127 protein-coding genes, 1 pseudogene and 1 riboswitch are annotated in these 115,343 nt (G+C 42.3%); of the genes and pseudogenes, 108 read left to right on the top strand and 20 right to left on the bottom strand.

The features are described 5' to 3' along the window. The first annotated feature begins 115 nt into the window (after positions 1-115). From ACFPA1_RS15500 to spo0A, 37 genes are all read left to right on the top strand, one after another. Positions 116-1,909, top strand: coding sequence for a sulfite exporter TauE/SafE family protein (locus ACFPA1_RS15500; protein ID WP_378584034.1), 1,794 nt, complete (start codon positions 116-118; stop codon positions 1,907-1,909). Positions 1,910-1,938: 29 nt separating this feature from the next. After that, on the top strand, positions 1,939-2,430 hold the full coding sequence (locus ACFPA1_RS15495) for a DUF6803 family protein (RefSeq protein ID WP_213144882.1): 492 nt from the start codon (positions 1,939-1,941) through the stop codon (positions 2,428-2,430). Positions 2,431-2,611: 181 nt separating this feature from the next. Further along, entirely contained in the window at positions 2,612-3,064 is a 453-nt protein-coding gene (locus ACFPA1_RS15490) for a PCYCGC motif-containing (lipo)protein (protein WP_338088289.1), read from the top strand. A gap of 10 nt (positions 3,065-3,074) precedes the next feature. Next, positions 3,075-3,728, top strand: a complete 654-nt coding sequence (locus ACFPA1_RS15485; protein ID WP_213144883.1) for a c-type cytochrome — start codon at positions 3,075-3,077, stop codon at positions 3,726-3,728. A 251-nt stretch (positions 3,729-3,979) separates the two neighbouring features. Next, positions 3,980-5,038 carry a hypothetical protein gene (locus ACFPA1_RS15480; protein WP_213144884.1) on the top strand — a complete coding sequence of 353 codons (1,059 nt, stop codon included), beginning with the start codon at positions 3,980-3,982 and terminating at the stop codon, positions 5,036-5,038. A 13-nt stretch (positions 5,039-5,051) separates the two neighbouring features. Continuing rightward, on the top strand, positions 5,052-5,504 hold the full coding sequence (locus tag ACFPA1_RS15475) for a cytochrome c maturation protein CcmE (RefSeq protein WP_213144885.1): 453 nt from the start codon (positions 5,052-5,054) through the stop codon (positions 5,502-5,504). 25 nt (positions 5,505-5,529) lie between these two features. Next, positions 5,530-7,512, top strand: a complete 1,983-nt coding sequence (locus ACFPA1_RS15470; RefSeq protein ID WP_213144886.1) for a heme lyase CcmF/NrfE family subunit — start codon at positions 5,530-5,532, stop codon at positions 7,510-7,512. Position 7,513: 1 nt separating this feature from the next. After that, on the top strand, positions 7,514-8,017 hold the full coding sequence (locus tag ACFPA1_RS15465) for a cytochrome c-type biogenesis protein (RefSeq protein ID WP_213144887.1): 504 nt from the start codon (positions 7,514-7,516) through the stop codon (positions 8,015-8,017). 12 nt (positions 8,018-8,029) lie between these two features. Beyond that, positions 8,030-8,401: a hypothetical protein gene (locus tag ACFPA1_RS15460; protein WP_213144888.1), complete on the top strand. Its 372-nt coding sequence runs from the start codon at positions 8,030-8,032 to the stop codon at positions 8,399-8,401. Next, the gene (locus ACFPA1_RS15455) at positions 8,398-9,393 is read left to right on the top strand and encodes a hypothetical protein (protein ID WP_213144889.1); all 996 of its coding nucleotides are present in this window, start codon (positions 8,398-8,400) and stop codon (positions 9,391-9,393) included. The genes ACFPA1_RS15460 and ACFPA1_RS15455 overlap by 4 nt, the downstream gene beginning before the upstream one ends. 25 nt (positions 9,394-9,418) lie before the next feature. Then, positions 9,419-10,123 carry an ABC transporter ATP-binding protein gene (locus ACFPA1_RS15450; protein ID WP_213144890.1) on the top strand — a complete coding sequence of 235 codons (705 nt, stop codon included), beginning with the start codon at positions 9,419-9,421 and terminating at the stop codon, positions 10,121-10,123. After that, positions 10,120-10,800 (top strand): heme exporter protein CcmB, encoded by a 681-nt coding sequence (locus tag ACFPA1_RS15445; RefSeq protein WP_213144891.1) that lies wholly within the window; start codon positions 10,120-10,122, stop codon positions 10,798-10,800. Before ACFPA1_RS15450 ends, ACFPA1_RS15445 begins: the two co-directional genes overlap by 4 nt. Positions 10,801-10,803: 3 nt before the next feature. Next, positions 10,804-11,565 carry a cytochrome c biogenesis protein gene (locus ACFPA1_RS15440; protein WP_213144892.1) on the top strand — a complete coding sequence of 254 codons (762 nt, stop codon included), beginning with the start codon at positions 10,804-10,806 and terminating at the stop codon, positions 11,563-11,565. A gap of 12 nt (positions 11,566-11,577) precedes the next feature. Further along, positions 11,578-11,709, top strand: a complete 132-nt coding sequence (locus ACFPA1_RS15435; protein ID WP_213144893.1) for a CcmD family protein — start codon at positions 11,578-11,580, stop codon at positions 11,707-11,709. 43 nt (positions 11,710-11,752) lie between these two features. Beyond that, on the top strand, positions 11,753-12,262 hold the full coding sequence (locus tag ACFPA1_RS15430; protein WP_213144894.1) for a TlpA family protein disulfide reductase: 510 nt from the start codon (positions 11,753-11,755) through the stop codon (positions 12,260-12,262). Between the two features lie 177 nt (positions 12,263-12,439). Continuing rightward, positions 12,440-13,357: a stage III sporulation protein AA gene (spoIIIAA, locus tag ACFPA1_RS15425; protein ID WP_213144895.1), complete on the top strand. Its 918-nt coding sequence runs from the start codon at positions 12,440-12,442 to the stop codon at positions 13,355-13,357. After that, positions 13,358-13,873 carry a stage III sporulation protein SpoIIIAB gene (gene spoIIIAB / locus ACFPA1_RS15420; RefSeq protein WP_213144896.1) on the top strand — a complete coding sequence of 172 codons (516 nt, stop codon included), beginning with the start codon at positions 13,358-13,360 and terminating at the stop codon, positions 13,871-13,873. A gap of 11 nt (positions 13,874-13,884) precedes the next feature. Next, positions 13,885-14,088, top strand: coding sequence for a stage III sporulation protein AC (spoIIIAC, locus tag ACFPA1_RS15415; protein ID WP_007084610.1), 204 nt, complete (start codon positions 13,885-13,887; stop codon positions 14,086-14,088). A 25-nt stretch (positions 14,089-14,113) separates the two neighbouring features. Continuing rightward, positions 14,114-14,494 carry a stage III sporulation protein AD gene (gene spoIIIAD, locus ACFPA1_RS15410; protein WP_241113860.1) on the top strand — a complete coding sequence of 127 codons (381 nt, stop codon included), beginning with the start codon at positions 14,114-14,116 and terminating at the stop codon, positions 14,492-14,494. A gap of 29 nt (positions 14,495-14,523) precedes the next feature. Continuing rightward, positions 14,524-15,732 carry a stage III sporulation protein AE gene (spoIIIAE, locus tag ACFPA1_RS15405; protein ID WP_213144897.1) on the top strand — a complete coding sequence of 403 codons (1,209 nt, stop codon included), beginning with the start codon at positions 14,524-14,526 and terminating at the stop codon, positions 15,730-15,732. Between the two features lie 16 nt (positions 15,733-15,748). After that, positions 15,749-16,378, top strand: coding sequence for a stage III sporulation protein AF (spoIIIAF, locus tag ACFPA1_RS15400; RefSeq protein ID WP_213144898.1), 630 nt, complete (start codon positions 15,749-15,751; stop codon positions 16,376-16,378). Next, positions 16,371-17,033 (top strand): stage III sporulation protein AG, encoded by a 663-nt coding sequence (spoIIIAG, locus tag ACFPA1_RS15395; protein WP_378584028.1) that lies wholly within the window; start codon positions 16,371-16,373, stop codon positions 17,031-17,033. The genes spoIIIAF and spoIIIAG overlap by 8 nt, the downstream gene beginning before the upstream one ends. Positions 17,034-17,049: 16 nt before the next feature. Next, a complete protein-coding gene (locus ACFPA1_RS15390; RefSeq protein WP_213144900.1) occupies positions 17,050-17,610 on the top strand; it encodes a SpoIIIAH-like family protein in 561 nt (186 codons plus the stop codon). 215 nt (positions 17,611-17,825) lie between these two features. Then, entirely contained in the window at positions 17,826-18,335 is a 510-nt protein-coding gene (gene accB, locus ACFPA1_RS15385; RefSeq protein WP_213144901.1) for an acetyl-CoA carboxylase biotin carboxyl carrier protein, read from the top strand. Between the two features lie 13 nt (positions 18,336-18,348). Then, on the top strand, positions 18,349-19,704 hold the full coding sequence (accC, locus tag ACFPA1_RS15380) for an acetyl-CoA carboxylase biotin carboxylase subunit (protein ID WP_213144902.1): 1,356 nt from the start codon (positions 18,349-18,351) through the stop codon (positions 19,702-19,704). Positions 19,705-19,722: 18 nt separating this feature from the next. Then, entirely contained in the window at positions 19,723-20,130 is a 408-nt protein-coding gene (locus ACFPA1_RS15375; protein ID WP_213120236.1) for an Asp23/Gls24 family envelope stress response protein, read from the top strand. Between the two features lie 302 nt (positions 20,131-20,432). After that, entirely contained in the window at positions 20,433-20,831 is a 399-nt protein-coding gene (gene nusB / locus ACFPA1_RS15370; protein ID WP_213144903.1) for a transcription antitermination factor NusB, read from the top strand. Positions 20,832-20,866: 35 nt separating this feature from the next. After that, a complete protein-coding gene (gene folD / locus ACFPA1_RS15365) occupies positions 20,867-21,724 on the top strand; it encodes a bifunctional methylenetetrahydrofolate dehydrogenase/methenyltetrahydrofolate cyclohydrolase FolD (protein ID WP_213144904.1) in 858 nt (285 codons plus the stop codon). A gap of 123 nt (positions 21,725-21,847) precedes the next feature. After that, complete coding sequence (gene xseA / locus ACFPA1_RS15360) at positions 21,848-23,203, top strand: exodeoxyribonuclease VII large subunit (RefSeq protein ID WP_213144905.1); 1,356 nt, start codon at positions 21,848-21,850, stop codon at positions 23,201-23,203. Continuing rightward, a complete protein-coding gene (locus tag ACFPA1_RS15355) occupies positions 23,193-23,426 on the top strand; it encodes an exodeoxyribonuclease VII small subunit (protein WP_213144906.1) in 234 nt (77 codons plus the stop codon). Before xseA ends, ACFPA1_RS15355 begins: the two co-directional genes overlap by 11 nt. A gap of 2 nt (positions 23,427-23,428) precedes the next feature. Further along, complete coding sequence (locus ACFPA1_RS15350; RefSeq protein ID WP_213144907.1) at positions 23,429-24,322, top strand: polyprenyl synthetase family protein; 894 nt, start codon at positions 23,429-23,431, stop codon at positions 24,320-24,322. Positions 24,323-24,480: 158 nt separating this feature from the next. Beyond that, positions 24,481-26,376: a 1-deoxy-D-xylulose-5-phosphate synthase gene (gene dxs, locus ACFPA1_RS15345; protein ID WP_378584024.1), complete on the top strand. Its 1,896-nt coding sequence runs from the start codon at positions 24,481-24,483 to the stop codon at positions 26,374-26,376. Between the two features lie 3 nt (positions 26,377-26,379). Beyond that, positions 26,380-27,210 carry a TlyA family RNA methyltransferase gene (locus ACFPA1_RS15340; RefSeq protein ID WP_213144909.1) on the top strand — a complete coding sequence of 277 codons (831 nt, stop codon included), beginning with the start codon at positions 26,380-26,382 and terminating at the stop codon, positions 27,208-27,210. A 142-nt stretch (positions 27,211-27,352) separates the two neighbouring features. After that, positions 27,353-27,802 (top strand): transcriptional regulator AhrC/ArgR, encoded by a 450-nt coding sequence (gene ahrC / locus ACFPA1_RS15335; RefSeq protein ID WP_213120243.1) that lies wholly within the window; start codon positions 27,353-27,355, stop codon positions 27,800-27,802. A 16-nt stretch (positions 27,803-27,818) separates the two neighbouring features. Beyond that, a complete protein-coding gene (gene recN, locus ACFPA1_RS15330; protein ID WP_378584021.1) occupies positions 27,819-29,507 on the top strand; it encodes a DNA repair protein RecN in 1,689 nt (562 codons plus the stop codon). 122 nt (positions 29,508-29,629) lie between these two features. Next, on the top strand, positions 29,630-30,919 hold the full coding sequence (gene spoIVB / locus ACFPA1_RS15325; protein ID WP_213144911.1) for a SpoIVB peptidase: 1,290 nt from the start codon (positions 29,630-29,632) through the stop codon (positions 30,917-30,919). 271 nt (positions 30,920-31,190) lie between these two features. Further along, positions 31,191-31,985: a sporulation transcription factor Spo0A gene (gene spo0A, locus ACFPA1_RS15320; protein ID WP_213144912.1), complete on the top strand. Its 795-nt coding sequence runs from the start codon at positions 31,191-31,193 to the stop codon at positions 31,983-31,985. A 57-nt stretch (positions 31,986-32,042) separates the two neighbouring features. On the opposite strand, the gene ACFPA1_RS15315 is transcribed toward spo0A, so the two are convergent. After that, positions 32,043-32,183, bottom strand: a complete 141-nt coding sequence (locus ACFPA1_RS15315; RefSeq protein WP_213144913.1) for a YycC family protein — start codon at positions 32,181-32,183, stop codon at positions 32,043-32,045. A gap of 35 nt (positions 32,184-32,218) precedes the next feature. Here ACFPA1_RS15315 and ACFPA1_RS15310 point away from each other — a divergent pair, with 35 nt between their 5' ends. After that, entirely contained in the window at positions 32,219-32,947 is a 729-nt protein-coding gene (locus tag ACFPA1_RS15310; protein ID WP_213144914.1) for a glycerophosphodiester phosphodiesterase, read from the top strand. A 12-nt stretch (positions 32,948-32,959) separates the two neighbouring features. Here the strand turns inward: ACFPA1_RS15310 and ACFPA1_RS15305 are convergent, their stop codons facing one another. Next, a complete protein-coding gene (locus tag ACFPA1_RS15305; RefSeq protein ID WP_213144915.1) occupies positions 32,960-33,208 on the bottom strand; it encodes a DUF2627 domain-containing protein in 249 nt (82 codons plus the stop codon). A 169-nt stretch (positions 33,209-33,377) separates the two neighbouring features. Here ACFPA1_RS15305 and ACFPA1_RS15300 point away from each other — a divergent pair, with 169 nt between their 5' ends. From ACFPA1_RS15300 to ACFPA1_RS15225, 16 genes are all read left to right on the top strand, one after another. After that, the gene (locus tag ACFPA1_RS15300; RefSeq protein WP_213144916.1) at positions 33,378-35,453 is read left to right on the top strand and encodes a sigma-54 interaction domain-containing protein; all 2,076 of its coding nucleotides are present in this window, start codon (positions 33,378-33,380) and stop codon (positions 35,451-35,453) included. Positions 35,454-35,584: 131 nt separating this feature from the next. Next, positions 35,585-36,484 (top strand): phosphate butyryltransferase, encoded by a 900-nt coding sequence (yqiS, locus tag ACFPA1_RS15295; RefSeq protein WP_378584020.1) that lies wholly within the window; start codon positions 35,585-35,587, stop codon positions 36,482-36,484. Between the two features lie 35 nt (positions 36,485-36,519). Continuing rightward, entirely contained in the window at positions 36,520-37,623 is a 1,104-nt protein-coding gene (bcd, locus tag ACFPA1_RS15290; protein WP_378584019.1) for a branched-chain amino acid dehydrogenase, read from the top strand. A 104-nt stretch (positions 37,624-37,727) separates the two neighbouring features. After that, positions 37,728-38,831, top strand: a complete 1,104-nt coding sequence (gene buk, locus ACFPA1_RS15285) for a butyrate kinase (protein ID WP_213144919.1) — start codon at positions 37,728-37,730, stop codon at positions 38,829-38,831. A gap of 21 nt (positions 38,832-38,852) precedes the next feature. Further along, complete coding sequence (gene lpdA, locus ACFPA1_RS15280) at positions 38,853-40,274, top strand: dihydrolipoyl dehydrogenase (protein ID WP_213144920.1); 1,422 nt, start codon at positions 38,853-38,855, stop codon at positions 40,272-40,274. A gap of 42 nt (positions 40,275-40,316) precedes the next feature. Further along, on the top strand, positions 40,317-41,321 hold the full coding sequence (locus ACFPA1_RS15275) for a thiamine pyrophosphate-dependent dehydrogenase E1 component subunit alpha (RefSeq protein WP_277398328.1): 1,005 nt from the start codon (positions 40,317-40,319) through the stop codon (positions 41,319-41,321). Between the two features lie 11 nt (positions 41,322-41,332). Continuing rightward, a complete protein-coding gene (locus tag ACFPA1_RS15270) occupies positions 41,333-42,316 on the top strand; it encodes an alpha-ketoacid dehydrogenase subunit beta (protein ID WP_213144921.1) in 984 nt (327 codons plus the stop codon). Positions 42,317-42,334: 18 nt separating this feature from the next. Further along, on the top strand, positions 42,335-43,639 hold the full coding sequence (locus ACFPA1_RS15265; protein WP_213144922.1) for a dihydrolipoamide acetyltransferase family protein: 1,305 nt from the start codon (positions 42,335-42,337) through the stop codon (positions 43,637-43,639). Positions 43,640-43,780: 141 nt separating this feature from the next. Next, positions 43,781-45,637, top strand: a complete 1,857-nt coding sequence (locus tag ACFPA1_RS15260; RefSeq protein WP_378584017.1) for a methylmalonyl-CoA mutase family protein — start codon at positions 43,781-43,783, stop codon at positions 45,635-45,637. Between the two features lie 37 nt (positions 45,638-45,674). Continuing rightward, positions 45,675-47,816 carry a methylmalonyl-CoA mutase gene (gene scpA / locus ACFPA1_RS15255; protein WP_378584399.1) on the top strand — a complete coding sequence of 714 codons (2,142 nt, stop codon included), beginning with the start codon at positions 45,675-45,677 and terminating at the stop codon, positions 47,814-47,816. After that, a complete protein-coding gene (gene meaB / locus ACFPA1_RS15250) occupies positions 47,817-48,941 on the top strand; it encodes a methylmalonyl Co-A mutase-associated GTPase MeaB (protein WP_378584016.1) in 1,125 nt (374 codons plus the stop codon). A gap of 108 nt (positions 48,942-49,049) precedes the next feature. Beyond that, the gene (locus ACFPA1_RS15245; RefSeq protein WP_213144926.1) at positions 49,050-49,487 is read left to right on the top strand and encodes a BrxA/BrxB family bacilliredoxin; all 438 of its coding nucleotides are present in this window, start codon (positions 49,050-49,052) and stop codon (positions 49,485-49,487) included. 255 nt (positions 49,488-49,742) lie between these two features. Further along, positions 49,743-50,519, top strand: coding sequence for a transporter substrate-binding domain-containing protein (locus ACFPA1_RS15240; protein ID WP_378584015.1), 777 nt, complete (start codon positions 49,743-49,745; stop codon positions 50,517-50,519). Positions 50,520-50,562: 43 nt separating this feature from the next. Beyond that, positions 50,563-51,222: an amino acid ABC transporter permease gene (locus ACFPA1_RS15235; RefSeq protein ID WP_213144928.1), complete on the top strand. Its 660-nt coding sequence runs from the start codon at positions 50,563-50,565 to the stop codon at positions 51,220-51,222. Then, positions 51,215-51,937, top strand: coding sequence for an amino acid ABC transporter ATP-binding protein (locus ACFPA1_RS15230; protein WP_213144929.1), 723 nt, complete (start codon positions 51,215-51,217; stop codon positions 51,935-51,937). The genes ACFPA1_RS15235 and ACFPA1_RS15230 overlap by 8 nt, the downstream gene beginning before the upstream one ends. 70 nt (positions 51,938-52,007) lie before the next feature. Continuing rightward, complete coding sequence (locus ACFPA1_RS15225; protein WP_213144930.1) at positions 52,008-52,520, top strand: L,D-transpeptidase; 513 nt, start codon at positions 52,008-52,010, stop codon at positions 52,518-52,520. A gap of 41 nt (positions 52,521-52,561) precedes the next feature. On the opposite strand, the gene prli42 is transcribed toward ACFPA1_RS15225, so the two are convergent. After that, positions 52,562-52,660: a stressosome-associated protein Prli42 gene (prli42, locus tag ACFPA1_RS15220; RefSeq protein ID WP_213144931.1), complete on the bottom strand. Its 99-nt coding sequence runs from the start codon at positions 52,658-52,660 to the stop codon at positions 52,562-52,564. Positions 52,661-52,822: 162 nt separating this feature from the next. On the opposite strand from prli42, the gene mce reads away from it, so the two are divergent. The 4 genes from mce (at position 52,823) to ACFPA1_RS15200 (ending at position 57,899) form a co-directional block, all read left to right on the top strand. Next, a complete protein-coding gene (mce, locus tag ACFPA1_RS15215) occupies positions 52,823-53,236 on the top strand; it encodes a methylmalonyl-CoA epimerase (protein ID WP_213145304.1) in 414 nt (137 codons plus the stop codon). A gap of 4 nt (positions 53,237-53,240) precedes the next feature. Further along, positions 53,241-54,788, top strand: a complete 1,548-nt coding sequence (locus ACFPA1_RS15210; protein WP_213144932.1) for an acyl-CoA carboxylase subunit beta — start codon at positions 53,241-53,243, stop codon at positions 54,786-54,788. A 99-nt stretch (positions 54,789-54,887) separates the two neighbouring features. After that, complete coding sequence (locus tag ACFPA1_RS15205) at positions 54,888-56,009, top strand: tripeptidase T (protein ID WP_378584012.1); 1,122 nt, start codon at positions 54,888-54,890, stop codon at positions 56,007-56,009. Between the two features lie 621 nt (positions 56,010-56,630). Then, on the top strand, positions 56,631-57,899 hold the full coding sequence (locus ACFPA1_RS15200) for a DNA polymerase IV (protein WP_378584010.1): 1,269 nt from the start codon (positions 56,631-56,633) through the stop codon (positions 57,897-57,899). Between the two features lie 35 nt (positions 57,900-57,934). On the opposite strand, the gene zwf is transcribed toward ACFPA1_RS15200, so the two are convergent. Further along, on the bottom strand, positions 57,935-59,428 hold the full coding sequence (gene zwf, locus ACFPA1_RS15195) for a glucose-6-phosphate dehydrogenase (protein ID WP_378584008.1): 1,494 nt from the start codon (positions 59,426-59,428) through the stop codon (positions 57,935-57,937). A 169-nt stretch (positions 59,429-59,597) separates the two neighbouring features. Between zwf and rnz the strand changes: the two genes are divergently transcribed. Next, a complete protein-coding gene (gene rnz, locus ACFPA1_RS15190; protein ID WP_378584006.1) occupies positions 59,598-60,539 on the top strand; it encodes a ribonuclease Z in 942 nt (313 codons plus the stop codon). A 21-nt stretch (positions 60,540-60,560) separates the two neighbouring features. Here the strand turns inward: rnz and namA are convergent, their stop codons facing one another. From namA to proC, 3 genes are all read right to left on the bottom strand, one after another. Further along, the gene (namA, locus tag ACFPA1_RS15185; protein WP_378584005.1) at positions 60,561-61,580 is read right to left on the bottom strand and encodes an NADPH dehydrogenase NamA; all 1,020 of its coding nucleotides are present in this window, start codon (positions 61,578-61,580) and stop codon (positions 60,561-60,563) included. 75 nt (positions 61,581-61,655) lie between these two features. Beyond that, entirely contained in the window at positions 61,656-62,804 is a 1,149-nt protein-coding gene (locus ACFPA1_RS15180; protein WP_378584003.1) for a glycosyltransferase, read from the bottom strand. 62 nt (positions 62,805-62,866) lie between these two features. Then, the gene (gene proC / locus ACFPA1_RS15175; protein WP_213144949.1) at positions 62,867-63,706 is read right to left on the bottom strand and encodes a pyrroline-5-carboxylate reductase; all 840 of its coding nucleotides are present in this window, start codon (positions 63,704-63,706) and stop codon (positions 62,867-62,869) included. Positions 63,707-64,195: 489 nt separating this feature from the next. Between proC and ACFPA1_RS15170 the strand changes: the two genes are divergently transcribed. Together ACFPA1_RS15170 and ACFPA1_RS15165 are read left to right on the top strand one after the other, a co-directional pair. Continuing rightward, the gene (locus ACFPA1_RS15170; RefSeq protein ID WP_378584002.1) at positions 64,196-65,158 is read left to right on the top strand and encodes an MBL fold metallo-hydrolase; all 963 of its coding nucleotides are present in this window, start codon (positions 64,196-64,198) and stop codon (positions 65,156-65,158) included. A 35-nt stretch (positions 65,159-65,193) separates the two neighbouring features. After that, on the top strand, positions 65,194-65,988 hold the full coding sequence (locus tag ACFPA1_RS15165) for an SDR family NAD(P)-dependent oxidoreductase (protein WP_213144951.1): 795 nt from the start codon (positions 65,194-65,196) through the stop codon (positions 65,986-65,988). A gap of 35 nt (positions 65,989-66,023) precedes the next feature. Here the strand turns inward: ACFPA1_RS15165 and ACFPA1_RS15160 are convergent, their stop codons facing one another. Then, positions 66,024-66,215, bottom strand: a complete 192-nt coding sequence (locus ACFPA1_RS15160; RefSeq protein WP_378584001.1) for a YqzH family protein — start codon at positions 66,213-66,215, stop codon at positions 66,024-66,026. 159 nt (positions 66,216-66,374) lie between these two features. On the opposite strand from ACFPA1_RS15160, the gene ACFPA1_RS15155 reads away from it, so the two are divergent. Together ACFPA1_RS15155 and ACFPA1_RS15150 are read left to right on the top strand one after the other, a co-directional pair. Continuing rightward, the gene (locus ACFPA1_RS15155) at positions 66,375-67,634 is read left to right on the top strand and encodes a DNA polymerase thumb domain-containing protein (RefSeq protein WP_378584000.1); all 1,260 of its coding nucleotides are present in this window, start codon (positions 66,375-66,377) and stop codon (positions 67,632-67,634) included. 109 nt (positions 67,635-67,743) lie between these two features. Further along, complete coding sequence (locus tag ACFPA1_RS15150; protein WP_213144954.1) at positions 67,744-68,079, top strand: YolD-like family protein; 336 nt, start codon at positions 67,744-67,746, stop codon at positions 68,077-68,079. A gap of 42 nt (positions 68,080-68,121) precedes the next feature. Here the strand turns inward: ACFPA1_RS15150 and ACFPA1_RS15145 are convergent, their stop codons facing one another. Beyond that, entirely contained in the window at positions 68,122-68,328 is a 207-nt protein-coding gene (locus ACFPA1_RS15145) for a CDGSH iron-sulfur domain-containing protein (protein WP_213120283.1), read from the bottom strand. A 150-nt stretch (positions 68,329-68,478) separates the two neighbouring features. Between ACFPA1_RS15145 and ACFPA1_RS15140 the strand changes: the two are divergent. Continuing rightward, positions 68,479-68,805, top strand: a pseudogene (locus ACFPA1_RS15140) (iron-sulfur cluster biosynthesis family protein). Between the two features lie 21 nt (positions 68,806-68,826). Here the strand turns inward: ACFPA1_RS15140 and ACFPA1_RS15135 are convergent. The 3 genes from ACFPA1_RS15135 to ACFPA1_RS15125 all read right to left on the bottom strand — a co-directional run bounded on the left by ACFPA1_RS15135 (position 68,827) and on the right by ACFPA1_RS15125 (position 70,943). After that, entirely contained in the window at positions 68,827-69,747 is a 921-nt protein-coding gene (locus tag ACFPA1_RS15135; protein ID WP_213144955.1) for an alpha/beta hydrolase, read from the bottom strand. An 88-nt stretch (positions 69,748-69,835) separates the two neighbouring features. Further along, positions 69,836-69,976 (bottom strand): hypothetical protein, encoded by a 141-nt coding sequence (locus tag ACFPA1_RS15130; protein WP_213120285.1) that lies wholly within the window; start codon positions 69,974-69,976, stop codon positions 69,836-69,838. Positions 69,977-70,037: 61 nt separating this feature from the next. Then, positions 70,038-70,943: a hydroxymethylglutaryl-CoA lyase gene (locus ACFPA1_RS15125; RefSeq protein WP_213144956.1), complete on the bottom strand. Its 906-nt coding sequence runs from the start codon at positions 70,941-70,943 to the stop codon at positions 70,038-70,040. 127 nt (positions 70,944-71,070) lie between these two features. Here ACFPA1_RS15125 and ACFPA1_RS15120 point away from each other — a divergent pair, with 127 nt between their 5' ends. Continuing rightward, a complete protein-coding gene (locus tag ACFPA1_RS15120) occupies positions 71,071-72,258 on the top strand; it encodes an acetyl-CoA C-acetyltransferase (RefSeq protein ID WP_378583997.1) in 1,188 nt (395 codons plus the stop codon). Between the two features lie 106 nt (positions 72,259-72,364). Continuing rightward, positions 72,365-72,616: a YqkE family protein gene (locus ACFPA1_RS15115; protein ID WP_213120288.1), complete on the top strand. Its 252-nt coding sequence runs from the start codon at positions 72,365-72,367 to the stop codon at positions 72,614-72,616. 27 nt (positions 72,617-72,643) lie between these two features. Here ACFPA1_RS15115 and ACFPA1_RS15110 read toward each other — a convergent pair whose 3' ends face one another. Together ACFPA1_RS15110 and mciZ are read right to left on the bottom strand one after the other, a co-directional pair. Continuing rightward, positions 72,644-73,555, bottom strand: coding sequence for an aldo/keto reductase (locus ACFPA1_RS15110; RefSeq protein ID WP_213144958.1), 912 nt, complete (start codon positions 73,553-73,555; stop codon positions 72,644-72,646). A gap of 64 nt (positions 73,556-73,619) precedes the next feature. Next, positions 73,620-73,751: a Z-ring formation inhibitor MciZ gene (gene mciZ, locus ACFPA1_RS15105; protein WP_213120290.1), complete on the bottom strand. Its 132-nt coding sequence runs from the start codon at positions 73,749-73,751 to the stop codon at positions 73,620-73,622. Between the two features lie 74 nt (positions 73,752-73,825). Between mciZ and ACFPA1_RS15100 the strand changes: the two genes are divergently transcribed. From ACFPA1_RS15100 to lysA, 18 genes are all read left to right on the top strand, one after another. After that, positions 73,826-74,380, top strand: a complete 555-nt coding sequence (locus ACFPA1_RS15100; protein WP_213144959.1) for an NUDIX domain-containing protein — start codon at positions 73,826-73,828, stop codon at positions 74,378-74,380. After that, the gene (locus ACFPA1_RS15095; RefSeq protein WP_213144960.1) at positions 74,377-75,543 is read left to right on the top strand and encodes an endonuclease Q family protein; all 1,167 of its coding nucleotides are present in this window, start codon (positions 74,377-74,379) and stop codon (positions 75,541-75,543) included. The genes ACFPA1_RS15100 and ACFPA1_RS15095 overlap by 4 nt, the downstream gene beginning before the upstream one ends. 122 nt (positions 75,544-75,665) lie before the next feature. After that, positions 75,666-76,307, top strand: a complete 642-nt coding sequence (gene spoIIM, locus ACFPA1_RS15090) for a stage II sporulation protein M (protein WP_213144961.1) — start codon at positions 75,666-75,668, stop codon at positions 76,305-76,307. A gap of 111 nt (positions 76,308-76,418) precedes the next feature. Beyond that, positions 76,419-76,910: a Fur family transcriptional regulator gene (locus tag ACFPA1_RS15085; protein ID WP_213144962.1), complete on the top strand. Its 492-nt coding sequence runs from the start codon at positions 76,419-76,421 to the stop codon at positions 76,908-76,910. A gap of 113 nt (positions 76,911-77,023) precedes the next feature. Beyond that, positions 77,024-77,251 (top strand): YqzK family protein, encoded by a 228-nt coding sequence (locus ACFPA1_RS15080; protein ID WP_213144963.1) that lies wholly within the window; start codon positions 77,024-77,026, stop codon positions 77,249-77,251. Positions 77,252-77,255: 4 nt separating this feature from the next. Then, positions 77,256-78,149 (top strand): site-specific tyrosine recombinase XerD, encoded by an 894-nt coding sequence (gene xerD / locus ACFPA1_RS15075; RefSeq protein WP_213144964.1) that lies wholly within the window; start codon positions 77,256-77,258, stop codon positions 78,147-78,149. 244 nt (positions 78,150-78,393) lie between these two features. Then, on the top strand, positions 78,394-79,578 hold the full coding sequence (deoB, locus tag ACFPA1_RS15070) for a phosphopentomutase (RefSeq protein WP_213144965.1): 1,185 nt from the start codon (positions 78,394-78,396) through the stop codon (positions 79,576-79,578). A 33-nt stretch (positions 79,579-79,611) separates the two neighbouring features. Beyond that, on the top strand, positions 79,612-80,430 hold the full coding sequence (locus tag ACFPA1_RS15065; protein WP_213144966.1) for a purine-nucleoside phosphorylase: 819 nt from the start codon (positions 79,612-79,614) through the stop codon (positions 80,428-80,430). A gap of 26 nt (positions 80,431-80,456) precedes the next feature. Next, a complete protein-coding gene (locus ACFPA1_RS15060; protein ID WP_213144967.1) occupies positions 80,457-81,761 on the top strand; it encodes a pyrimidine-nucleoside phosphorylase in 1,305 nt (434 codons plus the stop codon). 122 nt (positions 81,762-81,883) lie between these two features. After that, positions 81,884-83,074: a D-alanyl-D-alanine carboxypeptidase family protein gene (locus tag ACFPA1_RS15055; RefSeq protein ID WP_378583994.1), complete on the top strand. Its 1,191-nt coding sequence runs from the start codon at positions 81,884-81,886 to the stop codon at positions 83,072-83,074. Between the two features lie 130 nt (positions 83,075-83,204). Next, on the top strand, positions 83,205-83,555 hold the full coding sequence (gene spoIIAA / locus ACFPA1_RS15050; protein WP_213144969.1) for an anti-sigma F factor antagonist: 351 nt from the start codon (positions 83,205-83,207) through the stop codon (positions 83,553-83,555). A 1-nt stretch (position 83,556) separates the two neighbouring features. After that, positions 83,557-83,997, top strand: a complete 441-nt coding sequence (gene spoIIAB, locus ACFPA1_RS15045) for an anti-sigma F factor (RefSeq protein WP_213144970.1) — start codon at positions 83,557-83,559, stop codon at positions 83,995-83,997. Between the two features lie 12 nt (positions 83,998-84,009). After that, positions 84,010-84,768 (top strand): RNA polymerase sporulation sigma factor SigF, encoded by a 759-nt coding sequence (gene sigF / locus ACFPA1_RS15040; protein ID WP_213144971.1) that lies wholly within the window; start codon positions 84,010-84,012, stop codon positions 84,766-84,768. Between the two features lie 189 nt (positions 84,769-84,957). Further along, positions 84,958-85,578 (top strand): stage V sporulation protein AA, encoded by a 621-nt coding sequence (locus ACFPA1_RS15035; RefSeq protein WP_213144972.1) that lies wholly within the window; start codon positions 84,958-84,960, stop codon positions 85,576-85,578. Next, entirely contained in the window at positions 85,568-85,990 is a 423-nt protein-coding gene (locus tag ACFPA1_RS15030; RefSeq protein ID WP_213144973.1) for a stage V sporulation protein AB, read from the top strand. Before ACFPA1_RS15035 ends, ACFPA1_RS15030 begins: the two co-directional genes overlap by 11 nt. 27 nt (positions 85,991-86,017) lie before the next feature. Next, positions 86,018-86,623: a stage V sporulation protein AE gene (locus ACFPA1_RS15025; protein WP_378583991.1), complete on the top strand. Its 606-nt coding sequence runs from the start codon at positions 86,018-86,020 to the stop codon at positions 86,621-86,623. Next, positions 86,580-88,067 (top strand): spore germination protein, encoded by a 1,488-nt coding sequence (locus tag ACFPA1_RS15020; protein ID WP_213144975.1) that lies wholly within the window; start codon positions 86,580-86,582, stop codon positions 88,065-88,067. The genes ACFPA1_RS15025 and ACFPA1_RS15020 overlap by 44 nt, the downstream gene beginning before the upstream one ends. Positions 88,068-88,241: 174 nt before the next feature. Next, positions 88,242-89,546 (top strand): diaminopimelate decarboxylase, encoded by a 1,305-nt coding sequence (gene lysA, locus ACFPA1_RS15015; RefSeq protein WP_213144976.1) that lies wholly within the window; start codon positions 88,242-88,244, stop codon positions 89,544-89,546. A 43-nt stretch (positions 89,547-89,589) separates the two neighbouring features. Here the strand turns inward: lysA and ACFPA1_RS15010 are convergent, their stop codons facing one another. Beyond that, complete coding sequence (locus ACFPA1_RS15010; protein WP_213145305.1) at positions 89,590-90,456, bottom strand: DUF1002 domain-containing protein; 867 nt, start codon at positions 90,454-90,456, stop codon at positions 89,590-89,592. Between the two features lie 471 nt (positions 90,457-90,927). On the opposite strand from ACFPA1_RS15010, the gene ACFPA1_RS15005 reads away from it, so the two are divergent. Continuing rightward, positions 90,928-91,278: a GNAT family N-acetyltransferase gene (locus ACFPA1_RS15005; RefSeq protein ID WP_213144977.1), complete on the top strand. Its 351-nt coding sequence runs from the start codon at positions 90,928-90,930 to the stop codon at positions 91,276-91,278. Positions 91,279-91,299: 21 nt separating this feature from the next. Here ACFPA1_RS15005 and ACFPA1_RS15000 read toward each other — a convergent pair whose 3' ends face one another. Then, complete coding sequence (locus ACFPA1_RS15000; protein WP_378583988.1) at positions 91,300-91,821, bottom strand: DUF309 domain-containing protein; 522 nt, start codon at positions 91,819-91,821, stop codon at positions 91,300-91,302. A 126-nt stretch (positions 91,822-91,947) separates the two neighbouring features. Further along, a complete protein-coding gene (locus ACFPA1_RS14995) occupies positions 91,948-92,049 on the bottom strand; it encodes a YjcZ family sporulation protein (RefSeq protein WP_213144979.1) in 102 nt (33 codons plus the stop codon). A gap of 196 nt (positions 92,050-92,245) precedes the next feature. On the opposite strand from ACFPA1_RS14995, the gene ACFPA1_RS14990 reads away from it, so the two are divergent. From ACFPA1_RS14990 to ACFPA1_RS14955, 8 genes are all read left to right on the top strand, one after another. Beyond that, complete coding sequence (locus ACFPA1_RS14990; protein WP_213144980.1) at positions 92,246-93,019, top strand: segregation/condensation protein A; 774 nt, start codon at positions 92,246-92,248, stop codon at positions 93,017-93,019. Next, positions 93,006-93,593, top strand: a complete 588-nt coding sequence (scpB, locus tag ACFPA1_RS14985; RefSeq protein ID WP_338088317.1) for an SMC-Scp complex subunit ScpB — start codon at positions 93,006-93,008, stop codon at positions 93,591-93,593. Before ACFPA1_RS14990 ends, scpB begins: the two co-directional genes overlap by 14 nt. Positions 93,594-93,685: 92 nt before the next feature. Continuing rightward, on the top strand, positions 93,686-94,105 hold the full coding sequence (locus ACFPA1_RS14980; protein ID WP_213144982.1) for a hypothetical protein: 420 nt from the start codon (positions 93,686-93,688) through the stop codon (positions 94,103-94,105). A gap of 17 nt (positions 94,106-94,122) precedes the next feature. Continuing rightward, on the top strand, positions 94,123-94,611 hold the full coding sequence (locus ACFPA1_RS14975) for a YpuI family protein (RefSeq protein WP_213144983.1): 489 nt from the start codon (positions 94,123-94,125) through the stop codon (positions 94,609-94,611). A gap of 110 nt (positions 94,612-94,721) precedes the next feature. Then, positions 94,722-95,618: a superoxide dismutase gene (locus tag ACFPA1_RS14970; protein WP_213144984.1), complete on the top strand. Its 897-nt coding sequence runs from the start codon at positions 94,722-94,724 to the stop codon at positions 95,616-95,618. A 92-nt stretch (positions 95,619-95,710) separates the two neighbouring features. Continuing rightward, positions 95,711-96,856 carry a D-alanyl-D-alanine carboxypeptidase family protein gene (locus ACFPA1_RS14965; RefSeq protein WP_378583984.1) on the top strand — a complete coding sequence of 382 codons (1,146 nt, stop codon included), beginning with the start codon at positions 95,711-95,713 and terminating at the stop codon, positions 96,854-96,856. Next, a complete protein-coding gene (locus ACFPA1_RS14960; RefSeq protein WP_213144986.1) occupies positions 96,849-97,436 on the top strand; it encodes a nucleoside recognition domain-containing protein in 588 nt (195 codons plus the stop codon). The genes ACFPA1_RS14965 and ACFPA1_RS14960 overlap by 8 nt, the downstream gene beginning before the upstream one ends. 6 nt (positions 97,437-97,442) lie before the next feature. Beyond that, a complete protein-coding gene (locus ACFPA1_RS14955; protein ID WP_378583982.1) occupies positions 97,443-97,979 on the top strand; it encodes a spore maturation protein in 537 nt (178 codons plus the stop codon). A gap of 129 nt (positions 97,980-98,108) precedes the next feature. On the opposite strand, the gene ACFPA1_RS14950 is transcribed toward ACFPA1_RS14955, so the two are convergent. Next, the gene (locus tag ACFPA1_RS14950) at positions 98,109-98,276 is read right to left on the bottom strand and encodes a hypothetical protein (protein ID WP_378583981.1); all 168 of its coding nucleotides are present in this window, start codon (positions 98,274-98,276) and stop codon (positions 98,109-98,111) included. A 611-nt stretch (positions 98,277-98,887) separates the two neighbouring features. Between ACFPA1_RS14950 and rluB the strand changes: the two genes are divergently transcribed. The 10 genes from rluB to ACFPA1_RS14900 all read left to right on the top strand — a co-directional run bounded on the left by rluB (position 98,888) and on the right by ACFPA1_RS14900 (position 109,562). Continuing rightward, positions 98,888-99,631: a 23S rRNA pseudouridine(2605) synthase RluB gene (rluB, locus tag ACFPA1_RS14945; RefSeq protein ID WP_213144988.1), complete on the top strand. Its 744-nt coding sequence runs from the start codon at positions 98,888-98,890 to the stop codon at positions 99,629-99,631. 98 nt (positions 99,632-99,729) lie between these two features. Beyond that, on the top strand, positions 99,730-100,254 hold the full coding sequence (gene resA, locus ACFPA1_RS14940) for a thiol-disulfide oxidoreductase ResA (RefSeq protein ID WP_378583979.1): 525 nt from the start codon (positions 99,730-99,732) through the stop codon (positions 100,252-100,254). Positions 100,255-100,276: 22 nt separating this feature from the next. Continuing rightward, entirely contained in the window at positions 100,277-101,896 is a 1,620-nt protein-coding gene (gene resB / locus ACFPA1_RS14935; protein WP_378583978.1) for a cytochrome c biogenesis protein ResB, read from the top strand. After that, on the top strand, positions 101,897-103,081 hold the full coding sequence (gene ccsB / locus ACFPA1_RS14930; protein WP_213144991.1) for a c-type cytochrome biogenesis protein CcsB: 1,185 nt from the start codon (positions 101,897-101,899) through the stop codon (positions 103,079-103,081). Between the two features lie 180 nt (positions 103,082-103,261). After that, positions 103,262-103,978: a response regulator transcription factor gene (locus ACFPA1_RS14925; RefSeq protein WP_213144992.1), complete on the top strand. Its 717-nt coding sequence runs from the start codon at positions 103,262-103,264 to the stop codon at positions 103,976-103,978. Then, positions 103,975-105,756 (top strand): ATP-binding protein, encoded by a 1,782-nt coding sequence (locus tag ACFPA1_RS14920; RefSeq protein ID WP_213144993.1) that lies wholly within the window; start codon positions 103,975-103,977, stop codon positions 105,754-105,756. Before ACFPA1_RS14925 ends, ACFPA1_RS14920 begins: the two co-directional genes overlap by 4 nt. A 170-nt stretch (positions 105,757-105,926) precedes the next feature. After that, a complete protein-coding gene (gene sigX, locus ACFPA1_RS14915; protein WP_213144994.1) occupies positions 105,927-106,499 on the top strand; it encodes an RNA polymerase sigma factor SigX in 573 nt (190 codons plus the stop codon). Then, positions 106,474-107,652, top strand: a complete 1,179-nt coding sequence (locus ACFPA1_RS14910) for a negative regulator of sigma-X activity (RefSeq protein ID WP_378583977.1) — start codon at positions 106,474-106,476, stop codon at positions 107,650-107,652. The genes sigX and ACFPA1_RS14910 overlap by 26 nt, the downstream gene beginning before the upstream one ends. A 167-nt stretch (positions 107,653-107,819) precedes the next feature. Continuing rightward, on the top strand, positions 107,820-108,569 hold the full coding sequence (locus tag ACFPA1_RS14905; RefSeq protein ID WP_378583975.1) for a peptidoglycan DD-metalloendopeptidase family protein: 750 nt from the start codon (positions 107,820-107,822) through the stop codon (positions 108,567-108,569). A gap of 129 nt (positions 108,570-108,698) precedes the next feature. Next, positions 108,699-108,831, top strand: a riboswitch (FMN riboswitch). 167 nt (positions 108,832-108,998) lie between these two features. Further along, positions 108,999-109,562, top strand: a complete 564-nt coding sequence (locus ACFPA1_RS14900) for an ECF transporter S component (RefSeq protein WP_213145306.1) — start codon at positions 108,999-109,001, stop codon at positions 109,560-109,562. Positions 109,563-109,670: 108 nt separating this feature from the next. Here the strand turns inward: ACFPA1_RS14900 and ACFPA1_RS14895 are convergent, their stop codons facing one another. Continuing rightward, positions 109,671-109,919 (bottom strand): ferredoxin, encoded by a 249-nt coding sequence (locus tag ACFPA1_RS14895; RefSeq protein WP_042355233.1) that lies wholly within the window; start codon positions 109,917-109,919, stop codon positions 109,671-109,673. 247 nt (positions 109,920-110,166) lie between these two features. Here ACFPA1_RS14895 and ACFPA1_RS14890 point away from each other — a divergent pair, with 247 nt between their 5' ends. The 5 genes from ACFPA1_RS14890 to ACFPA1_RS14870 all read left to right on the top strand — a co-directional run bounded on the left by ACFPA1_RS14890 (position 110,167) and on the right by ACFPA1_RS14870 (position 114,575). After that, positions 110,167-111,213 (top strand): helix-turn-helix domain-containing protein, encoded by a 1,047-nt coding sequence (locus ACFPA1_RS14890; protein ID WP_378583972.1) that lies wholly within the window; start codon positions 110,167-110,169, stop codon positions 111,211-111,213. Continuing rightward, positions 111,204-112,712 (top strand): RecQ family ATP-dependent DNA helicase, encoded by a 1,509-nt coding sequence (locus tag ACFPA1_RS14885; RefSeq protein ID WP_378583969.1) that lies wholly within the window; start codon positions 111,204-111,206, stop codon positions 112,710-112,712. Before ACFPA1_RS14890 ends, ACFPA1_RS14885 begins: the two co-directional genes overlap by 10 nt. Next, positions 112,709-113,320 carry a CPBP family intramembrane glutamic endopeptidase gene (locus tag ACFPA1_RS14880; protein WP_378583967.1) on the top strand — a complete coding sequence of 204 codons (612 nt, stop codon included), beginning with the start codon at positions 112,709-112,711 and terminating at the stop codon, positions 113,318-113,320. The genes ACFPA1_RS14885 and ACFPA1_RS14880 overlap by 4 nt, the downstream gene beginning before the upstream one ends. After that, on the top strand, positions 113,313-114,029 hold the full coding sequence (locus ACFPA1_RS14875) for a LysM peptidoglycan-binding domain-containing protein (RefSeq protein ID WP_378583964.1): 717 nt from the start codon (positions 113,313-113,315) through the stop codon (positions 114,027-114,029). Before ACFPA1_RS14880 ends, ACFPA1_RS14875 begins: the two co-directional genes overlap by 8 nt. 90 nt (positions 114,030-114,119) lie before the next feature. After that, the gene (locus ACFPA1_RS14870; RefSeq protein ID WP_213145001.1) at positions 114,120-114,575 is read left to right on the top strand and encodes a DUF2663 family protein; all 456 of its coding nucleotides are present in this window, start codon (positions 114,120-114,122) and stop codon (positions 114,573-114,575) included. A 27-nt stretch (positions 114,576-114,602) separates the two neighbouring features. On the opposite strand, the gene ACFPA1_RS14865 is transcribed toward ACFPA1_RS14870, so the two are convergent. Continuing rightward, positions 114,603-115,172 (bottom strand): manganese catalase family protein, encoded by a 570-nt coding sequence (locus ACFPA1_RS14865; RefSeq protein WP_213145002.1) that lies wholly within the window; start codon positions 115,170-115,172, stop codon positions 114,603-114,605. Positions 115,173-115,343: the final 171 nt, after the last annotated feature.

Raw genomic sequence — 115,343 nt, 5'->3', positions numbered from 1 at the left:
ATGTCCACAAATTGGTCACCAAGCCCTTATTTTTCTTCATACCACCAACATATCAGTTTTTTATACTTTAGCTATCAAGAAGGTAAAGGAATTCGTTTAAAGGCTGGTGGCCGCTATGAGTGTCAAACGGATCAGATTAAAAGTTTACGATATGACTTGTTCGTCCTGCGAAAAACGGGTAGAAAGAACCGTGAAAAAGCTAGAGGGGGTAAAAAATGTTCAAGCAAGTTTCAGTGGTCAATTTGCTGATATTGAATTTGACGAAGACCAATGTACTTTAAGCTTGCTGAAAGACGCAATCCGACAGGCCGGATACAGTACAGAGGGTTCAAAGGGTTATAAATTTATCGGCATATTTATCATTGTTGCTGCTATTGTCCTCCTTGGCATCAATACCGGCAGTTTTAATATGGAGGAAAAACTTAACTCAGCCTCGTATGCCGTTTTGTTTGTCGTTGGGTTAATCACCTCGCTCCACTGTGTAGGGATGTGCGGTGGCATCATGCTGTCCCAGACAATTGGTAAAGAAAAAAATAATAGATGGGATGCCGTAAAGCCATCGCTTCTTTATAACCTAGGGAGGGTGACTGCTTACACCATCATTGGCGGAGTTATTGGAGCAATCGGGTCGGTGTTTGCCCTTTCGTTGGCAGCCAAAGCCGGACTTCAGATATTTGCAGGGGCATTTATGATGATTATGGGCTTTAATATGGCCGGATTCCGCGTCTTTAGAAAGCTGCATTTTAAATTGCCTGCTATCACTTGTAAGAAGGTGAAAATGCCAAGAACGCCCTTTCTGGTTGGATTTCTTAATGGCTTAATGCCCTGCGGACCATTGCAGACGATGCAAATCTATGCGCTTGGTACGGGTAGTGCTTTAACTGGGGCATTGTCCATGTTTATGTTTTCCATTGGTACGGTCCCGCTAATGCTAAGCTTTGGAGCTCTTTCGGGACTGTTAAGCAACGGGTATACAAAGAAAATCCTTAAATTCAGTGGAATTCTCATTATTGTGCTCGGGCTGATTATGAGCAACAGGGGGCTGGCACTTGCCGGTGTGCAAACTGGTCCGCTGGACATCATGGCAAGCGTTGGCGGAACCAGCTCAAATTCGTCGGCGGATTCCACTGATGCGATTAAAGCAACCATCAAGGATGGCGTGCAGGTTCTAAATATGACGGCGGACGTATACGGCTACACCCCAAGAGTTTTATATGTAAAAAAAGGGATGCCCGTCAAGTGGGTCGTTGATGTCAAACAGCTGACCGGATGCAATAATACGATCGTGGTTCCTGATATGAATGTGCAGCAAAAGCTGCAAAACGGTAAAAACGTTATTGAATTTACACCGGGAACTGAAGATATCCCATTTAGCTGCTGGATGGGAATGAAGCGGGGCATGATCAAGGTGGTTGATAATCTTGGGGAAATTTCTGCTTCAAGCAGCAATGCGGACGGAATCGATGCCTCGACTAAGGCAACAGCCGAAAGCTCTTCCGAGACAAAGGCAAGCATATATGGAAATGATATTAGCAAGGTCCCAACTGAGCGTCTGGTAAGAAAGGCTGAGGTTACTAATAATCAACAATCCTTAGCTGTCAAAGGAATTGGCTACGAGTTTGAACCTTTAGTTATGGTGGTTAATAGAGGAATTAAGACGAAGCTGACAATCGATTTATCGCAATTTGATCAAGCTGCCGGGAGCTTTTTAATCCTGAATACGAAAACAAAGCAAATTGCGGCTGAATTTACCGGTAAGGAGGCGATTGCCGAAGTTGATTTCACACTGGACCGCACTGGAACTTATGGAATTTATCTTAATGAGGAGGAATTACTAGGGATTATTGAAGCTGTTGATGATGTAACGGCTGTTGACTTAGAGGTAGTGAGAAAGCAGTTTCTTAAATAATATAGAGTATTTGATAGGAGAGAGAAATTATGAACATGACACATTATATGGGATTGCTTGCTGATAATCAGCCCTGGAATTTAATTATCTTTATGGCCATTCCAGTCATATGTGCGGAAACAATCGCTGTTACTGAACTGGGAATCTTATTTTCCCGTAAGCTCGATGGTTCCTTAAAGAAAGTAAATAAGGCAGTCAGCATTTTTGCCGGGATTTATTTCACCGGAATATTTATATATCTCTTAATGAATGCGTATATCCCGCTGACGGCTAACGGCGAATGGAAGGGATGGATTGACGTAACCGCCGTTACCTTCTACCTGCTGGGGGTTGTGCCGTTATTAGGCATGGCGCTTCTTGACCTGGGTATCGTCTTTAAAAATAAAAACGCTGTTGAAAAACTAAAAACACATGCCTTTTTTGTAGGAATGTTCTTAGTAGTTGCGCATGTGGCAATGATATTTGGAATGGTTGACCCATCCATTGGTACAAGCACAGGCGGTCACATGATGAACATGTAGATACCCATCGTCGGACATTCCTTTCGGAGTCTCCGGCGATTTATATTTATTTCATTGAATCTATTATTTGTACTTTATCAAGCTTAAAAACTTCACTAAATAGTAAGAATTAGCGTCTGATGGCTGTCATTCTTTTTGTTAAAATAAATTTGTGATATCAAGCTGGAAGGGGTGACAACTTTTGAAAAGAATACCTTCGCTTTTTGTTCTTTGTTTTGCTATTGTCCTTATAGCAGCTGGGTGCGGATCCAATGTCAGTGATAAAAAATGGGCCCTTGATAAAAAGCACGAACCGCTGCCTGATTATGTGTTAAATTCATCTGATCAAATTAAAGAAACCTATATTATGGCAGCTACATACCCAAAGGTACTGGCGCAGGTCCCATGCTATTGCGGCTGTTTTGCGCAGGATGGCCATGAGAGTAACCTCGATTGCTTCGTTGACCAATTCGGGTCTGGTAATGCCGTAAAAGAATGGGATTCGATGGGAATATCGTGAGACGTCTGTATAGATATCGCCCGGGAGGCGGTAGAGATGCATCTTGACGGTAAAAGCCCTAAGAAGATTTATGACCTAATTACGACGAAGTACGAAGATTTTGGGGAACCGACTCCTACACCTGAACCAAAATAAGGAGCAGCCCATGAAGAAAATTTTAATCGGAACCTATATTTTAATTACAATTGGCATTGTTTTTTGCATTGCCAATAGCGGCATTTTCAGCAGTGAAAATTCCAAGGCCATTGCGGCAGGAGAAAAAGTGTATGCAAAAAACTGTCTTGCCTGTCATGGCGAAACAGGAAAAGGTGAAGGAGCAAAGGACGGGACAGCGATCAATAATCAACATTTTTTAAGTTCCGTTTCTGATCAAGACCTTTACAATTATGTGAAATATGGGCGTGAAGGGACAAGCATGCCCTCCTATGAAACTCGTTTGTCCGACAAGGATTTGAAGAATCTAGTTGCGTTTATGAGAGAATGGCAGACTGAAGAACTCGACTTAAAAGCATCTGCAACTGTATTAGGAGACCCTGAACGAGGCAAGGAACAATATAAGCTTTATTGTCTCTCCTGCCACGGGGAAAATGGAGCAGGAAAAATCAAAATGGGAACAGCCCTTTCCAGTCCCCAATACTTGAAATATACAAGTGACAAACAAATTTGGATTGGGACAGCTTATGGGAGAGAAGAAACCCGGATGGGACCATCATTGAAAGGCCTAGAAGGTGCCCGACAACTCACCGAACAGGATATTTCTGACATAACCGCCTATATCCGTTCACTAGAACCGAAATGACATAAAAAACAGCCTTGAATCTTTTAAAGGATTTATGGCTGTTTTTTTATTATGTAAAAAATATCCCTTTTTTACAAATGTGAACAATTTATGGTTATTTTTTGACGAAAAGGTAACGATTTTTGCCGGTTAACAAAATGTTCAATAGTCCATCAACAACAGGCAACCGAGAAAGATTATATTTATTTCAAAGAGGACTATAGTGAAAAAGTCACGGTTTTAACGAGCTTTTTGATTCAAGGAGGATAACTATGCGGAAAAAGAAATGGATGGCATTATTCGTTATTTTAGCATTTATGACAAGCCTGATCGTACCAAAGGCAAGCGCAGAGACAATATTTCAGCCGGAAAAGTTTCCATATAAGAGTATGCAGGTTCAAGTCATGCCGGAGTTTGACTATCCGGAGGATTGGCCGTCGAGGGAGATTCCTTCCTTGCTGGTCGGAATGTACGGAACAATTACCAATAAAAGCGGGCAAGATTATGATGGGAAAATAGAAATTCCTGTTCCTGCAAAGGATAAAGGGTTTGAGGCCTTCCTAGTAGCCGAATTTCCAGAAAAAGATAAGCCGGAGGTTCAGCGGCCTTATGATGTTGACAAAGACAAGGGAGTGGTTGCCTGGAAACCAGGTAAGACCATTAAAAATAACGAAACCTATCAATTCGTAATTGAATACTATACGCAGTCTATTGCTGTGAAGGACCAAAAAAGTTTTACATACGAATTTACAAACAGAGCTGAAACAGAACAGCTTGATGTTGTGTTTTACGCGCCGATGAATGCCAAGGATATTCAAGCTGAGCCAAAGGCGCAGGAGAATTCAAAAAATGAATATGGAGAAGAACTCTATTTTTATCAATATAAAAATGTAAAAGCCGGTGAAAATTTAAAATATTCCTTTTCTTACAAGAAACCGGGAACAGAATCAACGATGGAAGCGATGAGCAAGGTTCAACCACCAAATGATGAAAACCATTCCGGCGTGAAAGGCAGCGCGACAGATCAAGTTTTAGATGGCAATGGTACTAAGGACACTGCAAAACAGCCTATTATCGGCATCGGCGGAGCGTCTATTATCGGCATCGCCCTGATTATTGCCGGAGCATTCGTCTACCTAGGAATGAAGGCAAATGTTCAAAGTGCGGCCAAAAAACAGAAACAAACAAAACCTCAAGTTATGAAACAAGCTTCGAGTAAAAAGGAAAATAAGACAATTAATGTTGAAGCTAAAAAGGAACTTAGGAAAAAGCTGTTAACAGGCAAGATTGATCAAGAAACGTACGATGAGGAAATGAAAAAATTAATTTAATGAGGTGAGAAGAATGAAGAAAAATACGTTAGTTCTCCTCGGGGGATTTATTATTGCCGGTGCAATTGTTTTTCTCTTAATGGCTGCCACTCCAGGTTCGAGCGGAATTGAATTAACCTTAAAAGATCTCTTGGCCACCCAAGATGAGCACGAAGATGATTTTGTAACCGTTGAAGGACTTTTAATCGAAGACTCTATTAAATGGAATCCTGACAAAATAGAGTTGAAATTTGATGTGAAAGACAACGAAGGACATATCATGCATGTTATTCATAATGGGCCAAAGCCTGACAATTTCTCTGAAGGGGTAATCACTATTCTCCAAGGCTCGCCGACCAAAAAAGATACTTTCGCTGCTGAAACAGTGAAAACGAGATGCCCATCCAAATATGAAGGAAAAGACATGAAGAACTACGATCCGGAAACCCATAAGGACAAGCTGAATCAGCCACCGAAAGAAAAATAACAGGCAAACATAAGAAGGTGACGAAATGTATCTATTTGCTAATGCGGCCATTTATATTGGATTTGCGGTTGCAATCTATTCACTCTTAGTTATAACACTGGGAATCAGCACGAAAAATCAAAAGCTCATAAATAGTGGAAAAGGCGGAAATATTGCATTGCTAGTTTGTACGTCAATGGCTATGCTGTCGATGTTCTACCTATTAGCTACTTCCCAATTCCAATTTGAATACGTAAAAGACTATACAAGCAGCGAACTACCGATTATTTATAAACTGACTGCCCTGTGGGCAGGTAATGCCGGCTCCTTGTTACTTTGGACATTCTTCTTAACTTTATACACCGTCATGATTGTTTTTTCAAGGAAGATGAAAGGGAACCCAATGGTTCCATACATTTCAGCGATCCTAATGGCCAATGCGGTTTTCTTCTTCTTTATCTTGGGATTTGTTGCAAAGCCATTTGTGTTGCTTGATGAGATCCCGCTTGAAGGAAAAGGATTAAACCCAATGCTGCAAAATCCAGGGATGATTATCCACCCTGTCACACTTTACCTTGGTTATGTAGGTCTTGCCATCCCATTTGCTTTTGCAATGGCGGCCTTAATCATGAAAAACGTCGATGATTTCTGGATTAAAATGACAAGACGCTGGACCATTATCGCGTGGTTATTCTTGAGTCTCGGAAATATCTTTGGCGGCCAATGGGCCTATGTAGAGTTAGGCTGGGGCGGCTACTGGGCATGGGATCCGGTTGAGAATGCTTCGTTTATGCCGTGGTTGACAGCTACTGCCTTCCTGCATTCTGTGATGATTCAAGAGCGGAAGAATATGCTGAAGATCTGGAATATCTGCCTAATTATCGTTTCCTATGCCCTGACACTATTCGGCACATTCCTGGTTCGAAGCGGAGTATTGACATCAGTGCATGCCTTTGCGAATTCCAATTTGGGATTATACTTCTTAATCTTTATGGCTATTGCCGTAATTGGTGCATTGTATGTGCTAATGAGCCGCTATAGTCTGTTAAAACGCAGTGCGGGAGAGTTTCAATCCTTTGTCTCAAAGGAAAGCAGCTTTTTAGTTAATAACTTACTTCTTGTTGGTGCAGCCTTTGCTGTTTTTTGGGGAACGATTTTCCCGCTCGTTTCAGAAGCAGTTCGCGGCACAAAGGTAACGGTCGGCTTGCCATTCTTCAACAAAGTAGAAGCGCCGATTCTATTGTCCATGATGTTTGTGATGGCAGTTTGTCCGCTCTTGGCTTGGCAGCGTTCAAGCGTGAAAAATCTTCGGAAGAACTTTTTGATTCCTGCCATTCTTGCTGTTATCGCTATGGTTTTAATGGTGGTGCTGGGTATTCAGAAAGCGTGGGCCGTCATTGGCTACGGAGTTATTACTCTATTATTTATCACTCACTTCTTAGAGTTTTATAGAGGGGTTCAGGCAAGAAGAAAAATGACGAAGGAAAAACCGTTAACTGCCCTTTACCGCCTGATGATTCGAAACCGTCGCCGTTACGGGGGATATATTGTCCACCTTGGAATTGCCTTCATCACCATGGGGATTATTGGTTCACAAAACTATGATGTTGAAACAATGAAAACTGTACCATTAGGCGGTTCGCTTGAGATTAATAATTACCGGCTAAATTACGAGCGGCTTGATCAAAAACGGGAAGGAATAAACGATATTGTTTACGCTGATGTAACTGTATTTAAAAATGGAAAAAGATTAGGCACTTTCCAGCCCGAAAAAGTTTTCTATGGGAACTGGGAGCAGCCTTCTTCTGAAGTGGCGATTATCTCCTCAATGAAGGAAGACTTATATATTGTTTTAAGTGCCTGGGAGGATGATGGGAAGGCTACATTTGTGGTAAAGGTTAATCCGATGATGAACTGGTTATGGATGGGATCATTTATGATTGTCATTGGTGCACTTTTCGCCGTTTGGAACGGAAAATATGGAAATGTTACTCCGAGATACACCGGGGTACGCAAAGAGGTGGCATAGCATGAGAAATAAAATTTATCTGGGGCTCCTCCTTATTGCGTTTATCTTCCAAGGTTCAATCTTTCATGCCGAAGCAAAAGAATTTGACTATAAATCACCAGAATTTAAAGCCGTTGCGCAGCAGTTTGCTTGTACATGCGGGTGCGGACAGGACCATTATGAATGTGATCCTAATACTTGCCAATTAACAAAGGATTTTAAATCTGACCTGGTCGATATGATGAATAAGGGCTGGGATAAGGACAAGATTCGAGACTATTACGTGAATATTTATGGCGAAGAAATTTTAACCGCTCCTGAGAAAAACGGATTTAGCTTGACTGCCTGGGTACTGCCGTTTGTGGCATTAGGTACCGCTGGTGGTGGATTGTTCTTTGTTATTCGTAAATGGGTCAAACGAAAAGGGACGGAAGAACCAGTGATGGAAAATCAGACGGCTGAGGAAGAAGTGGAAGGCGAAATTCTCTCTTCTATAATTGATGAAGAACGTAAAAAGTATCTATAGGATGTGAACAAAATGCACGATATCTCCATCATTTCAATGATTTTTTCCGCTGCCTTGGCGTTAACTTGCTTGTTTCTAATTTTGTCACCGTTATTTAAGTGGGATACGTACTTACATCTCGGTTCGAAAAATCAAGACTTAGCCTCAACAAAGGAAGCCCTATTGACTACGTTAAACGAAATAGAGTTTGAGTACAAAATGGATAAGATTTCCCCTGCTGATTATAAAAATTTAAAAAGACAATATGAAATAGAAATAGCGAGCATTATGAAGGAAGAAGAAATAATCAGCGGCACCACAGATAAAGATTTAATGGCAGAAGTGGAAAAAGAAATTGAAGAACAAATGAAAAGTTACAAAAGCAAAAGGAGGGATGAAAAGTGATTCGTAAAATCACCGTTATCCTCCTGGGCCTGATGCTGTTTATTCCTGTAAAGGGTTTGGCAGCATCCGACTCCAATATTTTGATTGATATGCATTACCTCGTTGTCAGTCCGGCCGAAGACGGTTCAACAAATCTGATGAATATGGTCGATTACACCAATAAATCGGCAGAAGAGTATAAAGGCGATGACCAGAATGAAGCGGTACTAACTGTAACGCTGCCAGAAGGGGCCAAGGATTTAAATTTTCTAGATAACAAAATTGCGTTTAAACAGGTGGATAAAGGATTTATTACAACTACGTCGATTCCAGGCAACCAAACCATGGTGCTGCCATATAGCTATCGGATGCCAAAGGATAAAGAAATCAATCTTACGGTTGACTACCCGGTTCAGATGCTCCAAATTCTCGTACCAGAGGGCAGGGGAAGCATTGAGATAAAAGGGGCACAATCAACCAATCAGGGTCTGTTTAAATTTGATGATCAAAATTATTGGGGATACAGTATTGAAAATTTAAAAGCAGGTCAGTCCTTTAAGCTGGAGTATAACAAGGATATCCAGCCCAAAGCTGATAGTACCACGCAAACACAGGCAGCTGGGGGAACCGCTAAAAACACGTCCGTTACCCACACTGCACCGGCTTTCCATAATCCGGGCCACCTCAGGATGTGGGCGCAATCACCATTGCATCGTTTTAATCCGCATATTTTTCTGATTATTTTAGGAGCAATCGTTATCGCAGGATTATCCTATTATGCCTACTTTAGAAGAAAAGCGAGATTTGAAAGTGAGCGACTTGGTGCTGATAAGGAGGAAAAAGCCTTTAAGCTGTTAATGTCAAAGCAGAAAGCGATCATGGATAAGATTATCGAATTGGAAGAAACCTTCGGTGATGGAAAGCTGACTGAAGAGGAATATCATGCCAAGCTTGATGCTTACAAACAGCACTTGGTTCACGTGAAATTAAATTTACGCAATTTTGTAGAATAGCAGCTGGAGTGGGAGGGATGCGCAAATGATAGAAATTAAAAAACTGACGAAGCAGGCTGAAAACAAGCTGATCTTACGTGGTGTTGACCTCTCTATCCATAAAGGGGAAACTGTCGGGATTCTTGGTCCAAACGGGGCAGGAAAGAGCACGCTTCTAAAGGTGCTGGCCTCATTGATTAAACCGACATCAGGAATGATCAAGATCAATGGTTTGGACTTGAAGAAAGATTCGCTTGAAATAAAAAAAATATTAGGCTATCTGCCTCATTCCAGCTTGCTTTACGACCATTACTCCCCATTAGAAAACCTCGTCTTCTTCGGGAATATATATGGGGTTAAAAATGTAGAACAAAAAGCGGCCGAGCTTGTTAAAGAAGTGGGTTTATCCTTCTTTTTAAATGAACCGGTCAAAAATTTCTCGCGCGGCATGATCCAACGAATTGCCATTGCCAGAGCGATTATTCATGAACCTGAAGTATTGCTGCTGGATGAGCCGCATACTGGGCTGGACCAGGGCGCTATTGCCATTTTAAACAATGTGATTCTCTCCATGAAAGAGAAAGGAACGACAACCTTAATGGTCACCCATGATTTCAAGCAGGCAGCAGAAATCTGCGACCGCATTGTTATTGTCAAAAACGGCAAAATTGTCGATGACTTCAGAATTGAAAATTCAAGCTTGGGATATGTTTCACAAAAATATGAGCTGCAGGTGGAGGGTGTATCATGAATCTATTTCGCACAGCCTTCTTGCTTGCCCAAAAAGATTTATATTCAGAGTTAAAAACAAAACAAATTTTGGTCACGCAAATTATCTTTGCCGGACTCGTCATCGTTGTATTCAGTTTTGCCTTTGATCCGGCCAATAACACGACAAAGGCTGTAATCCCCGGGATTATTTGGGTCATTATTGTGTTTTCCGGTATTTTGGGTCTTAACCGGTCGTTCATTTCGGAGCAGCGGAACGATACGATGCAGGGGCTGCTTGTTGCACCGATGGAGGCCGCCAGTATTTACTTAGGCAAGTTCTTGGCAAACTTTGCGATGATATTAGTTGTTGAAATTGTTTCTGTTCCGTTTTTATTCTTATTATTTGATTTTAAATTTCTTGGCAGTTTTCCGTATTTTTTATTGGTGATTTTTTTAGGAAGCTTTGGCTTTATTGCCATCGGGACTTTTTTGGCAGCTCTTGCGGCGAATTCCAAAAGCAGTGAAATGCTGCTGCCGCTGTTGTTATTTCCAATTACCACCCCTATTTTAATCGGTGTGGTTCAGGCAACTAAAATCATTTTAACGAACCTGGATCAGTTTTCGAGCGCTTTGGCGTGGATTCAGCTGGTTACAGCGTATGATGTGATTTTCTTTGTTGTTTGTTTCTTATTAATTGATTATGTGCTGGAGGTTTAAGTGATGAGTATGAATCTCGAACGGGAAAAAGCGGTCCTGCCCCCTTCGCAATTGACAGACACGAAAAGTGTTAACCTAGGAAAAGTATTGTTTGGCGCAACCATCATATCGATGTTTACGGCACTATATTTTATCTTTATTTTTGCAGATGAAGAAAAAACCATGAGGGCTGCGCAAAAAATTTTCTATTACCACGTAAGCTCAGCGTGGCTTGCCTTCTTGGCGTTTTTTGTAACATTCGTTTTCAGCATTTTATTTTTAATAAAGCGGAAAAGGATTTATGACACGTATGCCTATGTTTCCGCAGAAATTGGTGTTGTTTTCACGATTATCGTTCTGACAACAGGTCCAATCTGGGCAAGATCCGCTTGGAATACCTGGTGGGTATGGGAACCGCGCCTTATTACAACGCTCATTCTATTCTTTATTTACATTGCCTATATCATGATTCGGCAAATGGATGGGGTTTGGGATAAGAAAGCAAGACTCGCCGCAGTCTTCGGAATTATTGGCTTTGCCGACGTACCGATTGTCTTCTTTGCAATCCGCTGGTGGCAGACAAAGTTCCACCCAATTGTTTTTGGTGATGGACCTTCTCAAAAAGGCGGCGGAATTGAGGATACAATGCTTGTCGCCTTGCTGGTCACGATTACAGCTTTTACTATTCTTTATTCCTATCTACTTCATAAGGGTGTTTCTTTTGAAAAAATGAAAATAACAGTAGAACAATATAAGGAAAGATTAAGAGAGTCATTAGATAAATAGGAGGAACCAATCATGAATTATGAATATATGTTAGGTGCTTATTCTGTTGCTTGGGTTGTGATTTTTGCGTATATGCTCATTATTGGAAAACGGCATGACAAGCTGAAAAAGGAAATTGAGTTTTTAAAGCAGTTAGATAAATAGGAAGGAATAAGGCTGGGAGACAGCCCGTCAGGAGGAAGTGCGAATGAACCAGCGGGTTATTAAACCACTTGTGTTGATTCTTATTATCGCGATGTTCGGATTTTTTGGTTATAGCCTTGTCACAAAAGGCAAACATACCGATGTTGGCGATAAAGCCTTTAATTTTGAACTGCCTAATTATGATGGCGGAACGACAAAGCTTTCAGATTATAAGGGTAAAGTCGTGATTTTAAACTACTTTGCAAGCTGGTGCAAGCCTTGTAAGGATGAGTTCCCGGAATTAGCAGCCTTTCAAAAGGATTATGGCGGCAAATATCCATTGCTTATGATAAACCGTGGCGAAACCATTGACCGAATTAAAAAGGTAACAAATGACAATAAAGAAGGAATGGTTTATTTATTCGACTATAATGCCAAAGTTTCCAAGCAATATAACGTAACTGGCCAGCCTGAGACTTTTGTCATTGATAAGCAAGGAATTATAAGAGAACACTACAATGGTCCGGTTACCGAAATGCAAATGTATAACTGGATTAAGAAATACGATAAATGATGCACGGGGACGGTTCTTCTGCTTTTGAGCAGAAGAACTGTCCCCGTTTTTCGTTTCTATTAAATAGATGTAAAAAAATAGAGTGAAAGCAATTTTTAGAAGATTTGTCAGTCATAATGTGTCCAAGCAGGCATACATTTTAATTAATGAGAAGGGTAAATCAAGGAGGAAGCTTTCGTGGAAACCTTACTTAATTTTTTACCAAGAAAAATCGCCGACCTGATCAATCAAATCCCTCCTGTCCAAAAAAAGGAAATCGAAGAAATTCGGATTCGTATTAATCGGCCCATCGAATTAACGATGAGGGGAGCGCCAACCTTTCTATCGTATATTATTCAGCCTGAAGATGCCGTTCAGTTAATGAATAAAATTAGCCATTTTTCCATTTATACCTTGGAAGAGGAGCTTAAGCGCGGATATATCACTGTTTCAGGCGGCCATCGAATCGGTCTAGCCGGAAAAGTCATTCTGGAGAATGAAAGAGTAAAGGCGATAAGGGATATATCTTCGTTTAACATTCGAATTGCGAAAGAAAAGCTCGGCAGTGCCGAACCTATTATTCCCTACATCTGCAATGGAAACTGGATGAACACGATGATTATCGGGCCGCCGCAAACAGGAAAAACAACACTGCTGCGGGATGTTGCAAGGATTATCTCAACAGGTTACCGGAACATTGCTGCCTCCAAAGTAGGCATTGTCGATGAGCGGAGTGAAATAGCGGGATGTGTAAATGGAATCCCGCAATTAACCTTCGGGTACCGTGTGGATGTTCTTGATGCCTGCCCTAAAGCGGAGGGAATGATGATGATGATCCGCTCGATGAGCCCGGAAGTTCTGGTCGTAGATGAAATTGGCCGTAAAGAAGATGCCGAAGCAATCCAGGAAGCCGTTCATGCCGGCATCAAGCTGTTCATGACGACCCATGGGACGAGCCTGGAAGAAATCAGCAAAAGGCCTTCGTTAAAGGAAATACTCAGCCAAGGAATCTTTGATCGGTTAATAATCCTTAGCCGTAAGGCTGGTCCGGGGACGATCACGGAAATTTTGGATGGAAGCGGACAAAAATTAAACCAAAAAGCGAGCGTGACATAGATGGTTAAGCTGATTGGTGCCATTTTTATTGTTGTTGCCACTACCTTCACAGGCTTTGAGGCCGCAAGAAACCTTAGCGAGCGGCCGAAGCAGCTGCGAGCTTTGAAATTTGCCCTGCAATCCCTTGAGGCTGAGATCATGTATGGGCATACGCCTCTTCATGAAGCCGCAAGACGGCTGGCAGCCCAGATGGCTAAGCCCCTATCCACTTTTTTTGAGAGCTTTGCAGGGAAGTTGACCAATTCAGAGACAACTGTAAAAGAGGCTTGGGAATCGAGCCTAAAGGAAATATGGAAATCGACTGCATTAAAACAGGGCGAATATGAAATTATGAGGCAATTTGGCGAAACCCTTGGCCGACATGACCGCTTTTCCCAGCAGAAACACATCATGCTGACCCTTTCCCATCTGGAAAGAGAAGAAGCAGAGGCTGTCCAAGCACAAGCGAAGTACGAAAAAATGGTCAAGAGTCTTGGATTCTTATCAGGATTATTGTTGATAATTTTATTATTTTAGGGGGAAAAGCAATGGGTTTAGAAGTGGATATTATTTTCAAAATAGCAGGTGTCGGCATTGTGGTCGCCTTTTTGCATACAGTTCTTGATCAAGTTGGGAAAAAGGAATATGCGCAATGGGTAACCTTGTTTGGCTTTATTTATATTTTATTTCAAGTGGCATCCATCGTAGATGATCTGTTCCAAAAAATAAAATCGGTCTTTTTGTTCCAATAGAAAGGGGGGCTTTGCCATTGAAATTATTAAAATAGTTGGAATTGCCCTCGTCGCTACCTTTCTTGCCTTAATTATTAAGGAACAAAAACCGAACATCGCCTTCCTATTAATAGTCTTTGTTGGCTGCTCGATATTTCTTTTTCTGGTGGACAAGATCTACGAAATCATTCATATGCTCGAAAGACTGGCCATAAATGCAAAGGTGAATCTCGTTTATGTTGAGACGATTCTTAAAATAATCGGGATTGCCTATATCGCCGAATTTGCCGTTCAGATTACAAAGGATGCGGGCCAGGGGGCCGTCGCCTCAAAAATTGAATTAGCAGGAAAAGTCATTATACTCGCCATGGCTATACCAATTCTTACTGTATTAATCGAAACCATAATCAAACTAATTCCGAATTAATCGTTTTCGGGAAGAGGTGTTAGTAAAAGATGAAGCAGTGGCTGCAGATTATTCCAATTATCATTCTCTTAGTCTTTTTTTGCTATAGTCCAAGTGTCCAAGCTGCACAGGGGTCAGAGCCCACTCAAGCCAATACCAGCCCTCTTTCGCCGCAGGAGCTGGTGGATTCACAGCTAGAAAGCTTGGATTTAACAGAGCTTAAACAGTTTTGGGAAGATATTAGCAATAAATACGGCGGTTTTCTTCCGGAGAGCCAGAAGGGAAGCCTGTATGACTTTATCAAAGGCGAGAAAGAGTTTTCGTTCAAGCAGTGGGGTATGGGATTTCTAAAATTCCTTTTCCATGAGTTCCTGGCCAACGGCAAATTGCTCGGTTCATTAATCATGCTATCGATATTCAGTATGTTTCTGCAAACGATGCAAAATGCCTTTGAAAAAAGCAATATTAGCAAAGTGGCCTATGCGATTGTGTATATGGTGCTCGTGATTATCGCTTTAAATAGTTTTCATATCGCCATTTCCTATACAAACGAAGCGATTGGAACAATGATCTCCTTCGTTCTCGCCTTGATTCCTTTGCTGCTTGCTTTGATGGCTGCATCGGGCGGACTGGTGTCGGCAGCGTTTTTTCACCCCGTTATCTTGTTCTTGATGAATATGAGTGGATTATTAATGCAATACGTAATTCTGCCGCTTTTGTTCCTGGCAGCTTTACTAAGCATTGTCAGCACGATGTCTGATCAATATAAGGTCACTCAATTGGCCGCGCTGTTAAGAAACTGGAGCATCGGTTTAATGGGACTGTTTTTAACCGTATTTCTAGGGGTAATTTCCGTCCAGGGAGCATCTACAGCGGTAACAGACGGAATTACGATACGGACTGCTAAATTTATTACCGGAAATTTCATCCCGGTTATTGGCAGGATGTTTACCGATGCGACGGATACGGTTGTCAGTGCCTCAGTGCTTTTAAAAAATTCAGTTGGGATTGCCGGAGTGGCCATTTTGCTGATTATAGTTGCCTTCCCTGCATTTAAAATTTTGATGATTTCATTTATCTATAAATTTGCTGCCGCCATCCTTCAGCCGTTAGGCGGAGGGCCCATTATCACTTGCCTTGATATTATCAGCAAAAGTGTCATCTATGTTTTCGCCGCATTAGGGATTGTCTCATTGATGTTTTTTCTAAGTATAACAGTCATAATCGCAGCCGGAAATTTGACGATGATGATGCGATAGGGAGTGGGTGAGCAAAATGGAATTTTTAAAAGAGTGGGTTACAAATATCATTCTATTTATCCTGTTGGCCACGGTGATTGATATGCTGCTGCCAAATTCAAGCATGCAGAAATATACGAAGATGGTGACGGGCCTTTTGTTAATTGCCATTATTCTAACTCCTCTCTTCAAGATTATTTCAAAGGATTTTGAGGGAGCTATCGCAGCTATTCCTTCTTATCAGGCTCCTGAAGAAAAAAATATGAAAAATTTAATAGATTCGAAGAAAAAAGAAATACAAGCCTCTCAGCATGCATATATTTTAAAAGAAATGGCTGTCCAGCTAAAAAAGGGTGTAGAGGGGGAGTTAATGGAGCAGTATGGATTGGAAATCGCACAAATTGATGTAGAAACAAATGCAGAAAGTGACCGAGCATTCCCTGAAAACCTCCAAAAGGTAATGGTTCTTCTGAAACAGCCAGAAACAGGAGAAAAGACAGTCGAAGCAGTTAAACCAGTAGTAATCAACACAGAAGCACCTCTTCCATCTAAAAAACGGGCAGAAGAAACAGAAAAAATTGCCGCATTTCTCTCTAAAAAATGGAACGTAACAGAAGAAACAGTTGATGTTTCGATTGAAGGGGGGATCCAGAAGAAAAATGGGTAATAATAAAGGGCCAATTTCATGGCTGAAAAAACTGCTTAGAATGGATGAGCAGGATGAAAAATCAGGTAAAAAGCCGGGGAAATTCCAGTATATGCTTCTTGTTCTGTGTATTGGAGCAAGCCTAATGCTTGTTGGAAATATCGTGTTAAAAAATGACACTGGCTCCACGGCCATTCCGGCAGCCACAACCGCAAAGACGGGTGGCGATGAGGATGTCGCCGCTTTTGGATTGAATAAAAGCTCTGGCAATAAAACCATTGCTGAATATGAAGAAAAATATGAGGACCAATTAAAGAAAGCACTCCAGGAAATGCTGGGTGTCGATGATGTTACCGTGATTGTTAACATTGATTCTTCAGACAAGAAAATTTTCGAAAAGAATCGGTCAAACAAATCGCAAACAACCGAGGAATCGGATACTCAGGGCGGCCAGCGCAAGGTTCAGGATAATACCGTTGATGAGCAGCTGGTGATTATCCGAAATGGCGAAAAAGAAGTGCCGGTTGTCGTGGAAACCAAGAAGCCGGATATTCGCGGTGTCTTAGTCGTAGCGAAAGGTGCAGAAAATATTCAAGTGAAAAAATGGATAGTCGAAGCTGTTACACGGGTTTTAGGAGTTTCGAGCCATCGTGTATCAGTTGTTCCTAAAAAATAAAAGGGGGATTTTTAGAATGCTATTGAAAAAGCAAACAGTTTGGTTATTAACGATGTTGAGTCTGGTCGTGGTATTGTCGGTTTATTACATCACATCTCCAGAGCAAAAGAGCACAGACCTTGCCTCTGTGGAGAAAAATGTGAAGAACGAGGTGGCAAATAAGGATACTAAAACGAAAACCGAAGCAAAGGATGGAAAAACAGTCGTTTCTACAGTTGCCGGTGATGCGGAATTTGAAGAGCTTCGCTTAAAGCTTGATGAACTGCGTGGCGAACAGAAGGAAGAATTAACAGCTACTATGGCTTCCACTGATCTTCCAGCAGAAGAGCGGATGAAAGCGAAGGATCAAATGCAAAAGCTGAATGACATTGCTCAAAAGGAAGAATTATTAGAAACGATGATTAAAACAATGGGCTATGAGGATGCATTGGTAAGAGCTGATGGTGAAAAGGTAAGAGTAACCGTTAAATCCAAGAAAAAGCCATCTGCTTCAGCTGCAAATAAAATAATCTTAGAAGTGAAAAAGGAGATCGGTGAAAGTAATTTTGTAGCCGTTACTTTCCAGCCATCCAAATAAAAAGAGAGGTTAGGAAAGCGCTTTTGCGCTTTCCTGTTTTTGTGTTTTAGCTAATAGGGAAGTATAAATTCAACTACACCTCATGAACCGTCCTAGCGGACTCGCCAATCGGTGAGTTTTCATTTATAATTAAGATGATTGAACTCACATGAAGTCTTAAGGTATAGTATTAGTAGCAAGTAATAATTTTAATTTGAACAAGAGGGTGTTATTCAATGTTAAAGGTTCAAGAAATTCGCGAATTAATTAAACTTGTTGATCAATCCAGTATTGAAGAATTTGTATATGAAAACGAAGGCTCTAAAATTCAAATGAAAAAGAATAATGGTGTAACTGTTGTTCAGCCTGCTGTACAACCGGCAGCTGCCCTAGCTCCTGTGGCCGTTCAAGCAGCCCCAGTGCCGGCCCCGGCCCCGCAGGCACCTGTTCAAGCTGTTAAACAGGAAGCACCAAAGGCTGCAGCTGTTGAAACAGAGGATACGAATTTACATAAAATTACTTCACCAATGGTAGGAACATTCTATGCTTCCCCAAGTCCAGAAGCAGAGGCTTATGTAAAAGCAGGTTCAAAAGTAACGAAGGATTCCATCGTTTGTATTGTAGAAGCGATGAAGCTATTTAATGAAATTGAGGCAGAAGTAACCGGAGAAATTGTCGAAGTGCTAGTTAAAGATGGCCAATTAGTCGAGTACGGACAGCCGTTATTTTTAGTAAAGCCAGAATAAGGAGCGTAACGGAATGATAAAAAAACTGTTAATTGCAAACAGAGGAGAAATTGCAGTTCGGATTATCCGCGCCTGCCGCGAAATGGGAATTGAATCGGTTGCGGTATTTTCTGAAGCGGACCGTGAAGCATTGCATGTTCAGCTGGCTGATGAAGCTTACTGTATTGGACCAACGTCATCAAAAGACAGTTACTTAAATGTTACCAATATTATAAGTGTCGCAAAATTAACAGGCTGTGATGCAATTCATCCTGGTTATGGATTTTTGGCAGAAAATGCCGATTTTGCCGAGCTTTGCCGCGAATGTAATATTACCTTTGTGGGCCCAAGTCCTGAAGCGATTACAAAGATGGGAACCAAGGACATCGCAAGGGAAACCATGCGGGAAGCGGGGGTTCCAATTGTTCCTGGATCGAAAGGGATCATTAATGATATTGACGAAGCCCTTGAGCTTGTCAAAAAGATCCAGTATCCGGTGATTATTAAAGCAACTGCCGGCGGTGGCGGTAAAGGAATCCGCGTAGCCAGAAACGAGCAGGAATTAATCAAAGGCATCAATATCACACAGCAGGAAGCGGCGACAGCCTTCGGAAATCCGGGCGTTTATATCGAAAAGTTCATTGAAGATTTCCGCCATGTCGAAATTCAGGTCCTTGGTGATAATTATGGGAATACCATTCATTTAGGTGAAAGGGATTGCTCGATTCAGCGCAGACTTCAAAAGCTTCTTGAGGAGACTCCTTCTCCTGCCCTTGATGGAGAGATTCGTGCGGAAATGGGAAATGCTGCTGTAAAAGCTGCAAAAGCGGTTGATTATTCAGGTGCTGGAACGGTAGAATTTATATATGATTACCGCAATCGGAAATTTTATTTCATGGAGATGAACACAAGGATTCAGGTAGAGCATCCTGTAACTGAAATGGTCACTGGAATTGACCTTATTAAAGAAATGATTCGCGTGGCAAATGGTGAAAAACTATCGTTAACCCAAGCGGATGTGACCTTCAATGGCTGGGCGATTGAGTGCCGGATCAATGCCGAAAATCCGGAGAAGAATTTTCTTCCTTCAGCTGGAAAGATTAATATGTACTTACCGCCTGGAGGGCTGGGAGTTCGGATTGATTCTGCTGCCTATCCAGGATACACCATTCCACCTTACTACGATTCCATGATTGCAAAGGTAATTGCATACGGCAGCACCAGGGAGGAAGCAATCGCAAGAATGAAACGTGCCTTAAGCGAATTTGTTGTGGAAGGTATTCACACAACGATTCCATTTCATTTAAAGCTTCTTGAGCACGAAAAATTCGTCGAAGGCCAGTTTAATACGAAATTCCTGGAGTTGTATGATGTGATGAAGTCAGTATAAATCTGGAGGGATCGCACGATGAGCGAATTTAGCATTTTGGAAATGGAACATGAGAACAATGGCCTGGGGAAAATCGAAATTGCTCCTGAAGTGATTGAAGTGATTGCCGGTATTGCCGCATCCGAGGTTGAAGGTGTAGCCGGAATGCGCGGAAACTTTGCAACAGGTGTGGTGGAGCGTCTAGGCAAGAAAAATCACGGAAAAGGCGTAAAGGTAGAACTGACAGAGACAGGAATCAAAATTGATGTTTACTGTTTAATGAAATTTGGAATTTCCATTCCATCAGTGGCAGGGAAAATTCAAGAAAATATCCGCCAAGCACTACTTAACATGACCGCACTCGAAGCAGAAGAGGTAAACATCCACGTAGTCGGCGTCCAATTCGAAACACAAAAAGTAGAACCAATTGTGGATGAAGAAGTATAAAAGCAAAAACCAAAGGATTCGCTCCTTTGGTTTTTTGTTTGCTAATAAAAAAGTATAAACTTTCTGTCGAAAGCTTTATACTTTCTTAACGCATAAATTCAACTACGCCTCTGTCTTCGTCCTATCGGACTCGCCAATCGGCGAGTTTACATTTATCCAGAGAAATCGATTTCAAAGTGCGAATCAATTTTAATTATGCTATTATCAATTTATGTCTAAGGTTTCGACATTATTTTAATACTATAATATGGATGAAAAATAGTCATAAATTACTTAAAATCCCTAAAGGAGTTAACGGTATAATGAAAAGAAGAACTGCAAGAGAAAAGGCTTTACAAGCACTCTTTCAAATTGATGTCTCACAGAGCGAGCCATCCTCTGCTATCGAACACGTATTAGAGGGGGAAGCAGGCGACGATTATCTATCCCGGCTTGTTCTCGGAGTAGTCGAGCATAAAGAAGAAATTGACAAGCTAATCATTGAGAACTTAGAAAAATGGTCCATTGATCGTTTGGCAGCAGTTGACAGAAATATTTTAAGAATAGCTGCCTATGAATTAAAATTTATGCAGCCTGATGTCCCTGAAAATGTGATTTTAGATGAAGCAATTGAGATTGCCAAAATATATGGAGATGACCAATCAAGCAAGTTTATTAATGCTATTCTTTCAAAAGTAAAACAAAAGCTTGTTATGGAATAACTAATGGATGGATAAAGGGAAGGGAGAAAAGGAAAATGACAGCTGTTATTATCAATGGAAAAGAAGTCGCAGACAAAAAAAAGCATGAAATTGCCCAAGAGGTCTCAAGTCTGAAAGGTCAGGGGATAACTCCGGGCTTAGTGGTTATCCTTGTCGGCAATAATCATGCATCCCGTACTTACGTCACCAATAAAGAGAAAACATGTAAAGAGCTTGGCATGAACTCATTATTAATTGAAATGCCAGAAGAAACATCAGAGGCGGAACTTCTTGCAAAGATTGAAGAGCTGAATAATGATGCTGCGATCCACGGCATTTTGGTCCAGCTTCCACTGCCAAAGCATATTGATGAGACAAAAGTCATCGAAACAATTTCTCCTTTAAAAGATGTCGACGGCTTTCATCCCATTAATATAGGCCGAATGATGACTGGACAGAAAACGTTTTTGCCATGTACACCATATGGAATTATGGTATTGCTCGAAGAATATGGAATTTCTGTTGCCGGTAAACATGCAGTTGTCGTCGGCAGAAGCAACATCGTCGGGAAGCCGGTTGGCCAATTACTGCTTAATCAGCACGCTACTGTCACCTATTGCCATTCAAGAACGAAGGATTTAGCCGAGCAAACAAGACAGGCAGATATTCTGGTTGCAGCCGTGGGAATTCCAAACTTTATTACTGCTGAACATGTTAAAGAGGGGGCAGTGGTTATTGATGTTGGAATTAACCGAAATGAGGCAGGAAAGCTTTGCGGTGATGTGGCATTTGCTGAAGTTAGTGAAAAAGCTGGATACATAACTCCTGTTCCAAAGGGTGTGGGTCCGATGACGATCACAATGCTTATGTATAATACCTTACAGTCTGCGAAGGAAAGTATGAACCGCAAATAAGTCTAAGAAATTGTCCTTATCTATGATGATTAGCCCTTATGTTCTTTTTGCGGACAAACCGGGGGGCTGATTATATAATGGATAGGGACAGTTTTTATCTTGTGGACTTAAAAAGGAGAACTTATGCAGGAACAAAGATATTTATCTGTGAATGCTTTAACCAAATACATAAAAAGAAAATTTGATGCCGACCCGCATTTAAGGGATCTTCATGTGCGCGGGGAAATTTCGAATTTTAAGCAGCATTCAAGCGGGCATATGTACTTTACGCTAAAGGACGATAAGGCGCGAATTCTAGCTGTTATGTTCTCAAGCCACTCCAGGGCAATGAAATTTCAGCCGGAAAATGGGATGAAAGTGATTGTCAAAGGCGACATCACCGTTTATGAACCGAGTGGACAGTATCAAATTTATATTAAAGACATGCAGCCTGATGGAATTGGCGAATTATTTCTCGCTTATGAACAATTAAAACAAAGGCTTGAAGCAGAAGGCTTGTTTGCACCGGAGAGAAAAAAGGAACTGCCTATGTTTCCAAAAACAGTGGGCGTCATAACCTCACCAACTGGTGCAGCCATCCGTGATATTATCACAACGATTAAAAGGCGATTTCCGATTGTCAATATTCTGGTGTTTCCTGCCCTTGTGCAGGGGGATAACGCAGCTCCTTCTATTGCAAAGGCCATTGAAAAAGCCAATAATAAAGACATTGATGTTTTAATAGTCGGCCGCGGCGGCGGTTCGATTGAGGAGCTTTGGGCATTTAACGAGGAACTTGTGGCTCGGGCCATCTACCAATCAGCCATTCCGATCATCTCTGCTGTTGGACATGAAACGGATTTTACCATTGCTGATTTCGTTGCTGATTTAAGGGCACCTACTCCGACCGGTGCCGCAGAACTTGCTGTTCCTCATATAGAGGAATTGCTGGATCGAACCCTGCAGCGGCAAACACGACTTATTCGCGCTATGCAGGAAAAATTCCGCTATGAGAAAGAACGATTAAATCGCGTCCAAAAATCTTATGCTTTTCGTTATCCGCAGCGCCTTTATGAACAAAAGCTTGAACAGGTTGATAAGGAGACAGAAAGACTTGTGCGCGGCATATCGCGATTATTTTCATTAAAAAATGAGCAGTTAACTAATTTGGATAAATCACTCGAGCGAAACCACCCAAGTGAGGCATTGCAGGAAGCAGGAAAACATTTCGAACGTACCCATAAAGAATTGAACCGGGCATTAAAGCAAATCCTGACAAAAAAACAAACTGATTTTGACCATATGCTTTCGACCTTGCAGGCGCTTAGCCCTCTAAAAATTATGGAGCGGGGCTATAGCTTGTCTTATACAGAAGATAACCGACTTGTTAAAAGCGTCAATCAAGTGAGTGTGTCTGATCAGGTCCAAATCCAGCTGACTGATGGCAGTCTATTCTGTAAAGTGGAAGAGATAAAGGAGAGGGATAAAAGTGACAAATGAACAAAAGTTAACCTTTGAAGAGGCAATGAACAAGCTCGAACAGCTTGTCGGGAAGCTTGAGGAAGGAGATGTCCCTTTAGAGGAAGCGATTATTTATTATAAAGAGGGCATGGAGTTATCTAAGCTTTGCCACGATAAATTGAAAAGTGTTGAAGAACAATTAACGCAAATTATTACGGAGGATGGACGTACGGAGAATTTCTCCGTAGTTGAGGAGGAATAGATTTGGAAACCGGACAGTTAGAGGCATTTGCAAAACAATATAAGCAGCTGCTTGAAAGCAATCTTCGTTCTCTGGTTGGAAAGCTGGATGCACCGGCGATAATAAAAGAATCTATGATCTATTCCCTTGAAGCAGGCGGTAAGAGGATTCGACCTCTCTTAGTTTTTGCTACAATAGATGCATTTGGAATGGATCCGAAAAAGGGGCTTTCTGCAGCAGCAGCGATTGAAATGATCCACACTTATTCTTTAATTCATGATGATTTGCCAAGCATGGATAATGATGATCTTAGAAGAGGAAAGCCGACAAACCATAAAGTTTTCGGTGATGCTGTTGCAACTCTGGCCGGGGATGCTCTGTTAACCTACAGCTTTGAGGTGCTTGGAAATATTCCAAATGACTCTATTACTGCTGAAACAAGACTAAAACTAATCGTGGAAATGGCTAAAGCAGCCGGCACGGAAGGAATGGTTGGCGGCCAGGTAGCGGATATGGAGGGAGAAGGAAAATCCCTTACCCTTCAGGAACTTGAATATATTCACATCCATAAAACTGGAAAGCTGTTAGGATTTAGTGTTTTAGCTGGTGCATTGATTGCCGGAGCGAATCAAAGTCAAATAGAGAGTTTGTCTGCATTCGCCCATCACTTGGGACTTGCCTTTCAAATTCAGGATGATATTTTGGATGTAGTTGGAAATGAGCAAGAAATCGGAAAACCGGTAGGAAGTGACACAACCAATTCAAAAAGCACCTATCCAAAATTGCTATCTCTTGATGGCGCGAAGGCGTCCCTCCGAGAGCAGACTCATAGAGCCAAAGAAAATCTGGCGAAAACCGGTTTAAATACGACATTATTAATGGAAATTACCGATTTGGTCGCTTCCCGAAACCATTGAAAAACAGTGATTTGAGGCAATAGATTAAGTATGTTATAATTGTTTCCATGTGGAAAACGTTGTCAATCTGCCGTTATCACGATTGTGTTAGCGGCTATTTTATCATTATCTGTAAAGACACCTTAGAACGAAAAAGTATGAAAGTGAGTGGTCCATAAATGGATCTATTATCAATAAAAGACCCATCCTTTTTAAAAGGGATGTCCAATAAAGAATTGGAGGCTTTAAGTCAAGAAATTCGCCAATTCTTGATTGAAAAGCTGTCTGCCACTGGTGGGCATATCGGCCCGAATCTTGGGGTTGTTGAATTAACCATTGCTTTACATAAATGCTTTGACAGCCCAAAGGACAAAATTCTTTGGGATGTCGGTCACCAATCCTATGTCCACAAAATTCTAACCGGAAGAGCCTGTGAATTTGATACGTTGAGACAATTTAAGGGCTTATGCGGCTTTCCGAAACGGATTGAAAGCGAGCATGACGTGTGGGAGACAGGACATAGCTCTACATCTCTTTCGGCGGCTATGGGAATGGCAATTGCAAGGGACTTAAAAAAGGAAAAGAGCTTTGTCTTACCGGTGATTGGCGATGGGGCCTTAACAGGAGGTATGGCACTCGAGGCATTGAATCACATCGGCCATGAAAAAAAGGATATGATCGTTATTTTAAATGATAATGAGATGTCCATTGCCCCGAATGTCGGCGCGCTTCATAACATCCTTAGCCAATTGCGGACAGCGGGCAAATATCAATGGGTCAAGGATGAGCTTGAAGTCCTTTTGAAGAAGGTGCCTGCAGTCGGCGGAGTATTGGCTGCTACTGCGGAACGCATTAAAGACAGCCTAAAATATTTACTGGTTTCCGGTATGTTTTTTGAAGAGCTGGGATTTACGTATCTTGGTCCGATTGACGGCCATAATTTCGAAGATTTATTTGAAAATTTCAGCTACGCCAAAAAGACCGAAGGACCTGTACTTCTTCACGTAATCACAAAGAAGGGGAAAGGCTTTAAACCGGCAGAGACCGATAAAACAGGGACATGGCATGGAACCGGCCCATATAAAATGGATACCGGCGATTTTGTTAAACCAAATAAAAAGCAGCCACCAGCCTGGAGCAGTCTTGTCAGTGAAACTGTGCGCAGGATGGCAGGAAGCGATGAAAGGATTGTCGCGATTACTCCAGCCATGCCTGTTGGTTCAAAGCTTGAAGGTTTTGCAAAGGAATTCCCAGACCGAATGTATGATGTTGGAATTGCCGAACAGCATGCGGCTACTGTTGCGGCAGGCTTGGCAACCCAGAATATGAAGCCGTTCTTGGCGATTTACTCGACCTTCCTGCAGCGGGCATATGACCAAGTGGTCCATGATATTGCTCGGCAGAATTTAAATGTTTTTATCGGTATTGACCGGGCGGGACTAGTCGGTGCAGATGGCGAAACCCATCAAGGTGTGTTTGATATTGCCTTCCTAAGACATGTTCCAAATATAGTGCTAATGATGCCAAAGGACGAAAACGAAGGCCAGCACATGGTTTATACGGCATTGACCTATGATGATGGCCCGATTGCCATGAGGTTCCCACGCGGCAATGGTTTAGGAGTTCCGATGGACGAGGAATTGCAGAGTCTTCCGATTGGGTCCTGGGAGGTTTTAAAAGAGGGCGATGATGCTGCTATTTTGACTTTTGGCACGACAGTTCCAATGGCCATGGAAGCGGCTGAAATTCTTGGAAAGCAAGGAATTTCAGTAAAGGTAGTAAATGCTCGTTTCATTAAACCAATGGATGAAAAAATGCTAAGCGGCATCTTGGACGAAAATATCCCTATACTCACCATTGAAGAGGCCGTTTTACAGGGCGGGTTTGGCAGCTCGGTCCTTGAATATGCACACGATAAGGGATATTATTATTCGCAAATTGACAGAATGGGCATCCCTGACCAGTTTATTGAACATGGGGATGTCGGCTCCCTTCTTGAAGAAATCGGGTTAACAACTGAAGAAGTTGTGAAACGGGTTTCCATTTTGGCCAGGAAAAAACAACAAAGGGCATAATCAATGAAAAATAAAGAGCGTTTAGATGTATTATTGGTGGAAAAAGGTTTATTTGAAACCCGTGAAAAAGCCAAACGGGCTATTATGGCAGGGCTCGTTTATGGAAATGAAGAGAGGCTTGATAAGCCTGGTGAAAAAGTAAAAATTGATATTTCACTAAGCGTAAAGGGAAATGTGCTCCCATATGTTAGCCGAGGCGGGCTAAAGCTTGAAAAAGCCCTCAAGGTTTTTGATGTAAGTGTCACGGATAAGGTTCTGATCGATATTGGTGCATCAACTGGGGGATTTACTGATTGTGCCCTGCAAAATGGCGCCAAGAAGTCATATGCCTTGGATGTCGGTTATAATCAGCTGGCGTGGAAGCTGCGTCAAGATGAGCGGGTGGTAGTGATGGAAAGGACGAATTTCCGTTATGTCACACCTGCTGATTTAAGCGGGGAAATGCCCAATTTTGCTGTAATCGACGTATCTTTTATATCTCTAACCTTAATTTTGCCTGTACTAAAAACACTTTTAGTCCCGGACAGCGACATAATTGCGTTAATTAAACCTCAGTTTGAGGCGGGACGTGAACAGGTAGGCAAAAAAGGAATCGTACGTGATGAAAAAGTCCATTTGCAGGTTATTGACAAAATTATTGATTTTTCGATTACCCAGGGATATACGGCAGCCAATTTATCCTTCTCTCCGATTACTGGCGGGGATGGAAACATTGAATTTCTTCTTCACCTTAAATGGGTAGGGGAACGGGAGGCAGGCGTTAACTCCCTGCCTGCAGAACCGGAGACAATAGTCAAAGAAGCACATAAAGAATTTCATACAAAACAACAATAAAAGGATGGGCGAATGCCTATCCTTTTATTGTTTGGCTTTTGTATATTACTGTATTTTTATGAAGAAAAAATGTACAAGTTCTCAAAAATGGGCTAACATATGAGTAGAAGTGCTCATTTTGTATTTAAACAGGAGTGGAAGAATGAATAAAGGTCAACGTCACATTAAAATAAGAGAAATTATTGCGGGAAATGATATTGAAACGCAGGATGAGTTAGTCGAGGAACTAAGAAGTGCTGGTTATAACGTAACCCAGGCGACAGTATCTCGTGACATAAAAGAATTGCATTTGGTTAAAGTTCCGTTAAGCGACGGGCGTTATAAATACAGCCTGCCTGCGGACCAAAGGTTTAATCCGCAGCAAAAATTGAAACGGGCTTTAATGGATGCCTTTGTCCGTATTGATTCGGCAGGCCATATGCTCGTGATGAAGTGTCTTCCCGGCAACGCAATGGCAATTGGCGCGCTGATTGATCACCTTGATTGGGATGAAATTCTTGGAACCATCTGCGGTGACGATACGATGCTGATTATTTGCCGGACACCGGAGGATACAGAGGTTATTACAAAGCGTTTTTTAGATATGCTTTAATTTGGGGGAGAGTCTCTTGTTGTCAGAACTATCGATTAAAAATTTCGCGATTATCGAAGCCTTAACAATTTCTTTTGAAAAAGGTTTAACTGTTTTAACGGGGGAAACGGGCGCGGGAAAATCGATTATAATTGATGCCATTCATTTGCTAGCAGGAGGTAGAGGGTCGGCTGAATTTGTCCGACATGGCGAAGATAAGGCAGAAATCGAAGGTTTGTTTCAAATTGACGAACCTCAGCATCCGGTCTACTTAAAGGCGCTTGAATTTGGCATTGAAATAGAGGAAGGTATGGTCATATTACGGCGGGATATTTCCCGCTCTGGCAAAAGCGTCTGCCGTATAAACGGTAAGCTCGTAACCATTTCAACACTAAGGGAAATCGGTTCCGCTCTTGTTGATATCCATGGTCAGCATGAACATCAGGAACTGATGGATGAAACGAGGCATCTGCCGCTTCTCGACCAATTTGGCGCAGAAGAAATCGCCGCTTCTTTAGAAGAGTATCAGGAGATTTTTGCACGCTTTGAGAAGACGCGCCAGAAACTTAAAGCGTTAAGTGAAAACGACCAGCAGATGGCCCATCGTCTAGATTTGATTCTTTTTCAGTTAAATGAAATTCAAAAAGCCGATTTAAAGCTCCATGAAGATGAAGAATTAACTGAGGAAAAAAGGAAATTGGCGAATTTTGAGAAGGTCTATGAAGCTTTTCAATTAAGTTATTCCGCATTAAACGGCGAGCAAAAAGGACTTGACTGGATTGGCATGGCCATGGGCCATCTCGAGGATGCCGGTTCCCTTGATAGCAGCTATAAAGCATTATATGAACTAGTATCCAATTGCTATTATCAGCTGGAAGATGCGGCCCGTTCCTTAAGAAATGAAATGGATGACATGGAATTTGATCCGCAAAGATTACACGAAATCGAAGACCGCCTGAATGAAATCAACCAATTAAAACGAAAATACGGCAGAAGCATTAAGGAAATATTAGAATATGCCGCAAAAATAGAAGAAGAAATTGAAACATTGCAGAATAAAGAAACGCATATCAGTGAATTGGAAAAAGAATTGGCTTCCATCAATAAGGATTTAATTCTTGAGGCAAAAGAATTATCCACCCTTAGGCAAAAGTGGGCTAAGAACCTCACTGGTCTTATACATACAGAGCTGAAGGAATTGTATATGGAAAAAACTGTTTTTGAAATACGAATAGAAACAGAGCCCCAGCATTTTTCAAAAACAGGAATAGACCATGTTCAGTTCTATATTTCCACCAACCCTGGCGAACCGCTAAAGCCATTGTCAAAAGTTGCCTCCGGCGGGGAACTATCACGCATCATGCTGGCGTTAAAAAGTATTTTTTCCAAACATCAGGGAGTTACTTCGATTATCTTTGATGAAGTTGATACGGGTGTAAGCGGAAGGGTTGCCCAAGCGATTGCTGAAAAGATTTATAAAGTATCAGTAAATTCACAGGTTTTATGTATTTCCCACCTGCCGCAGGTTGCAGCGATGGCGGATACTCACCTATATATATCGAAACTGATTAAGGGTGGAAGAACGACGACTTCGGTTAAGCCGCTAAATGAACAAGAAAAAATAAAAGAGGTTGGCCGCATGATTTCGGGGACTGAAATTACGGAGTTAACGAAGCAACATGCGAAAGAATTATTGCAAATGGCAGAAGAAAATAAAAAAATTTGAAAAGCTATCCATCTTGGGTAGCTTTTTTATATAGAACAAAGTTATAAATGGTTGTCAAGGAGGCAAAATTATAGATGTAGCCATTTCAATTGCAGAAAAAGAAGCGAGGAGAGTGAAAAGATTTGAAATTAGAAATCGTTAGAAAAATAATTGGTGGAATTCTCCTTGTTTCATTATTCAGCCTTATTTTTTTTCAGCCTATGCGTGAGTATGTAAGTGTTCCGAAGAATATTACCCTTTTTGAGGGGCAGGATTTTAGCTTTAAAAAGGCTGCATTTGTTTCAGCTTCGGTCCAATCACCCAATTCTAATATCACACTTGATCAGGAAAACCATTCAGTCGCTTTAAAAGCATCGGAAAACGGTAAGAACGAAATGCTATTAGAATTTGCAGGTATCCCCATTAAAAAGGTCGATGTAAACGTCTTAAAGGATTTTCGAGTGATTCCTGGCGGACAGTCGATTGGTGTAAAATTAAATACAGTTGGCGTATTAGTGGTTGGTCACCACCTAGTCAATACTGAAAACGGAAAGAAATCTCCAGGCGAAATTGCAGGAATAAAAATTGGCGATATCATTACAGAAATTAATGGAAATAAGATTGAAAAAATGGCTGATGTCGCGCCATTCGTTCAAAGTGCAGGGCAGGATGGAAAGCCGCTTGAAATGGCAATCAGCCGTGAAAGCGGTAAATTTACAACGAAATTGACTCCTTTGAAGGATAAAGGAGAAAACAGCTATAAACTTGGTTTGTATATAAGGGATTCGGCTGCGGGCATCGGAACGATGACATTTATTCACCCGCAATCGAAGAAATATGGTGCGCTTGGTCATGTTATCTCGGATATGGATACAAAGCAGCCAATTGTCGTAGAAGATGGACAAATTGTCCGCTCTACGGTGACTTCCATTGAAAAGGGGAGCAACGGTGACCCCGGTGAAAAACTGGCCCGTTTCTCATCAGATCGTGAAATTGTAGGAAATATTAAAAAGAATAGTCCTTTTGGAATTTTTGGCGAATTGAACAAAGAATTAAAAAATGGAGTATTAGATAAACCACTGCCAATTGCCTTATCTCATCAAGTAAAAGAAGGGCCAGCTAAGATTTTGACAGTGGTCAATGATGACAAAGTAGAAGAATTTAACGTAGAAATTGTCAGTACAATTCCGCAAAAGTTTCCGGCGACAAAAGGCATGGTCATCAAAGTGACCGATCCAAAACTGCTTGAAAAAACAGGTGGAATCGTCCAAGGAATGAGCGGCAGCCCAATAATTCAGGATGGAAAATTAATCGGCGCTGTCACCCATGTGTTTGTGAATGATCCGACCTCCGGTTACGGGGTTCACATTGAATGGATGTTAAATGAAGCCGGAATTAACATATACGAAATGCCGAAAAATAAAGCAAGTTAAATCAAAAGCAAAATAGGATAATTTTCCTATTTTGCTTTTTCTTTGGTATAGATTTTTCGACAAAAATTAGTTATAATTTGGAAAAATGGCGTTTTTAGTCGAATTAACGAGAAAAATTAAGAAAAGATAAGATTTTATCACTATTTTAAGAAATATTAAAAAAATGAGAGGATTTTTTGTTGCATTGTCGAATTTCTAATTTAGAATAGAATTAGAGGATTTTTGACATTTACAAAATAGAGTATTGTGATAAGTTGAGGAGGAACCGGAGTTGAAGAAGATAAAAGTATGTGTCGTGGATGACAATAGAGAACTTGTAGGATTATTGGAGGATTACATTTCTTCTCAAGATGACATGGAAGTGGCAGGTGTAGCCCATAATGGCCAGGAATGCCTGGATATGTTAAATACGATTGACCCAGATGTACTTGTTCTTGATATTATCATGCCTCATCTTGACGGGCTGGCAGTACTGGAGCGCCTTCGCGAGTTGAAAAAAGGAGTATTGCCAAATGTCATTATGTTAACAGCTTTTGGCCAGGAAGATGTTACGAAAAAAGCCGTGGAGCTTGGTGCCTCGTATTTTATCCTAAAGCCTTTTGATATGGAGAATTTAGGCAGCCACATTCGTCAGGTCAGCGGCAGCAGAAGCTCATTCTCCGCACGGAAGGTTTCCGCCTCCACCTATCGAACACAGCCGGATGCAAAACCAAAGAATCTCGATGCCAGCATTACAAGCATTATCCATGAAATTGGTGTACCTGCACACATTAAAGGGTACTTATATTTGCGCGAAGCCATTTCGATGGTATTTAATGATATTGAACTGCTCGGCTCGATTACAAAAGTGTTATATCCTGATATTGCAAAAAAATATAATACAACCGCAAGCCGCGTGGAACGGGCCATCCGCCATGCCATTGAAGTAGCGTGGAGCCGCGGAAATATTGATTCCATTTCATCCCTATTTGGCTATACGGTCAGCATGTCCAAGGCAAAGCCGACCAATTCTGAATTCATTGCGATGGTGGCTGATAAACTGCGTCTGGAGCATAAGGCTTCTTGAAAGGAATAATAATAAAAAAGCCTCATTAGTTTTGAGGCTTTTTATTGTGCAATTTTTCTAGTTCTTTTTATCTTTTTCCAATTCTATTAATTTTTGAATGAGAATATGTTGTGGCATATGCATAATCTGTTCTAGTGGGACTTTTAGTTTTTCGGCCAGTTTGACTGCAGTTTCAGGTGATATTTGTAAAGGTTTCATACAAGACCCTCCAATCTGTTTAAGGAAGTGAAAAAATGACACAAATATTTGCTCACCGCGGTTTTTCCGCAACGCATGCTGAAAATACAATGAGTTCCTTTCTGGCGGCTGAAAAAGCGGGTGCTGACGGGTTAGAGCTTGATGTCCAATTAACAAGTGATGGCGAAATCGTTGTTATTCATGATGAAAAAATTGATCGGACTACAAATGGGAATGGTTTTGTGAAAGACTTTTCATACAAAGAAATCAGGAAATTTAACGCCAATAACAAAGGATTTAAAAAAGAACCAATTCCAGCTTTGGAAGAAGTTCTGGAATGGATGAAAACAAACAAGCTCTTATGCAATATTGAGTTTAAAAATGGTCTTATTCCATATGAAGGAATGGAACAAAAGGTGATAGAAATGGTAAGAAAATATAATCTGTCGGATCGGATTATCATTTCTTCCTTCAACCATTATAGCATTGTTAACAGTTATCGGTTAGCGCCAGAAATTGAAACAGCTCCGCTTTTTATCGAAAGCATATACATGCCGTGGATTTATTCGCAATCAATAAGGGCCAGTGGAATTCATCCAAAGCATTCTACAATACCGGATCAAATTGTCAAAATGACAATGGAAAATGGTATCGCTGTACGACCGTATACGGTTAATCGCGAGGCGGATATGCATCGTTTGTTTAATGTGAATTGTACAGCAATTATCACAGATAACCCGGTTAAGGCTAGAAGGGTTCGAAAACAATATGAAAAGAGGCCGTGACCACGGCCTCTTTTATTTTTTGGTCCTCGTATCCTTAAATCGAGCTTGTACCTTATTTCTTTTACGGTCGCGATAAAGGATAAATCCTGCTACAAAACCTAAACCGCCTAAAAGTAAGAGTAATCCGACGATAAATTGAAGCCATAATTTCGGAAAGGGTGCTTGCAGAACCCCAAAGGTCATGTCACGCATTAATTTAATTCCAACCGCTGCCAAAAATCCAGGGATGACTAAAATGATGAGGGCAATAATCCGCTTCATAAAAATATCCTTCCGCTTTTTATTTAAGCATATCACATAAAAATAATAGTACATGGTTTTAATTTGTCAAGATGCGGATTACGGTTTACAATTAATCTGAAAAAAATTGCATAATAATCAATCTAGAATAGAAAAATTTTGCGTACTTTGATACATAGGGGCGGATTTCATGCAAAATATCATGATAGTCGGGGCCGGAAAAGGCGGAAGTGCCATTTTAAAAATTTTAAAAGAATCGGAAGTGCTTAATGTCTCTGTCGTAATTGACCGGAACTTAGACGCCCCCGGTATCCTTTTAGCCCAAAAGGAAGGAATCAAAACCGGAACGGATTGGCAGCCATTTTTAGCCGAAAACCTTGACATCATCATTGAAGTAACAGGCGATGAAAACGTTTTTCAAAAATTACGAAACGAAAAGAGTCAAAAAACGATTTTAATCCCAGGCAGTGTCGCCTTTCTTGTCTCTAAATTAATGGAAGAAAAAGAAGAGCTAATTGAAAAGCATCAATATGAATCCTATCTTCAGGAGCTTATTTTTAATTCGACCAATGATGGAATGGTGGTTATTGACCATCAAGGATATATCATTCTTTTTAATAGAAGAGCCGAAGAAATGATGGGGGTAGACAAAGAGGAGACAATCGGTCAATATGTCACAGAAATCATCCCCCATAGCCGGCTGCCGATTATTTTGCAAACTAGAAGAATCGAAACAAATCAGGAGATGGTCTTGGGGAATGGCCGCAAGATTATCACAACTAGGATTCCGATTGTTGAGGAGAATGGAACTTTAATCGGTGCTCTCGCCGTTTTTAAGGATATAACCGAAGTGGTAAAGCTTGCTGAGGAAATCACTGATTTAAAAGAGATTCAGACGATGCTCCAAGCGATTATTCATTCTAGTGACGATGCCATTTCCGTAGTGGATGAAGAGGGCCGGGGAATCCTTATTAATCCCGCCTACACAAGATTAACAGGCCTCACGCAGGAGGAAGTAATCGGAAAACCTGCAACAGCTGATATTTCTGAAGGTGAAAGCATGCACATGAAGGTATTGCAAACGAGAAGGGCTGTAAGAGGTGTGCCAATGCGGGTAGGACCGCACAAACGGGAAGTCATCGTCAATGTGGCGCCAATCATCGTAACCGGGAAATTGAAAGGCAGCGTCGGGGTCATCCATGATATGTCAGAAATGAAATCGCTAAGCAGGGAATTGAACAGGGCCAGGCAGTTGATTCGTAAACTTGAAGCAAAATATACATTTGAGGACATTATCGGAAAATCGGATGAAATGATGCTTGCCATTGAGCAGGCCAAATTGGGAGCAAAAACCCCTGCGACAGTTCTGCTGCGCGGTGAATCAGGGACAGGTAAAGAATTGTTTGCCCATGCGATCCATAATGCGAGCGACCGAAAATATAACAAGTTTATCCGAGTGAATTGTGCAGCTATATCCGAATCTCTGCTTGAAAGTGAACTGTTTGGCTATGAAGAGGGGGCGTTTTCAGGAGCGATAAGGGGAGGAAAGCGAGGGCTGTTTGAGGAAGCTAATAACGGAAGTATTTTTCTTGATGAAATAGGCGAGCTGTCCGCCAATACCCAGGCGAAGCTCCTCCGAGTTCTGCAGGAAAATGAAATTATCCGTGTAGGTGGAACTAAACCAATGACTATCAACGTGCGAATCATTGCAGCCACTAATGTCAATTTAGAAAAGGGTATTGCGAAGGGAAGCTTTAGGGAAGACTTATACTACCGTTTGAATCGTATGCCTATCCACATTCCCCCATTGAGAAAACGGAAAGAGGAGATCCCCTCGTTATCAGAACGGCTGATTCAAAAAATTAACCGTGATTACGGCCGGAACGTAGAAGGGATTACGCAGGCTGCTTTACATTTTTTGATGGAATATGACTGGCCGGGGAATGTCAGAGAACTGGAGAATATACTTGGCAGAGCGATTATTTTTATGAACTATTCCGAAACGCTTATTGATGTGCCTCATTTGCCACAACTAACAAGTAATATGGTACATAATGATCATTCCGATGATCGGATACAGGGTTCCATCTCTTTGGAGGGCACATTATCAGAAATGATAGAAAAGCATGAGGCAAAGATTATCCAGCAAACATTGGCCCGCCTCAACGGAAATAAAACACAAACGGCCAAAGCTCTTGGGCTTTCAGTGAGAAACTTATATTATAAGCTAGAAAAATACAATCTTGAAAATAATAGCATGCAATAAATTTCAAGGTGTGAAATTTTTTGCGTGTTTACATTCTGTTAAATAAAGCGTTTTCATAAAAAGATCTTTGGCATGATTATTGCATGTTAAATATATGGAGTTGCAGGAAAGGTGAAAGGGTTGATGATAGCTTGCTGCTTGAAACATTGATTGACAAAGCAACCCAAAATGATGCTAAAACAGTTGCAGTTGCGGCTGCAGAAGACGAGGAAGTGATTGAAGCAGTCCTTGATGCGCTAAATCGTAACCTGGCACATTTTTTACTATTTGGTGATCAAGAAAAGATCATGTCCATCCTTCAATTGAAAGGAATAGATGCAAATAGCGAGAATCGTCTTACGATTATCCATACTGCCTCATTAGCCGAAGCGGCTGATTCCGCTGTTAAAGCAGTCTCAAGCAAAGAGGCTCATGTGTTAATGAAGGGGAATCTTCCTACTAATATTATTTTAAAGTCAGTTTTAAATAAGGAATTTGGCTTACGGACAGGGAGTGTGCTATCTCACACGGCTGTATTCGAAGTGCCCGGATTTGAACGGTTTATTATCGTAACGGATGCAGCTATGAACATTGCTCCGGATTTACAGCTGAAAGTACAAATTGTCAAAAACGCTGTTGCCCTGGCTAAGGCTATTGGGATTGAAACCCCAAAGATCGCGCCGATTGCGGCTGTCGAAGAAGTAAACCCTGCCATGCAGGCAACCTTGGATGCTGCTGCGTTAACCATGATGAACAGAAGGGGACAAATAAAAGGCTGCCTTATTGATGGCCCGCTTGCATTGGATAACGCCATCTCGGCGCTTGCTGCCGAGCACAAAGGGATTCAAAGCGAGGTTGCGGGGGAAGCTGACATTCTATTGGTACCTGCGATTGAAGTGGGCAACGCCTTATATAAATCATTAATTTATTTTGCAAATGCCAAAGTGGGTGCTGTCATCTCTGGAGCAAAAGCACCAATCGTCCTGACTTCAAGAGCCGATTCGGCTGAGAGCAAGCTATATTCGCTGGCATTGGCATTGTGTTCTGTATAGTACTAGTACGCTTATTTTTCAGAGGAGGAATTAACATGGAAATTTTTAAGTACCTAGAGCAATATGATTATGAGCAGGTAGTGTTCTGCCAGGATAAACAATCCGGATTAAAAGCGATTATTGCCATTCATGATACAACCTTGGGACCAGCACTTGGCGGTACACGGATGTGGACATATGAATCAGAAGAAGCGGCAATCGAAGATGCGCTAAGACTTGCTAAAGGGATGACATACAAAAATGCGGCAGCAGGATTAAATCTTGGCGGCGGTAAAACGGTTATCATCGGCGACCCGCGCAAGGATAAAAACGAAGAAATGTTCCGTGCTTTCGGGCGTTATGTTCAAGGCTTGAATGGACGCTATATTACAGCGGAAGACGTTGGAACAACTGTTGCGGACATGGACTTGATTCATGAAGAAACTGACTATGTTACTGGTATTTCTCCCGCATTTGGTTCATCGGGAAATCCTTCACCGGTAACGGCATATGGTGTATACCGTGGAATGAAAGCAGCAGCGAAGGCGGCATTTGGTTCTGATTCCCTTGAAGGAAAGGTAGTCGCAATCCAAGGGGTTGGAAATGTAGCTTATAGTCTTTGCCGTCATTTACATGAAGAAGGTGCCCAGTTAATCGTTACTGATATAAATAGGGAAGCCGTTAACCGTGCAGTAGAAGAATTTGGCGCCCGTGCAGTGGACCCAAATGAAATCTATGGAGTAGAGTGTGATATTTATGCTCCATGTGCGCTTGGTGCAACGGTTAATGACGATACGATCCCACAATTGAAAGCAAGAGTAATTGCTGGTTCTGCTAATAACCAATTAAAGGAAACCCGTCATGGCGACCTCATTCATGAAATGGGAATCGTATATGCACCTGATTACGTCATAAATGCGGGCGGAGTCATTAACGTTGCGGATGAATTATATGGCTATAACTATGAGCGCGCTATGAAAAAAGTAGAAACCATCTACAACAGCATTGAAAAAGTGATTGAAATTTCTAAGCGGGATGGCATTCCAACCTACGTGGCGGCAGACCGCATGGCAGAGGAACGGATTGAAAGAATACGCAATTCAAGAAGCCAATTCCTGCAAAATGGCCACAATATTTTAAGCAGAAGAAGAACCAGATGAAACAACTGAAATACTTTAGCAAAGCGCTGAATGGGGAAATTCAGCGTCTTTGCCTTTAATATTCGAAAGTCAAGTGTTTCAGAAGTAAATTGGAGGTTTATCCGTTGCCAAATAAAGAATATCGAATTCTCGTCATTAACCCCGGTTCCACCTCCACAAAAATTGGAGTATTCGATAATGAAATTTCCATTTTTGAAAAAAACCTTCGACATGACATGGAGATTCTTAATACTTTTGCTAATATTATTGACCAGTATGAATTCAGAAAGAATGTGATTTTGGAGACACTGGATCATGAAGGAATCAATCTTTCGAAATTAAATGCTGTCTGTGGGCGGGGCGGCTTGCTTCGTCCAATCGAGGGCGGAACATATGCAGTTAACAGCCAAATGCTAGAAGACCTTAAGAAAGGTTATTCCGGTCAGCATGCATCTAATCTCGGCGGTATCATTGCCTTTGAAATTGCTTCGGGACTTAATATTCCTTCATATATCGTCGACCCGGTTGTTGTCGATGAGCTTGACCCCATCGCCAGAATCTCAGGCTTTTCATTAATCGAAAGAAAAAGCATTTTTCATGCGTTAAACCAAAAAGCTGTCGCCAGACGGGCTGCCAAAGAGCTTGGAAAAAAATACAACGAATTAAATTTGATTGTTACCCATATGGGGGGCGGAATTACCGTCGGAGTACATAAACAGGGCAGGGTCGTCGATGTCAATAATGGCCTCCATGGCGATGGCCCCTTCAGTCCGGAGCGTGCCGGAACAGTTCCGGCTGGTGATTTAGTTGCTTTATGCTATTCAGGTGAATATTTCAGGGAAGAAATGATGAAAAAGCTGGTCGGCCAAGGCGGGCTTGTTGGGTACCTTGGTACAAATGATGCACTGCAGGTTGAGCAACGAATCGCGGTTGGAGATCAGGAGGCAAAGCTGATCTATGAGGCAATGGCATACCAGGTGGCAAAAGAAATTGGCTCTGCCAGCGCTGTTCTATCCGGAAAAGTAGATGCTATTTGTTTATCAGGCGGCTTGGCATATGGTAAAGAATTTGTTAAATCAATTATTGATCGGATTAAATGGATTGCAGACGTAATTGTCCACCCGGGTGAAAATGAGCTGCAGGCGTTAGCGGAAGGGGCACTTCGTGTCTTACTCGGCGAAGAAGAGGTTAAGGATTACCCAGGGAAATTTAAAACAGTGAAAATTTAGGGGAATTTGGGAGGGAACCAAATGGCACAAGAATATGATTTGGTCATACTTGGCGGAGGGACCGGCGGCTATGTAGCGGCGATCCGCGCCTCACAGCTTGGTTTGAAAACGGCAATTGTTGAAAAAGGCCAACTTGGAGGTACCTGTCTTCATAAGGGCTGTATTCCAAGTAAAGCACTGCTCAGGAGTGCTGAAGTGTTTGCAACGGCAAAGCGCAGCGATGAATTCGGTGTGATCACTGGAGAAGTTTCAGTTAATTTTGGCAAGGTTCAAGAACGAAAGAACAAAATTATTGACCAGTTGCATAAAGGTGTCCAGCATCTAATGAAGCAGGGGAAAATCGATGTATTTGAAGGAATTGGCCGGATATTGGGACCTTCGATTTTTTCGCCGATGCCAGGGACCATTTCCGTTGAAATGAACAATGGTTCTGAAAATGAAATGCTCATCCCGAAGAATGTCATTATCGCGACCGGGTCAAGACCGCGGACATTGCCAGGTCTTGACATTGACGGCGAATACGTCATGTCCTCTGATGAAGCCCTTCAGCTTGAAGCCCTTCCCAGCTCGATCATTATTGTGGGGGGTGGAGTAATTGGAATTGAGTGGGCCTCGATGCTTTCCGATTTTGGCGTAGAGGTGACTGTTCTTGAGTACGCAGACCGAATTATACCGACGGAGGATCACGAGATTTCGAAAGAAATGCAGCGTTTGATGAAGAAGCGGAAGATTAATATTATCACAAGCGCAAAAGTTCTTCCTGAAACATTGGTGAAAGATAATGGAGTGGCCATCTCGGCAGAAGTAAAGGGTTCGGTGAAAGAGTTCAAAGCGGAAAAGCTGCTTGTATCAGTAGGACGGCAGGCCAATACAGAGGGCATTGGACTTGATAATACAGAGATTCAAATTGAAAAAGGTTTTATTGTAACGAATGAGGTTTATCAAACAAAAGAATCCCATATATATGCCATTGGTGATGTGATAGGCGGGTTGCAGCTTGCCCATGTTGCCTCACATGAAGGGATTATTGCTGTGGAGCATATTGCGGGTGAAAAAACGTCACCGCTTAATTATGACCTAGTTTCCAGATGCATTTACAGCAGTCCCGAGGTTTCCAGTGTCGGTATTACAGAGAATCAAGCAAAGGAAAATGGGCATAAAGTAAAAGTGGGGAAATTTTCTTTCCGTGCTATTGGGAAAGCCCTTGTATTCGGTGAAGCAGATGGATTTGTTAAAATTATTGCTGATGAGGAGACCGATGATATTTTAGGGGTGCATATGATTGGTCCTCATGTTACTGATATGATTTCGGAAGCCGGCCTTGCGATGGTGCTTGATGCTGTACCATGGGAAATTGCCCACACCATCCATCCTCATCCAACCCTTTCGGAAGCAATTGGCGAGGCGGCATTGGCAGTTGATGGGAAGGCCATCCATGGATAGGTTTTTGGGAGAGAAATGATTTAAAGCGAACAAACGGGAGGAATGAAGTTAATGGTGGAAAAGCGTCATGAAGCTTTAGGCTTAAGCGATGAAAAAGTGCTGGAAATGTTTGAAACGATGCTTTTGGCCCGCCGTATCGATGAGCGGATGTGGCTGTTGAACCGTGCAGGTAAAATACCATTTGTAATATCCTGCCAAGGGCAGGAGGCTGCACAGGTAGGTGCTGCCTTTGCCCTAGACCGGGAAAAAGATTATGTATTGCCCTATTACCGTGATATGGGTGTCGTATTAACGTTTGGGATGACTCCAAAAGAGTTGATGCTGTCAGGTTTCGCCAAAGCAGAAGACCCTAACTCCGGAGGGCGGCAGATGCCGGGACATTTTGGGCAAAAGAAGAATCGGATCGTCACCGGTTCATCGCCTGTAACTACGCAAGTTCCTCATGCGGTGGGGATTTCACTTGCCGGTAAAATGGAGAAGAAGGACTTTGTTTCCTTTGTTACGTTCGGGGAAGGATCCTCGAACCAGGGGGATTTCCATGAGGGTGCCAACTTTGCTGGTGTTCATAAACTCCCGGTCATTTTTATGTGTGAAAATAATAAATATGCGATATCTGTGCCAATTGAAAAACAATTGGGTTGTGAGAAGGTTTCTGACCGTGCCATTGGTTACGGCATGCCCGGCTATACAGTAGACGGCAATGACCCGTTAGAGGTTTATAAAGTTGTTAAGGAAGCGGCCGAGCGCGGGCGCCGCGGCGAAGGTCCGACTTTAGTTGAAACTGTTTCTTATCGTTTAACTCCGCATTCTTCTGACGATGATGACCGCTCATACCGGGCGCCTGATGAGGTTGCAAAGGCAAAATCGCAGGACCCAATCATCACCTTTGGTGCATATCTGAAGGAAACCGGCGTGTTGAATGATGTATTGGAGCAGGAAATCAATGACCGCGTCATGCAGATCGTCAATGAAGCCACTGACTATGCAGAAAATGCACCTTATGCAGCGCCAGAGGATGCATTGAAATATGTATACGGGGATCGTTAGGGGGAAGAAATATGGCAGTTATTTCATATATTGATGCAGTTACTATGGCCATTCGCGAGGAAATGGAGAGAGACTCACGAGTTTTTGTTCTTGGTGAAGATGTGGGGCGAAAAGGCGGCGTTTTTAAGGCTACACAAGGACTGTATGAACAATTTGGTGAAGAGCGCGTAATTGATACGCCGCTGGCGGAATCAGCGATAGCCGGTGTTGGAATCGGGGCCGCCATGTACGGGATGCGGCCAATTGCGGAAATGCAGTTCGCTGATTTTATTATGCCCGCAGTAAACCAAATTATTTCCGAGGCGGCAAGGATCCGCTATCGTTCTAATAACGATTGGAACTGTCCGATTGTCATCCGCGCCCCATATGGCGGCGGCGTTCATGGAGCTTTGTATCATTCACAATCAGTTGAGGCCGTATTTGCAAATCAGCCAGGCTTAAAAATTGTGATGCCATCCACCCCATATGATGTAAAGGGACTTTTAAAAGCGGCCATTCGCGATAATGACCCAGTGTTATTTTTCGAACATAAACGGGCCTACCGCTTAATTAAAGGTGAAGTGCCTACTGAAGATTATACCCTGCCAATTGGTAAAGCAGATGTAAAGCGTGAAGGAGAGGACATCACTGTTATCACTTACGGGCTTTGCGTGCATTTTGCCCTGCAAGCGGCAGAGAAATTAGCCAAAGACGGCATATCTGCGCATATTTTGGATTTGCGTACCGTTTATCCGCTAGATAAAGAAGCGATTATCGAAGCAGCATCGAAAACAGGTAAGGTACTGCTCGTCACGGAGGACAATAAAGAAGGCAGCATTATGAGTGAGGTTGCCGCCATTATTGCCGAGAACTGCTTATTTGAACTGGATGCCCCGATTAAAAGGTTAGCCGGCCCAGATGTTCCAGCAATGCCATATGCGCCAACAATGGAAAAATTCTTTATGGTCAATCCGGATAAGGTCGAAAAAGCAATGCGCGAGCTTGCGGAGTTTTAGGTTTAGGAGGATGAAATAGTGGCAACTGAACAAATTAAAATGCCGCAGTTAGGCGAAAGTGTAACGGAAGGTACAATCAGCAAATGGCTAGTCTCTGTTGGGGATAAGGTAAATAAATACGACCCTCTGGCAGAGGTCATGACAGATAAGGTTAACGCGGAAGTTCCTTCTTCTTTTTCAGGTGTAATTGAGGAACTCATTGCTGCCGAAGGTGATACAATGGCTGTTGGGGAAATTATCTGTACCATCGAAACGGAAGGCGGCGCTTCTGCTCCGGAGGCAGCTGTTTCCGCACCTGAACTAAAAGCGGCTGTAGGGAACGGTATTGCCACTCCTGTTGATCAGGGGAATCGGGCCAGGTATTCGCCGGCTGTTCTTAAGTTGTCGCAGGAGCATGGCATTGATTTAACGCAGGTTTTAGGTACTGGTGCTGGGGGCAGGATAACTCGTAAGGATTTATTGCAAATCATTGAGTCTGGTAATATTCCAGCAGCAGGACAAAAAGCGGAGGCACCAGTGCATGCAGCTAGTAAACTGCCTGTTCAGGAGGCTGCAGCTCCAAGTCAGCCTGCTCCAGCAGCTATTGCACCGGCACCTGCCGTATCGGTTCCGGTGGCAGCGGGGGATATCGAAATTCCAGTTACCGGCGTTCGCAAAGCGATTGCCACGAACATGCTGCGCAGCAAGCATGAAATACCGCATGCCTGGACAATGGTGGAAGTCGATGCCACCAACCTTGTTGACTACCGCAATTCCATAAAAGATGAATTCAAGAAAAAAGAAGGCTTCAATTTAACGTTCTTTGCTTTCTTTGTAAAAGCCGTTTCTCAGGCCCTAAAAGAATTCCCACAAATTAATTCGATGTGGGCCGGCGACAAGATTATTCAAAAGAAGGATATCAATATTTCGATTGCAGTCGCCACAGATGACGCTTTATTCGTGCCTGTCATCAAAAATGCCGATGAGAAAACGATTAAAGGTATTGCCCGTGAAATCTCTGACCTTGCCGTGAAGGTGCGGTCCGGAAAGCTTCGTCCGGAGGATATGCAGGGTGGTACGATAACAGTCAATAACACCGGCTCTTTTGGTTCTGTCCAGTCAATGGGCATCATTAATTACCCGCAGGCCGCAATCCTTCAGGTCGAATCGATTGTGAAACGTCCTGTTGTCATGAATAACGGGATGATTGCAGTTCGTGATATGGTTAATCTTTGTATGTCTTTAGATCACCGTGTTCTTGACGGGCTTGTTTGCGGCCGGTTCCTGGCTAGGGTGAAAGAAATCATCGAAAACATGTCTAAAACAACAACCTCTATTTACTAAAAAATTTGCCGGCAACAGCCGCCATTCAAGTTTTGATTGGCGGCTGTTTATTTTTTAAGTTTTGAAAATGTTTGCCTGAATCGAGGTTGTACCCTAAAATAGAATTAATTGAATATTAGTTCAATAATATGCGGAAGGGGGATGAGGAGTTTGGAAAATATACGTAATCAATCTTTCCCTGTAAAAACAATAGATGATTGGAAGGAACAGGCCGAGAAATCATTAAAAGGGAAAAAAATTGAATTATTACAAAGTACCACCTATGAAAACATTGTTTTGAAACCGCTTTATACCGAGCAGGATGAACAACAGGTGCCCGACTATCCTGGAGGATCTGATTTTAGAAGGGGAATTGCCCCATTAGGATATGTAACAGACGAATGGAAAGTTGCCCAGAAAATATCTTATCGAACACCCGAAGAACTTAAACAAAAGCTTCAAGAGGCCCTTGAAAAGGGACAAACAGCAATTTCTTTTGAAGTTTCGAAAACCAATAGTTTTCCAGATTTATTGGCGGGTTTAGAGAAAAAATACCCATTTGCTATCAACGCCAGATGGGAACTGAATGACATGTTAAAAAATCTTGCCGGCCAGTATAGTGATGGAACAAACCTTACAGGCTACATAGGCAATGACCCCGTTTCCCTATTTGCAGAAGTTGGAGCAATCCAAGAGGAATTACTTAAAGAACGGACAAGTCAAATCCTGCAGGCAGATGGAAAGTTTCCTGATTTACGTACTGTTCTTGTCGACACCACTCCGTACCATAATGGCGGAGCTAACGCTGTTCAAGAGCTCGGGATCGCCGCCGCCACAGGAGTCTATTACTTACAGGAGCTTCTTGATAATGGCATGAACATTGAAAAAGCTCTATCAAAAATGATTTTCCAATTTTCCATCGGCAGCAACTTTTTTATGGAACTGTCCAAGCTTAGAGCAGCCCGCGTACTCTGGAAGCGGATTGCGGAACTTTACGGTGCCGAAGCGGAAGCAAGGGGTATGCAGATTGCCGCCACAACCTCATCTTTTACAAAAACTAACTTTGACTCTCATGTCAATATCCTTCGTTCCGCCAACGAGGCATTTGCCGCTGTTTTAGGGGGAGCCCAATATTTGCATGTGGAGCCGTTTAATGAATTGACTGGGCCTACTTCTTTCTCCGAACGGATTGCTCGCAACATCCAGCTAATTTTAAAAGAAGAAGCACACTTGCAGAAGGTGGTTGACCCTGCAGGCGGCTCTTGGTATGTGGAGGCGCTGACCAATCAGCTAGCGGAAAATGCATGGGGATTTTTTAAGGAAATTGAGGCTGCGGGAGGCATTTTGGAGGCATTAAAGTCAAACTGGCTTCAACAGCAAATTGCTGCTGTTTATGAAAAAAAGAACCTCGATATTCAAATAAGAAAGCAAAGTATCGTCGGGACAAATGTTTATGCAAAATTGGATGAAGCGGTACCTAGCCAAAAGCAGCTAATGAAAATAGCCGCAGCCACAAAAGACTTCGAGGCCATCCCTCAGCACAGATTAGCAGAACCATATGAGGAGCTTCGCTTCAAGGCAAACCAATTACAAGAAACAACAGGTGCTGCACCTTCAGTCGGCATGTTATGTCTAGGCGAACTAAAGCAGCATAAACCAAGACTTGATTTCATGAAGGGCTTTCTTGCAGCCGGCGGAATCCATCCAGCTGAAAGCAAGCCGGTCCACACGATAGAGGATGCCAGACAATTTATCATAGACTTAAAAACTAACTTTGTCTGCATTTGCGGAACAAATGAACAGTATGAGCAAATCGGACATGAAATGCTGACAGCGTTAAAATCTGAATTTCCAAACCTAATCTTCCTTCTGGCTGGGCTTCCTGAAAAAGAACTGCAGGCCCAGTGGTACGAAGAGGGGCTTAAGCGGTTTATTCATGTAAAAAGCAATTGCTGTGAAACCATCGATGAAATCCTATCTGACATGGAGGTGAACTCTCTTGAACAAACAAAAGCCTGATTTTCAAAACGCAAAACTGTTTGAGAACCAGAATTTTATCACGGAAGAAGCATGGCGGGAAAAAGTTGATAAAGAGATTGCCTCCTCCCTTGATGATTTACTGTTCGAGACCAATGAACAAATCATCCTAAAACCGATTTATACAAAGGAAGACCGAGACGGGACAGAACAGCTCGGCAGCCTGCCGGGGCTTCCTCCATACACAAGGGGACCATATCCGACCATGTATGTGAACCGTCCTTGGACAGTCAGGCAGTATGCCGGATTCTCCACTGCCGAAGAGAGTAACGCCTTTTACCGCCGCAATCTGGCGATGGGGCAAAAAGGCTTATCGGTGGCATTTGACCTGGCTACTCACCGCGGCTATGACTCTGACCATCCAAGGGTAGTCGGTGACGTTGGGAAAGCTGGGGTGGCAATTGATTCAGTGCTCGATATGAAAACCCTCTTTGACGGAATTCCGCTCGATCAAATGTCCGTTTCCATGACGATGAATGGCGCCGTTCTCCCGGTACTGGCTTTTTACATCGTAACGGCCGAAGAACAGGGAGTCAGCCAGGAAAAACTGTCCGGAACGATTCAAAATGATATTCTAAAAGAGTACATGGTCAGGAATACGTATATTTATCCGCCAGAAATGTCGATGAAGATCATTGCCGATATCTTCGAATATACGTCCAAATACATGCCTAAGTTTAATAGCATTAGTATTTCTGGCTATCATATGCAGGAGGCCGGGGCACCTGCCGATATCGAACTCGCTTATACGTTAGCAGACGGCTTGGAATATGTAAGAACCGGACTTAAAGCCGGAATCGACATTGATTCATTTGCCCCGAGGTTGTCCTTTTTCTGGGCCATCGGTATGAACTACTTCATGGAAGTGGCCAAAATGCGGGCAGCAAGATATATCTGGGCAAAAATGATGAAATCTTTCCATCCGAAAAACGAAAAATCAATGGCACTCCGCACCCATTCGCAAACATCAGGCTGGAGTTTGACCGAGCAGGATCCGTTTAATAATGTAACCCGGACGCTGATTGAAGCGCATGCGGCGGCAATGGGCCACACCCAATCCCTGCACACAAATGCGTTGGACGAAGCGATTGCCCTGCCGACAGACTTTTCAGCGCGGATTGCCCGTAATACCCAGTTGTTTTTACAAGAAGAAACTGGCATAACCAAGGTTATCGATCCATGGGCAGGCTCCTACTATGTGGAAAAACTGACGGATGAATTAATCAAGCGGGCTTGGACACATATCGAGGAGATTGAAAATCTCGGCGGAATGGCAAAGGCCATTGAAACCGGGCTGCCGAAAATGAAAATTGAAGAGGCGGCGGCAAGACGGCAGGCACAAATCGACTCTGCAAAAGAAACGATTATTGGCGTTAATCGCTACCGGCTTGAAAAAGAAGAGCCAATTGATATTTTGGACATTGATAATACAGCTGTCCGTTTAAAGCAAATTGAAAAATTAAATTCCTTAAAAGTAAATCGGGACTTACAGAAAGTGGAAGAGGCTTTAATAGCTTTAGCCAATGCGGCTGCTTCCGGCGAAGGGAATTTATTAGAGCTTGCTGTCAAGGCGGCACGCGAAAGAGCGACGCTAGGCGAAATTTCCGATGCGATAGAAAAAGCAGCGGGTCGTCATAAAGCTATTATCCGTTCCATTAGCGGCGTCTACAGCACTTCTTTTACAAACGAAGAAGAAATTGCCGAAGTCCAAAGAATGACAGAAGAATTCCTTGAAAATGAAGGCAGACGGCCGCGGATTCTGATTGCGAAAATGGGGCAGGACGGTCATGATCGCGGGGCGAAGGTCATTTCTACGGCATTTGCCGATCTTGGCTTTGATGTCGATATCGGCCCGCTCTTCCAAACACCGGAGGAAACAGCCCTGCAAGCGGTGGAAAATGACGTTCACGTGATCGGAATGAGTTCACTTGCTGCTGGTCATAAGACGCTCCTTCCGCAGCTTATTGAGGAATTGAAAAGATTATGCCGCGAGGATATTTTAGTTGTTGTCGGCGGCGTTATCCCAGCTCAGGATTATCAATTCTTATATGACAATGGTGCGGCGGCCATCTTCGGTCCTGGTACGATTATTCCAGTAGCTGCGCAAAAGGTAATCAAGGAGATATATAGACAGCTTGGGTACGAGGAAGTGGCAAATTAAATGACGGGTGAACAAAGACCGGAATGGGCAAACCCCGAAGAGCCGGATAAATTTTCAACTGTCATCAGGAAAGGCAAGGAGCAGGAAACAGGAGAAGTGACTTTTCAAAAAAATGTCCGTTTTCAAAAACGCGGATCGACTGAGCCCTCGCTAGACGAATTGTATGAAGGGGTCCTTAAAGGTGATCGAAGTCTGCTTGCCCGAGCGATTACCCTTGTGGAAAGCAACGCTGAACAGCATTTTCAAAAAGCACAGGCGCTCCTGCAAAAGCTGCTGGTTCACTCTAGTAAGTCAATTCGCATCGGTATTACCGGGGTGCCTGGGGCTGGAAAAAGCACATTTATTGAGGTGTTCGGAACCTATCTATGTGAACTTGGACTAAGAGTTGCCGTTTTGGCGATTGACCCAAGCTCAAAGATTAGCGGCGGGAGCATCCTCGGTGACAAAACCCGAATGGAAACATTGGCCCGGAATCCAAAAGCGTTTATCCGTCCATCGCCAACGGCTGGGAAGCTTGGCGGGGTTCACCGGAAAACAAGGGAAGCAATGCTGATTTGTGAAGCTGCCGGCTTTGATGTCATACTAATTGAAACGGTCGGTGTAGGCCAAAGTGAAGTTATCATTCGTGATATGGTCGACTTTTTCATGCTGCTTGTCCTAACCGGTGCTGGTGACGAATTGCAGGGAATGAAAAAAGGCATTATGGAACTGGCCGATTGCCTTATCGTCCACAAAGCGGACGGGACGAATAAGCAAAATGCCGAGAAAACGAGGAAAGAATATAACCGTATCCTGCATTTTCTCCAGCCGGCCACAAAGGGATGGGGAACGAAAGCCTATACCTGTTCGTCTTTGACACACGAGGGAATCGCAGATATTTGGAAGGTCATCCAAACCTTCGAGACGACTGTGAAATCCTCAGGCGTTTTCGACGAAAGAAGAAAATTTCAATCCAGAGAATGGCTGTATTCGATGATTACCGATACTCTTCACTATCATTTCTTTCATCACCCTGGTGTGAAGAATTTGCTTCCTAAGTATGAAAACGAAGTCATCACCGGGGACGTAACGGTGGCCACAGCCGTGGAAAAGCTTTATGAGACATTTATAAACTCTAATCAATAGCTGTCGATTCATCGGCAGCTTTTCTTTTTCACTTCAGGAATAATCATTTGAAAAAAACATATTTTAACTGTTATGATGTAGGTATGTAAGACATAAGGAGTGAATTCAATGAGCATGGATTTTAATATTTTTATGAATGATGTTGTCCGCCAGGCGCGTCAGGAAATCTCCACTGCCGGATACCAAGAGCTAAAGACAGCCGATGAGGTTGAAGAGGCTTTAAACCAAAAGGGTACAACTCTAGTCATGATTAATTCTGTTTGCGGCTGCGCCGGCGGTATTGCCCGTCCAGCGGCAGCATACTCCGTTCATTATGATAAGCGCCCAGATCACCTAGTAACGGTTTTTGCCGGTCAGGATAAAGAAGCGACAGAAAAGGCAAGAAGCTATTTTACAGGCTATCCGCCATCCTCTCCTTCTTTCGCCTTATTAAAGGACGGAAAGATTTGTTCCATGATTGAAAGACATCAGATTGAAGGCTATGACCCAGCAACAGTGGTTGCCAAGCTTCAGCAGGAATTCGATAAATATTGCGAAGAAATATAATAATTTAACCCAAGAAAGGTTAATTATACCTATTAAACACCTCTTCATAAAAGAGGTGTTTTTTTATGGAAAATACACATAAAAAAATGGTTTGTGCCCATTTTAACTAGTATAAAAGGTATGCTCAATTTTTTGAATATTTTTATATTAAAAAAATATCTTTTCAAAAATTCATTGCTGTGTTAATATCCATTTTGTTGAATAAAAATTCAAGTCATTATATAATTTCAAATTTTAATACTCAGGAGGGACATCATGAAAAAGACATTTTTATTTCTAACTATTATTTTTTCATTAGTCGTTATGGCTGCTTGCGGCCAAAGTAATAAGGACGGAGCTAACGGTGAAAAATCGTCGGACAAAAAAGTACTAACAATGGCAACATCGGCTGATTTTGCTCCATTTGAATCTAGAAATCCATCAGGTGACATTGAAGGCTTCGATATTGACCTGGCAAATGCGATTGCTGACGAATTAGGATATAAGCTTGAAATTAAAGACATGAAGTTTGATGGCTTAATCGGAGCATTGCAGGCAAAACGTGTTGATATGGTCCTTGCTGGAATGTCAGCAACTGAGAAGCGTAAAAAGAATGTAGATTTTTCCACCGAATATAATCGTTCAGGTGAAATGTTTATTACTTTAAAGGATTCTAACATTAAAACAGTAGATGATTTAAAAGGAAAAACACTTGGTGTTCAATTAGGAACCATCCAAGAAGAGGGTGCTAAGGAACTTCAAAAGAAGATTAACTTTACAGCAAAGCCATTAGACAATGCTACAACTTTAATTCAAGAACTATTAACTAATCGAATCGATGCAGCTTATTTAGATAAGTCAGTGGCTACAGGTTATATTAAAGAGCAAAATTTAGCGGGATTTGATGATCCTACAAGCAGTTCACCAGGAATGGCCATCGCTTTTCCTAAAGGCAGTGCGCTTGTAAAGGATGTTAATAAGGCTCTTGATAAATTGGAGCAAAATGGAAAGCTGCAAGAATTGAAAGATAAATGGTTAAAAGACCAACAATAATAGCATTTTTTTAAAAGAAAATATTTGAGGTGAGGTGTAAGGCATGAATTTGGATTTTAGCCAAATTGTGCCTTATATTCCTTTTATACTAAAAGGAATATGGGTAACATTAAAATTTGTCGTTGTCGCCATTATATTTGGATTTGTTCTCGGTACCATTCTGGCATTATTGAAAATTTCCAGAGTCAAGGCTTTAAATTGGCTTGCAGATATATATACATCCATTTTCCGCGGAACGCCATTGATTTTACAACTAATGTTAATTTATTTTGCGGTTCCGCAATTAACAGGTTACGATATTGATCCATTCCTTTCGTCCATTCTGGCATTTGGGCTGAATTCATCTGCGTATGTGTCAGAGATTATCAGAGCGGGCATTCAAGCCGTGGATAAAGGTCAGACCGAAGCAGCCCTGGCGCTCGGTGTTCCTTATCGCCTGATGATGAAGGACATTATTTTGCCGCAGGCGCTTAAAAATATTTTACCGGCCCTTATGAATGAATTTGTTACCTTAACAAAGGAATCGGCGCTTGTATCAACAATCGGCTACTTGGATTTAATGCGCCGTGCCCAGGTTGTGGGAGCAGATACGTATCATAATTTTGAACCATTAATTTTTGTCGGACTAATCTATTGGGTCCTCGTTTTCGTTTTAACAACTGCTGGCAAACTGGTTGAAAGGAGGCTGAAATATAGTGATTAAAGTAGAGAACCTCTATAAACAGTTTGGCGATAATGAAGTCTTAAAAAATATTTCAACCAGTATCGAAAGCGGTGAGGTAGTCTCCATTATCGGACCATCAGGGTCAGGAAAATCAACCTTTCTTCGCTGTTTGAATTTGTTGGAGGAACCGACAAAAGGGAAAGTGTGGATTAATAATCAAGACATTACCGACCGAAAAACGGATATTTCGAAAGTCAGACAGGAAATCGGCATGGTCTTTCAACATTTCTATTTATTCCCGCATATGACTGTTTTGCAGAACTTAACGTATGCACCGATGAGAGTTAAAGGTGAATCCAGGGAAACTGCTGAGAAAAAAGGCCGCGAACTATTAGCCAAAGTGGGACTGTCTGAAAAAGAATCAGCCTATCCTAATAATCTTTCAGGGGGGCAGAAGCAGAGGGTGGCCATCGCCCGTGCCCTTGCCATGGAGCCAAAGTTAATGCTATTTGATGAACCGACATCTGCACTTGACCCAGAAATGGTCAAGGAAGTTCTTAATGTTATTAAGGACTTGGCCCATACAGGTATTACGATGGCAATTGTTACCCATGAAATGGGATTTGCGCGGGAAGTTTCCGACCGGATTATGTTTCTTGATGAAGGGAAATTGTTAGAAGAAGGCTCGCCGGAAGAGTTTTTCAAAAATCCAAAGACCACTCGTGCAAAGGACTTTTTAGAAAAAGTTTTATAAATTAATTGCGGAAAATGAATGAAGAATGATAGATTGATGCAAACTAGGGGAAAACGGCAGGAGGATGATTATGATCAAAATCTTTTCGTCAATCCTGATGGCATTTTCCCTCTCCCCCATCTGGCCCTTGGGTCCGAACCCATTGCCTGGGGATCCATTTGTGATCGTGAATAAAAGTAATAATGAACTTGCCCTTATTAGTGAGAATAGAGTCCAAACAGTTGTCAGTGTTGGCACTGGCAAGACGGAGGAAATGACCCCTGAGGGACTGTTTACTGTCACAGTAAAGGCAAAGAATCCATATTACCGCCGCAGTGACATACCCGGCGGCGATCCCAAGAATCCGCTAGGTTCGCGGTGGATTGGCTTTGACGCAAGGGAGACTGATGGCAGAATCTACGGTATTCATGGCACCAATCAGCCGGCTTCCGTTGGAAAATATGTTTCACAAGGCTGTATCCGCACCCAGAATGAGGTTATTACCTCATTATTCCCGTTGATACCGCTTGGGACAAAAATTTTAGTAACATCATCCAATAAATCATTTGAAGCACTGGCAAAGGAAAGCGGTGCTATCAAATAAGAAAAAGGGACTGTCCGTCAATGCGGACAGTCCCTTAATTGTTATGATAGAAACTGGGCAATTCCAATTAGAAGAGTGGAAGCCAGCATAGCAAAGAGCATTAAATAAACAATAATTTTTCTAGATTTTTTGTTATTCAAAATGAATGCCTCCTTTTGGTTAAAAGGTTTTATCTACATTGTACTTGGAAAAGCCCAAAAGGACAACGGAACAACTCAGCAATTTAGGAAGGATTTATGAACTTTTTCACGAATAATGTTATTGTCGAATTTATGTTAAAATTGAAAAAAGGGGATTTTAGAATGATTAAAAAAATCGATCATATTGGAATTGCTGTAAAGTCTCTTGAGGCGACCCTTCCTTTTTATACGGAAGTGTTAAAGCTCCCTCTTTTAAAAATTGAAGAAGTGGTCAGTCAAAAGGTAAAGGTAGCATTTTTGCAGGCTGGCGAGACCAAGCTTGAGCTTCTCGAACCTACTTCAGAGGAGAGCACGATTGCCAACTTTATTGAAAGACGCGGCGAGGGCATACACCATGTAGCTCTTGGGGTGGAATCAATTGAAGCAAGAATTGCGGAAATAAAGGAGCATGGTATCAGAATGATTGATGAGGTGCCAAGGCCAGGGGCAGGCGGGGCAGATATTGCCTTCATGCATCCAAAATCGGCATCGGGCGTTTTATTTGAGCTTTGCGAAAAGAAACAGACAAAGGGGTAACAAAATGGATATCTATGAAGTGTTAAATGAGCTGTATGACAAACGCCGGGAGGTAGAACTCGGGGGCGGTGATGAACGGATTGAAAAGCAGCACGAAAAAGGGAAGCTGACAGCCCGTGAGCGGATTGACCTGTTAGTCGATAAGGGGACGTTTGTTGAATTAAATCCATTTATTGAGCACCGCACAAACGATTTTGGGATGGAAGACCAAAAGGGTCCTGGCGATGGCGTTGTAACTGGATATGGAAAAGTGAATGGACGCCCGATCTATTTGTTTTCACAGGATTTTACCGTTTTTGGCGGCGCTTTGGGGGAAATGCATGCCAAAAAGATTGCTAATGTAATGGATTTGGCAGCCAAAAATGGCACCCCGTTTGTCGGCCTGAATGATTCCGGCGGTGCCCGCATCCAAGAAGGGGTTGTATCCTTAGACGGCTACGGACAAATCTTTTACCGCAATTCTATTTATTCGGGAGTCATTCCGCAGATTTCCGTCATCATGGGCCCATGTGCCGGCGGTGCCGTTTACTCACCCGCAATTACCGATTTTGTATTCATGGTGGAAAAAACGAGCCAAATGTTCATTACTGGGCCGAAGGTAATTGAAACCGTTACCGGGGAGAAAATTTCGGCAGAAGACTTGGGCGGTGCCGGTGTACATAATACCATCAGCGGGAATGCTCATTTCCGCGGTGCAACCGAGGAAGAAGTTTTGGCAAATGTACGAAAGCTGCTGAGCTACTTGCCGCAGAATAATGAAGAAAAACCGCCAAGAGTGGAAGTGGCAGAAGAGGAAGATTACCGTCCTGATTTGACGGATGTGATTCCCTTCGATGCTGTCCGCCCATATGACGTAAGAAATGTTATTGAACAGATTGTTGATGCGGATACTTTCATGGAAATTCATAAGGATTTTGCCAGAAATATTGTTGTTGGGTTTGCAAGAATTAAAGGGGAAACAGTCGGACTTGTTTGTAACCAGCCAAAAGTAATGGCCGGCGGTCTTGATATCGATTCTTCCGACAAAGCAGCACGATTCATTCGCACCTGCGATTCTTTTAATATCCCGATTATCACCTTTGAAGATGTAACTGGCTTCTTCCCGGGCGTTAAGCAGGAGCATGGCGGCATCATCCGCCACGGGGCAAAAATTTTATTTGCTTATTCAGAAGCGACCGTTCCGAAGTTGACGGTTATTCTGCGCAAAGCCTACGGCGGCGCGTATGTGGCGCTTAACAGTAAGTCAATCGGCGCCGACCTTGTCTTTGCCTGGCCGAATGCGGAGATTGCCGTCATGGGTCCGCAGGGAGCAGCTAATATTATTTTCGCAAAGGAAATCCAAAACAGCGATAACCCTGAAGAGACTAGGCAGCAAAAAATAGAGGAGTACCGTGAGAAATTTGCGAACCCTTATGTCGCGGCATCCAGGGGAATGGTGGATGACGTCATCGACCCGCGCGAAACTAGAATCAAGTTGATTCAATCCTTAGAGATGCTAAGGTCGAAGAAAGAATCGAGACCATATAAAAAGCACGGAAATATTCCGTTGTAAATTTTTTGGGACCATTTTTAATGGTCCTTTCATTTGTAGACTCGTTTGAAAAAAAGGTATACTGAAAAAGTAAAGTACATATATTGGAGGCTTCGGCAAATGATTAACCAAGAACGTCTTTTAAATGAATTTTTAGAGCTGGTCCAAATTGATTCGGAAACTAAACATGAGGCCGAAATTGCTAAAGTGTTAAAGAAAAAGTTCAGCGACTTAGGGCTTGACGTATATGAGGATGATACAACTTCTATAACTGGTCATGGCGCTGGCAACTTGATCTGCACCCTTGCTGCAACGAAAGAAGGGGTAGACCCAATTTATTTTACCTCTCATATGGATACAGTTGTGCCTGCCAGGGGAGTTAAGCCTTCGATTAAAGACGGTTATGTAGTGACCGATGGAACGACCATCCTTGGAGCGGATGACAAAACCGGATTGTCCGTTATGTTAGAAGTGATTCGAGTCTTGAAGGAACAAAACACAGAACATGGCCAAATCCAATTTGTGATTACCGCTGGGGAAGAATCCGGCCTTGTCGGGGCAAAAGCTCTTGATCCTTCTCTAATGAAGGCCAAATATGGCTACGCGCTTGACAGCGACGGGTTAGTCGGAAACGTGGTTGTGGCCGCACCGACCCAGGCGAAAATTAAAACGATTATCTATGGAAAAACAGCCCATGCCGGGGTTGCGCCTGAAAAAGGTGTTTCTGCCATTACGATTGCGGCAAAGTCTATTGCGAGAATGCCGTTGGGTCGAATTGACCACGAGACAACTGCCAATATTGGACGCTTTGAAGGCGGCCAAGCGACAAACATTGTTTGCGACCGGGTTGATATTTTAGCTGAAGCCCGTTCATTGATTCCTGAAAAAATGGAAGCGCAGGCTGCGAAAATGAAGGAAGCCTTTGAAACGGTTGCTTCAGAAATGGGCGGCCGCGCTGAGGTGAATGTGGAAGTGATGTATCCGGGCTTCAAATTTGGCGAAGGCGACCAGGTGGTGGAGATTGCCCGCAAAGCAGCTGCTAAAATCGGCCGCAGCTGCGAGCTGCAGCACAGCGGCGGCGGCAGCGACGCGAACGTCATCGCAGGCTTCGGAATTCCGACAGTGAACCTCGCTGTCGGTTACGAAGAAATCCACACTACCAATGAGCGCATGCCGATTGAGGAGCTATACAAGCTTGGGGAAATGGTCTTGGCGATCATTGATGAAGTGACAAACCAATAAAGTTTTTTGAAGGGGGAACCTGATTTTTATGGGTTCTCCTTTTCTTTACAAAGGATACAGTCAAAATGGAATCAAATTTACCCGAAGGACGTTGCAAGCGGAGCGGTTGGAAAAATAGCGGCCCTATATTGCCCGAAGAGAAGTTGGAAGAGGGCCAGCGGTAAAAATAGCGGCCCTATATTGCCCGAAGAGGAGTAGGAAATGTGCCAGCGGTAAAAATAGCGTTCTTATATTGCCTGAAGAGGAGTGGGAAGAGGGCCAGCGGTAAAAATAGCGGCCCTATATTGCCCGAAGAGGAGTGGGAAGAGGGCCAGCGGTAAAAATAGTGGCCCTATATTACCCGAAGAGGGGTTGGAAATGGGTCAGCAGTAAAAATAGCGGTCCTATATTGCCCGAAGAGAAATGGGAGGAGACCAGCGGTAAAAATAGGGTCCTTATATTGACCGAAGAGGAGTTGCAAGCGGGGCCGGCGGTAAAAATAGTGCAACCTTATTGCCCAAAAGGGCCTGCCAGAAAAGATTACGGTAAAATTTGATAAAAGTCTTCCATTCCCAAGCAGTCAGCTCAGTGGTGTATAATAAAGGGATACGAGAACTATTACTCAAAAGGGATGTGCCTTTCATGAAGGAAATGTACCCAAAAAACGGGCGGGTCATTTTACATGTGGATATGAATAGCTTTTATGCCTCGGTAGAGATGGCGTACGACCTTTCCCTCAAAGGAAAGCCGCTTGCCATCGCCGGAAACGTTGAGGAGCGCAGAGGGATTATTGTCACCTGCAGCTATGATGCAAGAAAATTTGGCGTGAAAACAACGATGCCCCTTTGGGAAGCGAGAAAGCTTTGCCCGCAGCTGATTGTCAAATCACCCAATTTTGACCGTTACCGGGCGGCCTCGATGGGCATGTTTGCTATCCTCAGACAGTACACAGACCTAGTTGAACCCGTATCCATTGACGAGGGCTATATGGATATTACCGAAAGCTTTGAGTTCGGCAGTCCTATCGAAATCGCCCAAACCATTCAAAAAAGAATCCTTGAGCAGCTGGATTTACCCTGCAGCATCGGGATTGCCCCTAATAAGTTTTTAGCCAAAACGGCTTCAGATATGAAAAAACCGATGGGTATCACGATACTTCGCAAACGTGATATCCCCGCCAAACTTTGGCCTTTAAATACAAACGAAATGCACGGTGTGGGTAAAAAGACGGCCGAAAAACTAAAAACCATCGGTATTCATACCATTGGCGAACTGGCAAAGGCCAATGATATTCAGCTAAAAACACTGCTTGGCATCAACGGTATTCGTTTAAAAGAGCGGGCAAATGGAAATGATCACCGGCCTGTCGACCCCGAATCGATAGACGAATTTAAAAGCATCGGCAATTCCACCACCTTGCCACGAGACGTAAGCAACCAGCAGGAGCTTTTTCATGTCTTGGAATCGCTTGCCGAAACCGTATCCGTTAGGCTGAAACGAAAAAGTGTCCTGGCAACTACCATCGGTATCACGATTCGTTACAAGGATAGAAAGACCATCACACGGAGTAAAAAGCTTGCTAATCCAATCGGCCAAAAAGAGGAACTTGCTTCATTAGCCAAGCAGCTTCTATTAAAACATTGGAGCGGGGACCCGGTTAGATTGTTAGGAATCACTGGAACTGACTTAGTGGAACATGACAACGCCTATAAACAGCTGGATTTATTTTCCTATGAAAAGGACGCCAAAAAAGAGCCGCTTCTTAAAACCCTTTCCAGCCTTCGTGACAAATATGGAAAAAATATTATCGAAACGGCGGGCACTCACCAGACCGATTCTGACGAAAACCGAGGTACTGCGACTAGCTTTAATAAAGATTTTTTACAAAAAAACAAAGAAAGCTCCCCTTAGCCTAATTAAGAAGCCAAGCGGAGCTTTTGTTTTTATTACTTACAAATATCAACATACATATCGGACACTGGCCACCAGAAAAATCCATCCTGTTCCAACAGCTCGTCTGCCGCTTTAGGTCCCATTGATCCTGATTCATAATTTGGATATTCTGCTTTCTCATTTTCCCAAACTTGAGAGATTTTATCGACAAACGCCCAAGAGTAGGCCACTTCATCCCAATGAGTGAAGTTTGTGGCATCACCGCGCATGCAATCGTAGAGCAGTTTTTCGTAGCCTTCAGGTGTGTTCATGGCATGGATACCGGTATTGGCAAAGCTTAGTTTTACTTCTTGGGCTTCCAAGTGGCCGCCTGCTTTTTTGGCATTCAGATGCAGGGTAATTCCTTCTTCCGGCTGAACGTGAATGACCAATAGATTTGGATTCAGCATTTTTTCCGTCTGATAGTATAAATTCATCGGGATGTCTTTAAATTGAACAACAATTTTAGTTGTTTTGGAAGTCATTCTTTTTCCGGTTCGAATGTAAAAAGGAACACCGGCCCAGCGGAAATTGTCAATCATGATTTTCCCGGCTACGAAGGTTTCGGTATTGGATTCCTGATCCACATTCGGTTCATCACGGTACCTTGGAACCGGCTTATCGGAAATTGTTCCCTCGCCATACTGCCCGCGGACAAAATATTCTTTTACCTGTTCACCTTCTACAGAACGTAATGCCCGGAAAACACGAACTTTTTCAGACCGAATCTCATCCGTTGTCAGTTTGATTGGCGGCTCCATCGCCAACAAGGCGACCATTTGCATCATATGGTTTTGCACCATATCCCTTAGTGCGCCGCTTGATTCATAATATCGGCCGCGTTCTTCGACACCGAGCGTTTCACTGGAGGTCACTTGAATATTGGATATATAACGGTTATTCCAAAGCGGTTCAAAGATAGCATTAGCAAAACGAATTACCTCAATATTGCGGACCATTTCTTTGCCTAAATAGTGGTCAATCCGGTAAATTTCATTTTCAGAGAAAGCAGTCCTGATTTGCTTGTTTAATTCCTTTGCCGATTCGAGGTCATGTCCAAACGGTTTTTCAATGACAAGCCGCTTGTATCCTTTTACATCGGTAAGGCCGTCTGATTTTAAATGAAGGGCAATCGGTCCGAAGAACTCAGGCGCCATAGCCAGATAGAAAATGCGGTTGCCTTCAAGGCCGTAGTGACCGTCTATTTCATCCGCCAGTTTTTTTAAAGCGGCATAGGAATTGGAATCCGCTACATCGTGACTTTGATAGTAGAAGTGGGACACAAACTCATCAAGGTTTGGCTTTTCTCCTAATGCAGCAGTGACAGAATCCTTAACGGACTGCTTGAATTTTTCATGCGATTGCTGGGTTCTGGCGATCCCAATCACGGCAAATTTGTCTAAACGGCCGCGTTCATATAATCGATAAAGGGATGGAAACAGCTTTCGTTTGGATAAATCCCCGGTTGCTCCAAAAATCATGATTAATGATGACAGATTTTGATCCATTATGTATAAACCTCTTTCCTAGCGATAATAGCTTTTATATAATCTTAGATTTCGCTAATATCTAAAATAGCATGTATCATTTTTAGAGGAAACAAATAAGCATTGATTTACACTTTATGATATAGTAACGATAATGAAAAGTGGTACGGAGAAGAGAGGAGTTTTTACTGTGGATGTCTTTTTCTTAGGAACAGGGGCAGGCATGCCGGCCAAGCTTCGCAATGTGACATCAATTGCCCTCAAGCTCTTGGAGGAGCGCGGTTCTGTCTGGTTGTTCGATGCAGGCGAAGCAACCCAGCACCAAATCTTACATACATCCATCAAACCGCGGCGAATTGAAAAAATATTCGTTACCCATTTGCACGGTGATCATATTTACGGATTGCCCGGACTGTTATCGAGCCGGTCTTTTCAGGGTGGAGAAACGGAGGTTACAGTTTACGGACCGAAAGGGATTCGAGACTTCCTTCAAATAAGTCTTTCTATCAGCCAAACCTATTTAAAGTATCCGTTGAAGGTGGTCGAAATTGAAGAAGGAATTGTTTTTGAAGATGAGCAATTTTCCGTGGAAGCCCGCCTGCTTGACCATGGAATTATGTCTTACGGATATCGAGTGGCTGAAAAAGACAGACCGGGAACATTATTGGCAGATAAATTGAAGGAAGCAGGCGTACAGCCAGGACCAATTTTTAAAAAAATTAAAGATGGGGAAACCGTTACGCTTGAAGACGGGCGGGTGATTGAACCTAACGAGTTTCTCGGACCTGCCCAGAAGGGCCGGGTTGTGACGATTCTTGGTGACACAAGATTCTGCGAAAATGCGATTTTCTTGGCTAAAGGGGCAGACCTGTTAGTTCATGAAGCAACGTTTGCCAAGGGGGAAGACCAGCTGGCATCTGACTACTTCCATTCGACGACCCATCAGGCAGCCGAAGTGGCGAAACAAGCGGAAGCAAAGCAGCTTTGCCTGACGCATATCAGTTCGCGTTATGACCGGCATGCGTGGCGGGAATTAGTCAAAGAGGCAGCAGAAATCTTTCCAAATACGGATATTGCCGAGGACTTTAAGGAAATTAACATTCCATTAAAAGGAGAAAAGCACTTACCATAATCGGTGAGTGCTTTTTCTGATTTATATCCAGCCACGCTCATATTGTTTTGGTCCTTCAATGGATACTCCGAGCCCTTTGGCTGCTGTGCGCGGCCAATACGGGTCACGCAGCAATTCGCGGGCTAAAAAGATCAGGTCGGCCCGTTCGTTTTGCAAAATTTCTTCGGCGTGGAGAGGTGATGTGATCAATCCAACTGCTCCTGTTGGAATGTCCGCTCCATATTTAATCGTTTCGGAATATTTCACTTGGTAGCCTGGATAGACATCAATCCGCGCCGGAACAACCGCACCTGAACTGACGTCAATTAAATCCACACCTTGCTCTTTCATCCAATTGGCAAAGGTTATATAATCTTCGGGAGTTAACCCATCCTCATGATAATCATGGGCAGAAACGCGGACAAACAGCGGTCCGTCCCAAACTGTTTTAACAGCATCAATTACCTCACGCAGGAAACGGTAGCGATTTTCGGCAGATCCGCCATATTCGTCCGTCCGTTTATTGGAAAGCGGGGATAAGAATTCATTAATCAAATAGCCATGGGCTCCGTGAATTTCAATCACATCAAACCCGGCTTTTTTAACCCGTTCTGCTCCTTTTTTAAAGGCTTCAATAGTTGCTGCGATATCGTCCTTCGTCATTTCCTTCGGCGTTTTTGATTTTTCGTTAAAAGCGATAGCAGAAGGGGCTAATATTTCGCCTTCTAAAACAGCTTTTCTGCCGGCATGGGCAAGCTGGATGCCAATTTTGGCGCCATGTTCTTTAACAAGCCCGGCAAGCTCCTGGAAGCCTGCGATATGCTCATCGTTCCAGATCCCCAAATCCTGCGGCGAAATCCGTCCCTCCGGACTGACTGCCGTTGCCTCGACAATGATGAGGCCGACCTGCCCGACGGCTCTTGATGTATAGTGGGTGCGATGCCAGTTTTGCAGATGGCCATCTTCATTATGGCTGGAGTACATGCACATCGGCGCCATGACAATCCGATTTTTAAAGGTAACCCCCTTAACAGTGTAAGGAGAAAATAATTTTGCTGCCATTTGCGAACCTCCTAATTTTCAAAAATAAGCCACTATTAGTATAGCAAATACTGGTTATTTCATGAAAAATACTGCTTACTCATGATCCCTCAGCTTGCTTAACGGATAAGTTGTTCCCCTCCAAACAATCCCGCCTCGTTTGAAGGTCAGCCAGCTTGCCCGGATGATGGAATAAATAAACAATAAGGCGGTAAGGGGCAAAACGAGAAACAAGGCAGGGGAGAATACCGTCATTCTTCTGATAATCATGAAGTAATGAATGCCGCTTAGGAGAATATTTCCTAAACTAAGCAGGGCAATGGTTTTATTTCCGGAAAAAATCGTAATAAAAGGGAGAACATTAGTGGTGAATACTCCGAAAATAGCAAAAAACACCATACTGATTCGATAGTTTAATCCGGCGAAGGTGTTTTTTTCGAGACCAACGAAAGCTTCGTGAAGGCTGCCGTACCACTCCACTTCGATTAGTTGGAGTGCCGTTATAATTCTCTGCCGATACCCTTCCTTTTTTAAAAGCATTCCCAGCTGTAGGTCATCGTCGGGCCGCATCTTGATCCGTTCATGCGTGCCAAATGTTTCGTAAGCTTCTTTGCAAATTAGGTTAAAGGCGCCAATGCCTGTTCCGGTTTTCGATTTTGGATTATTCGCCAGCCAAGGGCGTTTAAAATAGGAAAATCCAAACAAGAAAAAGGCGACGAAGGTTTTCAGCCAGAAGCTTTTTGCGGATAAATTCGGTGCGGCGGTTAAATGGTCAAGCTGGTGCTTTTCTGCATAATGGAGCGCCTTGGCGAATGCTTCTTTTTCGTATTTGATATCAGCATCGGTGAACAACAGCCATTTACCTTGTGCAATTTGCGCACCAGTGAATAAGGCGTGGTTCTTGCCAAGCCAGCCATCGGGAAGGTCGTGAACATGGATGACCTTTATTCTTGAATCCTGGTGTGCCAATTGCTCCATTGATTTTCCGGTTTCATCAGTGGAGCGATCATTCACCAGGATCCACTCGACATTTTTATAGGTCTGTTCAAGCTGACTTAAAATACTTGCTTTAATATGTTCCTCTTCATTCCGAGCCGCGACAACGACCGATAATAATGGGCCGCAATTAAGAGGCTCCTCATCTTCTAACGAATCTAATTTTCTTAAGCCGATTATGGCATCTAAGAGAAAAACAAGCCAAACGAAGAGGCCTAATGAAAACAATAGAATAAGTATGTTTTCCATTTCCACAATCCTTTGTTTTGCGTCTTACTCTTAGTTTACCAAAATTTTAAAAAAGTCTCTTCCTAACGTTTCCCAACCTGCAGCTGGCTGCACAAGGCATCTCCCATTCTTTTAGATTGGGCTGCCGCCGCTTTAATACAGGAAATGAACGCTTGCTGCACGCCGTTTTCCTCAAGGACACGAATGCCTGCCTCAGTGGTTCCGCCAGGGCTTGTCACTTCCCGGCGTAATTGCTCCGGTGATTTGGAAGAGTTTTTGACCATTTCTGCGGCGCCGATTAACGTCTGCACAATCAGCTGCTTCGCCATTTCTTTTTCCAGGCCGATTTCAACCGCGCTTTTTTCCATCGTTTCAATCAAATAATAAATATAGGCTGGGCCACTTCCGGACAGGCCTGTTACCGCATCAAGCTGGACTTCCTCTACAAACTCCGCCAATCCGACGGTTCCGAAAAGCTGTCGGGCTGTTTCAAGCTGTTCCTCTGAAACACGAGCATTAACGGCAATCGCCGTTGCGGATTTCCCGACTGCTGCCGATGTATTTGGCATTGCCCTTGCAATGGATAGTGGCTTTCCGGCGAGCGCTTCAATTGATTCCGTCGAAACACCTGCAAGAACGGATACAATCAGCATTTCACTACGCAGATGGTCACGAATATAATCGATCGCACTCGCTGCATCCTTCGGTTTCATCGCCAGCATGACAATGTCCGCCCCTGAAAAAAGAGCATTTAAATCGTACGTTCCAACAACACCATAACGATTCTCCAAGTCATTTAATCTTTCTTGGTTTGAGTTGTTGGTCACCCAAACATTTCTCCGGTCCATTAAACCATTTTCCAGAATTCCTGAAATAAGAGCTTCCGCCATCGAACCCGCACCGATAATCGCCATCTTTTTCATGAAAAAATTCCCCCTTTTCACCGTGAATAACATAAAAAAGACCCTTCATCCGTAAAGGACGAAAGGTCTTAGCTTCCGTGGTACCACCTTCATTTGCCCGGCTGCTAGTTTTCGCAGTTGGGCTTACTCAACACCGTTAACGCCGGGATACGTTAGGTTTGCCTAAATGCTCATAAGGTAGGTTCGATGTTCAAGAGGGCGGTGAAGTCTTTCAGCCTCCGGACTTCACTCTCTTTCGCCGTTTTCCATCTACTGGCCTTACTCATTGCATGTCAACGAATCAAATTTTAATAGTGATTATGCAGGAAAAATGGCTTGTCTGTCAAGAGATAAATTTGCCAATTTTTTGTTTTTTCGAAAAAGTTATGTAAAAATAATGACAATGGTAAAAAAAATCGGTACACTTTATTTTATTATAAGACAATACATAACTATCACACTTCATGCATAATTATTCTTTATTCAAAAATAACGTTAGGAGTTTTTTAGATGACAGAATGGAAAGACGGCGTTGCCAAAATGTCACTGCCGACCCCATTTCAAGTCGGGGATGTCAATGTATATTTAATAAAAGGGGAACGGCTGACCCTAGTAGATGTAGGACCGAAAACCGAAAAAGCATGGAACTCCCTTACTCAGCAGCTGGCTGAATTAGGATTGCAGCCGGAAAATATTGAACAGGTAATCCTTACCCATCACCATCCGGACCATTGCGGTCTGCTTGATTTTTTTCCAGACGAACTTGATGTGTACGGTCATCCGTTGAATGAGCGCTGGATTCAACCAGCGGAAACATTTTTACAGGAACAAGAGGCATTTTTCAAAGAACTGTTTGAAGAGTTTGGGCTGCCAAATGAGTATTTTCCGTTGACATCTTTTTTCAGGGAAGGCCATAAATTCTTATGCAATCGTCCGTTGACTGGGCAGCTTGTGGAAGGGATGAGACCGCTGGGCCTGTCGGAATGGCAGGTCATTGAAACACCAGGGCACGCCCAGAGCCAGATTGCCCTTTATCGGGAAAAGGATGGCGTTCTGATTGGCGGCGATTTGATCATCGCTCATATATCCCCAAATCCATTGCTCGAACCGCCGGCACCAGGGGAAAAGGAGCGGCCAAAGCCTCAGCTGCAGCATAATCATTCGATGCAAAAATTGCTGTCGTATCCGATTCAGGTGGTAAAATCCGGGCACGGCGAAGATGTCTACGAATTAGCAGAGCTTGTTGAGAAACGGCTTATCCGCCAGCATGAACGGGCGATGACGGTCAACAGCTGGCTGAAGGAAGAACAGCTGACCGTTTTTGACATCTGCAAACGGCTATTCCCGAGTGTTTATAAACGTGAATTGATGCTGACGATATCGGAAACCGTCGCCCAGCTTGACTATTTGGCATCCATCGGAGAAATTAGTAGTAAAGATACTCATCCCGTTCTTTATTACGCCAAGCTTTAAGGCGGGTGGGATGACCCTGATGAGGTGTTTTATTGATGAACGGAAGATTGAAAGATAAAAATATTGTCATAACTGGTGCTTCCGGTGGAATTGGAGCGGAAATTGCCAAACTTTGTGCCGCGAGCGGCGCCAATCTCGTTTTATTGGCTAGGAGCATCGATAAGCTCCAGCAGCTTAAGATAGAGCTTGAAAAAAGGTATTCTGCCAAGGTTGAAGTGTTTCAGCTGGATGTAGCGGATACGGATCGAGTGAAGAAGGTTTTTGAGCAAATTTTTGAGGGATTCGGCCGTGTCGACATTCTTGTCAATAATGCCGGGTTTGGTGTTTTTCGTGAAGCCCATGAGGCATCGATTGATGAAGTGAAGGGCATGTTTGAGGTGAATGTTGTCGGGCTGATGGCGTGCACGAGCATGGTCTTGCCTAGGATGCGTGAGAGACGATTTGGTCATATTATCAACATCGCTTCTCAGGCTGGAAAAATTGCCACCCCGAAATCGAGTGTTTATTCGGCTACTAAGCATGCGGTGCTTGGCTATACGAATGCATTAAGGATGGAGCTTGATGACTACAACATTCAGGTAACCTCGGTGAATCCAGGCCCGATTGCCACGAACTTTTTTAACATCGCCGATGAACAGGGTACCTATGTAAAAAACGTCCAAAAGTTCATGCTCCAGCCGGAGTATGTGGCCCAGAAAGTCGTTGACAGCATGCTGACGAAAACACGGGAAATCAACCTGCCGCGCTGGATGAACATGGGCAGCGTGGTTTATGTACTGTTTCCGCGGTTGTTTGAGCGGATTGGGAAGAAGATGCTGAATAAGAAGTAGTTTTAGCCTCTATTTTATTAGGGGCTTTTTCTATTTTAGCCAGTTAAATAATCATACACCATATCATTTACAACCTCATATAAATCGGCAGTGGGGTCCTCGTCTTTCGTTTGCAGAATCCGAGTAACCAACTCCTCCAACTCTTTATCGCCAATCGGTGAAGAATCCGCCTCATAATACTGTTTAAAACAATTCTTGATCATTTTCACAGTCAGCTTTTTATCCATTCACATGCACCTCACCTTCATTATATCGCTTTTTTGCACTTTAGCCATATTTGGTAAGCCTTAAAAAATTTCCATTGAATACGAACGCATATTCGCTTAAGATAATAGATATAATATTAAAGAACAAATGTTCGAATTTTGAAACTGTGAGGGATAATCATGGTTGATTACAACACGTTACCGCACAATAAAATTTTATGTGTCGACATGAAGAGCTTTTATGCCAGCTGCTCCGCCGTCATGCTGGGGCTCGATCCGCTGGATTGTTATATCGCGATTGTGGGCGACAAAGAACGGCAGGGGAGCGTCGTGCTTGCCGCTTCCCCAAGATTGAAAAAAGAATTTGGCATCAAGACGGGCTCACGGCTGTTTGAAATTCCAAACGATCCGCGGATTCGGCTGGTCGAACCGAAAATGGCCACCTATTTACGTATTTCAACAGAAATCTCCCGTGTGTTTAACCGCTATGTTCCAAAGGAAGCCATCCACACCTACAGCGTCGATGAAAGCTTTATTAAAGTGGACGGCGCTCTGCATTTGTGGGGCGATGCCCAGACGATTGCGAAAAAAATAAAGGACGATATTGAGCGGGAATTCCAGCTCCCATGCGCGGTCGGAATCGGCCCCAATATGCTGCTGGCAAAGCTCTGTCTTGATTTAGAGGCTAAGAAACACGGGGTTGCCGAGTGGACCTATGATGATGTGCAGACAAAACTTTGGAAGGTGTCGCCGCTTCGGGAAATGTGGGGAATCGGCAGGCGGGTTGAAAAAACGCTCAACGGCATGGGCATTTTCACAGTCGGTCAGCTCGCCCGCTATGACTTAGAACAGCTGGAGAAGAAATTCGGTATCATGGGCAATCAGCTTTATCATCATGCCTGGGGAGTCGACCTTTCCGATTTGGGCGCACCGATTATCGAGGGGCAGATCAGCTTTGGAAAAAGCCAAATCCTGCTGCGCGATTATAAAGACGAAGAAGAAATTAAGCATGTCATTTTGGAAATGTGCGAGGAGGTTGCCAAGCGAGCGAGAACAAGGCGGAAGGCGGGGCGGACGGTCAGCCTTGGCGTCAGCTACAGCCAGGATGAATTCGGCGGCGGCTTTAACCGCTCGAGAACCGTCCAGCAGCCGACCAATGTGACGATGGACCTTTACCGTGTCTGCCTCGAACTATTTCACGAGCACTATAACGGCAAAACCGTCCGGCAGATTTCCATTGCGCTTAGCAATATTGAGGACGACTGCGAGCTTCAGATTGATCTATTTGACCAAGGTGCTTATAAACGACGTGAGCTGGGCTATGTTGTTGATTCCGTTCGCAGACGCTTCGGCCCGGGCTCTCTCCTGCGTGCTGTTTCCTATACCGCTGGAGGAACTGCCAAACATCGGGCCACGCTTGTGGGCGGGCATAAGATGTAAAATAACTGGTTTGCGCAAGTAAAACGGAATATCCGCAAGTAAGAAGGGCTTATCCGCAAGTAAGGGGAGGCTATCCGCGAATAAAGACTAGAGAAAGAAGGCGAGGCAAATGATTCGCGACCGTGGCAGAATTAAATGGACGTCGATGATGCTGCCTGAGCATGTGAAAATGCTCAGGGATTGGGTGAAGGAAGATCAGTATGAACAGCAGAAAGAAATGGATGAGCAGCAGCTTGAGCTCATGAACGAAATCTTGGCAGAAGCCATCGAATTTGACCAGTACGTGACAATTACCCATTATCGGAACCGAAATTATGAAATTGTCATTGGAAAAATCCATTATTGGAACGAAATCGCGCACAGGCTGCATGTGATTGACCGCTTTCAAGAAGTACATCGAATTCCCATCGATACTATTGCCGACGTTCGAATGACGGACATATAAAAGAGCGACTCCAACTAGAAAGCCGCTCTTTTTTCAACTTATTTATTCTTCCTTAGGCACCCGAACCTGAGACTCGAAATTTCCTTTATGCGAACCATCGCAGAAAGGTTTGTTTTTACTCATTCCGCACCGGCAAAGAGAAAAGGAAGGTTTTGTTGTATACACATTCCCCTCGCCATCCAACAATTCCACATCGCCTGTAATTCTAAGTGACCCATTATCGTTAACTTTAATTGTAACCTTTGACATCCGAAGCACTCCTTTAAAAAATATTCTATTATCCTTGAGAATAACTGGTTTAATAGGGAAATGCAACCAAATGGCGGCGAGCAAAATAAAAACAGCCCAAACCAACATATGCTACAATCATCATATGCCTAAATGAGGAGAGTGTTAAACGTGGAAATCATCATAACCGAAGAGGCTGCCAAAAAAATAAATGAGCGGACAGCGGGACGTGAAGGCTATTTACAGCTTAAATACGATACGGATGGCTGCGGCTGAGCAGTCAGTGGTGTTGCCGCTCTGTGGTTCACAGGCGAATTAGACGATACTGAAGTTGAAATTGAAACGAATGACAGGCCAGTGTATATCGAAAAACACAAAATGGTGTTCTTCGACGAGCAAATGAAAATTGATTTTTCGACAGCCAGCAATTGCTTTCAGTTAAAAAGTCCGCAGCAAATCCTGAACGGACGGATGAGCCTCGTCATAAAAACAGACTGATCCATTATGGACAGTCTGTTTTTAGCATGGGTAGGCATAGAGGACGTATTTTTCCAAAAATTCATCCACAACCCGCTTATAGTCATCCGGGTTTTCGTTAAAGGATTGGGCGTGAACGCCTTCCTCTGCAATATAGAGCATTTTCGGGCCTTGTTTGTGTTCGAATAAATCATGGGTCATCGATGGGAGAATATAATCATCCTTCTGGCTATGGATAAATAAAACCGGATGCTTGATGTTTTCGATAGCCGAAATCGGCGAAACATGGCGGATGGAATACTTATCGCGCAGGCGAAGGAAAGCATCCCCAATCGGAAGCAGCAGCCCTGGAAAAATTTTAAAATCCCTTTTAATGAGATGGGCAACCTGCTCTTTAAAGTCAGAAAATGGACAGTCTGCAATGTAAAAATCGGCCCCGTCTTCAAGAAGTCCAGCATACAAGAGCATCGTTGCTGCCCCCATCGATTCCCCGTGAATCCCAAGGAGCAAGTTCGGTCCCTTTTCTTGTTTAAGCCAGTCGACCACTGCTTTTAAATCAAATTTCTCGTAATGGCCATAGCTCGTGGTTTTGCCGCCGGATTCCCCGTGACGGCGATGGTCGTAAATCAAGGTATTAAAACCGCGCTCGAGGAACAGGTTCATGTATTTCACTGAATTCATTTTGTTTTCCGTTACGCCGTGCGATATGATTACATAGCGATTGGTCTGATGGGGTTCCACTAGCAAGGCTTTAATCACATAGCCGAACGGAGAGGGGATATCCACATCTCGTTTAGGCAGGGACTCAAATTCATCGGGATTGAACCTGCCCGCCTCCTTTTCCCGCTTTAAAATGAAATCCTCATCCTTCTTCTTCATATACATGATTCGGTTGGTAAAAAACAAACCGATCGCGAGCCAAAAAAATAACAAAATAAACAGGGTTCGAAAGGCCTTCTTCAAACTTGGCACCTCCAGAAGGTTGGTAATCCATATTTTAACATAAGAAAAGCCGCGGCATCTAATGGGCGGCTTTGAATGAAAGGCATGATTATGATTCTGCGTTTTGGCGCTTTGTCGGATGAAGGGCTTTTTCCATTTCTTCTGCAGCAATCATCCGCTTGCCGCCCCCGCTTGAGTCTGCGTAGTTTTTCCCTTGCATACTGTTTCCTTTATCGCGCTTTTGGCTCATGAACAAACCTCCCTTCAATGGTCTTATCATCTATAAGATGCTTAAACACAGGGGCATTTATTCACGAGACGGTTTGGCTATGAAGACTGAAATAGCCGCTTGTGATTTCCCTGGAGATATGGGGACGGACGATTTCAATGGCATCGACAAGCTTTTGGAGATCAACTCCTGTATCTATTCCCATCCGCTCGAGCATGTAGACGACATCCTCTGTTGCTGTATTTCCGCTTGCACCTGGGGCAAATGGGCATCCGCCCAGCCCGCCGGCAGATGTATCAAAGCGGTCAACGCCTGCTTGGAGAGAAGCAAAGATATTAGCCAGCCCGAGTTTTCTGGTGTCATGGAAGTGGGCAGTAATAAGGGTTTCTTTAAACTCCGCTTTAATTTTTGAAAATAACGAGTAGGCTTCGTGTGGCGCGGCCATTCCAATCGTATCGGCAACGCTTAGTTCATCGGCACCGGCCTCGACAAATTCACGGCATAGCTTCAATGTTTCTTCCTCTTCAATTTTACCCTCATATGGGCAATAAAAAGCAGTTGAAATGCAGGCACGGACAAAATACTTTTTTTCCTTAAGCTCTTTAATAATCGGTTTTAATTCAGTCATGCTGTCAACAGTTGATTTGTTGATATTTTTTTGATTAAACGTATTGCTAATGCCGACAAAAACAGCGACGGCTTGACAATCGGTGGAGTAGACCCGGTCGATTCCCCGGCGGTTTGGGGCGAGGACAATGTTTCTAGTTGTATCAGCAAGGCTGTCGGCCACAATTTCCGCTGCATCGCCCATTTGCGGCACCCACTTCGGCGATACAAAGGAGGTCAGTTCCATTTCTTTAAGTCCCGCGTTTCTCAAAGCAGCAATAAATTGTTTCTTAATTTCTGTCGGCACAAACAATTTTTCATTTTGCAGGCCGTCGCGCGGCCCAACCTCAATAATGGTTGCTTTTTTCGGTAAAGTCAGCATTTCGTTCCCCCTCGTCCTGTCATAATTTCATTGTAACGGGGTCGATTTTTTAAAAGCAAGAATTTTAACAAAAATGGTAATTTTCTGTGTTAAAATAAGGTGAGCAATTCCATAAGGAGGAGAGTACATGAGTCAAACCGAAGTTGTAATTGTTAGCGCTGTCAGAACCGCGCTTGGCAGTTTTAATGGTGGATTAAAAAGTGTAAGTGCACCTGAGTTAGGCGGAGTTGTCATCAAGGAGGCACTTCAGAAGGCAGGCGTGAAACCGGAGCAGGTCGATGAAGTGATTATGGGGAATGTCCTTCAGGCTGGCCTTGGGCAAAACCCGGCTAGGCAGGCGGCGTTTAAAGCAGGAATCCCAGAAACTGTTTCCTCGATGACTATTAACAAAGTGTGCGGATCAGGTTTAAAAGCTGTGCACTTAGCGGCACAAGCTATTTTGGCAGGAGATGCGGAAATTGTGGTCGCCGGCGGAATGGAAAATATGAGTCAGGCACCGTCCATATTAAAAAATGCCCGCGAAGGCTTTAAAATGGGTGACCAAAAGCTGGTTGACACGATGACATCAGACGGACTTACTTGTGTATTCAATGACTATCATATGGGGATCACAGCGGAAAACCTAGCGGAAAAATATTCGATTACAAGAGAAGAGCAGGATGAATTTTCCGCATGGAGTCAGGAAAAAGCAGTGAAGGCGATAGAAGAAGGGAGGTTTAAAGAGGAAATCGTTCCGGTTGTGATTCCGCAGCGAAAAGGTGAGCCAGTTGTATTTGCCGTGGATGAATATCCGAAAAAGGGTACCACTGTGGAAAAATTAGCTGGGCTGCGTCCTGCGTTTAAAAAGGACGGTACAGTAACAGCGGGTAATGCATCTGGCATTAATGACGGCGCGGCAGCTTTAGTGGTAATGAGCAGAAAAAAGGCGGATGAACTAGGCTTGAAGCCGCTTGTAACGATTAAGGCAAATGCCAGCGCTGGAGTAGATCCGAGCATCATGGGTATCGGACCAGTTCCTGCGGTTAAGAAGGCATTGGAAAAGGCGGCCGTTTCTTTGGAGCAATTGGAGTTGATTGAAGCGAACGAAGCCTTTGCGGCACAGTCGCTGGCTGTAGACCGTGAGCTTCACTTTAACAAGGAAATCTTGAATGTAAACGGCGGTGCGATTGCACTTGGGCATCCGATTGGTGCAAGTGGGGCGAGAATTTTGGTTACACTTATCCATGAGATGAAGCGGAGAGATGCCAAGTTAGGACTTGCAACACTGTGTATTGGCGGCGGCCAAGGAGTGGCAACAGTCGTGGAAATGGCGTAATAGAGTAAAGCAGGCTGACCTAAGAGGGAGCCTGCTTTTTATATGATTTTCGAAATAGTAGGTTGTATAATGGAATAAAAGTAGTTTTTGAAGGAGCATCAAACCTATGAAGAAAAAACAACAACAACCTAAACGTCAGCCGAAAAAAGACGATGCTGCAGTAACGCTTAAAGACATGATGAATCCCGATTTAATAAAAAAGTTAAAAGAACAGCAGGAGCAGCTAAAAGCGGAAGAAGATAGAAAACGCGAGGAAGAAGAGCAGAGAAAACGGGAAGAAAGAAGATTGAAAGAAAAGAACAAATCCTTTGAAGAGCTGTTAAATGAGAGCGGCATGAATTGGAAGGAATTTAAATAAAAGGAGAGCGGATGCTCTCCTTATTTATTACCGATGCTCCAAATAAACACTACCCTTAGTCAACTCTTTAATCACCGCAACCTCCTCATCGGTCAACGGCTGACTTCTAACCGCAGCAGCATTGCTTCGAATCTGTTCCACGCGGCTCGCTCCCGCCACAACCGAGGCGACCGCAGGATTAGCTAGATTATACTGCAACGCAACCTCTGTAAATGAACGGCCTGCCCCCACTTTTTCCATCAAACGAGGCAAAATCTTACTCAATTCATCTAAACTATAATCGAGATATCCTTTCCCTGAAGCCTTGTTTAGCAGCTTGTTACTCAACAGCCCTTTGGCCAGCGGTCCGCGTGTGACAACGCCCACGCCATGTTCAGCCAATAGCGGCAATGCCTCTTCCTCCGGACGGCGGTCAAGGATACTGTACTGCATCATCACCGAAACAATATGTGATGACTCCACATATTCACGGATGACATTCGGACGGATTGAGGATATTCCGTAATAGCGGATCACTCCTTCGGAAACTAGTTCCTCAAACGCTTCTATTGTTTCGTCAATCGGGTCATTAATCGTGCCGCCATGTAATTGATAGAGATCAATATAATCTGTTCCGAGCCGTTTCAAACTATTTTTCACCGCTTCTTTGATATAGACCTTCGAGGGGTCCCACGTCCAGCTAGAATGATCCGGCTTCCAGCGGTTCCCGACCTTCGTAGCGATAATGACCTTTTCGCGGACACTTTTCAACGTCTTCCCGACAATTTCTTCGTTAACCCCAAAATCATATAAATCCGCGGTATCGAAATAATTGATCCCTTCCTCAAGAGCCGCTTCAATAATTTTTTGAGCCGCTTTTTCATCAGTTCCAATTGACATACAGCCAAGTCCAAGTTCCGTCACATACAAGTCAGATCTACCCAACCTTCGCTTCTTCAAAAAAATCCCCCCTCATCTTTCTATAATTTTAATCAAGAACGGGGGAGACTACAAACAACAGGATCTATTTTTGCTTGACGTTTTGCACCCAGTCGGAAACATTCTCAAATTCTTTCCGATATTCCTTTAGCTTTTGCAGTACTTCCCAGCCTTTGCCGACAAGGATAATCCCCTTTTCATGCACATACACCTTCATCCCATACGCCTCCCAATCAAGTATGGTAAAATGTATGACGTGAATGAACCGGACTAGAACAGGAGTTGACGATAATGAGCAAGCTTGAGGAAAAAACACTTAAAAGCGAAGAAATCTTTTCAGGGAAAATTATCAGCCTTCACTTACAGGAAGTGGAACTGCCGAACGGAAAAACATCCAAGCGGGAAATTATCAAGCATCCAGGGGCGGTAGCCATTTTAGCCCTCACCCCTGAAAATAAAATCATCATGGTCGAGCAATATCGTAAAGCACTAGAACGAACCATCGTGGAAATTCCTGCTGGCAAGCTTGAAAAAGATGAAGAACCGGCCAGCTGCGCCCGCCGGGAATTGGAGGAAGAGACCGGCTACGTGTGCGAAAGCCTTGAGTTGCTTACATCTTTTTTTACCTCGCCGGGCTTTGCCGATGAAATTGTCCATGTTTACCTCGCAAAAGGCTTAACGAAAAAAGAAGATTCCGCAGCCCTTGATGAGGATGAGTTTGTCAATTTGGAAGAATTGACGCTGGAAGAAGCCCTTCAATATGTGAAAGAACAAAAGATTTATGACGCAAAAACGATTTACGCAGTCCAATACTTACAACTACAAGAGGCGTTGAATAAAGAATGAACCGCTATTATGTGGATTTACATATTCATATTGGCCGGACATGGACGGGCAAGCCTGTTAAAATAACCGGCGCCAAATCTCTTACATTTACAAATATTATTGAACATGCACGACATGTAAAAGGGCTAAACATGGTCGGAATCATTGACAGCCATTCTCCGGAAGTCATTTTGGAAATGGAGAGCTTAATTGAAAGTGGAGAGGTTTACGAGCATGAGGATGGGGGCTTGATATTTGGCGATTTGACCGTCATTCCGGGCTCGGAATTGGAAATTTATGATGAAAACTGCCACGGTCCGATTCATCTTCTGTGCTACTTCCCAACACTCGCTGTCATGCGGGATTTTTCTAATTGGCTGTCGGGCCATTTGAAAAATATCCAGCTCAGCTCGCAAAGGATTTATATCACCGGCATGGAGCTGCAGAAAAAGGTCAAAGAAATGGGCGGCATTTTTATTCCGGCTCATGTTTTTACACCTTTTAAAAGCCTATATGGAAAAGGGGTTAAAAAGTCTCTCGCAGAGGTTCTCGACCCCAACAAGATTGACGGTATTGAGCTGGGCTTAAGCTCTGACACACAAATGGCTGACCAGTTAGGCGAACTGCACAATTATACGTTTGTTACTAACTCGGATGCCCATTCTCTGGCAAAAATTGCCCGTGAGTATCAGGTGGTGGCGATGGAGGAACCAACCTTTAAGGAACTATATAAGGCCTTAAAGGGTGAGGATGGGCGTAAAGTAATTGCTAACTTCGGCCTGGATCCCCTGCTCGGCAAATACCATAAAACCGTTTGCGCCGAGTGTCTGAATCCGCTTCAGGAAGATGACCAAATTTGTGATTTGTGTGGTCATAGTAAAATCATTAAAGGAGTGGCCGACCGAATCCTTGAACTAAAAACGGCTGAAACGAGCCCGCCCGGACGCCCGCCTTATGTTCATCAGGTGCCGCTCGAATTTATCCCCGGCCTGGGACCGCGCATGCTGGAAAAACTCGTCAACCACTTCGGAAGCGAAATGGCCATTTTACACGAGGTTCCTTTTAAAGCATTAAAAGAAGTCGTTCCTGAGAAAATTGCGGACCTCATCATGAAAGCGAGAGAAGGAAAAATAAATCTCGCTGCTGGCGGCGGCGGGAAATACGGGAAAATTGCGGATCAATAAAGAATCAACTCGACATCCAAAAGCTGTCGAGTTTTTTTATGGAATCTATCAATTTTAATCATAGAAAAACTAGACTGGCATAGAATGTATTAATCATTAGCAAATGCCAGGAGGAACCGCAAATGAAAAAACGTTTGTACCCATCCAATGCAGTAAGTTTCCGTGAGCATTCCTCAATTTTCTTATTTATTGTTGTGCTGTTTTTTATGGGGGTTATTTTTGGCGCAATCGTCGTCAATAGTATGAGCTTTACGCAAAAGGAAGATTTATTCTATTATTTATCGCAGTTCTTTGGACAAGTCTCCACAGAAAACGCAGGCGAGAACAGCGATTTGTTCTTGCAAAGCTTCCTTCATAATAGTAAATTTATAGGATTAATTTGGATTCTGGGAATTTCCATTATCGGGCTTCCTGTTATTCTTATTCTTCTGTTTGTCAAAGGAATGGTGGTAGGCTTTACAGTTGGGTTCCTTGTCAGCCAAATGGGCTGGAAAGGGTTTTTGCTGGCAGTCTCCTCGATTCTGCCGCAAAACTTGATTATCATCCCAGTCTTTATTATTATGGCGGCCTTGTCAGTCATTTTTTCATTGAGAATGATTAAGAAGCAATTTATGAAGCAGTATGCAAAGCCTTTAGCGCCTTTACTGAAGGGATATGTTTTCGCCCTCATCGCGGCGGTCGTGTTTATTTCAGCAGCGTCAATTGTTGAAGCATATTTATCGCCATGGCTGATGAAAACAATGATTACCTCAATTAGTATATAATTATTATTAAATAATAATATATATAAACTCCACTTTATAATAATTTTATTTTGAATCTCCTTTCTCATCTGTTATAATGTGAATTAACAGTGGCGTGGGAGGGGCTTCAGGATGGAAACTAGAATTGAGAGAATAAAGAAGCAGTTGCATTCAGCAAGTTATAAGCTAACACCTCAGCGTGAAGCAACCGTCAGAGTTTTATTGGAAAATGAAGAGGATCATTTAAGCGCGGAAGATGTGTACCTCCTCGTAAAAGAAAAATCGCCTGAAATAGGCTTGGCAACTGTTTACCGGACTTTAGAACTATTAACGGAGTTAAAAATTGTCGATAAAATAAATTTTGGTGACGGAGTTTCCCGTTACGACCTCCGCCAGGAAGGTGCAGCCCATTTTCACCACCACCTTGTTTGTATCGAATGTGGTGCTGTTAGTGAAATTCAGGAGGACTTACTGGAAGATGTCGAAGCAGTGGTAGAAAAGAGATGGAATTTTAAAATAAAAGACCATCGACTTACCTTTCATGGTATCTGCCATCGCTGCCAGGATAAAGATAAAGACGAAGAACCGAACAAACAGAATAAAATCAAACAGTCCTTTGAATGAAAAGGGCTTTTTCTTTTTTTTAGAAAGCATGCGAAATCCCGATGCAGCAAGGTATAAAACCTGTCCATTTTGGCATACCTTGTTAATAGAAAACTATTTTGGGGGAACGTAACATGCTCTCTTTTATGAAAATCATTCTGCAAACGGTAAAGGTATTTATCATATTCACAGGGTGCACGGTTCTTTTTTATTATGGTATCATGTGGGTATCTGAAGAATATCAAAACTATCACCGCTACGACGAACCCGAAGGAACGGCGCTTAAGGTCTCAAATACAATGAGCGAAAGCGATTCTTCTCTAGTTGACCGGCTGATATTTTTTTATTTAAATGGGGAGTAAGGCAATGGAACAGCATTTACAGGAATTCAAGCAATATATGGGCGTTGAAAAAAGACTGGCCCTAAATACATTGCTGTCATATGAGCGCGATTTAAAAAGCTACCTGGACTATTTAAACAAGGTAGAACTGCTTCCTTCATTAAATGATGTCCAGCGGGTACATATCATTCATTTTTTGGAGTTTTTAAAGGAGCAGGGGAAGTCTGCTAAGACATTGGCAAGACATATTGCTTCGATTCGCGCATTTCATCAGTTTTTATTAAGAAGTAAAGTGGTTGAGGATGACCCTACCGTGCAGATTGAAACACCGCGGATGGAACGGTCGCTTCCGAAGGTGTTAACCCTTAAGGAAGTGGAGCAGCTGTTAGATACTCCTAAAACCAATGACCATTATGGTTTAAGAGACAAGGCTATGCTTGAGCTTCTTTATGCGACAGGAATTCGCGTCAGCGAGCTGATTGACTTGGATATCGTGCATGTCCAATTGACGATGGGCTTTATCCGCTGCAGGGGCAAAGCGGATAAAGAGAGGATCATCCCTATTGGCAAAACGGCTGCCGACGCCGTCAAACACTATCTTGAACAGGGTAGACCCCATTTTGTCTCCCTAAAACATGCTGATAATGCCTTATTTTTAAATCATCAAGGAAAACGCCTCTCTCGTCAGGGCTTTTGGAAGATTTTAAAGAAATTGGCGTTTGAAGCAGGTATTGATAAAGAGCTAACACCGCACACATTGCGTCATTCCTTTGCAGCACACTTGGTTGAAAATGGGGCTGATTTGCGTGCCGTCCAGGAAATGCTCGGCCATGCCGATATCTCGACAACACAAATTTATACTCAGGTTACGAAGCCTCGTCTGACTGATGTTTATCGGAAATTTCATCCTAGAGCTTAATAGATTGATAGATTCATACAATTGTCATAAGCTGCCGAAAAAATGGGCAGCTTTTTCCTTGTAATTTTCCCTGCATTTAGTAAAATAAAGGAGGTCAGACTTCTGACGAATGCTCGGCTACTTTTTTAGAGTAATAGAGCCCAAATAGGACAACATATAGTTGTGAATTGTTTCTTTTTTAGAAGATGTGAAAACGTTATCAATTTGGCCATATCCGGTGAACATTAAGGAGGAAAAGAGTAAAATGGCAGCTAATACATATAAACGTATTTTTATTGTCGTGATGGACTCCGTAGGTATTGGTGAAGCCCCTGATGCCGAAAAATTCGGCGACAAGGGGGCCGATACGCTTGGACATATCGCGGAAAAAATGAATGGGCTCAACATGCCCAATATGGGGAAGCTAGGTCTGAGTAATATTCGTGAACTAAAAGGAATTCAAAAGGCGGAAAAACCTCTTGCCTTTTATACAAAAATGAAGGAAGCCTCCAATGGAAAAGATACCATGACGGGGCATTGGGAAATCATGGGTTTAAATATCAAGACACCATTCCGCGTCTTCCCGGATGGTTTTCCAGAGGAGCTTGTTTCGGATCTAGAACAGCGGACAGGAAGAAAGGTCATCGGCAATAAACCGGCAAGCGGAACGGCAATCATCGATGAACTCGGCGAGGAGCATATGAAAACAGGTGCATTAATCGTCTATACATCGGCCGATTCCGTCCTGCAAATTGCGGCCCATGAAGAAATTATTCCGATTGAGGAGCAATATCGTATTTGTAAAATAGCCCGTGAATTAACCCTGGATGAGAAATATATGGTTGGAAGAGTCATTGCCCGACCGTTTGTTGGAGAACCGGATAGTTTTAAACGGACGCCGAACCGCCATGACTATGCCTTAAAGCCTTTTGACAGAACCGTCATGAGTGAATTAAAGGATGCCGGCTTTGATGTGATAGCAATTGGAAAAATATCCGATATTTTTGATGGTGAAGGTGTAACCAAATCATTAAGAACAGTTTCGAATATGGATGGGATGGATAAATTGGTTGAAACCTTTGATATGGACTTCACAGGCATCAGCTTTTTAAATCTAGTTGACTTTGATGCCCTGTATGGCCACCGTCGTGATCCGGAAGGGTATGGGCGTGCCCTAGAGGAATATGATGCCCGGCTTCCTGAGGTATTCGCCAAAATGAAGGAAGATGACCTGTTAATTATTACGGCGGACCATGGAAATGACCCTGTCGCCCCCGGAACAGACCATACCCGTGAATATGTGCCACTTCTTGTCTACACGAAAGGTAATCAAGCGGGCCGTGAACTTCCTTTACGTGATACCTTTGCCGATGTAGGCGCAACTGTTGCTGAGAACTTTAACGTGAAAATGCCGAACTATGGGAAAAGCTTCTTAAACGAATTGAAATAATGAAATGAATGCTTCTAAAAAGGGAGAATGAGGATGGATTACGAAAATATTCAAAAGGCAGTCAGCTTTTTAAAAGAAAAATATGAGAAGGTTCCGAAAATAGGTCTTATTTTAGGATCAGGTCTCGGTGTACTGGCAGAGGAAATCGAGCAGCCGGTCAAAATACCATATAACGAAATTCCCGATTTTCCAGTTTCAACTGTTGAAGGCCATGCCGGCCAGCTTGTTTTTGGTTTGCTTAACGGAGTAGAAGTTGTTGCGATGCAGGGCCGGTTTCATTTTTACGAAGGCTATAGCATGGATAAGGTAACCTTTCCTGTAAGAGTGATGAAGGAACTGGGGGTCGAGATTTTAATTGTCACGAATGCCGCCGGTGGGGTAAATGAAAGCTTTACGCCGGGCGACTTAATGATTATTACCGACCATATAAATAATATGGGCACAAACCCGCTGATTGGCCCAAATGACAGCCATTTCGGTGTCCGCTTCCCAGATATGTCGGAGGCCTATACAAAGGAATTGCGGACAATGGCTAAGGAGATTGCTTCCCGCTTAAATATTGATGTGAGGGATGGTGTTTATTTTGGAAATCCCGGACCCGTTTATGAAACACCTGCTGAAATCCGAATGGTTCGCACCCTTGGCGGGGATGCGGTTGGAATGTCAACTGTGCCGGAGGTTATTGTTGCCCGTCACAGCGGCATGAAGGTGCTCGGCATTTCCTGCATTTCCAATATGGCAGCGGGGATCCTCGACCAGCCACTAACACATGACGAGGTTATCGAAACAACAGAAAAAGTAAAAGCAAATTTCCTTTTGTATATTAAAGAAATTGTAAAGAGTCTTGCTTAATTTTGATGGTAAAGTGGTGAATAAAAATGAGAATGGTTGATTTGATTGAGAAGAAACGTGACGGACATGAACTGTCTACTGAAGAGATTAATTTTATCATTCAAGGCTATACCGAGGGATCCATCCCTGATTATCAAGTAAGTGCTTTTACCATGGCGGTTGTTTTTCGAGGTATGACGGAAAAGGAACGGGCTGATTTAACGATGGCGATGGTGAAATCAGGTGATCAGATTGACTTATCGCAAATCGAGGGAATCAAAGTCGATAAGCATTCAACTGGAGGAGTGGGCGATACGACAACACTAGTTCTTGGCCCACTTGTGGCATCAGTCGGTGTACCGGTTGCGAAAATGTCCGGACGCGGGTTGGGGCATACTGGGGGAACCATTGATAAACTAGAATCAGTGGCTGGCTTCCATGTGGAAATTGACAGTTCGGAATTTACCGAGCTAGTGAATAAAAATAAAATTGCTGTCATTGGTCAAAGCGGGAATTTGACGCCTGCTGATAAGAAACTGTACGCGCTGAGAGATGTAACAGGAACTGTTGAAAGCATTCCGTTGATTGCCAGCTCGATTATGAGCAAAAAAATTGCCGCTGGTGCGGACGCGATTGTTCTTGATGTGAAAACAGGAGCAGGAGCATTTATGAAGACACTTGAGGATTCAAGGGAATTAGCTCGTGCGATGGTCGGGATCGGCAACAAGGTCGGCCGGCGAACCATGGCGGTGATTTCCGATATGAGCCAGCCGCTCGGGTTTGCCATCGGAAACGCTTTAGAAGTAAAAGAAGCAATTGACACCTTAAAGGGTGAAGGTCCTGAGGATTTAACAGAGCTGTGTTTGACCTTAGGCAGCCATATGGTGTTCTTAGGAGGAAAGGCGCCGTCACTAAAAGAAGCGCGCTCCTTATTGGAGGAGGCAATCCAAAACGGGTCGGCTCTGGAAAAATTAAAGATATTCTTAAGCTCCCAAGGCGGAGATGCAACTGTAGTCGATAATCCGGAAAAACTGCCACAGGCAAAATATACGTTTGAACTGGAAGCCAAAGAGGACGGCTATGTTTCCGAAATTGTTGCTGATGAAGTGGGGACCGCAGCCATGCTTCTCGGGGCAGGCCGGGCAACAAAGGAATCTGTGATTGACCTCGCAGTTGGCCTCGTCCTCAGAAAGAAAATCGGCGACCAGGTAAACAAAGGTGAATCCCTAGTCACCATTTATAGCAATTTCGAAGATATCAAAGAAGTATCAGAAAAGCTTTATGAAAATATTAAAATCTCTTCATCCAAAGTAGAAGCACCGACCCTCATATACGAAGAAATAACGGAATAAATAAAGTCTTAGGCGGGTGTCAGGCACCATGTGAAATTTTCACGTGGTGCCTGACACCTTTTTATGTATAAAGTTGGTAATTTTGGAAAAAATGTTGGCTATAAAGATTGGAGGGTTTTGCAATGAAGCGTCGTTTAGTCTATTTAATAGTTATGCTATTTATGTTTACAAGTTTAGGGGGGCCTCATGCCTTTGCGGCGGAGGAGAAAAAAGCGGAGGAAAAGCAAGGGACTGAGATTGTCACGGGTGTCCGTTCCGCTATTTTAATGGAAAGGGATACCGGAAAGATTCTTTATGATCAAAATGGCAACGAGAAGTTACCTCCTGCTAGCATGACAAAAATCATGACCATGTTATTAATCATGGAGGCGATTGACAAAGGAAAACTGAAGTGGGATGAGAAAATCCGCACAAGTGAGTATGCCGCTTCAATGGGAGGCTCGCAAATTTTTCTTGAACCGGGCGAAGAAATGACCACCAAGCAAATGCTGCTAGGGATTGCCATCGGTTCAGGTAACGATGCTTCTGTTGCGATGGCCGAAAGAATTGGCGGTTCCGAAGAAGCATTCGTTGACATGATGAATGCAAAGGTAAAGGAATTAGGCTTAAAGCAAACTTTCTTTAAAAATACGACTGGCCTGCCAGAAAGCGGTCATTATAGCTCTGCACATGACATGGCCGTATTGGCAAAAGAATTATTGAAATATGAAGACATTACGAAATTCACGGGAATGTATGAAGCCTATCTCCGTGAAAATACGGATAAAAAATTCTGGCTGGTTAATACAAATAAATTAGTTCGTTTCTATCCAGGAGTGGATGGTTTAAAAACTGGATTTACGGCTGAAGCAAAATACTGCTTAACAGCAACTGCACAAAAGGATGGAATGCGAGTCATTGCTGTAGTATTTGGGGCTCCGACATCCAAGGACCGCAATGCCCAAGTCACAAAAATGCTTGACTATGCATTCAGCCAATATCAAACACATCCAGTCTACAAAAGAAATCAAACCATTGGTGAAGCAAAAGTAAGTAAAGGCCAGGACAAAACAGTCAAGGCTGTAACAAGCGAGCCGCTTTCTCTTCTAACGAAAAAGGGAGAAAAGACCAAGGACGTGAAGCAAAAGATAACTCTTGAAAAGAAACTAAAGGCTCCCGTTCAAAAAGGTGACCGAGTAGGAACCATTAAGCTAATTAAAGATGGCAAGGTGGTTTTGGAAAGTCCTCTGGTTGCCAAAAGTACTGTCCAGGAGGCAGGTTGGTGGACCCTTTATAAACGTTCCTTCGGCATGTTTACAAAGGCTGGAAAATAAGGGGAATGTCGAATCGTAAAACGAAATCACTACTTTTAGCGAAAATCGACTAGTTTTGTATGTTGAGAAGGAAATGAATGGACAAAAGGCGAATTGACTCACTATACCTGAATAAGGAGGACGAAGGATAGTGAGTCTTAACATTGAACTTGAAACTAAACACGATGTTTTGCTGATTCGTTTAAGCGGTGAATTGGACCACCATACAGCTGATGAGCTTCGCGAAAAAGCCTCAAGTGTAATTGAAAACAATGGAATCCGCCACATTGTCTTGAATCTGGCACAACTAACCTTTATGGATAGCTCTGGGCTTGGTGTTATATTAGGCAGATATAAGCAAATTAAACAGGTGCACGGTGAAATGGTCGTTTGCGCAATTTCCCCTGCAATCCAAAGATTATTCGATATGTCGGGCATGTTTAAAATTATCAAAATGGAACCGACTGAAGAATTTGCATTGCAGAGATTGGGGGTGGCCTAACGTGAAGAACGAAATGACTCTTCAGTTTAGTGCATTAAGCCAGAATGAATCCTTTGCCCGTGTAACCGTTGCTGCCTTTATCGCCCAGCTTGACCCGACTATGGATGAGCTGACAGAGCTAAAAACGGTTGTTTCAGAGGCAGTTACAAATGCAATTATTCATGGGTATGAAAATGACCCGAATGGAATTGTTTATATTCATGTTTCAATAGAGGATAGTTTCATTGAATTGTCCATTAAGGATAATGGATTAGGTATAGCAGATGTGGAAGAAGCTCGTCAGCCATTATTTACAACAAAGCCGGAACTCGAAAGATCCGGCATGGGCTTTACCATCATGGAAAATTTTATGGATGAGTTAGAGGTCTTCACACAGCCTGGCAGCGGGACCGAGGTTAGACTACGAAAGCATTTAAAATCTAGCAAAATGCTTTGCAATTAAGGAGACTTGCCGATGGATGTGGAGGTCAAAAACGAAAAAAATCAAACGTATTTAAAGGATCATGAAGTCAAGGAGCTCATTCAAAGAAGCCAGGGCGGGGATCAGGAAGCGCGCGATTTAATCGTTGAAAAAAATATGCGGCTTGTTTGGTCTGTTGTTCAGAGGTTCCTGAATAGAGGCTATGACCCGGATGACCTATTTCAAATCGGCTGTATCGGTCTATTAAAATCAGTTGATAAGTTTGACCTATCTTATGATGTCAAGTTTTCTACGTATGCTGTCCCGATGATCATTGGAGAAATCCAGCGGTTTATCCGTGATGATGGTACGGTCAAGGTCAGCCGATCGCTGAAGGAGATGGGGAACAAAATCCGCAAGGCCAAGGATGAGCTGTCGAAAACACTTGGCAGAATTCCAACCGTTAATGAAATATCAGAATACCTTGAGATATCACCTGAGGACGTCATACTTGCCCAGGAAGCAGGCCGGACACCTTCATCTATTCATGAAACAGTTTATGAAAATGATGGGGATCCGATTACTCTGCTTGATCAAATTGATGATGGGAACGACGGCAAATGGTTTGATAAAATTGCATTAAAAGAAGCCATCCGCGAGCTTGATGAGAGGGAGCGGCTAATTGTCTATTTGCGCTATTATAAGGACCAAACCCAATCAGAAGTAGCGGTAAGACTGGGAATTTCCCAGGTTCAAGTTTCAAGACTAGAAAAAAAGATACTTTTGCAAATGAAGGACCGAATGGATCTCTAATCCATTTGGTCTTTTTATTTTTGACTAATAGGAAAGTATAAATTCAACTACGCCTCTGTCTTCGTCCTATCGGACTCGCCAATCGGCGAGTTTTCATTTAAAAAAAATCATTCCATTTTTTGTTTTCATAAAAAGGCAGTTTTTACCCATACTACATATACGAGAAATCTTTGTGTGGGAAGTGATGTTTTGGAAAAAACAATCTACATTCGCATGCGGAATCGTGTCCAAGTCCCTCCGGAGGGAAAGGTTTTATTAAAAGATGCTGCTCAGATGATTGCCACTGAAGAGGTCCTTCGTGATTTACAATCGATGGAGATTTACCAATTAAAAAAAGAGGACGGAAATATTGTTGTGATCGATATCATGAAAGTCATTCGGTTAATAACGGCCAGGTTTGAGGATGTTGAGGTCCAAACAATCGGACCGGCGCAGACGATTATTGAAGTAGTAGCCATGAAAAAAGGAGTTTCGATTCCTTTTTTTCTTTTAATATGGTTTCTTTTATTTTTCGGTTCGGCCATGACACTGATGAATTTTCATGATGATGTCAGTATGAAAAGTGTGCAGGAGAAAATCTACACAATCATTACAGGTAAGAAGGAAGCAAAACCGCTGCTTTTTCAAATTCCCTATTCAATTGGCTTAGGACTTGGCATGATTCTCTTTTTCAATCATGTCTTCAAGAAGAGAATTAATGATGAACCAAGTCCGCTCGAAGTTGAGATGTTTAATTATCAGATGGATTTGGATAATTATGTGATTCTCCATGAAAATAAAGAAAGTATGAAACGGGTTCATGACGATTAAAATTATTGCTGTTATGTTTCTGGGAATTGCCAGTGGGTTGGCGGTTGGCTCGGGATTTGTTGCATTTCTTACCGTTCTGGGGGTTATCCCCAGATTAACGCAGCTTACCAAAACGATGAAAATGATCTATCAGTATGAATGGGGAGTCGTTTTCGGGGCCTTAACGGGAGTTTTTGCCAGCTTAAGGGACCCCGTATTGGATATATCCGCTTATTTTTTAATCCCCTTGGGGCTTTTTGGCGGTGTCTTTGTTGGGATGCTGGCTGCAGGTCTTACAGAGGCTTTAAACGTTTTCCCAATCCTTGCTAAGCGAATTCATTTAGATGGTAAGATTGTCATTTTAATAATGGCAATTGTGTTAGGAAAAATATTTGGTTCCATCTTTCAATGGCTTTACTTTGTCCATCATTAAAATCTTTAAAAGGAAGGACATCAAAGTATGAGCACCAAAAGGAATGTTATTTTAGTAACAGATGGCGATGAACACACCAGGAGGTCTATAGAGCAGGTTGCCAAGACGGTAGGCGGGCGCTGTATTACACAGTCAAAGGGAAATCCCTCCAAATTATCGGGGCCGGAGCTTGTCAAGCTTATTAAGAAAGCACCCCATGACCCGGTTCTTGTTATGTTTGATGACAGCGGCATTGTTGGGGAAGGAGCCGGAGAGAAGGCCTTAAAATATGTGGCGGAACATGAGGACATCAATGTTCTCGGCGTCGTTGCTGTTGCGGCCAAATCTAGGCATGAGGAATGGACAAGGGTAGATGTAAGTATTGATCGGGACGGGGAGTTAACACCATATGGAGTAGATAAATATGGTATACCTGAACTGGAAATTGGGAGACTAAATGGAGATACTGTTTATTGCCTTGATCAATTAAATGTACCGCTTATTGTAGGCATAGGGGATATCGGCAAAATGGCGAGACACGATTCCTACAAGCTGGGTGCTCCGATAACAGAAAAAGCTGTTGAACTTATCCTTGAAAGGAGTGGTTTTTATGACGACGACACAATCCAAAGTGGAACATTGGCCGATTCCTGAATCAGTGAATGAAGTGGAAAACTACATGAAGCAGAGTGTCGGCTTAGGGATAAGCTTTGATTTGGGCGTGAGGAAATTAACAATCTTAAAGAAAGAAATCCAAATCTACTATGTAAATGGTTTATGCGATACGATGTACATTATTCAATTGATCAAAGAGTTGGTCGGCATCAATAATCGAGAAAAGCTTTCTACGGACCTTTTTAAGGTAATTGAAAATAGATTAGTAAACCAATCTGTAGAGCAAATTACCCAGCTTGATCTATTGGTGGATAAGGTTTTATCCGGTTTAATCGCGGTTGTCATTGACGGTGAAAGTACAGGGTTTGCGATTGATGTCAGGAGTTATCCAGGACGGTCACCTCAAGAGCCTGATACGGAAAAGGTAGTGAGAGGCGCCCGCGATGGATTTGTTGAAAATATTATTTTAAATACAGCTTTAACAAGACGGAGAATCCGTGACGAACGGCTCCGCTTTGAAATGATTAAGGTAGGCAGGCGCTCAAAAGCAGACATTGCTCTAGGCTATCTGGAGGATGTGGCGGATCCTGATTTACTAAATATTCTAAGAAAAGAATTAAATGCGATTGATATTGACGGAATTCCCATGGCAGATAAAACTCTAGAGGAATTTATCGTAAAACAAGGATTTAATCCATATCCGATTGTCAGATATACGGAGCGGGCAGATGTTGCTGCTGCCCATATATTAGAGGGGCATGTAATCATTTATTGTGACACCTCCCCGAGTGTTATTATTACACCTACTACTTATTTTCATCATGTCCAGCATGCCGAGGAATTTCGAGAATCACCTGCAATGGGAACCTTCGTCCGTTGGATGCGGTTTTTAGGAGTTTCATCATCCATTTTTTTACTACCGTTTTGGCTGTTAATGGTCCTAGAACCATCCTTGTTGCCGGAGAAAATTGCCTTTATTGGCCCAAATGAGCAGACTAATATTCCGTTAATTGTGCAACTGTTCTTGGCTGATTTTGGGCTAGAATTTTTGAAGCTTGCTGCCATTCATACACCAACACCGCTGTCAACAGCAATGGGTTTAATCGCAGCAGTATTAATCGGACAAATTGCCATTGATGTCGGTCTCTTTGTGCCTGAGGTCATCCTTTATGTAGCGGTCGCCGGCATCGGGACCTTCACGACCCCAAGCTATGAATTAAGTGTTGCCAATAAAATCGCCAGAATGATCTTGATGTTAGCTGTAGCATTTTTTCATACACCAGGTTTCATTATAGGATCAACAATCTTTATGATCTATCTTGTTCATATGCGGGCCCTCAACACCCCTTATTTATGGCCGTTTCTTCCGTTTGAACCAAAAGGATTTTTACAAATTGTCTTCCGGAGGGCCATCCCGGGTGCTGTGCTTAGGCCAAGTATTGTCCATCCGAGAAACCGTTACCGTCAGCCTCCAAATGGGTAAGTTTTTTCAAAACAAATTGCAGAATGTGCATAATTATGCTAAAGTGTTTAATTAAATAAAGGATTAAAGAAATAAAAATAGGCAGTTTCTAATGCGGATTCTGTCTATTTGTTTATTATTTTTACACGTTGTCTACATAGACTGTAGTGAGTCGTTACGGAGAGAGGGAAGGGAATGTATTTTTACGGTACAACAGGTGTAAATAAGGATGGGCATCTGGAAATTGGCGGTGTCGACGCTGTCGAGCTCGCGAAAAACTTTGGAACTCCCTTGTATGTTTATGATGTTGCTTTAATCAGGGAACGAGCAAGGGGATTTAAACAAACCTTTGAACAACAAAATGTAAGGGCTCAGGTTGCATATGCCAGTAAGGCATTTTCGACTGTGGCAATGGTGCAGCTCGCGGAGGAAGAAGGCCTATCATTGGACGTTGTTTCCGGCGGTGAATTATATACAGCTATAACAGCTGGTTTCCCTCCAGAAAAGATTCACTTTCATGGAAATAATAAGAGCAGGGAAGAATTAGAAATGGCAGTGGACCAAAAAATCGGCTGCATTGTCGTTGATAATTTTTATGAAATGGAACTGTTAAAAGCAATCTGTTTGGAGAAACAGGTGAAGACAAATATTTTGCTGAGGGTCACTCCTGGCATCGAGGCACATACCCACGATTATATTTTAACTGGTCAGGAAGATTCAAAATTTGGGTTTGACTTGCAAAACGGCCAAGCGGAAAATGCATTAACAGCCGCTATTCCGTTTGACCATTTTAATGTGCTTGGGATCCATTGTCACATTGGTTCGCAAATCTTTGAAACAACCGGATTCATATTAGCAGCACAAAAAATAGTTGAAAAGCTGGCAGAATGGAAGGAACGTATTGGCTTTGAGTCAGAAGTTTTAAATCTTGGCGGCGGTTTTGGAATCCGCTATACAAAAGAGGACGAGCCAATTCAGCCGTCGCAATATGTCAGTGAAATCATTAAAGAGGTTAAAAAGCTGGCTGGCGAATATTCACTTAAAATGCCAGAAATTTGGATTGAACCAGGCCGCTCTCTTGTAGGAGATGCCGGGATTACTCTTTATCAGGTCGGAGCTTCCAAAGATGTTCCGGGTGTCAGGAAATATTTGGCGGTTGATGGCGGGATGAGTGATAATATCCGTCCGGCACTCTACCAGGCAAAATACGAGGCGGTCTTTGCCAACAGGCCGCTGGCACAAGCATCAGAAACTGTCTCGATTGCCGGCAAATGCTGTGAATCAGGAGATATGCTGATTTGGGATTTGCCATTGCCGGAGCAAAAGGATGAGGATATTTTAGCAGTATTCTGTACTGGTGCTTACGGCTATTCCATGGCCAACAACTATAACCGGATTCCACGTCCGGCAGTAGTTTTCGTCGAAGATGGAAAAGCCACCCTCGTCGTGAAAAGAGAAACATACGAAGATCTTGTAAGATATGATTTACCATTAAAATAATAAAACTGCCGCTCGCGAGCGGCAGTTTTCATTTATAAAAAAACTATGAGAATAGGGCCTTAATGGCATCAATGAGCCAAATGAAGAATTGTTTGACCTTCTCCAGGAATCCCTGCCCTTCCTCAGATTGCAGGAATTTGGAAATACGGTCTTTTGCTTTGTTGAGTTGGTCACTAACCTGATTCCAGTCAATATTCAAGCTTTTCAATTTATTAAATAAGTCCATCAGCCTTTGAATCTGTTCCTCAGTAAGAGTTACATTTAGTTCTTTCGCCGCTTGCTCGATAATGGTCCGTAATTCCTGATCGTTTTTTGGCTGGTTCTTGGCAATTTCCTCTTTTATTTTTGCGATTAAGGCGGCTGCATTTTCTGCACCGATGGCGTCACCAAGCTTTGCTGTTTCTACCATTTCCTGATTGGCCGCCTGCTTTACTTCCTCAGGGATTGTTTTATCGGCGGAAATTTCATACGCCTTAATAATCCCTGTCAGTGCTGCGGTGCCCGAAACAGAGATAGGAGCGGTTATATAGATGTCAGCATCCTTCACGCCAGCCGTGATCAGAGCATTGACATACATTTCATCTGTAACCCAGTTAATGTTTTTCGTTTTTACTTTTATGCCAGAGCCGCTTGGTGCAATTGTAATCGCTGATGAAGAAATTGCCTTCGTTCCAATCAATGATTTTGAGACATATTTCCCTAAATATTGATGCTCTTCTTGATTGGATACGGTCACAATTTGAACATCCTTCGGCGCGCCCATTTCCTCCAACAATTGATTTTTTTGCGTTTCTGTTAAATTTTCACCTAATGTTACAATCATATCTCCTTCAGCCATGTCTGCAAAACTGCGGATAGGAACGAGAAATAAACAGACTGCCGTGAGGAGTATCAATAATTTTTTCATAATGGCCTCCTTGATTTTTAAAACGCTTTTGACAATAATAAAGATTCTTCTTTAATAATATAACCGATTCCATTATTATATAACGATAAAAACAAATTAGAAGTTTCATAGGTTCAAATTATTCACGAAAAATTGACTGACTTAGGAGAAATGGATTATTTTTGTGTTTTGGTGTAGAATGTAGGACAGGTAAGTAAGTTAATGGGGGATTTGTATGAATAGAAATAACTGGGCTTTATTTGGCATTCTTATTGTGATATCAATTATTTGGGGAATTATCTATTGGATGTTCATAGCGCCAGGCAAGTAGAGATTTTCCATTGAAGAATGATGACGAATTCGGTATGATTGTGGTTAGTGAACATAAAGATTTTCAAATACATATACTGCATAAAGAAAATCATTAAACCAGTTTGAAAAATACACTATTGTTAAACCAAACCATTGGTTTATTGAAAATAATGAGGGATACGTATGTTAATTCGCTATAAGAAAACATTCGAAAAAATTGCGATGGGGTTAATGTCTTTTATGCCAACTGAAAAAGATCTCAAGAAACTCCAGCAAACCATGAAGGAATACGAAACAGAAGAGAATCACAGGCTGTTCCTTTGGAAGGAAGAAGATATTATTGGACTGATTGGGGCGATTTATCATCAGGATACCAATACTTTGGAAATTCAACATGTTTCTGTTAATCCCTCACACCGCTTCCAAGGAGTAGGCAAAAAAATGGTTAAAGCTTTAAAGGAAATGTATCCGGATAAAAATATTACTTCGAACGCGAACACAGCTTCTTTTATTGAGAAATGTGATGTTTGCTAAATATAGGAAAAGGCAGCGGCCTCATGCCCCGCTGCCTTTTTTTAATATCGCGTTGTTTCTTTCTGCAATGACACTTGACCGGTCCCGTAATTTGTGGCGATGGATGATCTCTAGATCCGCCAAATCACTTTCCCTTTGCCAGTCAAACCCTTTTTCATCACACAATTTCATACACGCTTGGAGCAATTCAGGATCGCTTATGGGCAGATTCATGCTTTTATATTCTTCGCGATTTTGCAGACCTATTAACTGTTCTTTTATGGTCTGAAGGAAAAGCCGGCCATCCAAACCCAGATCCGGTAGTAAGGAAGATTGGTCAGAAATGATTGTAATCGCCTTTTCCAATGTTCTCTGTGCACCGTTAAAATTCTTGCGGCGATGGTGGTAAGCCGATACTGCCAATAATATAAACCCTACCCAAATAGACTCTTTATTGCCGGGGTCAGACCCTTTCCAAAAGTCTTCGAGGATCTCATGGCACTCAAAATAATCCCTGTCGCCATGAAAATGACTTAAAAATTCGATATATTCTTTTGGGTACAAGCATTTCCCCTCCAGTTTCTTTATATATGTACAGTTTAACATATTCGGCAATTGAAGGTCATGACCAGGCTGTAAAACAATAGACCCGTTTTAAACGGGTCCTTTAGTTATTAAAATCATTTTTAATTACCAAACCCAGGAAGCACCGATGATAATTAATAAAATGAACAGTACGACGATTAACGCAAAGCCGCCGCCGAGTCCGAAGCCTGCTGCTCCATCAGCCATAATTATTACCTCCCGTCACTTTTTCTCTTTCCATGTCATCATATGTGATGAATTTGTCCATTGTTATGGGCACACTTACCAGTATTTACGGAAGGGCAGAGTGTTCGGTTGATTTTTCTATTGGATAACCATCCTGAATCCTCTATACTATTAGTAGTCGTTTGTATAATATGATTTTAGAATTTTGGTGAGATGAATGCCTTATCAGGTGAAAATTGATGCATTTGAAGGGCCGCTTGATTTGCTGCTCCATTTAATAAACAGGCTTGAAATTGATATTTATGATATTCCCGTGGCACAGATAACGGAACAATATCTAATCTATATTCATACCATGAAGGAATTAAAATTGGATGTTGCCAGTGAATATTTGGTAATGGCGGCAACACTGCTGGCGATAAAAAGCAAAATGCTTCTTCCTAAGCATGAGGAAGAGTTTGAAGACGTTGATCCACTCGAGACAGCCTACGAGGAAGACCCGAGGGATGAGCTGGTTGAGCGATTGATAGAATACCGAAAGTACAAGGAGGCTGCTCACGATTTAAAAACGATGGAAGAAGAGCGATCCCTTATGTATACCAAACCGCCAAGTGATTTATCCGACTTTACGAAGGAAGTACAGCCTGGGAAAAAAGATATGAATGTTTCCCTTTACGATATGCTGGCTGCGTTCCAAAAACTAATGAGAAGAAAGAAACTGCAGCGGCCGCTTGCCGCGAAAATTACTAGGCAGGAAATTTCCATTGAGACAAGAATGACCGAGATCATGGAAGAATTAAAGCATCTTAAGGGCAGGAGAAATTTTACTGAATTATTTCCTTTTCCGGCAAAGGACCATATCGTTGTTACTTTTCTAGCTATTTTAGAACTGATGAAAAGAAAGGAAGTTAACGTCCATCAACAAGAAAACTTTGGGGACATTTTAATTGAAGCAGTAATAGAAGGAGCAGATGTTGGTGGATATCATTAATTGGACAAGTATTTTGGAAAGCCTGTTGTTCGCCGCAGGAGACGAAGGGCTTTCCCTTAAACAAATTGCCGAGGTCCTAGAAGTGGATGATCTTCATGCAAGTGAGATTATTGAGAATTTAAAACAAGAGTATGAATCTAATGAAAATCGAGGAATTATGATAGTTCAACTGGCCGGGACGTTTCAGCTTGCCACAAAGAAAGACAATGCCGACTACTTAAAAAAGCTTGTTGATTCTCCACATACCTCGACATTGTCGCAGGCTGCTTTAGAGACTTTGGCAATTATCGCGTATAAACAGCCAATCACCAGGACTGAAATTGAGGAAATCCGTGGTGTCAAAACGGAACGGCCGTTAAACACGCTTATGGCAAAGGCCTTGATCAAAGAAGTCGGCCGTGCTGAAGGGACTGGACGCGCTATTTTGTATGGTACTACCAAAGAATTTCTTGATTATTTTGGCTTGAAGAACTTGAATGAACTGCCGCCTCTTCCTGAAAAAGTGGAGGATGAATTTGTTCAGGAGGAAGCAGATTTATTTTTTGAAAAATTTCAAGAAACATTGAACTCATAATATCCGCACAGAGAATATGTGATAAAATAAAGCTATCCATATTTTTTTATGCAACAATGGTTTAAGCATATTTACAAGGAGCGGGATTTAAGTTGCTGATTAAAGAATGTAAAGGGTATGAATTAGAAAAAGAAAAATCCAATACTTCAGAGGATTTCTTTAACAGAAGTGAGATAACATTTGTGGAAGATGGGACTGAAAAAACATTGCATGTTTTGTATGTCCGTTATTTTGATTCTATTTTTCAAGAATTTACTCCATTTAAGCAAAATCCCATTTTTGCCCAAGATGGACTTGAGGTGAGCTTTAAAGATGTTGTTGCCCTTGTTTGTTTATTGAAAAATCCAGGCTTACGCGGGCGCAAACGGCTTTATATTAATTCCAAGCAAGAATTTGCTTCCTATTTTCAAGGTATCAATTTCGAAAAATTGCCGGAAATCTTTTCAAGCCTAAAGCAAAAAAACGGCTATCAGCTGCGTTCGCCGCTAGAGTTTATCTTGCAGCCTAATTAGACATAGGAGGGGTTAAGATGGGGAATTCATTAGTTCATTCACAATTACACGATGTCAAAAATTTCCTTGCAAAGACCATTACCGCGATTGGGGATTTTTTAAATGAAACAACAATTTCACAATTGCAAGTAGAAAATGAGGAAGAAGTTAACTATCATAAATTAATCTTTTCAACGTTAAGAAAGCTTGCTGTGTACAGCGAGGAGGGTTTCGAAGCATGTACGGTTATTTTGCAGGGAGATCCGTTTCAAAAAGCTGCTGCTGAGAAAACCTTGTATAAGATTTATCATCAATGCATCGAAGAATTCTTCTCACCAAAAAATGATGCTTGGTTTGAAAACAGCCGTTCTGCTTATACCGGGAAAAATTCTATCAAGTTTTACCGGACTGCAGCCGAACAAATCCAGCAATTGGTAAAAAGCTTGGAAGGTGAGTTTCAGCGCATAAGAGAAGAACTGGAATATTATGAAACAGATTATCGCACGAAGATGATTCAATCCAAATAATTAATATTTTAAGGCTGTCCTGCAAAGGTCAGCCTTTTCTCTTGTTCTTACCGACCTTATTTCCTCATACCTTTTAGGGAGACTCGTGCAGCGGAAAGGAAGGGGAGAAAATGAGCCGGTTTAGCGGGTATGTAAATGAATTATTTAAATGGAATGAGCAGATGCGTCATTTTCTGCAGTCCGAACGGGTCAGCCAAAACTCTGAATTATGGGATGAACTTGATGAATTTACGGATATGATTGAAGGTTCAAGAAAAGAGCTTTCCAATGAAGAACTGATCGGTCTTCAGGCAAGAGCTGAACAAATCCATGGTAAATTGGAAAATTATTTTAGCCAAAAACGTGACCAGGAGATAGGGACCATTTGGGCAATTGAAAAACAAATCCCACCGGGAGGTCATAAACTACCCGAGCTGCCCTATCCTTATAACGCGTTAGAGCCATATATCTCTGAGGAGATCTTGCGGCTTCACCATGATAAGCACCACCGTGCATATGTTGAGGGTTTAAACAAGGCAGAGTTAAACCTAAAATCAGCAAGGGAAAGAAACGATTTTTCCCTCGTCAAGCATTGGTCAAGGGAGCTGGCGTTCCACGGGTCCGGTCATTATCTTCATTCGATATTTTGGAAAAACATGAGTCCAAATGGCGGAGGGAACCCGTACGGATTAGTGCAAAAGGAAATCACCAATTATTTCGGAACCATCACGGCTTTTAAGAACCATTTCACCGAGGCCGCCAAACAGGTTGAAGGGTCAGGCTGGGCGTTATTGGTTTGGTCGCCAAGAGCACACCATTTGGAAATTTTACAAACGGAACGGCACATGCTGCTGACACAGTGGGATACCATCCCACTGCTTGTCCTAGACGTATGGGAGCATGCCTATTATCTTCAATATCAAAACAACCGGGCCGAGTACATCAATAACTGGTGGAATGTTGTAAACTGGCACGATGTAGAAATGAGATTTGAAAAAACAGTGGACACGAAATGGTCTCCCCTATGACAAGGAAGCGGCGCCGCCGCTTTCTTTTTTGTCATATCACACTTTGTCTTGCATAAAATTTACTAAATAACGAGGAGGACGAGGTATATCTAATGAGAAGTATATTGAAAATAGCCTGTTTTTGCCTCATAGTCTCACTATTTGCCGCTAATCATCCTCAGAGAGCCGAGGCTTCCTTTGATGTTAGTGCTGCTAGTGCGGTTCTAATTGAGCAAAATTCCGGCCGCATTCTTTATGAAAAGGATGCTTTTACGAAAAGACGAATCGCCAGCATTACGAAAATTATGACCGCGATTCTAGCAATCGAATCTGGAAAACTAGATCAATATGTAAAGGTAAGTGAACAAGCAGTCCGTGCAGAGGGCTCATCCGTGTACTTGAAGCCGGGTGAAAAAATAAAACTTGAGGATTTGGTCTATGGGTTAATGCTGCGGTCCGGAAATGATACAGCTGTTGCCATCGCCGAATATGTCGGTGGAAGTGTCGATGGCTTTGCTTTTTTAATGAACCAAAAGGCAAAGGAAATCGGCATGTTAAACACTCATTTTGCAAATCCCCATGGCTTGGATGACCATGAAAACCATTATTCAACCGCCTATGATATGGCCATTTTGACACGTTATGCGATGCATAACAAAATCTATCAAAAAATTTCCGGCACAAAGGTGCATCGCGCTCCTAATCCAACCGAAAGCTGGGACAGGGTATGGAAGAACAAAAATCGGTTATTAACAAAATATAAATATACAACCGGAGGTAAGACAGGCTATACAAAACGGGCCAAGCGGACGCTGGTAACGACAGCGGCAAAAGGTGATATGAATTTAATCGCGGTCACCTTGAACGACCCAAATGATTGGGATGATCATATTTCCATGTATGAATACGGATTTAAAGATTATGATATGGCAGAAGTTTTAACAAAAGGAAAAATTGATATCAAAAGTCCGAAATATTTTCAAAATCATTTGTTCTTAAAGAAATCAATTGTTTACCCGGCAACCAGCCAAGAGATGGACTTATTCAGCATTAAGTATAAGTTAAACAAGCCTGATAAAAAATGGGATGATGAAAATAAACAAGAGAGAGTAGTCGGAAAAGCTATTGTTTATTTGGATGGAAGGGCCGTAGAGGAATCGCCTATTTACTATCAAAGCTTGCCGAAAAAGGAGAAGGGTCTGTTCGAAAGTGTTAAAAAAATATTTTTTTCACTAATAGGTGTGAACGCGCATGGTTAATTATATCTGGGTTGGAATGACCGTCATTGGGATTGTGTTTGCCCTGTTTAATGGGACCATTGAGGATGTAAACAGGGCGGTATTTGATGGGGCGAAAGAAGCGGTTACCTTATGTATCGGCCTGATCAGCGTGCTTGTCTTTTGGCTTGGAATGATGCGGATTGCGGAAGAATCAGGACTTCTTGAAAAACTGGCTAAATTATTTCGCCCGCTTGTAAAGATATTGTTTCCGGACGTACCAGTCCAACATCCAGCGATGGGATATATGCTGTCAAATATGATTTCCAACATGTTTGGCCTTGGGAATGCCGCAACGCCGCTTGGCATCAAAGCAATGGAGGAGCTAAAAAAGTTAAATGGCGGAAAAAACTCGGCTTCAAGGTCCATGGTCACATTTTTGGCGATTAATACGGCGAGCATTACCATTATCCCGACAACCGTCATTGCTATCAGAATGACATATCATTCAACATCCCCTACCGAAATTGTTGTTCCAACCATTATTGCCACCATCCTTTCGGCGATAGGGGCCGTTCTCATCGACCGTTACTTCTATTATCGCAGAAGCCGAAAAGGATGATCATTTATGGAATTTATCTCATTAATATCTTTGACATTTATACCCTTATTAATAGGCTTTATCCTGATTTATGGCACCATTAAACAGGTGCCGACTTACGAAAGCTTTGTTGAGGGCGGTAAGGAAGGGATAAAAATCGCTGTTTCGATTATCCCGTTTTTAGTCGGAATGCTGGTGGCCATCTCCATTTTCCGGGCATCAGGTGCACTGGACGCCATCATGGATTGGTTTCGTCCATTTATGAAGATGATGGGTGTACCAGCAGAAATCGTTCCGTTATTATTGATTCGTCCCATTTCCGGTACGGCAGCCTTGGGTATGACCAGTGACTTAATCGCTGTGTACGGACCGGATTCCTTCATTGGCAGACTAGCGTCCGTATTGCAGGGGAGCACCGACACGACCTTCTATGTTTTAACTGTTTATTTCGGTGCAGTCGGCATCAAAAAAATGGGTGATGCCTTAAAAGTAGGTCTCTTGGCAGACGTAGTCGGTATCATCGTATCCATCATCGTCGTCTCCTTCATTTTCGGAACAAAATAACAAAAAGCAGGTTCTTGTATAACGTTTCTTAGGCTGTTGAAAAACTTTCGATAGCCTTTTTATTTTTTTCATTAATCAACGCTTTATAAATATAAAGGCATAACAATAGGTCTGTTGATTGGCGCTCCACTAAGGAAAGCTTCCTTGAATAATCATCGCAGGGACAGGCTGCTCTTTGCCTGTCCCGAGGCGCTTCGCTTTCCGCGGGCGTGCCGGGGAGCCTCCTCGGCGCTGAAGCGCCTGCGGGGTCTCCTCAGCCCCGTATTCCCGCAGGAGTCTTCGCGCCTTCCGCGCCAATCAACAGGTGTATTCAATATAGAACTTAAACTCACAATAAATAGTAAAAATAAGTTGTAATTTCAATGTTTAAGCCAAAAGAGTTTAGCCAAAGAAATATGAATTTATTATAGACAACCACTTTTCTTAACTTGATTAATATATACACGTGCTTTTCTTACTGCAGTCTGTAAAATATGAAAAAGATTGCTTCACACTTATCAAGGATGGAAAATGTGTGTTGCAATACTTAGATTGATTTGCCTCCCTGTTGATTGGAGCGGAGGGCACTCGACTCCTGCGGGATATAGAGGTCACTGGAGACCCCGCAGGCGCCTTAGCGCCGAGGAGGCTCCAGGACCTCCCCGCGGAAAGCGAGTGCCCGTAGCGGAAATCAACAGGCCCATTAGCAGGGACAATCAAAAAAATAGCCCAGAAAAAACAAAAAGCAGGTTCTTTACAGAGCCTGTTTTTTTGTATTTAATGAGCACTGCCGCTTAGACTTTGAAAAGTGGAGAATTTGTGTCATAATTCAGTAGGATAGAACAAATGCATTTTTAAAATAAGAATTATTACTATAGCAAAATTATATTTGTTCCCTATACTATGGATAGATTTTTTGAGGTGAAAGAATGGAAAGATTGCAGAAAGTAATTGCCCGCGCCGGAATTTCTTCTAGAAGGAAAGCGGAAGAACTGATCAAAGAGGGCAGGGTAAAAGTAAATGGAAAAGTCGTCACCGAGCTTGGTGTAAAGGTTTCACCCTCCGATAAAGTAGAGGTAAATGAAATACCGCTTGAGAAAGAGGTGCCTGTTTACTTCCTATTATATAAACCAAGAGGGGTTATTTCGAGTGTCAGCGATGAAAAAGGCCGAAAGGTAGTAACGGATTTCTTTCCGGCTATAAAAGAAAGAATCTTCCCTGTGGGGCGCCTGGATTATGATACTTCTGGGTTATTGCTGCTTACTAACGATGGCGAATTTGCCAATCTACTAATGCATCCTAAGAACGAAATCGAAAAGGTTTATGTCGCAAAAGTAAAAGGCCTTCCTTTAAGGGAAAATCTTAAAAAGCTAGAAAAAGGAATCCGTTTAGAGGATGGAAAAACAGCGCCGGCGAAAGTGAAGCTGCTGTCAACTGATAAGAAAAAACAAACCTCTATCGTTGAGATTATTATTCACGAAGGCAGAAACCGTCAGGTAAGGAGAATGTTTGAGGCAATCGGCCATGAAGTTTTGAAGTTAAAGAGGGAGCGTTATGGATTTTTAACCTTAACAGGGCTAAGGGCAGGAGAAGCTAGAGAACTAACTACCCATGAGGTGAAGCAGATAAGGGCACTTGCTTTGGATGTATCGAAGCGGCAAAAAAATTCATAGAATCGTCACAATTAGATTCTGTCGTAATCACTGTGGGTACATTGATAAATGATATAATTTAGACTAACTGTGCTCTGTAGTAAATGGAGGAGATTCGAATGAAAAAACGGCGATTGGTGATGAGAACGATTATTCTGCTTATTCTCGGTGCTGCCGTTGCTTACAGCCTATATGCCAATTTGACAAAGGATACGAAACAAAAGGTAGCCGTTGGGGAAAAAGCTCCTGATTTTGTATTAACGGATATGGACGGGAATAAACATCGTTTGTCCGATTACCGCGGTCAGGGAGTTTTCTTAAACTTTTGGGGAACATGGTGTCCACCATGCAAGAAAGAGATGCCATATATCAATAATCAATACCAACAATATAAAGACAAAGGGGTTCAAGTTTTATCAATTGATATTCAGGAATCCGAGCTGCAAGTAAACCAATTTGCTGAGCATTATAAGCTGGAATTTCCGATTATGATCGATACCGATAAAGAAGTCATGACAGCCTATGGTATTAACCCGCTGCCAGCAACATTTCTAATCGATAAAAACGGAGAAGTTGTGAAATATCATACCGGCGAAATGACGGAAAAAATGGTAAGGGAGTTTATGGAGAAAATTAAACCTTAAAGGTTGTTGGGAGTTTTTTTAAATGAACGATGTAAAATGTGAATGCGGTCATGTGAATCCGCACGGCACTGTGTTATGTGAGGCCTGCGGTAAGGTGCTGGATGAAACAGACAACAAGAAAGAACTTCTTGATATGCGCTATGAGGGCAGTGCGCGCCGCTCGCAAACCTATAACAAAACCATCATTGATAAAATATGGAACTTCTTTTCCTCTGTAAAGGTTGGCGTCTGGCTGATTGTTATCACGCTGGTAGCTTCTATTCTGGGCACGATTCTGCCTCAGGAAATGTATATCAATCTGCCGCCGGATGTCTATTACGAGCAGGAATACGGCTGGTTCGGAAAATTGTACTACCAGCTAGGCTTTCATGATTTGTATGGGTCATGGTGGTATTTATTATTAATCGCCATGATTGGCATTTCCCTTGTTATTTGCAGTCTTGACAGGGTAGTTCCTTTGTATAAAGCATTAAAAGCACAAAGGGTCACAAGACATGAGGGATTTCTCAAACGCCAGCGGGTGTTTGGCACAAATTCCGAGGCTGAGCAAACCGACTTTGAAACGGTGAAAAAACATTTGCAGGCAAAACGCTACCATGTCCGTGAAGAAAATGGCGATATTCTTGCAGAGAAAAATCGTTTTTCCCGTTGGGGTCCATATATAAACCATATCGGACTAATAATTTTCTTATTTGGCGGAATGCTGCGCTTTATCCCTGGGTTTTATGTAAATGAGGACCTTTGGGTTCGTGAAGGGGAAACAGCATTAGTTCCGGAAACGAATGAACAATATTATATTAAAAATAATCAATTTATATTAGAACATTACGATAAAAACAATAAGACTTTCGAAAAGGCACTTAACCGGGCAGGCGAGGTTGTGAAGAACTATCAATCAAACGTCGTTCTGTATCAGCGGGAGGGAGAGAAAATCCCAGGGGAAAAGCCGAAGTTAAAGAAGTTAGAGGAATATAAGATTAGAGTAAATCAGCCACTATCCTTCGATGGTTACTCTGTCTTTCAATCTTCCTTTAAAACTGAATTTAAAGCGATGACATTTACTCTCACTAATAAGAGCACAAATCAAGCTTTTGGCGAGGTGAAGGTTGACTTAACTAACCCGCAGGAGAAGTACGATTTAGGTAATGGCTATTCAGTGGAACTTCTAAACTATTTCCCGGATTTCGAATTTGACGATAACGGGGAACCATCAACAAAATCGCGGGTACCTAATAATCCGGCCTTCATTTTCCGGATGAATACACCGGATAAGCCAAAAGGGGAAACAAGCTTTGTAGCCATCAGACAGACTATTGAACCGTTTGGTGATAATACCTATAAACTGGCCTTCAAGGGAATTGAGACAAAAAATGTTTCCGGATTTATTGTTAGAAAGGATTCCTCTTTATGGGTGTTCATTATTGGCGGAATCATTTTCATGATTGGGGTTATTCAAGGTGCCTACTGGAACCACCGCCGTATTTGGGTTCAGCGCAAAAACGGGCAGGTCTGGATTGCCGCCCATACAAACAAGAATTGGTACGGCATGAAACGGGAGCTTGAAACTATTCTAGCAGGCACTAAATTGACGATGCCGGAGGATCAGCTTCAAAGGGACAAAGAGGTTAAGGAGGTAGTATAGTTGGCAGCATTAAGCAGTAATCTATTGTTTGTCGCTTTTATCCTATATTTAATAGCGACGCTGTTTTTCGGCGGTTCAATCAAGGAGAAAAAAGGTTTATCTGAAAAGAAAGAAACGAATAAGTGGGGAAAAATTGCTGTATTTCTAACCATCGTGGGCTTTGTTTCTCAGCTTGGCTATTTTATTACCAGATGGATTGCGGCCGGACATGCACCGGTCAGTAATATGTTTGAGTTTACGACATTCTTTGGAATGGCCCTTGTCGGCGCGTTTATCGTGATTTATTTTATATACCGCACGACGCTGCTTGGTCTGTTTACAATGCCTGTAGCCATCCTGGTCATCGCGTATGCTAGTATGTTCCCAAGGGATATTACTCCATTAATACCGGCCCTGCAAAGCTATTGGCTGCATATTCATGTTACCACTGCTGCAATCGGGGAAGCCATTTTGGCAATAAGCTTTGCTGCAGGTCTTATCTATTTAGTAAAAGCCATTGATCAAACCAAATCCAGTAAACGAACCTTTTGGCTCGAAGCGGTTATGTTTTCTTTAGTTACGGTTTTGGGCTTTGTAGCCGTTTCTTCAATCTTCTCCGGAATGGGGTACCATGAGAAATTTAATTGGGTTGATAAGCATGATAACGAGGCAGTTGTCGAATATACGATGCCTGCCATTACAGGACCTCATGAAGGGGAACTGTTGACAAAGGATGGCTTTAAACCATTGGTTGAGATGCCAGCTATTGTTAATGCCAAAAAACTAAACACGGTCATTTGGTCATTGATCGGTGGAATTATCCTTTACGGACTTATTAGGCTGATTATTAGAAAGCGAATTTCCGCCGCTCTTAAACCGCTGGTTAAAAATATAAACCTTGATTTTGTTGATGAGATTAGCTATCGTTCTGTATTAATTGGATTCCCTGTTTTTACACTGGGAGCACTGATATTTGCGATGATTTGGGCACAAATGGCTTGGTCCCGTTTCTGGGGCTGGGACCCTAAGGAAGTATGGGCATTAATAACCTGGTTATTTTATGCCGCCTTCATGCATCTTCGTCTGTCAAAGGGCTGGCATGGAGAGAAGTCTGCTTGGCTTGCCGTAATCGGCTTTGTTATCATCATGTTTAACCTTGTCGCTGTCAACCTCATCATAGCCGGACTTCATTCTTACGCAGGATAACTGTCAAAATTTAGCCTTCACTTTTGATTAAGTGAGGGCTTTTTTCAAATAATAGTAAAAAATTATTTGTCTTAATTAACATTGTCAAATTATTGACACTTTTTATCGGATTTATTAGCTTTCAACATATAGCAAAAATGGAGACCATTTTGTAAAATAAACAACATGGGGGGATTAATAATGGATCAGGACGTTAAAATCTTAGTTGTAGATGATGAAGAAAGAATTCGCAGATTATTAAAAATGTATTTAGAGCGCGAAGATTTTTTAATTGATGAAGCAGAGGATGGTAATCAAGCATTAGCGAAAGCGTTGGCTAATGATTATGATGTCATTCTTTTGGATTTAATGATGCCTGGCAAGGATGGCATTGAGGTTTGCCGCGAATTAAGGGAGAAAAAGGCGACTCCTGTTATCATGTTAACGGCAAAGGGTGAAGAGGTGAACCGGGTACAGGGCTTTGAAGTCGGTACGGATGACTATATCGTTAAACCATTCAGCCCGCGTGAGGTAGTACTAAGGGTAAAAGCACTGTTAAGACGATCATCACAAACTACCTTCCTGCAAACGGAGACAACAACAAAGGATGTCATTGTATTTCCTCATTTAACAATAGATAATGATGCCCACCGGGTATCTGCTGATGGTAAAGAGGTTAGCTTAACGCCTAAAGAATATGAGCTGTTATATTTTCTTGCCAAAGCACCGGACAAAGTATTTGACCGTGAGCAGCTGTTAAAGGAAGTATGGCATTATGAGTTTTTCGGTGACCTAAGGACAGTTGATACACATGTAAAACGTCTTCGCGAAAAACTAAATAAAGTTTCGGAACAAGCTGCTAGAATGATTGTTACCGTTTGGGGAGTAGGTTACAAATTTGAGGTAGTAAATGAATGACCTTCTTAAGAAGTGTAGTCGGTAAGCTTTGGTTTACCATCATTTTATTAGTTTCATTTGTCCTGTTTATTTTAACAGTGATGCTCCTTGAGTTTTTTCAAAACTATAATATTAATGAAACAAAGAATGATTTGACCCATACAGCCGAAAAAATTGCCACTGTACTGGAGGAGCATCCAGCAGATAAATGGCCGCTCGGTTTGGAAATTTCGTGGGAAATCATTGATGATGTCACCAAAGTAGTCATTATAAAAGGTGATGAAGTTTATTATTCTCCAAACACAAAGGGAGGAAATAAATTAACGATTGATGATATTCGGAACGATCCCGAGTTATCAAGTGTATTACACAAAAATAAACGGGTCGAGAAAATCTCCAATCTTTCATCCGAAAAAAATAGCGCTGGCACTGCCGCCAATTATTCAATCATCGGGGTGCCGCTTAAACTCTCCGGAAATCAAAATGGGGCAGTGTTCATTTACCAATCTTTAAGGGTCATGCAGGAAACATCCCGGTCAGCAACCAAATTTATTTTGCTTGTGGCTGGTGTTGCCATTATTCTTACAACCATTTTCGCATTCTTTTTGTCCACAAGAATAACCGCACCGTTAAGGAAAATGCGGGAAGCTGCATTTGAGGTGGCAAGAGGGAAATTTGATACAAAGGTCCCTATTTTGACCCATGATGAAATTGGTGAACTGGCTACTGCTTTTAATCAAATGGGCCGGCAATTAAAGTTTAATATGAACGCGCTCAATCAGGAAAAAGAGCAGTTGGCGAGCATCCTAAGCAGTATGGCTGATGGGGTTATTACCTTCAACCGGGATGGAACGATTTTAATCACAAATCCTCCGGCAGACCGCTTTCTTCAATATTGGTATTATGAGAAAGGGGTTATCTCCGGATCGGAAGCCATTCCCTCTCAAGTCATGAATCTTTTTCAAAAAGCAGTTGATACAGAAAAAGAGCAGATCGGGGAAATTTCCCTGCAAGGACGCCATTGGGTCATACTGGTTAGCCCGCTGTACAGTAATCGGTTTATTCGCGGGGCAGTTGCGGTCTTAAGGGATATGACTGAGGAACGGCAATTGGAGAAAATGAGAAGAGACTTCATTGCCAATGTTTCACACGAACTGAGAACGCCAATTTCCATGCTTCAGGGCTACAGCGAAGCGATTGTTGACGATATCGCGGAAACACAGGAAGAGAAAAAAGAAATGGCAAAAGTCATTTATGATGAATCGCTAAGAATGGGCCGACTTGTCAATGAATTGCTGGATTTGGCAAGAATGGAAGCTGGTCATATTCAATTAACAATGGAAGAGGTCAATATCTCTACTTTTATCAAACGGATTATTCATAAATTCCAAGGGTTAGCCAAAGATAATGGAATTCAATTACTGGTTGAAATCGACAACGACATACCAACCTTTACAATGGACCCTGATCGAATTGAACAGGTTCTTACGAATTTAATTGATAATGCGATCAGGCATACCCCGAAAGATGGTTCTGTGACCTTAAAAGTCGCTTCCGAGGACAAGGGCGTCAGAATGGATGTTGTGGACTCAGGAACAGGGATTCCTGAGGAAGATTTACCGTTTGTTTTTGAACGATTTTATAAAGCTGATAAGGCACGAACCCGCGGCAGGTCAGGAACAGGTCTAGGACTGGCTATTGCCAAAAATATCATTGATGCCCATCGTGGACATATTTCCGTTCAAAGTAAAGTTGAACAGGGAACGACATTTTCCTTCATACTCCCACGAAAATCGTAAAATGACCATGGATTTTGCCGATTTCTATTGATTCACAAGGAACATTTTTAAGAGGCTGGCTACTCGCGCCAGTCTCTTTTTATTTTTCCATTAAATACCTTCCTTTTCATCCCAAAAAAGTCTATATTTAAGAAAGTGTAACCTTTTATACATAAACATCGACTAATATTTTGAACGGGGAGGGGAAAAAGTTGGACTCCGTTTTCGATGAACTTTATCAAAAATATCACCATGATGTATTTCAATTTCTTTTTTATATGGTTAGAAACAGAGAGCAGGCGGAGGATCTTGTTCAAGAGGTTTATATTAGAGTGTTTAAGTCTTATAATCGCTTTGAAGGAAAAAGCAGCGAAAAAACCTGGCTTTTTTCGATTGCGAGAAATGTTGCGATTGATTATTTTCGAAAGCAAAAGGGCTGGAAGGAAAGAATCCTTGAGAAATTTGATTGGTCTTCAAATCAGGTAAAGGACGACCATCCTATCCCTGAGGAAATGGCTGTTCAAAGAGAAGAAATTAAATGGGTATATAAATGCTTGGAATACTGTACCGTGGACCAAAGGGCCGTCGTTATATTACGATTTATTCACGATTTGTCAATAGCGGAGACAGCAGAGGCTCTAGGATGGACAGAAAGTAAAGTCAAAACGACCCAGCATCGCTCGTTGAAGGTATTAAAGAAGCACATGGAAACATTTTACCGAAGGGAGGAGGGAAGTAGTGAGAAAGTCAGAGTGGAGCGATAAAGAGCTCATAGATTTGTTAAAACAGATGCCTAAAATACAAGACTATCGCCATCCTCGTGACATTTACCAAAACCTTTCACGTAAAAAACGGAAAACTGTTTCATGGCTCCTGCCGGGTATTGCAGCTGCAGCGGCACTATTTTTATTTTTTATTTTGGCTCCTAAGTTTATGGATACGAATCATTATTCAATCAATAATGCCAAACAAGAATCAACAAAAGAAGCGAAAATTGCCAAGGATAATAGCGATGCGGGCGGTATGGCCAATCAGGAATCGCAAACGGGTCAAATTTCAACATTAAAGAAAGCCGAAGGGCAAAACGATCATGCCGGGAAAACGGCTGTTTATGATGATGAAATTAAAGACGGCGTCGTGTTGACCTATTGGATCCCCGATAATCAGGCGCTAAATCTAGTACCAGTATCAACTATAGTCAAAAATACTGAAGGAAAAGACTGGCTTACCCTATATAATGAACATATGGCAAACCTAAATGAATCGGAATGGGGCCTAAGTGAATTTTATCCGCTCCAGGCAACATTGCATTATGATAATGCTAATGAAACTGTTATTGTCGATGTACCTTCAGACCATCCATACCGCCAAGGCAGTGCAACGGAACAAATTTTTCTCGGTGCGTTAAAAAATGATATTTCTTCCAATAGCAGCGTCAAAACGATTGAGTTCACCACAAATGGCGAACCTGGAATCGAACTAAGCAATGACTTTTTAGAAAAACTGACCATCACTGATGTGAAAAAACATGCCTACCTCTTTTACTATCCTAATGGCAGTGATGTTCCGTTCTTGGTGCCAACACCTGAATCATATAAGGATATTAAGGCTGCAATTGATGCGATGAAGTCAGTGGTAGAGGAATATCAATTACAAAGATCTTTGTTGCCAAATTTGGCAATTCAGGATGTAACAGCAAATGATAACACGTTAACCATCACTTTTGCGAAAGATACCAGTTTAGAAGATGAACGGTTGGCAGTCTGGTCGATGGAGGCCATCCTTTTAACGGCAAAAGAATTCGGATTTGAAAAAGTGGTTGTGAGCAATCCTCCCGCACCAAATATTGGCCCGTTTGATTTAACAAAAGAAATCAAGGTGCCAGCGGCCCCAAATCTTCGGACAATCGAGAAATGATAAAAAAATCAACCAAAACGGTTGATTTTTTTATGCATAAAATAGCAATTGACTCCAAATTATAACAAATATGGTCAGGCCGTCCCATGCCTCCCCATATGTTCTAAACACGAGTATAAGAACATATGGTGAGGTATGGACAAGATGTAAGGAGGATTAATAGTGAAATGCATGACTATATAAAGAGGTTTTTTATTGCCATTATCATGGCGATTTGTGTAGGTTTGTTGTTTCTCGGAGGGAGACACTCGGAAGCTGCAGGATTGCCTGAGGCGAAAACGGAGAAGGAGAGATGGATTTGGCCGGCGGATGGTGTTATTTCTGATACATATGGGACAAGACAGGGTAAGCATAAAGGAATCGATATCGCCGGAAAATATGGCACTCCGGTCTTGACAGTTGAAGATGGGGCTGTGATCAAGTCTTATTATTCCAATACATATGGTCAGGTTGTATTTATCAAGCACCCAAGCAATTTCGTTACGGTTTATGCCCACTTAAGCAAACGGGCCGTTGTACCAGGTCAAATGGTTAAGCGGGGGGAGGCCATCGGAACAATGGGAAGGACCGGTCAGGCTACCGGCACCCATCTTCATTTTGAATCACACCAATTAGAATGGAGATATGACAAAAAGTTTGCCATTAATCCGGAACTCCTATTGGGAGATGCCGATGTTGGTGAAGCGGTTCAGGGCGGAATTGCAGCCAGTGGCAAGGATGTTTTGGAGGTAAGCAGCCGTCCGCAAAATATTCCTGAACCCAGCGGGCAGCCGCTTGTAAACCAATATATTGTAATAAATGGTGACAACTTGTCCTCCATTGCCCAAAAGTTTAATGTGACAGTGGCAAGATTAAAGGAAATCAACAACCTAAACACGGATGTAATCAAGCCTAATCAAGTCTTAATCATCCGGTAAATTAAAACTTTTTAACCCGCAGCCTATTGCTGCGGGTGTTTTTTTATCTAAATATTTAAAAAACGGAAAATAACTTTAACTTAACAAAGTGACTGATTTTCAGTATAATAAACTTATAATTTTATATCGATCTATCTTCGGGGCAGGGTGAAATTCCCGATCGGCGGTATTAGAGTATAACTCTTCAGCCCGCGAGCCTAATTGGGCAGGATTTGGTGTGATTCCAAAGCCGACAGTATAGTCTGGATGGGAGAAGATGGAGGTTCTGCAGGCATTCGAAAAATTTTCTTGGATCGAATGTTTATTAAGCGTACCTAAATTTACTCCCTCAAGCTTCAATCTTGAGGGAGTTTTATTTTGCGTACCTATAAAAGCTGAATCTCTCTTCCTAACGTGATGGATCAAAAAGGAGAGAGGAAAATGAAGAAAATGAAGAACACAAAGGTAAAAGCAATGGTTTCAATCGGGATGCTGAGCAGCATCGCATATTTATTAATGTTTTTAAACTTTCCGCTGCCAATGTTCCCTAATTTTTTGTTTGTGGACTTTAGTGATATTCCTGCTTTGATTGCTGCGCTGATTTTCGGACCAGTGGCAGGAATTTTAGTAGAATTGTTTAAGAATATGTTAAATTATTTTGCAACAGGGAGCCCGACAGGCATTCCTATTGGCCACCTTGCCAATTTCGCAGCAGGGATTGTGTTTATTCTGCCGACTTGCTATTTGTATAATAAATTGAAATCAAAAAAGGGAATGACACTTGCCCTAGTAGCTGGAACTATAATAATGGCTGTTGTGATGAGTATTGCCAACTACTTTATTATTTTACCTGCCTATACGGCCTTAATGGGTTTCCCTGATATGCGGAACCTCGTCGTACCTGCGATTTTGCCTTTTAATATCTTAAAGGGCGTAATGATGTCGATCATTTTCATGCTTCTATTTATTCGGATGCAGGCATGGCTAAATAAATTTTCAGTAAAAAATGCTTAAAACGAACAGAGGCTGCAAAACTTGGGCCTCTGTTTTTTATCGAAAAAAATAACCCCCCGGCTTATATTAGGCGGGGGGTAGCAGCTTAAGAATATCTTCAGTCAAAGATTATTCAAATTTAGTTGGGTTACCGTCGAATGGCTCATCAGCAACTTTAATAGAATCAGTTGGGCAGCCTTCGAAAGCGTCCATCATGTCATCGATTAAAACATCTGGAATTTCAACGATACCTTCGTTATCGTCAAGTGTTACGAATGCGATACCTTCATCATCGTAATCATAGATATCTGGTGCAGCAGCGCCGCATGCGCCACACGCGATGCAAGTTTCCTTGTCAACAATTGTATACTTTGCCATGAAAAAAACCTCCCAGTAAAATAACAAGTAATATGCTTACTTATTTTCCATTTGTGATGGAAAATACAATTCACATATCTATTGTAAAGCTGTATGAATAACTTTTCAATAGAAATTTGATTTTGGTACCTTTAGTCCCATTATTTCTTAAACTTCCACATTTTTGGACAACACAATACCTGTTTCATGTTAAAATATAATAAAATTTAACTGTTTTTGTCGAATCAGGATAAGTGGTGAGTCTAAAATGGAATGGGTAGAATCAGTTATTCTTTATTGTTTGAAAAAAATTAATAACGAAAGAACTATTTATTCTGTTTACCACATTTTAAAAGGAAAGAAATCGTCGCAAACCATTCAGGATATTCATTTATATTCGTTAAAAAGATTATTTGGAGTGCTTGAACCGCTGACAAGAGACTCCTTTGAAGCCATAATTCATTGTATGAGGGACAACGGGTGGATTATTGAGCAAGGTGAGCAAAAATACCTGCTCAGTTCTTCAGGAGAGCAGCGCTTGAAAAATATCGGTATTCCAATCTTTCTCAATGGCTGGCGTTATCACCAAATGACCACTATATTTTGGGAACGGCTCTCTTTATTAGTTCAAGTAGTCTCTAACCTCATTAATCAGGAACCAAGCTATATACCGATTCAAAAAAATAAGAAGGTTCTTATCTGGGTTAAAGCTGTTCTTAAAGAAAGCCATCTCTCAAGAAACGAAATTGGCGAAAAATTATATGAAGAATTGAACGAATGCTTCGAAGATGGGCAGGAAATTGATCCGTCTATGATTGTCTTCCGTTTAACTGGATTCCGGCAAATAGGATTAACCGCTCAACAAGCATCCAAAAAAATGAATGTTAATGTGTACGAATATCATCTTACATTTACTAATACACTGCATTATTTGATTGAAAAAATAGAAACTAGATGGGTTAATTTTCCGATATTAACCCATCTACTAAAGGGCTTGGAGCATGGGGATGAATTAACCATTACCGCGCGAAAAACATGGAAATTGCTATCGCAGGGATATTCGATAGAGATGATAGCCAAAAACAGAAATTTAAAAACAAGCACAATCGAAGATCATTTAGTGGAATTTGCGCTGCAAATAGACCGGTTTTCAATCGATGCTTTTGTTGATAGAGAATTACAGCTGGAAATTTTGCAAATTGCTAATCAAGCCGCCACAAAGCAATTAAAATTAATAAGGGAAAAAGTCAGCCGTGCCAGTTATTTTCAAATCAGGTTAGTGTTGGCGAAGTATGGTGACCGGCAATGGAATTAGAAAATCTTTTAAAAAAGCATTTTGGCTATTTATCATTTAAAACAGGGCAAAAGGAAGCCATTTCAGCTATCTTAAATGGACAGCATACCCTGGCCATGCTCCCGACCGGAACGGGCAAATCCCTATGCTACCAGCTTCCTGGTTATGTTTTTGAGGGATCGATATTAATCGTTTCCCCGCTTCTATCCCTTATGCAAGATCAAGTGGAACAATTAGGTCGTTTGGGTGAGAAAAGGGTTATTGCTTTAAACTCCTTTCTTTCTTTGGAGGAAAAAAATTATGTTCTAGACCGGCTGCACGACTATAAGTTTATCTTTATATCACCGGAGATGCTTCAGTCCTCTTTCATCTTACAAAAGCTTCGGAACCTTGCCATCTGCTTATTTGTAGTGGATGAAGCGCATTGTATTTCTCAATGGGGGTATGATTTTCGGCCGGATTACTCCAAATTGGGTGAAATAAGGAAAAGCTTAGGGTGCCCCCTTACACTAGCTCTGACCGCCACCGCTACAAGAAAGGTCCGGAAGGATATTATCCAATCATTAGGCATAGAGGATGCTGTAAAAGTGGAATCGACAATTGACCGTCCTAATATAGCCATATGGATCGAGGAAATAGAAGAGTATCAGAAAAAGACAGACCGGGTTTTGGAGCTTGCTGCAAAGCTTGAAAAACCTGGTATTATTTACTTTTCAAGCAAAAAAATGGCCGAACAAATGGCTTTATTGCTAGAGGAAAAGAATATTTGCAACGCAAGTGCTTACCACGGGGGATTGGATCAGGATACAAGAATATTAATCCAGCAACAATTTATTCATAACCAGCTAGATGTTATTTGTGCCACAAGTGCATTCGGGATGGGAGTGAATAAGGATAATATCAGATTTATTATTCATTTTCATATGCCGATGCAAATCGAGTCGTATCTTCAGGAAATTGGCCGGGCAGGACGCGATGGTCTGCCGAGTATCGCCTATCTTTTATATTCACCTGGAGATGAACAGCTGCCTTTTCAGCTTGCTGAAAGCGAACTCCCGTCGGAACAGCAAATTGACTGGCTGTTTCATGAATTGGAAATTGGACACGGAATAAAAGGCGATGCACTTCAATTCAATCAAGGCACCCAGGAAAGAGGAGGGTTTTCTGAGGTTCAGTGGAGATTAGTGGAGAATCTTCTCCGGAAAGAAGCCAAAGAAAAAAGTTCTCTTCTTGACGGCAAAGCAAGAATTAAAGGATTTGTTAATGAACGCATAACAATGAAGAAAAAAAATATTTACCAAATGTTACAATGGGTTTTGTCAAATCGGTGCCGGCGCGAATTCCTTTTGAATTATTTTGAGGAACAGGTGACAAGTAAAATTGAGCAATGCTGTGATATTTGCGGAATTGACGAAAAAAACTATTCAGCCTCCCATAAAATGAAGGAGAATCATTTAGGGAAAATTGAATGGAAGGAATACCTAGCCGGATTATTACTTAATAGCGAGTTGAGGGAATGAAAAAGAAATATAATGAACTAATTAGCAGCTTAACTGATAAAGATTTACTTTTTCACTTATATATGACACAGGTCATATTGCTTGTGATCTCACTCATTTTAGGATTGCTCCTATTTGACCATTTCTCTTTTTTGAAAATAATCGATGTAAGTGACGTTAAGATTATTTCCATAGGCGTGCCATTGGGGATAGCGGTTGTCATCATTGACTTAATCCTAATGAAATGGCTGCCTGCATCTTTTTATGATGATGGCGGCTTAAATGAACGGATTTTCCGGAAAAGAAATATATTCCATATTTTTATTATTGCCGCGTTTGTTTCCTTTAGCGAGGAATTATTATTTAGAGGGATCATCCAAACGAAAGTCGGGCTTATTTTGGCTAGTCTTATCTTTGCGGTAATCCATTACCGCTACCTGTTTAATGTGTTTTTATTTATCAACATTATCACGCTTAGTTTTGTTATTGGGGCAGTCTATGAATCGACAAATAATCTGGCTGTTACCATTATGATGCATTTTATAATCGATTTCTTATTAGGTATTTTTATAAAGTATAAACATTCTTCGGCAGATGATCAGCAAGGAGGGGGAGGGCTTCATGAATAGAGAAGAACCATATAGAGAGCAAGCCGAAAGATTAAAACAACGAATACAAAAGGTGAATGAAAATATCGAAGTGAACGATGAATTGCCTCCAAGGGAACTGGTCCATCGGGAAAAAAAGAAAAAGGTAAAATGGAAAATAAAATATCCGGTTATTCGGATTCTGGTATTATTCTTTATTCTTCTTCCTATGATTATTTTCAGTGTTATTTCTTATCTTGATGGAAAACAAATAAATGGCTCTAAGAAAGCTTCAACGGATCCTGTTGGCTATGAAACTATTAACCTAAAAAAATCAACTTCAGAAGAGACTGATAAAGTGGAGGAAGAACAATCCGTAAATGCCGATGGAGCTGATAATCCGGAAAGTGTAGAAGCGGGCACCTCATTAACTCCGCCAGCCGAAGAACAGCCGACTGCCAATACGGAAAAAAATGTGTCCACGGAAAGTCCTGTTTCACCTCAAGGGGCTGCCAGCAATAATGCACCAGTGCAGACTCAGAATCAACCAACACAAACGGATACAAGTAAAAGTGACCCAGTACAACAGACGATCATTCGTCATAAGGTTCAGCAGCAAGAAACATTATTTAGTATTTCGATGAAGTATTATAAATCTCAAAAAGGGATGGACATTATAAAAAAAGCAAACAACATGTCCAATGAAGAAATCTATGTTGGTCAGGTATTGAAAATCCCAATTAGCAACTAACCGATCGTTTTTAGGTCGGTTTTTTTGTTTTTTAAATCATAAGTTTGCGGACAAGTTCATATTTATTAATGGAGAAATGGAGGGATGGATATGGATTCTCCCATTAGGGAGCTTGAGTATACGGATGAAGCGACCAAGCAGGTTCTAGAAAATGTCCGGAAAAAGAAGGAAAAATTTGATAAAGCAGAAAAGTTACATTATCTTTCTATCTATTCGACTCTTTTAATGGCAGCCGTCTTTTTTTGTTATTTTTATTTTGCGATTGCGAAATATTATTCTTATTCCTTTTTTGCCATGTTTTCTGCTTCGTTAAATGATTCGGTTATCATATTTTTAATGGCGATTACGATCATTGGGTACGGTTCAATGAATATTTTGAAGCAGCAAAAGGATAAGAAGGAGAAGGAATACCAGGAATTGAGGGCTGAAATTGCTGACCGTAGTAAAGATTTTTGGAAGAAGGAAGAAGAGTGGAAAAACCGCCATATCGTTTTTGCAATGATGAAAAAAAATTACGATATCAATCTATATCATGAAAAAAAATAAAGAAGCAGAATCTCTGCCTCTTCCTTATTAAAAAATCTTCTTCTTTCCTTTTTCTTCTTTTAAAATTTCGACCGCTTCGCGGAAGCGTTGCGAGTGGATGATTTCTCTTTCCCGGAGGAAACGTAGACCGTCATTTAAGTCGGGGTCATCGCTCATATTGATAATCCATTGGTAGGTTGCCCGTGCTTTCTCTTCTGCAGCAATATCTTCATAAAGGTCGGCGATTGGGTCACCTTTAGCTTGGATATACTGAGTGGTAAAAGGGATTCCTGCGGCATTATGGTAAAATAGGGCTTTATCATGATCGGCATAGTGCCCGTCAAGCCCTGCTGCCTTCATTTGTTCAACAGTAGCGTCTTTTGTGAGCTTGTAGACCATAGTGGCAATCATTTCCAAGTGAGCAAACTCTTCCGTTCCGATATCTGTCAAAAGTCCGATGACTTTGTCTGGAATCGTATATCGTTGGTTCAAATATCGGAGCGCTGCAGCAAGCTCTCCATCTGCACCGCCATATTGTTCTATCAAAAATTTGGCTAACATCGGGTTGCAGGTGCTGACACGGACAGGATATTGCAGTTTCTTTTCATATATCCACATTTTCCTTTATCCCTCCCTTTGAACATCTACACTATCCAGCTCCAGCGCCCAGCGGCTAGTGTCCTTCGCTCTTCTCCCTACGATAAGTCAACAGCGAATCGCTATCGCTCTTCGTGTTTCCTTTATCTCAGTCGAAGCGCTCCACAAGGAAAGCTTCGGCAGCATATGCAT

This window comes from Neobacillus sp. GCM10023253 (assembly GCF_042653105.1).
In the GTDB taxonomy this organism is placed as follows: Bacteria; Bacillota; Bacilli; order Bacillales; family Cytobacillaceae; genus Neobacillus; species Neobacillus citreus.
This window is presented reverse-complemented; position numbering and strand designations above follow the sequence as displayed.

Coding starts and splice junctions, on each gene's coding strand:
- ACFPA1_RS15500 (WP_378584034.1), top strand. CDS start 116: ATGAGTGTCAAACGGATCAGATTAAAAGTTTACGATATGACTTGTTCG.
- ACFPA1_RS15495 (WP_213144882.1), top strand. CDS start 1,939: ATGAACATGACACATTATATGGGATTGCTTGCTGATAATCAGCCCTGG.
- ACFPA1_RS15485 (WP_213144883.1), top strand. CDS start 3,075: ATGAAGAAAATTTTAATCGGAACCTATATTTTAATTACAATTGGCATT.
- ACFPA1_RS15480 (WP_213144884.1), top strand. CDS start 3,980: ATGCGGAAAAAGAAATGGATGGCATTATTCGTTATTTTAGCATTTATG.
- ACFPA1_RS15475 (WP_213144885.1), top strand. CDS start 5,052: ATGAAGAAAAATACGTTAGTTCTCCTCGGGGGATTTATTATTGCCGGT.
- ACFPA1_RS15470 (WP_213144886.1), top strand. CDS start 5,530: ATGTATCTATTTGCTAATGCGGCCATTTATATTGGATTTGCGGTTGCA.
- ACFPA1_RS15465 (WP_213144887.1), top strand. CDS start 7,514: ATGAGAAATAAAATTTATCTGGGGCTCCTCCTTATTGCGTTTATCTTC.
- ACFPA1_RS15460 (WP_213144888.1), top strand. CDS start 8,030: ATGCACGATATCTCCATCATTTCAATGATTTTTTCCGCTGCCTTGGCG.
- ACFPA1_RS15450 (WP_213144890.1), top strand. CDS start 9,419: ATGATAGAAATTAAAAAACTGACGAAGCAGGCTGAAAACAAGCTGATC.
- ACFPA1_RS15445 (WP_213144891.1), top strand. CDS start 10,120: ATGAATCTATTTCGCACAGCCTTCTTGCTTGCCCAAAAAGATTTATAT.
- ACFPA1_RS15440 (WP_213144892.1), top strand. CDS start 10,804: ATGAGTATGAATCTCGAACGGGAAAAAGCGGTCCTGCCCCCTTCGCAA.
- ACFPA1_RS15435 (WP_213144893.1), top strand. CDS start 11,578: ATGAATTATGAATATATGTTAGGTGCTTATTCTGTTGCTTGGGTTGTG.
- ACFPA1_RS15430 (WP_213144894.1), top strand. CDS start 11,753: ATGAACCAGCGGGTTATTAAACCACTTGTGTTGATTCTTATTATCGCG.
- spoIIIAB (WP_213144896.1), top strand. CDS start 13,358: ATGGTTAAGCTGATTGGTGCCATTTTTATTGTTGTTGCCACTACCTTC.
- spoIIIAC (WP_007084610.1), top strand. CDS start 13,885: ATGGGTTTAGAAGTGGATATTATTTTCAAAATAGCAGGTGTCGGCATT.
- spoIIIAE (WP_213144897.1), top strand. CDS start 14,524: ATGAAGCAGTGGCTGCAGATTATTCCAATTATCATTCTCTTAGTCTTT.
- spoIIIAF (WP_213144898.1), top strand. CDS start 15,749: ATGGAATTTTTAAAAGAGTGGGTTACAAATATCATTCTATTTATCCTG.
- spoIIIAG (WP_378584028.1), top strand. CDS start 16,371: ATGGGTAATAATAAAGGGCCAATTTCATGGCTGAAAAAACTGCTTAGA.
- ACFPA1_RS15390 (WP_213144900.1), top strand. CDS start 17,050: ATGCTATTGAAAAAGCAAACAGTTTGGTTATTAACGATGTTGAGTCTG.
- accB (WP_213144901.1), top strand. CDS start 17,826: ATGTTAAAGGTTCAAGAAATTCGCGAATTAATTAAACTTGTTGATCAA.
- accC (WP_213144902.1), top strand. CDS start 18,349: ATGATAAAAAAACTGTTAATTGCAAACAGAGGAGAAATTGCAGTTCGG.
- ACFPA1_RS15375 (WP_213120236.1), top strand. CDS start 19,723: ATGAGCGAATTTAGCATTTTGGAAATGGAACATGAGAACAATGGCCTG.
- nusB (WP_213144903.1), top strand. CDS start 20,433: ATGAAAAGAAGAACTGCAAGAGAAAAGGCTTTACAAGCACTCTTTCAA.
- folD (WP_213144904.1), top strand. CDS start 20,867: ATGACAGCTGTTATTATCAATGGAAAAGAAGTCGCAGACAAAAAAAAG.
- xseA (WP_213144905.1), top strand. CDS start 21,848: ATGCAGGAACAAAGATATTTATCTGTGAATGCTTTAACCAAATACATA.
- dxs (WP_378584024.1), top strand. CDS start 24,481: ATGGATCTATTATCAATAAAAGACCCATCCTTTTTAAAAGGGATGTCC.
- ACFPA1_RS15340 (WP_213144909.1), top strand. CDS start 26,380: ATGAAAAATAAAGAGCGTTTAGATGTATTATTGGTGGAAAAAGGTTTA.
- ahrC (WP_213120243.1), top strand. CDS start 27,353: ATGAATAAAGGTCAACGTCACATTAAAATAAGAGAAATTATTGCGGGA.
- ACFPA1_RS15315 (WP_213144913.1), bottom strand. CDS start 32,183: ATGAAACCTTTACAAATATCACCTGAAACTGCAGTCAAACTGGCCGAA.
- ACFPA1_RS15310 (WP_213144914.1), top strand. CDS start 32,219: ATGACACAAATATTTGCTCACCGCGGTTTTTCCGCAACGCATGCTGAA.
- ACFPA1_RS15305 (WP_213144915.1), bottom strand. CDS start 33,208: ATGAAGCGGATTATTGCCCTCATCATTTTAGTCATCCCTGGATTTTTG.
- ACFPA1_RS15300 (WP_213144916.1), top strand. CDS start 33,378: ATGCAAAATATCATGATAGTCGGGGCCGGAAAAGGCGGAAGTGCCATT.
- bcd (WP_378584019.1), top strand. CDS start 36,520: ATGGAAATTTTTAAGTACCTAGAGCAATATGATTATGAGCAGGTAGTG.
- lpdA (WP_213144920.1), top strand. CDS start 38,853: ATGGCACAAGAATATGATTTGGTCATACTTGGCGGAGGGACCGGCGGC.
- ACFPA1_RS15275 (WP_277398328.1), top strand. CDS start 40,317: ATGAAGTTAATGGTGGAAAAGCGTCATGAAGCTTTAGGCTTAAGCGAT.
- ACFPA1_RS15270 (WP_213144921.1), top strand. CDS start 41,333: ATGGCAGTTATTTCATATATTGATGCAGTTACTATGGCCATTCGCGAG.
- ACFPA1_RS15260 (WP_378584017.1), top strand. CDS start 43,781: ATGAGGAGTTTGGAAAATATACGTAATCAATCTTTCCCTGTAAAAACA.
- meaB (WP_378584016.1), top strand. CDS start 47,817: ATGACGGGTGAACAAAGACCGGAATGGGCAAACCCCGAAGAGCCGGAT.
- ACFPA1_RS15245 (WP_213144926.1), top strand. CDS start 49,050: ATGAGCATGGATTTTAATATTTTTATGAATGATGTTGTCCGCCAGGCG.
- ACFPA1_RS15240 (WP_378584015.1), top strand. CDS start 49,743: ATGAAAAAGACATTTTTATTTCTAACTATTATTTTTTCATTAGTCGTT.
- ACFPA1_RS15235 (WP_213144928.1), top strand. CDS start 50,563: ATGAATTTGGATTTTAGCCAAATTGTGCCTTATATTCCTTTTATACTA.
- ACFPA1_RS15225 (WP_213144930.1), top strand. CDS start 52,008: ATGATCAAAATCTTTTCGTCAATCCTGATGGCATTTTCCCTCTCCCCC.
- mce (WP_213145304.1), top strand. CDS start 52,823: ATGATTAAAAAAATCGATCATATTGGAATTGCTGTAAAGTCTCTTGAG.
- ACFPA1_RS15210 (WP_213144932.1), top strand. CDS start 53,241: ATGGATATCTATGAAGTGTTAAATGAGCTGTATGACAAACGCCGGGAG.
- ACFPA1_RS15205 (WP_378584012.1), top strand. CDS start 54,888: ATGATTAACCAAGAACGTCTTTTAAATGAATTTTTAGAGCTGGTCCAA.
- ACFPA1_RS15200 (WP_378584010.1), top strand. CDS start 56,631: ATGAAGGAAATGTACCCAAAAAACGGGCGGGTCATTTTACATGTGGAT.
- zwf (WP_378584008.1), bottom strand. CDS start 59,428: ATGGATCAAAATCTGTCATCATTAATCATGATTTTTGGAGCAACCGGG.
- namA (WP_378584005.1), bottom strand. CDS start 61,580: ATGGCAGCAAAATTATTTTCTCCTTACACTGTTAAGGGGGTTACCTTT.
- ACFPA1_RS15180 (WP_378584003.1), bottom strand. CDS start 62,804: ATGGAAAACATACTTATTCTATTGTTTTCATTAGGCCTCTTCGTTTGG.
- proC (WP_213144949.1), bottom strand. CDS start 63,706: ATGAAAAAGATGGCGATTATCGGTGCGGGTTCGATGGCGGAAGCTCTT.
- ACFPA1_RS15170 (WP_378584002.1), top strand. CDS start 64,196: ATGACAGAATGGAAAGACGGCGTTGCCAAAATGTCACTGCCGACCCCA.
- ACFPA1_RS15165 (WP_213144951.1), top strand. CDS start 65,194: ATGAACGGAAGATTGAAAGATAAAAATATTGTCATAACTGGTGCTTCC.
- ACFPA1_RS15160 (WP_378584001.1), bottom strand. CDS start 66,215: ATGGATAAAAAGCTGACTGTGAAAATGATCAAGAATTGTTTTAAACAG.
- ACFPA1_RS15155 (WP_378584000.1), top strand. CDS start 66,375: ATGGTTGATTACAACACGTTACCGCACAATAAAATTTTATGTGTCGAC.
- ACFPA1_RS15150 (WP_213144954.1), top strand. CDS start 67,744: ATGATTCGCGACCGTGGCAGAATTAAATGGACGTCGATGATGCTGCCT.
- ACFPA1_RS15145 (WP_213120283.1), bottom strand. CDS start 68,328: ATGTCAAAGGTTACAATTAAAGTTAACGATAATGGGTCACTTAGAATT.
- ACFPA1_RS15130 (WP_213120285.1), bottom strand. CDS start 69,976: ATGAGCCAAAAGCGCGATAAAGGAAACAGTATGCAAGGGAAAAACTAC.
- ACFPA1_RS15125 (WP_213144956.1), bottom strand. CDS start 70,943: ATGCTGACTTTACCGAAAAAAGCAACCATTATTGAGGTTGGGCCGCGC.
- ACFPA1_RS15120 (WP_378583997.1), top strand. CDS start 71,071: ATGAGTCAAACCGAAGTTGTAATTGTTAGCGCTGTCAGAACCGCGCTT.
- ACFPA1_RS15115 (WP_213120288.1), top strand. CDS start 72,365: ATGAAGAAAAAACAACAACAACCTAAACGTCAGCCGAAAAAAGACGAT.
- mciZ (WP_213120290.1), bottom strand. CDS start 73,751: ATGAAGGTGTATGTGCATGAAAAGGGGATTATCCTTGTCGGCAAAGGC.
- ACFPA1_RS15100 (WP_213144959.1), top strand. CDS start 73,826: ATGAGCAAGCTTGAGGAAAAAACACTTAAAAGCGAAGAAATCTTTTCA.
- ACFPA1_RS15095 (WP_213144960.1), top strand. CDS start 74,377: ATGAACCGCTATTATGTGGATTTACATATTCATATTGGCCGGACATGG.
- spoIIM (WP_213144961.1), top strand. CDS start 75,666: ATGAAAAAACGTTTGTACCCATCCAATGCAGTAAGTTTCCGTGAGCAT.
- ACFPA1_RS15085 (WP_213144962.1), top strand. CDS start 76,419: ATGGAAACTAGAATTGAGAGAATAAAGAAGCAGTTGCATTCAGCAAGT.
- ACFPA1_RS15080 (WP_213144963.1), top strand. CDS start 77,024: ATGCTCTCTTTTATGAAAATCATTCTGCAAACGGTAAAGGTATTTATC.
- xerD (WP_213144964.1), top strand. CDS start 77,256: ATGGAACAGCATTTACAGGAATTCAAGCAATATATGGGCGTTGAAAAA.
- deoB (WP_213144965.1), top strand. CDS start 78,394: ATGGCAGCTAATACATATAAACGTATTTTTATTGTCGTGATGGACTCC.
- ACFPA1_RS15065 (WP_213144966.1), top strand. CDS start 79,612: ATGGATTACGAAAATATTCAAAAGGCAGTCAGCTTTTTAAAAGAAAAA.
- ACFPA1_RS15060 (WP_213144967.1), top strand. CDS start 80,457: ATGAGAATGGTTGATTTGATTGAGAAGAAACGTGACGGACATGAACTG.
- ACFPA1_RS15055 (WP_378583994.1), top strand. CDS start 81,884: ATGAAGCGTCGTTTAGTCTATTTAATAGTTATGCTATTTATGTTTACA.
- sigF (WP_213144971.1), top strand. CDS start 84,010: ATGGATGTGGAGGTCAAAAACGAAAAAAATCAAACGTATTTAAAGGAT.
- ACFPA1_RS15030 (WP_213144973.1), top strand. CDS start 85,568: ATGACGATTAAAATTATTGCTGTTATGTTTCTGGGAATTGCCAGTGGG.
- ACFPA1_RS15025 (WP_378583991.1), top strand. CDS start 86,018: ATGAGCACCAAAAGGAATGTTATTTTAGTAACAGATGGCGATGAACAC.
- ACFPA1_RS15020 (WP_213144975.1), top strand. CDS start 86,580: ATGACGACGACACAATCCAAAGTGGAACATTGGCCGATTCCTGAATCA.
- lysA (WP_213144976.1), top strand. CDS start 88,242: ATGTATTTTTACGGTACAACAGGTGTAAATAAGGATGGGCATCTGGAA.
- ACFPA1_RS15005 (WP_213144977.1), top strand. CDS start 90,928: ATGTTAATTCGCTATAAGAAAACATTCGAAAAAATTGCGATGGGGTTA.
- ACFPA1_RS14995 (WP_213144979.1), bottom strand. CDS start 92,049: ATGGCTGATGGAGCAGCAGGCTTCGGACTCGGCGGCGGCTTTGCGTTA.
- ACFPA1_RS14990 (WP_213144980.1), top strand. CDS start 92,246: ATGCCTTATCAGGTGAAAATTGATGCATTTGAAGGGCCGCTTGATTTG.
- ACFPA1_RS14975 (WP_213144983.1), top strand. CDS start 94,123: ATGGGGAATTCATTAGTTCATTCACAATTACACGATGTCAAAAATTTC.
- ACFPA1_RS14970 (WP_213144984.1), top strand. CDS start 94,722: ATGAGCCGGTTTAGCGGGTATGTAAATGAATTATTTAAATGGAATGAG.
- ACFPA1_RS14965 (WP_378583984.1), top strand. CDS start 95,711: ATGAGAAGTATATTGAAAATAGCCTGTTTTTGCCTCATAGTCTCACTA.
- ACFPA1_RS14960 (WP_213144986.1), top strand. CDS start 96,849: ATGGTTAATTATATCTGGGTTGGAATGACCGTCATTGGGATTGTGTTT.
- ACFPA1_RS14955 (WP_378583982.1), top strand. CDS start 97,443: ATGGAATTTATCTCATTAATATCTTTGACATTTATACCCTTATTAATA.
- rluB (WP_213144988.1), top strand. CDS start 98,888: ATGGAAAGATTGCAGAAAGTAATTGCCCGCGCCGGAATTTCTTCTAGA.
- resA (WP_378583979.1), top strand. CDS start 99,730: ATGAAAAAACGGCGATTGGTGATGAGAACGATTATTCTGCTTATTCTC.
- resB (WP_378583978.1), top strand. CDS start 100,277: ATGAACGATGTAAAATGTGAATGCGGTCATGTGAATCCGCACGGCACT.
- ACFPA1_RS14925 (WP_213144992.1), top strand. CDS start 103,262: ATGGATCAGGACGTTAAAATCTTAGTTGTAGATGATGAAGAAAGAATT.
- ACFPA1_RS14920 (WP_213144993.1), top strand. CDS start 103,975: ATGACCTTCTTAAGAAGTGTAGTCGGTAAGCTTTGGTTTACCATCATT.
- ACFPA1_RS14905 (WP_378583975.1), top strand. CDS start 107,820: ATGCATGACTATATAAAGAGGTTTTTTATTGCCATTATCATGGCGATT.
- ACFPA1_RS14900 (WP_213145306.1), top strand. CDS start 108,999: ATGAAGAACACAAAGGTAAAAGCAATGGTTTCAATCGGGATGCTGAGC.
- ACFPA1_RS14895 (WP_042355233.1), bottom strand. CDS start 109,919: ATGGCAAAGTATACAATTGTTGACAAGGAAACTTGCATCGCGTGTGGC.
- ACFPA1_RS14890 (WP_378583972.1), top strand. CDS start 110,167: ATGGAATGGGTAGAATCAGTTATTCTTTATTGTTTGAAAAAAATTAAT.
- ACFPA1_RS14885 (WP_378583969.1), top strand. CDS start 111,204: ATGGAATTAGAAAATCTTTTAAAAAAGCATTTTGGCTATTTATCATTT.
- ACFPA1_RS14880 (WP_378583967.1), top strand. CDS start 112,709: ATGAAAAAGAAATATAATGAACTAATTAGCAGCTTAACTGATAAAGAT.
- ACFPA1_RS14875 (WP_378583964.1), top strand. CDS start 113,313: ATGAATAGAGAAGAACCATATAGAGAGCAAGCCGAAAGATTAAAACAA.
- ACFPA1_RS14870 (WP_213145001.1), top strand. CDS start 114,120: ATGGATTCTCCCATTAGGGAGCTTGAGTATACGGATGAAGCGACCAAG.
- ACFPA1_RS14865 (WP_213145002.1), bottom strand. CDS start 115,172: ATGTGGATATATGAAAAGAAACTGCAATATCCTGTCCGTGTCAGCACC.